Raw genomic sequence first — 110,695 nt, 5'->3', positions numbered from 1 at the left:
ACCTGGGCGATCAGGTCCGGGGTGGCGTGGTTGCCCAGGATGGCGCGGGCGGGATCCCCGGGCACGAGCTGCACGAGGATCACCAGCAAGACCGTGACCAGAACGAGGACCAGGAGGGCGAGCGCCAGCCGCTTGATGATGTAGGTCAGCATCAGCGTGTCCGGTAGAAGCCGTGGAGCTGGGCGTTCCCGTTGCCGTCGAACGCGGCGTGGACACCAGCGCGGCTCAGCGCGAAGTTGACCGCCTCGGATGCGAACACCGTCGTGCATGATGCGTCCATGCGCGACTGCATCTGCTCGGCGATGGTTTGCCGCCGGATCGGATCGGTGGTGGTCCCGAGCTGCTGCAGCATCGAGGAGTAGGTCTTGTCGCACCACGCGGCGTAGTTCCACACTCCAATCTGGTCGCAGGCGAACCACTCGAGCTGGTAATAGGGGTCTGGCGCTCCGGCGAAGTTGGCCCACAGCAGCGCTCCGCGTCCGGGGTCGGTGACGAAGCTGTCCGGAGCGGTCTGTACGACCTCGACGTCGATGCCGACGTCCTTCAGGTTGGACTGGATCACCTGCATGACCGCAGTGGGATCGCCAGAGGTGAAGGCGATGTTGGGCGTAGCGATGGTGAGACTCAGGCTCTCCGCCCGCGCCTCGCGCAGCAGGGCACGAGCCGCTGCGAGGTCGCGGCGACGGGTGGGGGCGGCAGCCCAGAAGCCGGTTTCGAGCTGCGGCGGGACCGGGGCCTGCAGCCGCGACGAGGCCAGCACCCGGTTTGCCAGGTTGATCTCGTCGACATCCAGCGCCGTGCGGATCGCCCGGCGCACCCGTGCGTCCTCCAGCCCCCGGTGCCTGACGTCCATCGCGAGGAAGAAGTAGTTGAGTGGCTGCTGGGCGCGGTAGGCGGTGTAGGACCGGTCGCCGGCGAGCAGGCCGACGTCGAGGGCACCCAGGGTGTCGGTGAAGTCGACCTCGCCGCTCTCGATGGGAACGGTGAGGGCCTGGCCCGTCGAGCGTCCGTTGCTGGGACTGAGGAGCAGCTCGATCTCGTCGAAGGCGTTGCGCGCGCCGAGCATCCGGTTGTGGCCGTGGTAGCCCGCGAACCGTCGCAGGGTCATGTGTGAGTTGGCCTCGTAGCTCACCACCTCATACGGCCCGGTGCCGATCGGATGCAGACCCGCCTGCGCTCCGTGCTCAGCGATCGCCTTCTCGGAGGTGATCCACCCACTCGTAGCGAAGGGCATCGTGATCGTCTCGAACGGCACGAACGGCTCGGCGAAGTGGATCTCACCGGTGTACCTGCCTGTCGTGGTCACGCCCTGTAGACCGGCGAAGTCGGAGCCGTAGTAGGACACGCTGGCCTTCGGGGCGCCCGGGTACAGGGGTATCAGCCCGGCGGCACGCTCGAAGGAGTACTTCACGTCGGCGGCGGTCAGCTCGCCGAAGCCGCCGTGGAACTGCACTCCCTCGCGCACCTGGAAGCGGTAGGTCAGCTGGTCGGCGCTCTTGACCACGGCGGTGGCCAGCTGTGGCAGCGGCCGCCATTGGGTGCGACCGATGGGGTACGACGTGAGCCCCTCAAAGATCGAGCTGAGCGGCATCTGCGGGTAGTCGAACAGGTTGGTCGTGGGGTCGTAGTTCCCGCCGTCACCCAGTGGTCCCACCCGTAGCAGACCGCCCTGTCGAGAGGAGGCCGGCGGCGAGGAGGTCGTCGAGGCAAAGCGAGCCTCGGCGGCCGGACTGCCGCAGGCGGCGAGACCCGGTGCGGCCATCGAGCCGGCTCCGAGGGCTAACGCTGATCGGAGCACCTGGCGCCTGTCCAAAGGGCGTGCGATCAACGGTGACCTCGCAGCGTTCGCAATGCGATGCGGCCGACGTTGCGCCTGCTCATGGAGACCTCCACGGATCGACGGAGCAAGCGTCGTTGCTTGTTGGTCGCTTACCCAATAACATCTCGACGCATGGCGTCAAGAGGTGCTGGACCCCGAGTTCGCAAGGCTCCTCAAGAGCGCCGCGCGGAGATCGTGGAGGCCGCAGCCAAGGTCGCGCTCATTGAGGGACTGGAGTGCATCACGCTGCGTCGCGTGGCGGATCTGCTCGACGTCAGACCAGGTCTCGTCGGTCACTACTTCCCTGTCGCCGAAGACCTCGTGGCCGAGACCTTCGGCACGGTCGCCGAGGCCGAGCTGTTGACCCTCATACCGCCAGACGACACCAGTTCGGCCTTGGAGCGGATGGCCCGATTCCTGACGCGTGCTCTGTCACCGGAGTTCCACGACGTGAACCGGCTATGGCTCAACGCGCGACACCTGGCTCGATACCGACCCACCCTGCGTGATCGGGTCATCCTTCAAGGCGATCACTGGCGCGACACAGTGGCTCAGCTCATCGATGACGGAGTGGGCAGCAACGAGTTTGGGGCCTGCGACTCGCAGATGGTGTCGCTCAAGATCTTGGCCGTCATCGACGGCCTCAGTGCCGACCTCAACGCCGACCCACGCTTTCCGGCCAGCGTCATGCGGATGGCGGTGGACGTGGCGGAGCAAGAACTCGGCCTACATGCCGGCGACCTCGGAGCGCCGCCGACGTCGTGAGGCCGGCCCTCTAGGTTCTTGGCCACTCGAAGTCGCAGTTCAAGCGGAACTAGTTGTCCCCTTTTTCGTCCGTGGCGATTATGACTCAGCTAAGGCCGATGCCGAGGTCCGCTATCGGGGATTAAGACACGCGTTTGATTAACGCTTTGCGCCTGCACACCCATGTGTGTGTCAGGAAGACGACACCGCCGAGAGCGAACCAAGGATTCCAGATTGCGAGGCTCCACCGCGTCTCAAGCGGTCCTACCTGCTCCCGGACCCCGCCGAGATCCGCAAGGAGTACGCCCTCCAACAGAACCCCGCGCAGGAGCAGCCCGGCACCAAGGAGTCCAGCCAGCGTCTGGAGCAGGAGTAGCCGGCGGGCTCCGAGGCAATCTCGAGCTACGGCAACCGCTAGAACACCACCACAGACGAGAAGCACCGCGACTCCATAGAGTCCCGCGACGACGAACACGACGGGCCGCGTCGTTGCCAGCTCTTGGCCGGCCGAAGAAGACAAACCCACGGACCCACCGACTGCCCAATAGAGGTGCAGGCAGGCGAACACAAGGCACCATCCGACCGCGCACGACGTCGACCAGCGCAAGGTACCCACTACTCGACTATTCCCGCGATAACCCACCGCACTCCCCTGCTCCACTCGAACGTGTAGAGCCATCAAATCGAGTCATTGGGAAGGGCCGGCGATAGACGGTCGGTGTGGCCATGGCGGGTCGGGAACAGCGCGGTGGCGTGTTCTGCCTGTTGCGCCACCGGGTGGCGCCTGCAGCGCGCGGGTGGGTCCGTAGCGGTCGAGGCCATCGAGGGCGACCGTGCGGGCCCGACCAGGGCCGAGGTCGGCGCGGTCGCGGTTGAAGACGTCGACCCATTGCTGTCGCGCGTCGTCGAGGGTGTCGGCGACCAGGTGGGCGGTGTTGTGGCGGCGGGCGCGGGTCATGGCGACGTAGGCCGACGCCGCGCCGCTCTGGTCGCTGAGCGCGAAGTGTGCGCTGTTGACGGTGGTTCCTTGGGCTCCGTAAACGGTAGTAGCGTAGGCCAGCTCGACATGCTTGGTGACGTAGTCGGGTGGGAGAACTGCGCGGCGTCGGCCGGACTCGACGGTCAGGCCGCCGTTGGGGCTGGTGGCGGTGATGGTCCAGGTGTCGCGATTGGCGACACCGAGGTCAGGGGCGTTGCGTCGGGTCGCCACACGGTCACCCACCGTCAGCCGCTCACCAGTGCCAGTCATCGCGCCGGGCAGGCCAGGGTCGACGGTATGGATGCGACCGGCGGCTGCGCGCACCAAGGCGTTGAGCTCGGCGACCTGCTCACGCCCGTCAGCGACCAGCAGAACGTTCGCGCTGGAACCGATATCAGCGAGGGCTTGGCGTCGCTCGGCCTCACTGGCGTGGATGACAATGTCGCCGCGTTCGAGGAGCCGGGCGAAGACCTCACCTGAACGTTCCCCCGTGCGCATCAACAACGTGAGAGCGGCGTAGTCGGGATCGGCGAAGCGGTGAACGGTGTCGAGGGTGAGGACTGTGCGGGGTTCGGCCCACCGGGCGGCCAGGTCGAGCACTCCCCCACGCCCCACCGCGGGCAGCTGATGACGGTCCCCTACCAACGCGATCGAGCAATGGGCGTCGTCGGCGACGGTGAGCAGCGCGTGGGCGGTGTCTTGGTCGAGCATCCCGGCCTCATCGACCACCAGCACGTCGTCCCACCTAAGTCGCGCGCCGGGCGCGGGCTCGGCATCGTGGTGGCGGGTCCAGTGGCCGTCGGTGTCCCAGCGGTATCCGTGCTGGTGGATCAGCCAGGCTGCGGAGAACGCCTCGCAACCCACCTCCGCGTCCGCAACCTGGGCGGCCTTCAGCGTCGGGGTCACCACCACCAGCCGACCATGCTGACCCAGACGACCCGATCGCTGATGGTGGCGTTGTTGGTCGAGATGGGTGCGGACGGCGGCGAGCATGGCCGTCTTGCCCGCACCAGCTGCGCCCTCGAGGACCACGAGCCGGTCGGTGCCGGCGATCACGGCCGCCGCCGCTCGCTGCGCCGGATCCAGGGCAGCCGCCTCGGGGATGGTGTCGAGGTCGGCGCAGATCGCATTCGCGCGGGTGCGAGCCGAGAGCCGTGCCTCGATGTCCGTCTCGACCGCCAGCACCCGCGGCGAGGTCAGAGACCGGATGTGCTCGGGAACATCATCACGATCCAACAACCGAACGCAGTGTTGGAGCGTGCGGGCGGTGAGGTCCTCGGCTAGCTCACGCCGCACCACCCCGTCGACGACGACACCGGATCGGGCGATGAGCTGCTCGACCTCACCGCGCACGTCGGCGGCGTTCCACGCCGAGCGCCGAGCCCCCAACCGGCTGATCGCACGATCGACCAACTCGTCCCGATCGAGCGCACCCACCGGCGACGACGCAACCCCGACCACAACGTTCCCGGAGCGTTCCGGGACAGCAAACCCGAGCTCGGTCAGCTCCTCAACCCACCGCTGCGCCAGTTCGGAGCCGTCGCGGGGAACGACCTTGTCCGGGCGGGCGTCAGCCCACGCCCGGGCGTCCCACGTCCGCCGTAATCGCCCACCGGGTTCCTCACCAGGGTGGTCGGTGCGCCACTCGGCTTCGTAGCGGTCGACGTTGCGGCCGATCTGCGCCGTGCGGGCGCTGAACGCCCCGACGTAACGGGCCAGCTCAGCAATCTCTCCGGACTCGGTGTCGACGGTGTAGCCGTGGGCGGCCACGACGGCCCGGAACTGTGGGTCGGCCATGACCGCGGCGTGGCCGATGCCGTTGATGGCCTCGAGGCTGTCGCGGACCCCGACGGTGTGGATTCCGCGCCAGCCACCAGCAGCCCAGACGCGGGCGTTGATCTGCAGATGCAGATGCCGGTGCGGGTCACCAGCACGTGAGGTGTGATGCCGCACCACGACCGCTTCCAGCTGCTCCACCGGCACCTGCACCTGACGTCCCCGCGGACCCACCCGGGTCGTCGCGTGCTCTGTCACCCAGCCGATCAGCTCGGTCGCGGCACGCTGCTGGGCGGCGTCGTAGGCGGCCGCGATCTCGGGGTGCACCGCCGCCGCCAGCGACCACGTCTTCGGACCGTTAATCACGACCTCGACGAAACGAACCCCCTGCCCATCAGCCCGCAGCCGACCCTTCGCGACACCGAGCTCGTCAGCGTCGACGTCGTAGCCGGCCACCCACCGCTCATAGGCATCCCCGTCCATCGACGGGCGCCGCACAACCGACCTACCCCCACCCACCGACGAAGGTTCCCCCTCCCCCACCAGCACCTTCACACCCGCGCCAGCGCCGCCAGCGGTGGCGACGTAACGCTCCGCCAGCCCGGTGCCCTCAGCCAGGTAGTAGTCATCCGCACGCGAGCGATCCGCCTCCACATACGAGCGCGCCGCAGCCGCCGACCCCCGGTACACCTTCATCCCACCATGCATTTCCGCGACCACCTATAAATAACCGTCAATGACCCATAGAATGCAGAAAGACCGCCCGAAGGCGGCCTTTTATCTACAGACCTTTGTAGCATACGTGCCGATCCTTCTCGCGCGTCTTTTGCCTGGCGGAAGGCAGCGCTTCGCTCGAAGGTTGCTGGCCTCGATCAGCCCGCGGACATCGGCACGGCGTGAGTGGGGTAATCGGACACGCGTGCGGACGAGGCGCAGGAGTCGATTCTCGACGGTGAGCGCGGACCGGTAGGTCTCGCCGTGGAAGCAGGACCCGTTGTCGAACACGACCGCGATCGGCGCGGGAACGATGGCGAGGCGCTCATCGTTTGGCGACGACGTGGAGCTGGGATGCCAGCTGGCGGTACGGGTCTCGTGTGCCAGCCTGTTGCTCGACGGCGAGCAAGGCGTCAAGCACCACCGCGTCAGGTAATGGCTCTCGGGCCGGGCGTGGATCGGTGAACACCCGCACGCCGTACCACCGTTCGACTCCCATCCCGTGGTGCTCGATAGCGGTGACGACTTCGTCGAGGTGCTGTGCTGCTGCACGGACCCCGAGCTCGTTGACGTAATTCCCCGACTCAAAAGCGGCGAGAGCCGCCGCCCACTGGCCACGCATGCCGGGCCGAAAGGCCAGGGCTCCTGCATTGCGAAATGTAATCGACAACCGGCCACCCGGAGCGACCTGCTTGGCGAGAAGTCCGACCGCTTGGAGCGGGTCGTCAAGATACATCAGGACTCCGTGGGCGCAGACGAGATCGAAGGTGCGGTCTCCGATCACTTGGCCCAAATCCTCGAGGCGGCCCTGGTGGATCTCGACGTCAACACCCTTGATGGCGGCATCCGATGAGAGTCGTTCGAGCAACTCGCGTGAGGGATCTACGCCCACGACCCCGCAGTCGCGCTGCGCCAGCCTAATCGCCTGGGTGCCTTGCCCGCATCCGATGTCGAGCACATTCGCGCTCCGCGCCACGTGTTCCTCAAGTTGGCGGGCAATCAACTCCTGGCGAACGTAGTTCCGCAGGTCTCCCAGCCGTTCGATCCACGCCTCTTCACCCTCCTGGAATCGGTTCATCGGGCCATCCTCGGTGCAGCCAGCACTCGGGCGCGATAGGCATGGCCCGGCGATCCGAGCCACCCTCATCTGGGTGAGCCCACCTAAGCGTTCAAACTCGGCCTAACACGCGAGAGCATCACCGACCGGCATAAGCTCCCGTACCACTGATGTAGCAGACGAGCCGTGTTTGACCGTGGACTACTACTTACGGCGACTTTGAGTTCCCGCAGTTCAGAGGGCCCAGGAGTCCACTTTCGCGCTCACTGCTAAACCCCGCGACTACTTCATGGTCTACAGATTCATACGTCACCACCGCAACGTGGTTGCGTGAGGCGACGCGCACGTGCGCAAAAGCCCCCTCGTCAGCACCACCTGTGGTGTCAGACTCTGTCGATGAAAGCACTGCAAGTTATCCCCAACCTGCACACCGACGACGCTGCACGGGCCGGAGAATTCTTCGCGTTCCTCGGGCTAGCTCAGCGAGAAATGAATCAAGGATGGGTTGCGCGGTTTGTCTGCGAAGATTCAGGCGCTTGCGTGCAGGTGGTGACGCGAGATGAGACGGCACCCGAAGACTCCGTGATGACCATAAAAGTCGATGATGTCGATGCTGCCTACGACGAGGCACGCCGCCGCGGCTATGAGATCGTGCACCCGATCACCGACGAGCCGTGGGGCATTCGTCGCTTTTTCGTACGCAGTCCTGACGGACACGTGATCAACGTTGCCCGGCACCGCTCGTGACTCGCTACTTGCGTATCATTGGTTGCAGGCAAGCGTCGCGAAGACGCCGTCGTCGGTGAACTCACCGACCATCTTCCAGCCACGGGCCTTGGCGTAGCTGCGCGTTGAAGCGAGTGTCGTGCCACCGAGACCGATTGCGCGGTCGAGATTGAGATGCGGGCGGAGGCGACAGCGCGACGGACCATCCCGCAGCGGCTGGGCGGCTGTGCGTCGTGATGGCGGGGCTTGTGGACGCGGCGCTTTTCTTGGCCGCCGCTGGCGTTGCGCTTGAGTCCGATGACGTGCGTGAGTTCGTCGGGATTATGGCGTGCGCAGCCGTGCGGTGGGAGTGCGGTCGACCCCCACCGCACGACGAGGGTGCTAGGCCCCGTATCCGTAGCGGGGGCTGCCGCAGGCGGCCGAGCGGTGGCGTGAGACGCGCACCTTCGCGGTGGCCGTGCGGTTGGTCTGTCTGCCGGTGATGCGCAGCACGCGGTGGCCGCGGTAGGTACAGGCGGGGATCTTGACCTTCACGCTGACCTCGCCCGAGCTGGTGGCTGTGCCGGTGGCCACGAGGTGCTTGCCCAGGGTGATCCGGTACTGCTCGCCGGCGGCCAGTCCAGCAGCCTTGACGCGCAGCTTGTGGTGAGCGCGGTGGTGTGCGGAGATGCCGAACACCTTGGCCGGCAGCTGGGTCGGCTGGGTGACGGGCGTCGTTGGTGTCGTCGCAGCGGCCTGAGAGTGGCTGACCGCAAGCCCCCGAGCGCCGTTCGTCCCAGTGGCAACGATGCGGTTCGCTGATCCGTCGGCGGGGACCTCGACGACATCGCTGTTCTGTTCCTCGACGACGTAGAGGTTGCCGGCAGCGTCGACCCCCACGCTGTGGGGGTCGTTGAAGCTGCCCACCGTGGTCGCGACTCCGTTGACGACGTGATAAACGGGGCCATTAAAGTAGTCGCTGGCGTACAGGCTCCCGTCGGGAGCCAGTGCCACACCGGTGGTGAAACCGAGGTTGGTGGCGACCGTCGACGCCGCACCACCGGCGACCGGCACCGAGATGATCGAAGCGCCCGAGGTGGTCGCCGCGTACACGACCCCCGCGGTCGAGTCGACGGCCACGCCGGCAATCGACTGCCCGGTGATCAGCGTGGTCTGAGCCGAGCCGTCGGCTGGCACCTTGATCAAGGAACTCGCGGAGTAGTCGGCGACGTAGAGGTTGCCCGCGGTGTCGACCGCGATGCCATTGACGCCGCTGAATCCCGACGCCACGGTGGTGGCTGCTCCGCCACCGACGGGGAACTTCAAGACATCCGTCGGCTCGGCGTAGTAGAGGTTGCCGGCAGCGTCGGTAGCGACACCCCCGTACGAGCTTGAGAGGCCGGTGGCGACCTGCGTCGTCGTGCCGTCCGCTGCCGACACGGTGCTCAGCGAGTTGCCGCTTCCGAGCACCAGGTTGGCATCGCCATACGGTGCGGCAGCGTCGGCGGGCACGATGGCCGATCCCGCGGCCAGAACCAGGGCCGCGCCGAACGAAGCGACCCCGGCTCGGTAGACGATCGTCTTCACAGTTCCTCAATGTCTCTAAGAGTGGATTAAGGGGAAGTAAGACAGAGAAACGCCCACACCGGTCCAAAACGCAGCAAGTTGACCACTAGGGGCTAGCAGACGGGCAGTTCAGACCATCCGCGCGCCGGGGCTGACGCCACAGTTCGAGAGCCGCGATACCGCCACCTCAAGATGCTCACGTCGCCGCCGCGTAGGAGGTGACACACCTACCCCTGCTCGAGTGGCGGCGAAAGGCGGAGCGTCGCCCTGCTACGGCTTCTCTTCGAGATCGTCCTGGGGTCGAACGCCGCGTCGTCGTCGGCGGACGCGGAAGCAGTCGCGTCGACTGTCATCTCGAGCGCGCGCAGCTCGCGGTCGACGTCGATGAGCCGCCGGCTGAGTCCCACCAGGTCGCGAGGGTGAACGCCATCCTCGATCACGCAGGCAATCCGCACACGTATGGTCTCGATCAGGGCCCTGGCTGCGCTTTTGGTCAGCCGACCGGGCGCGCTAGCCCGGGGCGGTCTCCCAGGATTCGGGGCGCAATCGCGACTCGGCTCAAGTCCGGCGTCTGTTGCGATCAGACCTGCAGTGCGAAGTGAAGATCGGCGATGCGTCAGCCGCGCTCGCGTCTTCCGAGCCGGAGGTCGGCCGTCCCTGCGCAGGTGCGCTGACTACTTCACGTCCAGGCTGAGATGTCGATGCTCACGTGCTGCTCGTCCTCGGGATCGACGAGCACAGGGATGGTGGAGCCGATGACCGCCAGCTCGGCGCGACGCTGCGCCGAGCGGAACCCCATACGAGTCTGCGCGGTGTAGGTCGAACCGTCGGCTCTTCGCAGCTGCAAGGTGAGGTCGGTCAGCGATGCGGTCGGTCCCGGAAGGGCATAGGCGGGTGCGGGCACGTCGGTCACGCCCATGAGCGTCGAGTGAGCCGCTCGTCCGACTGCTGGTGAGACCGCACCCGCGACGTCGCCGAGGTGTATCTCCACGTTCTGCGCCTCGTCGCCATGGCCGTCGCCGTGTCCGTCCAGCGCGTTCTCGACCGCCGCGCTGAGCCATGGAGGTAGGTCGTGGAGGCTATTGACCACCGTCACCGCAGGTTCAGGGTAGCCGGGCGTCGTGGGTGACGTCGTGGGTGATGTCGTCGGTGTCTCGCCGGCCATGCGTTGTGCTTGGTTGCGAGCGGCTTGTCGAGCCTGGGCTTGAAAGTCCACGGGACGCACCTCCTTCCACAACACCACCGACACGCTCGGATCGGCTCGGTCGACCAGGACCGGGAGGACCCGGTTGCTATAGCCGAGACCATGGTGATCCATGTGCTCGGTCGCAGTGGGCGGCACACCGTCGGCGACCACCACACCGGTCAGCATGTCCGCGAAGTTCGAGTCCGCCTGGTGCCGGGGATGGTAGGACCCGCTGACACGGAACTCCCCACGCACGGGGTCGGCCATCTTGCGCTTCCTACGCCAGTCGCGGATACCCACGTTGGCATCATCTCCACTCTGCGCCCTCGGCACCACCACGGGCACGGTCGCGACGCGTCGAGGCAAACCGCACCACGGTGAAGACCTGGCCCAACCCCCGAACCCCGACCCCCGACTTCCGGCCCCGACCCCGCTCGGCGCCTCGACGTCGGCTCCGTGAGACGGGTACTCGCCGAGGCGGTTGCACCAGGAGCAGGATCCACCTGTGGGCGTCGCGTTCTTCCTGACCTCGTTCGTCATCGTCGCGACGCCCGGCACCGGAGCCGTTCTAACCATCGCAGCCGGGCTGCGCGGTGGCCGCCGACTGTCGGTCATCACAGCCTTCGGCTGCACGCTCGGCATCGTGCCGCACCTGGCGGCCGCGATGACCGGCACGGCAGCGATGCTGCGCGCCGGTGGTCTGGCCTTCGACGTGTTGAAGGCCGCTGGGCTGCTGTACCTGCTCTACATGGCCTGGTCGACCTGGCACGACAACGGCGCACTGGACCTCGAGGCGACCGACCCGGCTCCCGCCTGGCGCACCATCGGCAACGCCGTCCTGGCCAACCTGCTCAACCCCAAGCTGACCTTGTTCTTCTTCGCGTTCCTACCGCAATTCGTGGATCGAGCCCACGGATCGCCGACCACCCAGATGCTGGCCATGAGCGCTGCGTTCATGGCCATGACCTTCGTCGTCTTCACCGCCTACGGCCTGTTCGCCAGCGCCATGCGCACCCACGTCATCGGTCAACCCGGTCTGCTGCGCCGGATCCGACGCACCTTCGCGCTCGGCTACCTCGCTCTTGGCGCAAAGCTCGCCACCACACACCACTAGCCGCGCAGCTCCACCGTCTCTGCGCACGCTGGCTCGGACCGTTCACCAGGCCATTGGAAGCGCCCCACCGACCACCCCGCATTCCTACCGCACCCTCCCGCCCGGAGACGACAGGTCGTTCGGCAGCTCGCCACATCCCGTTCCAGCAGCGGTCCTCCCACCTCGGTCGCCAGATGCTCTCGAGGGCCAACCTGTGTCGTCTATCGGTACCACGCCAGAGCGCCGTCGGTGGACTCGTAGATCACCCAGCGCCAGGCGTCTCCGTCACTGATACATGCGCAGATGGCTACCGCAGACCGAGCATCCAGACGACCCCTCAACTGCAGCTCGCGCATCCCAATAGCAACCGCACCTCGACCAAGCAAAGCTTCGATCGGGGCGACAAGCGGGTCTTCGGGGGGTCCGGGGTCCATCCTGCCCTCATGCATTCGGGCATCCCAACGTTTGACCTCAGGCCCTGCCGGGCCGGTGCGGCGCTCCCTTGGCGCCACGGCCAGCACCCGCAACCGCAGGTGTATTGCTGGGCGATCATTACCCGCCTAGCACTCGGCCCGCGGGACCGACTCTATGCGTATCCCGAACCGAAATGCCCTCTTAATTGCAGCGCTCTACTACAGCTAGCCGAGGGCAGCACACGACCCAGAACTAACGCCGAGCCGACCTGACGCTGCGTGCGACGGGCTGTCGGCTCCATCGTCTCGCGCGGGATACAGCCCAAAAAATCCACGCCACTGTCGCTGATTGGCACAACGCTGCCGGAACGATTGTCATCAAACACCACAACCAACTTCCCGGGTAGCCGTCAAGGACCGGAACGACTGAGAACAAGACAGCGGGGACGGCGCTCCACACCGACGACCACGGGAAGTTTGCCGCCCACACCAGCAGACCTAACCACCCCCCAAACCCCCGAGACCGCATGAACCGACAGCAGATAGTTCAGCGTCGTCCAGCCCGCGATCCAGAACCACGCCAGGACGCGTCCCCTCACCAGTGGTCGACCAGGAGGTGTATCCGGTTCTTGCCTCCAACCGTCTACCACTGCGGAATGGGCCAATCGTCAAAATCCGGAGGTTCCTGTACTGGTCTCGCCAGCAACCACCACCCCTCGACATCGGTGACGAGAGTGTCGACGCGACCGCACCACCGCAGCGCGACCGGCGTGTTAGGTCCTTCGCGGCCGAACGACCACATCCGATAGGGCTGCCAGCCTGCGCCACCGGATTCACCTACCTTCGGCCAGCGAACGTCATCTTGATACCCCACAAGCGCCCAACTTCCCGAGCGGCATTCGTAGACCTCTGCACAGATCTCACGAAAGTCGCTGTTGAGGTCATCAAGCTTCAGCGCGTACTACTCGCAAAAGACAACCGCCCGCACCGTCTTCGAAGCGGGGATTCTCCGACTCCCACCAGTCCGGCGCAAAGCTCACGCCCGCACGCTACGTCGACAGAACACCTGCCATGACTACGACGGCCCGGGCAGTGGTGGTCTCGCACGGCGTTTGCGGTCTTGATCGGACCCGCCATCGGCGCCGCGAACTTCGCTCGACATTGCGACACGGATCGGCCTCTCAACTTTGAGCCGCTGCCCCCCGGGGGGGTGAAGACGCGGACAATCGACGCCGCGAGCGTGGGCGGGGCCGAGCCTCTGACGCGAACGCCCGTCCGTCGGGGGTCGGGCTTGTTTAGACGTAACCCGTACAGATGCAACGGGAGTGTCTTGAGTCCGATCGTCCGCTGTGCTGCGAGAGGTCCGGCTCCGTTGCTGACAGGAGCCGTTGGAGTCCAAGGCTCGATTCCGGGGGTGGGGGTATGGGCCAATAAGCAACCCGGTTCCCTGGCGAGCCACGGCTGGCCTGCCGGGGACCCACCCAGGTGGTTCGACTGCGCGCCGACCCCTGGCACCCTGATGAGCGATTCTCATGCTCTTGTGAGCCGATAACCGAACCTGCTGGCAGGTCGGCTGAGGCACTCTGTTGAGACCAACAGACTTGACTCGGTCTAGCCCGGGTCGGGGTGAGGGACACAGAATGTTGCCGCCCCCCGTTAGATTCTTGCCACCACGCTGTCCTCGTCTCCCAAGCCGACGCGTCTCGAATCGGTTTGCCACTTCTCAAGCAGATCGAATCTCTTACCACGCGTCGCATGCCCGGCGACGCGTTTCGCCACCAGCGTCCTGTTGTGGATGCCCCACCTGCTGGAGTGCTTTCCGGTGACCTACCTGGCCGACCTGTCCCGCTACCGCGCCCCAGCTTCAGACGTGTCCCGAGCTGATGTGGAGCCAACCCTGGAAGACGCCCACCGAGCCGACTGGCCGGGCCGAGATCTGGGACTCACCCGCCGCGAAGCTGACGTGTTACGGCTGATTGCGCACGCGTTGAGCAACATTGAGATCGCCAATCGGCTCCACATTGCCGTCAACACCGTGAAGACCGCGATCCGTAACGGCTACGCCAAGCTAGGCCTACACACGCGCAGCGAAGCCATTGTCTGGGCGATCGAGAACGGATTCCGCCCCGACCTTCACGAACCCCAGCGGCCACCCAGGCGCCATGCCCGCTTCGAGGGAATGCAGCCGTGACCAGCGATGCGCGCCACGACGTGTCAGTGCCACGATGCACTGAGCGCGTCGAGGTCCATGTGTGGATTCACCGCTCTGACGGACGACGCTCCAGTGCCACCATGCGCCATCTCGGCGACGACATCGACCTGGAGGTTCACAACCCCAGCGTCCTCGACGGCCTCACGGAGGACGACACGTGGCGATCACGCGCTGCCGCGTTAGCCGCAAAGGGTCAGCGGGTTCGCATCACCCACGACGGTCTGCACTTCTTCACTCTTGGTGCCCCCGATCGCCGTGGGTCCACCGCGTCCTTCATCCGCTCTGGGTCCTGGCCGACCCTGCAGTAGCACCGAGCTAAGCCCGCCGCTCCAGAACGCTTCTCTCGTTCGCGTCCCGGCGCGGACTCCACATCAGAACTACCAAGGCTTTGGCGTCTAGGCGTACTGCTGGGCCAAGACGCCACCGTCCCCCTTCGAGCACTTGCCTCGACTCTGGTCACCTGCCCAGCCACGGCGACGCTGAGGTACTCACCGACCGGTGGTGTCGCAGCGGCGGCGCAGAGATGTTCGATCACGTGTCTTCACGCTGAGTACGTGCTCGGCCGGCAGCGTGTGCTGCCGATCGAGCACGTACTCAGCCATTCAATGGATCGAACGCTTGTCGGCTCCGTCAGACTGGCGAGATGAGCGACAATCAGCCGCCCTGCCGCGTGTGCGGGTCCGAGGTCCGGGTGCGCCACATCGCCGGTGCCCCGGTCCAACACCAGGACCGCGCCGTCCACGATCGCCGGATCTGCACCAACCAACGCTGCGAGACCAACACCGGTGGTGGGTCCGACGTCGGCCCGCTCGACATCTAGCGGTTCACACACTGCTCTAGCGCGTGGAGCGATCTGTGACGATCTTGCCGCAGTCGAGACATTCCGAATCTGTCTCGTCGGCTACGGTCACGATGCGGTGCTCGGTCAGCCGCCAACGAGCGCGGCACCGTCGCTGCGTATAGGTCGTGGTCACCGATTGCACCTCGCAAAAGCAGCGGTGAGATCCGGAAGCCTGCTTACGATCCAAGTTGAGCCACCGCGGTCTTGACAAGCGGAGCCCCCACCAAGCGGCTGGGGCCTCGCTCCTCTCAGCCATCCACACGGTGGATACCCGAGTCACCGCCGTTTGCCCTCGCAGGCACAGTCACTCCACCCACATGTCCACGACTAGTTGCTGTCAAGCAATTCGACCAGGCCGAGTCGCTCCATCGAACACCACATCTCTGTCCTGATGTCGCACGACAGCCGCGCGAGAGACGCCGTCCCAGCGAACCTGCGCACCACACCGGGTTACCGCAAGTGGTCCACACCGCCGGCTAACGCCGCAGAAACCTTATTCATCAAGCCATCCCAGTCGCCGAGACTGCGGCCTGCGTCCACCAACTACCGCACTCACGTCGTCACCGCCACAGACACCGCGGGGCAGTCTCATCGCCCACCATAGACACCATCCTCTGATTGCGAAATGAGGAGGCTTGTCACACATCGAGGGGGTTGCTCCGTAGGTATGGTGTCGGCTTGTGGCTCCATTGGGAGGGAATGCCATGTTTGCGACACCCTGTGGCTGAACGCTGGCGAGATGAAGCCCTGATGGGCGAGCTGCGATCGGCGATTCTCGTGCTGGATCAGTTCTTGACCAGCACGGCCTTGAACTCGGTCGGTGGTTCAACATCGTGGGCTGAGTCCAGCAGGGCTTCGGCCGCTGCCGCCTACGACCTGCTGATCGGGATCCCCGAGTTTCAAGAGTTCGAGGCGTCGCTTGTGCGTACCCGCTTGCAACGCCTGCAGGCAAACGCGGCTCGGGATGGAGACCAGCGATTGCTGCGTGTCGTCGAGCAGCTCACCGGACGGGACTAGTCAGCGACTAACGGTCAGGTCGCGAACATTTCCACCATCACCTTTCCCAGTTGCGCTGATACGTGAGGTAGGAGACGACGCCACCCGGCCCGCTGATCAGCCCGTCCAATCTGGACAGCCCGACTGCGTGCGCAGCAGTGCCCGTCCCCAAGACAAGACGCAGTGGGCGCCCTGGCGAGAGGCTGCTACGCACTCGGCCATGACGCGGGCCGGTACGGCGTCGACGACTTCGGCCAGGGTGGTGGTCGAGACGAAGTCAGCCTGCGGGCTGTGGTCGTATGTTGAGAGCTCCTGTCCGGTGGCTCGGTCGAAGACGTAGACATCGGTGCTGCGCGTCAACTGCTGGTCGTAGCTGACCTTTATTGCCGGGCGCCCGTCGATGTCGACGTCGTCGGTGCTGGCGTGGTCAAGGGTCGCAAGGGCGTCGTAAGCCGCGGCCAGTGTCCGGGCTGGCAGGGTGTGCGAGGCGGCCAGCTCGACCAGCGCGCTGTACATCGCCTCGGCGTGGGAGCTGGAGCCGCGCACCAAGGAGTTGAGGTAGGCGAGCGAACCGTCGGCGGTGTCTGGCAGCGCGGCGACGGTGGGTTGTGCGGCGGTGAGGCGGGTCAGCAGATCGGTCATTGGTGGCTCCCTAGAGCGGTGAGGGGGCGGTCGAGGCGGGAGAGTTGTTCGAGAGGGCGGCGGACCCGGTGCAGCCGCACGCCGACATGCTGCGGCTGACACCGAGCATCCGTGCGGCCTGGTCAGGGGTGAGTCCCTCCCAGGCCACCTGCAGCAGCACGTCGCGAGACGACTCCGACAACGTTGCGAGGTCGCGAAGGCCAAGCGTCTTGCTCGGTGGCGATGTCCTCGGCGGACGCCCCTGCACGGGCATGCCATTCATCGCCTACGGCAGCGCGCCGATACTCCTCACGGGTGCTGTTACGGCGCCGCCCATTTGGGCCAGCCGCCGCACGGCGGCGATGAGCCAGGCCCGGGCGTCACCCTCCCGGAGGGGCACCGCGTCTAGTCGGCGCAGCGCGACGACGAAGGCGTCAGCCACCAAGTCTTCGGCGGTGGCCGCTTGAGTCAGCTACAGCGAGACTGGGGCGGCTACTGCGCACATACTGTGCACAACTTTTTCATTTCTGCCCGTTGACCACCGTCGCTCGATTCCGCGTTTCCGCAGGTCAGAGCGTTGTGGTGGTCATGGGTGTTGGTGGTTGTTGAGGCGGGCACCGTTCCCGGCCTACAGGCCAGCCCGTCCGCACTGACCGGCTCTGAGCTGCGAAAACGCGTTCCATTCACCGCTGCGGCACGCATCCTGCGCCATGTGCTGATGCAAAGCCCCTTCCGCGTCGAGGGGGTCACTCCCCTAGACGTTGTGCACCTCATCGCCGACGCCCTCCCTCTCGCGATCAATAGCGCGCACCCGATCGCCGCCATGACGTGGCCCACCCCAAAGGCTGCTGTCCGCGAATCCGTCAACCTCGCTGCCCGAGCGATGGAACTATGACAAAAGCGACTCGTCCTGGGTCGTCGGTTCGCGTGCAGTCGCGAGCCGCGACGTACCCACGCGGAGGCCTCCCGGTGCCGAGCAAGCCCGACATCGCAGCGGTGGTGGACTCGCGATCGGTCCACACCGTGTTCCAGCCGGTCGTCGATCTCGACGATGGCGCGGTGGTCGCGTACGAGGCCTTGAGCCGAGGACCTGCCGGGCCGCTCGAGCGTCCTGACGTCCTCTTCGCGGCTGCCGCCGAGCATGGGCTGCTCGCGAGCTTGGACCAGCTCTGCCGCAGCACGGCCGTGCGCCAGGCCGCATCGATGGACTGGCCGGAGGGGGTCGCTCTCTTCGTCAACGTGGAACCGGCCGTTCTCGAGGCAGAGCCACTGGATGAGCTGATCGCGCTGGCCCGTTTCGCGCCGCGGGAGCTGCGCGTCGTCCTGGAGATCACTGAACGCGCGATCAGTGCTCGGCCGGCCGAGCTGCTCGCATCCGTGCGCAGGCTGCGGCAGGCGGGCTGGCGAATCGCGCTGGACGATGTCGGTGCCGACGACATGTCGCTGGCGTTCATGCCCTTGCTGCAGCCCGACATCATCAAGCTGGACCTCAGCCTGGTGCAGCGGCGGCCCGGTCCGGCCATCGCGAGGATCATGAACGCCGTGAACGCCTACGCCCAGCGCACGGGTGCGATCATCCTGGCCGAGGGGATCGAGAACGAGGAGCACCTGCACATCGCTCGTGCCCTGGGGGCTCGCCTGGGCCAGGGCTGGCTGTTCGGGCGACCCGCGGCCGATCTTCACCCCGGTCTGCCCGCCGCTCCCATCACGTGGGGTTCGCGACCGAACACCGCCCCCGCAGAGTCGCCCTTCGCATGTCTGCCCGATGGCACGCAGCTGCGTCGGTCGACCAAACCGCTCCTGGTCGAGATCAGCAAGCACCTCGAGCAGGAGGCACTGCAGCGGGGGTCGACGTGCGTCGTCGTCGCTACGTTCCAGCACGCCCGGCAGTTCACCCCTTCTACCGCTCAGCGCTACAGCGCTCTCGCGGAGAGGCTCGGGTTCGTCGCCGCGATCGGCCAAGACCTCCCCCACGAACCCGCGCCGGGCGTGCGCGGTGCTGACATGCGAGCCGACGACGCGCTGGCCGAGGAATGGGATGTGGTCGTGCTCGCGCCACACTTCGCCGCGGCTCTCCTGGCTCGCGACCTCGGCGACAGCGGCGACGAATCGGAGCGACGATTCGAGTTCGCGTTGAGCTATGACCGCGAGATCGTCTCTTCGGCCGCGGAGGCGCTCCTCTCGCGCGTGTCGCCGGTCGAGCCTCGCTCGGAGCACGACAGCCTCTCGTCCTCCCCACGTCTCGACCACCCCGGAGGCGGCGTCCGTGATCGTCGCGGTGAGGGGTCTGACCCGACGAACGATGTCGACGCAGCCGACCCAGAGCGGGAGGCAGCGCCCACACGTCGTACCGATGACCCGCTCATCGCTCTTCCACAGCTTCGCCGGGCTCTCGAGGCCACGACCAACGGGGTGTCCATCGTCGACATGACCCGCCCGGACCACCCCCTCGTCTACGTGAACTCAGCATTCGAACGCCTGTCGGGCCGGCGGGCCGATCAGGTACTCGGTACGAACTGCAGGTTCATGCAAGGCCCTGCCACCGATCGAGCGGCCGTCAGACGCATCAGCGAGGCCGTCGCCCAGGGTCGCCAGTACGAGGAGACGATCCTGAACTATCGAGCGGGATCGGATGAGCCCTGGTGGAACGAGATCCATTTCGCGCCCATCCGAGACGACAGCGGTCGGGTCTGCCAATACATCGGCATCCAGAACGACGTCACCGCGAAGGTGGAGGCCGAGCTCGCACTGCAGGCGGAGCGGCTGCGCGCCGACGCCTACTCGGCCGAGCTCGAGAAGCTGGCGTTCACTGACTCGATGACCGGGTTGCTGAACCGGCGTCGCGCTTTCGCCGTCCTGGAGGAGATGCTCGAGCGAGCGCAGGACTCGCATGGCAGCGTCGCCCTGCTCTACCTCGACGTCGACGACTTCAAGCAGGTGAACGATCAGCACGGTCACACCGCCGGCGACACCGTGCTGGCACTGGTAGGCGACGAGCTCTCGTCGATCGTCGGCGCCACCGCCGCACGCATCGGTGGCGACGAGTTCCTCCTGGTGCTCGACGACCTCGAGAGCAGCTCTGCGATCGCCCGAGCCACACATCTGGCCGACCAGCTCGACATCGACCTGCGCAACGCTCTTCGCAGGTTCGACGTCTCGGTCAGCATCGGCATCAGCACCTCACCCCACGACGGCGACCGGTGCGATGCCCTCCTCCACGCCGCCGACCGACGGATGTACCAGCACAAGGCGGACTCGAAGTTCAAGCAGGCGGTCGACAAGCTGGGGTGACCCGCTCACCCCCTGTCGCTCAACGGTCGAGCCGACTCTCCGCCACGGCGGTGACCGGGGTTCTGGGCGGAGGCGACGGGCGGCTGGCGCGACCGCTCCCGCGCCGCACCACGGGTGGACAGAGCTACTCGATCGGCTGCCGCGGCAGGCTCGGGCGGACGTCCCCGCCCAGCGGTCGCACCTCTCGGGTCGGCGGTGTGACTCGCAGACCCAGATCCGCTCTGGTGTGCGCGGCGCCCGCCATGCTCGGTCTGCTGGTCGCTCCCGTGCTCACAACCGGCGAGCCCGGCGCCCGGGTACCGGGCGTCGGGTCGTTCGGCTGGGCCACCGGACTGGCGTTGGTGCTCGCCCAGGCTGCGGCGTTGGCCCGGCTGCGGTCTCGTCGGCTCCCCGCACTGATTGCCGTGGCTGAGCCGGTGGGTGCGCTGGCGGGGTTGGCCGACGCCGTGGGGGTGACCTCGCTCGCGGTGATGGTCGCGGTGTACCGGGTCGTTGTGGACGACACCGTGGGTCGGGTGCGGACCTCGATCGCGTGTGCAGGAGCTGGCGTCGCGGTCGGGAAGGTCGTCGTGGCGACTCACGAGGGCACCGGTCTCGGGCAGACGCTCGGTTCTCGCTGGTCTGGCCGAGCGTGTTCCCCGCCCTCGACGACGAGCACCAGACGTCACTGGTCCTCCTCGTCGCCGCCACCGCCGCAGTCGGCGTCCTCATCGTGGCCACCAGGGGCCGGTTGGGACTGGACCGCCGACCCCGGTAGCTGCACCGCCGCCCTCCGGGCGACGACGTCGCGAGCGAGCACGCCGCGATCTCGGCAAGGCTGAGTAGCGTGGTGAGACCCTGGGAGCGGTGAGAGGAGCAGTCGACGTGGAACTGTCCGAGGAACTGGTGGCCCTGCTGAGGACCCCCGCGCTTTGCTACGTGGCCACCGTGATGCCCGACGGCTCGCCGCAGCTCACGCAGACCTGGGTCGACACGGACGGCCGCAACCTCGTCATCAACATCGTCGAGGGGATGCAGAAGGCTCGCAACCTGGAGCGGGACACACGGGTGGCCGTCGCGGTGTCCGACCCAGCTCATCCGGTCGCCTACACCCAGGTACGTGGCCGTGTGGTGGAGATGACCAGCGAGGGCGGCGAGGAGTCGATCGACGCGCTGGCGCACAAGTACACCGGGAAGCCGTATGCGTGGTACGGCGGCCGGGAGCAGACGCGGCTCGTGGTCACCATCGAAGCCGACCGGATCACCAGCATTCCCTGACGCACCGCGACGGGCTGCCCGAGCCCCGGAGGCAACGCCGACGGGTGCGAGGGTGGGCACCGTTCTCGGCCTGCGGGCCGTCCGCACTCACGGGGAGCCGGCGGCCCCCTGGTGCATTTCCACCCGTCACCATCCGCGGAGGTATGCCGTCGCGTCAGCAGCAGCCGCCGAGCTCGGCGACCAGCCATCGTCGACCAGGAGTCTCCGAGACGAGGATGTCGTACGACCCGCCGTCGGTGCTGTCGTTGTCGAAGCCCGCCGAGGGTGTCAACGCGGTGGTGTAACGGATCGAGGCGATCGATCCGGCAGGCGAGGCATTCGATCGAGGATTCTCGTGGACGACGTGATGGGAGAATCGAAAAGCGGTGAGCGTGGGCATGGTGGTGAGCAGGCCGTCCGGGATCGACTCGTTGCGCTGCGCCATCGGGGTCATCAGCTGGCGCATGCCAGCAACATCGTGTCGCTCCAGGGCCTTCAGGAAGCCGGCGACTGCGGCACGCGGTCCTGTCGCACCATGTGGCTGGGACTCGCGCGTCACAGCGGCTATCGACGTCCTCGCGCCACCGGGCTCAGACCCGTGCGTCGCACCACACCCGGTCGACAGCATCGTGCCGATCGTCACCGCCACCACGGAGGTGGCGTACCCAGGTCCGGCCCGCACGTCTCGAAGAGTAGACGGCATTGAGCCCTTCCGGAGTCGTACGCCACCCTCACCAGCCGTCGCAGCACTCGCCTTCGCGAACAGCTCGAGGATGAGAGCCGGCCAACCTCGAGCAGAACGGCGACCTGGCAGCCGCTATCCGACCACGACGACGTGGAGGTGGCGGGGTCCGTGGACCCCCTCCACCCTGGTCAGCTCGATGTCGCTGGTGGCGCTGGGGCCGGAGATCCAGGTGAGCGGGCGCGATGGATCCAGGCGCGCGACGGCGTCGGGTACGTCGGGCACGACCTGGTCGGCGCGCACGAGACACAGGTGGTGGTCGGGCACCAGCGTGAGCGCGCGGCGACCCTGGCCGGGACCGTGGTCGAGCACGATCGTGCCGGTCTCGGCGATGCCGACCGCCGCGGCGGTGACCACCGCGTCGATGCCGTCGAGCTCGGCGGCACTGAGGGTGGGCTCGTCGCGGACGCCGTCGGGCAGGTCGAGCCACAGGCCGTCGGGGACGACGTAGGTCAGCCCGCTCAGGGCCGCCGCGACCCGGGCCGGCAGCTCGTCGGCGGTGCACTGCTCGACGACGGCCCGGTAGTCGGCCACCCGCTCGCAGAACAGCTCGACGCCACCAGCCGCGCCGGGCACCGGGGTCGGCCGCTCGACGGACGCGGCGTCACGCACCGCCGCCCGCACGCGTGCCAGCACCTCCTCACGGGCGGTCATCGCGCCACCACTCCCGGAAGGACTGCCGCGGTGCCGGCGGCAGGTCGCGAGTGCCGGTCCAGGCCGAGACGAGCGGCAGCCGCCGCGCGAGGCCCAGGGCGAGGCCGGTGAGCCGTTCGCTCAGACCCAGCCGACGGCCGGACCCGAACGCCTTCGCGGCGCCCTTCATCGCGATCGCCTCGGGCTTCGGCGTCACCGATCCGCGGTGCGCATCGACGACCTGGGCCCGCAGGTCGACCAGGATCTCCGGGATCGGGATCGCCACCGGGCAGACCTCCTCGCACCGCCCGCACAGCGAGGAGGCGTAGGGAAGGGAGTCCACCTGCGGGTCGGTGCCGACGCCGCGCATCAGCGGGTTGAGGATCGCGCCGATCGGACCGGGGTAGACCGAGCCGTAGGCGTGGCCGCCGACGCGCTCGTAGACCGGGCAGGCGTTCAGGCAGGCCGAGCAGCGGATGCAGCGCAGCGCCGTGCGGCCGACGTCGTCGGCCAGCGCGTTCGTGCGGCCGTTGTCGAGCAGCACGACGTGCACCTCCTGCGGTCCGTCACCGGACCGCACGCCGGACCACATGGAGGTGTAGGGGTTCATCCGCTCCCCCGTCGACGAGCGCGGCAGCAGGCGCAGGAGCACGTCGAGGTCGGCGAAGCTCGGCACCACCTTCTCGATGCCGACCACGCTGACCAGCACCTCGGGCAGCGTCAGGCACATGCGGCCGTTGCCCTCGGACTCGACCACCACCAGCGTCCCGGACTCGGCTACCGCGAAGTTCGCGCCCGAGACGCCGACCTTGGCGCGGAGGAACTTCTCGCGCAGGTGCAGCCGAGCGGCGGCCGCGAGCTCGGCCGGCTCGTCGGTCAGGTCGTCGGGGGCCGGACGACCTGCGGCGGCCATCCGGTCGGCGAAGATACGCCGGATCTCGGCCCGGTTGCGGTGGATGGCCGGCACCAGGATGTGGCTGGGCAGGTCGTCGCCGAGCTGGACGATCAGCTCGGCCAGGTCGGTCTCCCAGGCCGCGATGCCCTCCGCGGCGAGGGCCTCGTTCAGGCCGATCTCCTGGGTGACCATCGACTTGACCTTGACCACCTCGTCGACGTCGTGCGCCTTCGCGACCGCGGCCACCACCGCGTTGGCCTCGGCGGCGTCGCGGGCCCAGTGCACGACGGCACCGGCGGCGGTGAGCGCGGCCTCGAGCTGCTCGAGGTAGTCCGGCAGGTGCGCGAGGGTGTGGTCCTTGATCGCGGCACCGGCCTGCCGCAGCGCCTCCCAGTCCTCGACCTCCGCCACCACGCGGGCGCGCTTGTCGCGGATGGTGTGGGTGGCGTGGGCGAGGTTCTGCCGCAGCTGGGGGTCGGCCAGCGCCGTCCGCGCGGCCTGCGGGAACGGCGGTGTGCCGAGGAACGTGCTCACGTGGCGGCCAGGATCTCGGCCAGGTGGGCCGTCCGCACGCCGGCCCGTTGCCGCCGCAGCAGGCCACCCAGGTGCATCAGGCACGAGGAGTCGCCGGCCACCAGGTACTCGGCGCCCGTGCCGAGCACGTGGCGCACCTTGTCGCTTCCCATCGACACCGAGGTGTCGGCGTTCTTGACCGCGAACGTGCCGCCGAACCCGCAGCACTCCTCGGCGGCCGGCAGGTCGAGCAGCGTCAGCCCGCGCACCTGCTCCAGCAGGCGCCGTGGCCGGTCGCCGACGCCCAGCATCCGCAGCGAGTGGCAGGTGGGGTGGTAGGTCACGCGGTGCGGGAAGCTGGCGCCGACGTCGGTGACCCCGAGGACGTCGACCAGGAACTCGCTCAGCTCGTAGGTCCGGTCCGCCAGCACGGCCAACCCGGGATCACCGGCCCGGCGCGCGACGATCCCGTGCTGGTGACGCACCGAGCCCGCGCACGAGCCCGACGGCACCACCACCGCGTCGTAGCCGGCGAACGCCTCGACGGTGGCCCGCACCGCGGGCACGGCCTCGTCGAGGTAGCCGGTATTGACCATCGGCTGGCCGCAGCACGTCTGGCCCGGCGGGAAGTCGACGTCGACACCGAGCCGGCGCAGCAGCGTCACCACGGCCTTCCCGGCGTCCGGGAAGAGCGCGTCGTTGAGGCAGGTGACCAGAAGACCGACCCTCACCGCACCTCCGTCCCGCGCCACAGCTGGCTCCGACTTCCCACGGTGAACTGCCGCTTCCCACAGGTCCTACGTCGTGGGAAGTGGCCGTTCACCATGGTGCCATGGTGAACGAGCCGTCACCCTGAGCCCGGAAGGCCGAAGCGGCCCAGCACCCCGCCGTCGAGCACCCGCCGCTCCAGCAGCGCCAGACCCGCCTCCCCCGCCGGCAGGTCCAGCAGGTCCAGCTGCGCCTCGGTGCCCACCTGGAGCACCGCGCTGCCACCGGGCGCCAGATGTGTGCCGACCACCTGGAGGCAGGTGCGAGCGACGGCCAGGCCGTCGTCGCCACCGTCGATGGCCAGGAGCGGGTCCTCGGGGAAGCGGGCGGTCTGGGTCGAGGGCACCCAGGGTGGGTCGGCGATGACGAGCGCGAACCGCTCCTCGGCGCCGACGACCTCGTCCATCGCGCCGTGGCGCACCTCGACGCGGTCGGTCAGGCCGGCCGCGGCCGCGTTGGCCCGGCAGAACGCCACGGCCGTCGCCTCGAGGTCGACGCACACCAGCGAGCGGGTGGTGCCCGCCACCGCGGCCAGGCCGATCTGGCCGGCACCGCAGCACAGCTCCAGCACGGGGCCGGTCGGCGCTGCGGCCAGCAGCTGCTGTGCCCACTGGGACTGGGCCAGCGTCCACGGCCGGGGACGCAGCACGTGCTCGTCGAACGCGATCTGCAGGGCGCCGAACGCCATCGTCGACATCGCGGCCTCAGTAGCCGGGGATCGACTTGTGCGTGCCGTCGCACCAGGGGCCCCGCGAGGTCTTCCGGCAGCGGCACACCGCCACCACCGGCCGCGTCGGGACGTGCTCGACGCCGGCGGCGTCGCGCACCACCGTCGCTCCGCGCACCAGCCACGGACCCCTGGGACAGGCCCGGACCTCCACGCGATCGCCGCTGACGTCGGGCGCGCTCACGCGGCGGTCTCCGTGCCCAGCCAGGTGCCCAGCTGCTCGCGCGCCGCCAGGTCGTCGAGCACCAGGCACGTGGCCGCCCCGAGCAGCACCTCGGTGCGCTGGCCGGGCTCGGCCGCGACCAGCGACCCGCAGATGTCGCGGGCCGCGACCTGCTCGTGCACGGCATCGGCCTCCACGTGCTCGTGGAAGTACGCGGAGGCTGCCGGGGGCAGGCCGACGCGCTCGATCCCGGCCGCGATCCGTCGGCACGGCACCGAGCTGGTGATCTCGAACATCGCCAGATGACCCATCGCCGCCCCGCGCAGCCGTCGATGCAGGCAGAACAGCGACATCGCGTTGCTGACGGCGAGCGTGAGCGCGGAGACCTCGTCCAGGTAGGTGCCGTACTCGCGGTCGAGGCCGGCGGCCTGCAGGGCGTCGCCGTACAAGGCGGCGTGCAGCTGCGAGGGCCGACCGCCGCCGAACTCGTCGTAGAGCAGCTCGGCGAGCGCCACCTTGGCCGCGCCCTCGAGGCGCGGCAGCACGAAGGCCTGCGGGTCGGACTCCTTGAGGTGGTAGATGCTCCGGGTGCGCAGGAACTGCAGCACCTGCGCGGGTCGCGTGGCGGTGCAGGTACCCCGCCAGCGACGGCCCGTCTACCTCGTCCGCCATCGCGAACAGCTGCTCGGCGACGTCGCCGGTGTTGCACCCCGCCCCGGTGACCGCTGCCGCGAGACGGCGCAGCGCCTGCTCGAACGGAGCCTCCAGCCGGGCTCGGAAGGCGAGCACCGACGGGTCCCACTCGCGCGCCGGGTCGACGTCGTCGAAACCGCGGTAGTGCACCTCGTAGAGCAGCCAGAGGGCCAGCTGGGCGTCGGCGTCGGTGACCTCGGCCATGGGGACGTCCGGTTGCGGCGCGAGGGATCCGCGCAGCACGTCGACGGCGTGCGCGCTCAGCGGGCCACGCGGCGTCGGGAGCCGCACTCAGGCCGCCGGGTCGAAGACGACCTTGATGGTGCCGTCGGTCTTCTTCTGGAACGCCTCGTAGGCCTCAGGGGCCTGCGAGAGCGGCACCCGGTGGGTGGCGAACTGCTCGGTGCCGAGCGGGTCGGCGTCGTCGAGCAGCAGCGGCATGATGTCGTCGACCCAGCGCTTGACGTTGGCCTGGCCCATCCGCAGCTGCAGCTGCTTGTCGAACATCGTCAGGATCGGCATCGGGTCGCTCTGACCGCCGTAGACCCCGATCAGCGACACGGTGCCGCCGCGGCGCACGGCGTCGATGGCGGTGTAGATCGCCGACATCCGGTCCAGCCCGACCTTGTCCATCACCGGCGCGCTGATGGCCGAGGGCAGTGCGTTGAAGAGCTTCTGCCCGAGCTCGGCGATGCGCGAGCCGTGCGCCTCCATGCCGACCGCGTCGACGACGGCGTCGGCGCCACGGCCCTGGGTGCGCGAGCGGACCTCCTCACCGACGTCGTCGACCTGCTGCAGGTCGATCGTCTCCACCCCCCACGCCTGCGCCCGGGCCAGCCGCTCGGGCACCAGGTCGACCGCCAGCACCCGCGCGCCCTGGTGCGAGGCGATGCGACAGGCCATCTCCCCGATCGGCCCCAGTCCCAGGACGAGCAGGGTGCCGTCGTCGGGCACGTCGGCGTAGGCGACCGACTGCCAGGCGGTCGGCAGTACGTCGGAGAGGAACAAGAAGCGCTCGTCGGGCGGACCCGGCGGCACCTTGATGGGCATGAACTGCGCCTGCGGCACCCGCAGGAGCTCCGCCTGCGCTCCCGGCACCTCGCCGTAGAGCTTGCTGAACCCGAAGAGCGCGGCCCCCATACCCTGGTCGCGCACCTGCGTGGTCTCGCACTGGGTGTACAGACCCTGGTTGCACATCCAGCAGGCGCCGCAGCAGATCTGGAACGGCAGCACCACCCGGTCGCCCACCGCCAGATCGCCAGCGTCGGGACCTACCTCCTCGACCACACCCATCGGCTCGTGGCCCAGCACGTCACCCTCGCCCATGAATGGCCCGAGCGTCTCGTAGAGGTGGAGGTCGGAGCCGCACAGGCCGCTGGAGGTCATGCGCACCACCGCATCGGTCGGCTGCTCGATGCGCGGGTCGGGCACCTCCTCCACGCGGACGTCGCGTTTGCCATGCCAGGTGACTGCCTTCATCATCGGCCCGTACCCGACACACCAGCCCCACCCGCACCCGTAGGGGTCGTTCTGGTTACTCGTCGGTCTCGGGAGCCGGGTGACGCTGCTGCCAGCGCCGCACCAGGGCGTAGACCAGTGCGGCGGCGACGCAGGTGGCCAGGGTGAGCCCGAGCACCCACCACCGCTCGGTCCAGTCGTCGGCGGCGACGATGGGCGCCCAGCCGGCCACCAGCACCGCCACCGAGACCACGAAACCGAAGAAGACGGTGCGTGTGCTCTGCAGGTCGCGCTGCTGCTCCAGGGCGTACGTGCGCTTGCTGACGTCGGCGATCTCCGACATCACCTGCACCAGCTCGACCTGCTCGGTGAGCCGGTCCTCCAGGTCGGAGATGGTGCCCGCGTCCTCGTCTGCGTGGTCGTCGGTGTTGTCGTCGGGAGCCGGCTGCGCCGGCGTCTCCGGCACTGCGGGAGCGTCCGGCTCCTCGTCGCCCCCGGCGAAGGACCAGTCGACTCCGGGCGCGAGCGCCTCGGCGGCGTCGACCTGGGCGTCGATGCGCTGGGCCAGACGGCGCAGCTGCGCGTCGACCCGGGGCGAGCGGCCGGTCCCGCCGCGGCGGCTGGCCTCACGCACCGTCGCCCACTCCGGGTGCATCCGGTCCGAGACCCGGCTCGCGGCCTGGCGCATCACGTCGTGCAGCATCGCGTCGAACGCGGTCTGCTCCTCGGGTGTGAGGATCCCGTTGTCGGGACGGGCGAGCCGGCGCAGCGTCGACATCGGCAGCTCGCGCAGCGTCTGCGGCGTCAGCGCATCGGGCAGGTCGGCACGGGTCAGCGGCAGCCGGTCGCGAGGCACCGTTCCTTTCTACGTCATCCGCCGCTCGTACACTCCTGCGGTGATCCCGCCCGCCGAGGTCGTCGCGTACTTCGCCGACGACCCCACGCGCACCTACCAGCTCAGCTCCTGGCTACCGGTGCTCGAGGTGCTGCACGAGCACCGGCCGGTGGTGGTGGTGACCCGCGAGCCGGCGTCGGCGGAGATCCTGCGCGGCCGGACGTCGCTGCCGGTGCTGCTGGCCGAGTCGCTGACCGACCTCACCGAGCTCTACGAGCGGCTGGACCCCAAGATCGCGTTGTACTGCAACAACTCCCCGCTCAACTTCAACTCGCTGATCAGCAGCCGGATGCTGCACGTGCACGTCAACCACGGCGAGAGCGACAAGCAGAGCATGGCCAGCAACTGCGCCAAGGCCTACGACCGGGTCTTCGTCGCCGGGCCGGCCGCGGTCGAGCGCTACATCACCGAGCTGATGGAGCTCGACGCCTCCCGGCTGGTACGCGTGGGGCGGCCCCAGCTCGACCTGCATCCCGCTCCGCTGCTGCCGCCCACCACCCGCCGCACGGTGCTCTACGCGCCGACCTGGGAGGGCGACGCCGACTACAACGACTACGGCTCGCTGCCGACGCTGGGCCGCGACATCGTTCGGGCCGCACTGGCGCTGCCCGACGTCCGCGTCGTCTACAAGCCGCACCCGAAGGTGGTGACCAGCCGCACCCCGCGCGTACGGCGGGCCCACGCCGACGTGCTCGAGATGCTGGCCGGACCCGACCACGTGGCCGTCACCGGCGGCGACATCCTGGCCGTCTTCCCCGGCTGCGACCTGATGGTCACCGACGTCTCCTCGGTCGGTCCCGACTGGCTCTACCTGCGCAACGAGCAGCCGATCTTCCTGACCGACCCCCACCACGACCTCGAGCGGCTGCGTCGCGAGATCCCGCTGAGCCGTTGCGCCGACGTGCTCGACACCGCCTCGCACCACGGCGACGTCGCCGAGCTCACCGCGCTGTTCGCCTCGCGCCTGGAGTACGACGAGCACCACCTGGCGCGGGTGGCGGTGCGACGCCACTACTTCGACGACCTGGCCGTGGGGGCCAGCACCGACCGTTTCCTCGACGCCGTCGCCGACCTGGTGATGCTGCGTGACCGACTCCTCGACGCCCGCATCACCGCCTGAGGAACCGCTGTGCCGCCGTCGCCGTTGAGCAGGCATGGACTTCTTCACGAGCCCTGACCTGTGGGTCGCGTTCTTGACCCTGTTCGCCCTGGAGCTCGTGCTCGGCATCGACAACGTCGTGTTCATCTCGATCCTGACCAACCGGTTGCCCGAGCACCAGCGGCAGCGGGCGCGCCTGGTCGGTCTCTCGCTCGCGCTGGTGATGCGCATCATCTTGCTGCTGGTGGCCTCGTGGATCATCGGGCTCACCGCCACCTGGATCTCGCTGGGCTCGGCGAAGGCGCTGGAGCTCTCCGGGCGCGACCTGATCCTCATCGTGGGCGGGCTGTTCTTGATCTACAAGGCCGTTACGGAGATCCACGGCAAGCTCGAGGGCGAGGAGGAGAACAACGAGGAGGCCGGCCCCCGCTCGACGTTCGCGCGCGTGATCGTCCAGATCCTGCTCATCGACGCGGTGTTCTCGCTGGACTCGGTGATCACGGCGGTCGGCATGGTCGACGAGCTCGCCATCATGATCGCCGCCGTGATGATCTCGATCGGGCTGATGATGGTGCTGGCCGGGCGCATCAGCGACTTCGTCAACACCCACCCCACGGTGAAGATGCTGGCGCTGGCCTTCCTGGTGCTGATCGGCACGACGCTGGTGGCCGAGGGCTTCGACGTCCACATCGAGAAGCCGCTGATCTACGGCCCGATCGCCTTCGCGATCGCGGTCGAGTCGCTCAACCTGCTGGCGCGGCGCAACCGGGAGCGCCGGGCCGAGCCGGTGCGGCTGCACGACCGCTACAGCGAGGCACCTGGCCGCAGCGCGGTGCACCGCTAGGCCCCAGCGTCAGCCGGCCCCAGCGTCAGGGGAGGGTGAAGGCGACCTTGCGCGTCGCCGGGTCCGCGCTGGCCAGCGTGGCCGTCACCGACTCCCCCACCGGCAGCGGCTGGGTCGAGCTCACCGGTGCCTCGACGGCCGGCTCGGCCACCTGCAGCACGCCCCTGGTGGGCTCGTCGTGGTCGGCCTCGAGCACCACCCCGGTGAAGCTCCGACCCACCGCGGGCTGCAGGATCTCGGCCTCCACCAGGTCGACCACCGCCCGCTCGTAGGCGTGGGCCCGGTGGTCGGCGTCGGCCATCTGCTTCGGCAGCTCGGGCAGCGCCGTGCGCACCCATTCCGGAACGTCGGTGCCCGCGCACAGCGACACGCACACCTCGAGCGCGTAGCGGTCGGCCAGCCGGCGCAGCGGGGCGGTCACGTGGGCGTAGGTGGTGGCCAGTGCGGCGTGCTCGGGCTGCTCGGGCAGGTTGCCGTCGAACGCGGCGTAGCCGGCGCCGCGCAGCAGCGACGTGCAGGCCACCACCATCGCCGCCTGGTTCGGCTTCGACGGGTCGAGCGTGCGGACGAAGCTCGGGTAGTCCTGGCCGTCGGGCCACGGCACGTCCAGCGCCTTCGCGGTGCGGCGCAGCCGGCGGACGGCGTGGTCCGGCGCCGGCGGCAGCGTGCGCAGGATGCCGATCCGGTGCTCGACCATCAGCGAGGCCGCGGCGATGCCGGTGAGCAGCGAGATCTGGGCGTTCCAGGCCTCCGACGGCGCGGGCTGGCGGTAGGTCAGCCGCCACCGGTCGCCGTCGCGCACCACCTCCTGCTCGGGCATCGGCAGCGAGACGCCGCCGCGAGCGGCCTCCTGCTGCAGCCGCAGCGTCCCGATCTCCTCCAGCAGCGGCACCTGCCCGGTCTCGTAGGCCAGCTTCTGGCGCGAGCGCACCCGGGCCCGCACCAGCGAGGTGCTGGTGAGCGCCCCCGCGGCGTCCAAGCCGAGGGTCCACACCAGCGCGGGTCGCACCTGGTCGGGCAGGAGCGAGGCCGCGCCCTCGGAGATCACCGGCGGGTGCAGCGGGATGCGCGAGTCCGCGCCGTACAGGGTCTCCCCGCGCCGGTGCGTCTCGGCGTCGAGCGCGCCACCGGGCTCGACGAACGCGGCGAGGTCGGCGATGGCGTAGTGCACGACGAAGCCGTCGCCGTCGCGCTCGAGGAACATCGCCTGGTCCAGGTCGGTCGAGGACGCCGGGTCCAGCGTGACGAAGGGCAGGTCGGTGAGATCCTGGTCGGGCAGGCCCGCACCTGATGAGAGGCGGGCCGCCGCCCGTTCGGCCTCGGCCTGCACGTCGGCCGGGAAGTCCGGCGTCAGGTGCTGCTCGGCCTGGATCGCCGCGATGCCGCGGCGGATGTCGTCGGAGTCGGCACCGTCGGCCCCGGCCGCGCCGGGCGCGACCCGCATTACTCGCTCGTCCACACCGCCACCCTAGGGTTCGACTCGTGCTGGTCCTGTTGCCGCCGTCGGAGGGCAAGTCCGCCCCGAGCCGCGGACGACCGCTGGACCCGGCGTCCTGGCCCGAGCAGCTGCGCGCGCCGCGGGAGCAGGTGCTCGACGCGCTGGTCTCGCTGTGCGCCGAGCGACCCGAGGCTGCCGAGGTGCTCGGACTGGGCCCGAGCCAGGCCGGCGAGGTCGACCGCAACGCCTCGCTGCGCTCGGCACCGACCGCTCGCGCCGACCGCGTCTACGCCGGTGTGCTCTACGAGCACCTCGACCTGCCCACCCTCGACACCACCGCCCGGCGCCGCGCCACTCGCCGGCTGGCCGTGACGTCGTCGCTGTTCGGGGTCGTGCGCCCCGACGAGCGGATCCCCGCCTACCGGCTCTCCGGCGGCGTCACGCTGCCCGGCCTGGGCGGTGTGGCCGCGCACTGGCGCGCCCACCTGGACCCGGTGCTGCGCGAGATGGTCGGCGGCGGATTGCTGGTCGACCTGCGCTCCAGCACCTACGCGGCGTTCTGGAAGCCGACGGGACTGCGCACCGCCACGGTGCGCGTGCTGCAGGAGACCGACGGGAAGCGGTCGGTGGTCAGCCACTTCAACAAGGCCACCAAGGGCCTCCTGGTGCGCGACCTGCTCGCCGCCGGCGCCGACCCCCGCACCCCCGCCGCCCTCGCCGAGGCCTGGCGCGACCTGGGCTGGACGGTGGAGGGCGCGGGCGCCCAGCTGGACGTGGTCGTCACCAGCAGCGCTGGCTAGGGAGGTTGCGCCACCCTCACGCTGGTTGAGGAGGCCGCGCCACCTTCACGCTGGTTGAGGAGGCCGCGCAGTCCTGACGCTGGTTGAGGAGGTTGCGCTAGCAACCTCACTCGTTACCCGCGTCACCAGCCACTTCGCTACCCGCGCGACCAAAACCCCTCGGTGTCGAGACGGGCGCGGGGCGCCCTCCTCAACCAGCGAGGGTCGTGGTGGCGCTCAGAGACCCGACTCGGGCGTCCTGACCAGGATCCGCTGGCACTCCTCGCAGCGCACGACGTCGTCCTCGGGGGCGCCGGCGATGTCGCGCAGGTCGGCGGCGTTGAGGGAGAGCCGGCAGCCGCCGCACTCCCCGCGCCGCAGCTCGGCGGCGCCGACGCCGCCCTTGGACTCGCGCAGCTTCGCGTAGAGCCCGAGCAGGTCCTCCGGCAGGCCGCCGGCGATGGCCTCCCGCTCGCTGTGCACCGCGGTGAGGTCGTTCTCGAGCACGGCCAGCTTCTCGTCGCGGGTGGCGCGCAGGCCCTCGAGCCGCTGGTCGACCCCGGCGAGCTCTTCGGTCACCTGCCGCAGGTCCAGCTGGGCGTCCTCCAGGCGGGCCATCACCTCCAGTTCCTCGTCCTCGAGGGTGGCGATGCGCCGGTGCAGCGACTCCAGCTCGTGGGTCATCCGCTCCAGCGCCTTGGGGTCGCTGATCTGGCCGGCGTCGATGCGACCCTGGTCGCGCTCGCGGCGGGTGCGCACCTGCTCGACGTCGCGGTCGGCGCGCTTCTGCTCGGCGCTGAGGTCGTCGACGGCGATCCGCAGGTCGCGGGAGCGGTCGTCGAGCTCCTGGCGCTGCTGCTCGGCCTCGCCCACCTGCTGCTTCTCGGCCAACGTGCGCATCTGGTGGCGCAGCGCGTCGGATCGGGTGTCGAGCTCCTGGACCTCGAGCAGGGTCCGCTGGGCGGCGGGATCGGCTTTCAGGTGGGGCTCCTACGCTCGGAAGGTCCAGGGGTCGGTCACGGCGGTGCTGACCAGGACCTCCACCGTATCGCCCAGCTCGTCGACGAGCTTGCGCTGCAGCACGGGCAGCCAGGTCCACTCCGCCGCCCAGTGCGCGACGTCGACCAGCGCGGTGCTGGGGTCCCCATCAACGGCATGCTCGCGCAGCTCGCTGGCCGGGTGGTGGCGCAGGTCGGAGGTCAGGTAGACGTCGGCGCCGGCCGCGCGGGCCCGGTCGAGCAGGAAGTCGCCCGCTCCCCCGCACAGCGCCACCGTGCGCACCGGCTGGTCCGGTTCGCCGGCCACCCGCACCCCGTGCGCGGTCGGTCGCAGCCGTTGGTCGACCAGGGCCGCGAACTCCCGCAGCGACATCGGGTCGCGCAGCACCCCGATCCGCCCCGACCCGCGCGCCGGCTCGTCGAGCGAGGCCAGCCCGACGACGTCGTAGGCCGGCTCCTCGTAGGGATGTGCGGCCAGCATCGCCTCGACGACGTCGCGACGCCGAAAGCGCGGCAGCACCACCTCGATGCGCACCTCCGGGACCGTCTCGAGCTCGCCGATGGTGCCGATCGCGGGGCGGGCACCGCTCAGGGGCCGGAACCGGCCCTCGCCGTCGCTGCTGAAGGAGGCCGAGTCGTAGTCGCCGATCCGGCCCGCGCCCCACTCGGCCAGCACCTGCCGGATCCGCTCGGCGTGGTCGGCGGGCACGTAGACGACGAGCTTGTCCAGCGGCTCGGCGGCGTCGGGATCGAGCGGGCGGACGTCCTCCAGGCCGAGCGTCAGTGCCAGCGCCTCGGAGACGCCGTCGGCCGGCGCGTCGGCGTTGGTATGGGCCGCGAACAGGGCGCAGCCGTGGCTCACCAGGGTGTGCACCACGCGGCCCTTGGGCGTCGTAGCGGCCACGCTGGAGGTGCCCTTGAGGTAGAGCGGGTGGTGGGTGATGAGCAGCTGCGCCTCGACCTCGACCGTCTCGGCCACCACCGCGGCCACCGGGTCCACCGCCAGCACGACCCGGGAGACCTCGGCCGCGGGGTCGCCGCAGACCAGGCCCACCCGGTCCCAGTCGTCGGCCCAGCGGGCGGGGTACCACCGCTCCATGAGGGCCAGGACGTCACCGACGGTCGTGCCCTGGGGTGTCATGGGGCGAGGCTAACGATGGCGGCGGCGACGCCCGCGGGGTCGTGCAGCATGTGCAGGTGGGCGCCGTCGATCACGACCACCGGCCAGGACAACGACCGGGCGAGCGCGGTCTCCTCGGCGTAGGTGTCGCCGAAGGCCAGGTAGGCCGACGGCACCTCGGCCCACGCCGGTGGAACGTCGACCTCCTGGTCGAACCAGGTCAGCGGCAGCCGGGGCTGCTCCGCCTCGACGGCTCGCCGGGCGGGCGCGTCGGGGAACAGCGCGTCGACGTCGTCCCACCAGCGGGTCCACGGCGGCAGCAGGCCGTCGTCGTCGGCGAGTCCCGCCAGGAACGTTCGCAGGCCGGGCGGGGCCAGCGGCGTGCGGACGGCGCCGGGTGGCGGCAGGGCGGCGTCGACGAACACCGTCGGACCGCGACCGGCCACCCAGTAGCCGGCGTTGGAGTGCGGCACCAGCACGCCGGCATCACCGGGGAGCTCCTCCACCGTGCACACCCCCGCCTCGTGCCCCAGATCACGCAACGCAGCGGCCGTCGAGGCCCAGACCGCCGGACCGAGCAGCGGGCTGGGGACCAGGGTGAACCTCAATTGACCTGCCGCTCGCGGCCCTCCCAGAACGGTGCGCGCAGCTTGAACTTCTGCAGCTTGCCGGTAGCGGTGCGGGCCAGTACGTCGCGGAACTCCACGCTCGAGGGGGCCTTGTAGCGCGCCACCTTCGACTTGCAGTAGTCGATGAGCTCCTGCTCGGTGAGCTCGGACCCCTCGGCCTTGACCACCAACGCCTTGATGGTCTCGCCCCACTTCTCGTCGGGCACGCCGATGACCGCCACCTCGGCGACGTCGGGGTGGGAGAAGATCACGTCCTCGACCTCGATCGAGGAGACGTTCTCGCCGCCGGTGATGATGACGTCCTTCTTGCGGTCGGAGATCACCAGGTAGCCCTCGTCGTCGATCACCCCGCCGTCGCCGGTGTGGAACCAGCCGTCGCGCAGCGCCACCGCGGACTCCTCGGGCTGGTCCCAGTAGCCCTCGAGCACGACGTTGGAGCGGGCGAGCACCTCGCCCTCGTCGTCGATCTTCACGGTGACGCCGATGGCCGGCGTCCCGGCGCGCACCAGCTTGTGGGCGCGCTCCTCGGGCTCGAGGTCGTCCCACTCCTGGCGGCGGCGGTTCACCGTCAGCAGCGGCGAGGTCTCGGTGAGGCCGTAGATCTGGATGAACTCCCAGCCCAGCTCTGCCTCCACCCGGGCCACGGTCTTGGTCGGCGGCGGCGCGCCGGCCACGATGATGCGCACCGTGTCGCGGCCGGGGATCTCGCCCTCCCAGTCGGGAGCGGCGTCGAGCACCGCGGCCACCACGGCCGGCGCCGCGCACATCACCGTGACGCCGTGCTTCTCCACGCGCCGCAGGATCTCCGCGCCGTCGACCTTGCGCAGCACCACGTGCGGCACGCCCATGCCGGTCATGGCGAAGGGCATGCCCCAGCCGTTGGCGTGGAACATCGGCAGCGTGTGGAGGTAGACGTCGCGGTCGGTCACGCCGGCGTGCAGCGCAAAGGTGACCGCGTTGGTCCAGATGTTGCGGTGCGTGATCTGCACGCCCTTGGGCCGCGCGGTGGTGCCCGAGGTGTAGTTGATCGTGGCGGTGGCGTTCTCGTCGGGCTCCCACGGACGCGGCTCGCGGTCGTAGTCGTACAGGTCGTCGTCGTCCTCGCCGAGCACGAAGACGTGGTCGGCCTTCAGGTCCGACAGCGCGTCCTTCAGCTCGGGATCGATGTAGACCACCGAGGAGCCGGAGTGCTCGATGATGTAGCGCACCTCGTCGACCGAGAGCCGGAAGTTCACCGGCACCAGCACCCGGCCCGACCCGCACACGCCCCAGAACGCCGCCAGCAGCCGCGCGCTGTTGTGCGACACGTACGCCACCCGGTCGCCGACGCCCAACCCGAGCTGGTCCAGCTTCGCGGCCTGCGCCCGCGCCAGCTCACCGAGCCGGGCGTAGCTGAGGTCGCCCAGCGACGCCGCCGGCTGGTTCGGCTCGTCGATCACGCCCGTGCGCTCGGCGTACACCGCCAGTGCCCGAGCCAGGAAGTCGTTGACGGAGAACGGGACGATCATGGGTTGCTTCCTCCTGCCGTGGTGACGCGAGTCACCCTAGCCAGCCGACGTTGGCGAGGGGTTGCAGCAGCCCGTGCGGCGGCCGAGAAGACCCCTGCCGGACCGCCGCGGCCGGGTGGTCTCGACGCGCGGCTCGCCAGGCCTCGCCTGCTGCTCGACCACCGAATCCAGCTCGGTGGCCAAGAAGACCGACCGCAACCCCCACCCGCCGGCGTCCGGCGGTGGTCGAGCAGCGACGCGACGAAGGAGCGAGCGCGTCGAGACCACCCCACCGCCGGCCGCGGTCCTAGACCTTCGCCGGCTCCCGCGCTCCTGGCTGCGCCGGCACGTCGTCGGCCTCGACCAGGCCGCCCTCGCCCGTGTCGTTGCGGTTCAGCTCGGCCAGGCGGTCGCGGCTGAAGCCGAAGAAGTAGGTCAGCGCGAACCCCGCGGCGTAGGCGATCACCTCGCCGATCGCGTAGACCAGGACGGAGGTGCCGATGCCGTGGTTGCCGTCGAGCAGCGGGTAGAGCGCCCAGCCGCTGGGGCCGATGGCCTTGGAGCCGACCGAGACGCCGATGGAGTTCATGGTCGACATGAAGGCACCGGACACGGCGGCGCCGCCGCACGCGGTGACGAACGGGCGGCCCAGCGGCAGCGTGACGCCGTAGATCAGCGGCTCGCCGACGCCGAGGAGCCCGGCCGGCACGGCGGAGCGGATCGTCTTGCGGATCGAGGCGTTGTGCTTGAGGCGCAGGTAGATCGCGACCGCCGCACCCACCTGGGCGGCGCCGGCCATGGCCAGGATGGGGATCAGGACGGTGAAGCCGTCCTGCTGGATCAGCGTGGCGTGGATCGGCGTGAGCGCCTGGTGCAGCCCGAGCATCACCATCGGCAGGAACAGCCCGGCCAGCACGAGCCCGGTGAACGGGCCGCCGTGGGCGAGCAGCCAGGTGACCCCGTGGGCGATCTCGGTGGAGATCCAGCCGGCCAGGCTCATCAGCACCGCGAGCGCCACCAGCCCGGTGATGAGCACGGTCAGGGTGGGCACCACCAGCATCGAGAGGGCGTCGGGGCACCAGCTGCGGATCCAGCGCTCCAGGTAGACCGCCAGCAGGGCGGCCATCAGCGCGCCGATGACACCGCCCTGCCCGGGCGCGAGCGTCTGACCGAACGGGTGCGCGTCGACGACGCCGGCGTAGACGGTGATCCCGGCGACCGCGCCGCCGATGATCGGGGTGCCGCCGAACTCGCGGGCGGTGTTGATGCCGACGAACACCGCGATCAGCGAGAGGAACCCGCTCGAGAGGGGCGCCAGCAGCGGCGGCACGCCCTTGAGCCAGGTGACGTCGCCACTGGCGACCAGGTTGGTGATCAGGCCGTTGAGCCCGGCGATGATGCCGCAGGCGATGAGCGCGGGGATCAGCGGCACGAAGATGTTGGCGATCCGGCGCAGCGCGTTCTTGACCGGGGTGTCGTTCCGCGCGGCGCGGTCGGCCTTGATGGCGGCACCCTGCGCGGCCAGCCGGTCGGCCGACGAGGCGGAGCCGGCCAGCGCGGCCTCCAGCTGGTCGGCGGTGCGGTCCACCAGCCCCGGGCCCAGCACGATCTGGGTGGTCGGGCCGGCGACGACGCCGAGCACGCCGTCGGTCGTCTCCAGGGTGGGGACGTCGACGCGGTCGGCGTCGACGACGCTCACCCGCAGCCGGGTGATGCAGTTCTCCACCTCCCGGACGTTGCCGGCGCCCCCGAGGGCAGCCAGCAGCCGAGGGCCGAGGTCAGTGGTGGGCATGGTGTTCTCCTTGGGTCCCGAGATCGGTCAGTGCGTCTCGAAGCACTCCCCCGTGGGCGTCCAGCCGCCGGCGCGCCTCGCCGGCCCCCACGCCGCCGAGCAGCACGGCGATCGCGGTCTTGACCTCGCCGTCGGCCTCGGCCAGCGCACGGTCGACGTCCGCATCGGCGGCGCCGGTGGCCTCGCGCACGATCCGCCAGGACCGGGCGGCGAGCTTCTCGTTGGTGGCCCGCAGGTCGACCATGAGGTTCTGGTAGGTCTTGCCCAGCCGGACCATGGTCAGCGTCGAGATCATGTTGAGCACCAGCTTCTGGGCGGTGCCGGCCTTGAGCCTCGTGGAGCCGGCGATCACCTCGGGGCCGACGACCACCTCGATCGCCAGCTCGGCCGCGCGGCCCAGGTCGGAGCCGGCGTTGCAGGCCAGCCCGACCGTGAAGCAGCCGCGCACCGCAGCCCGCTCCACCGCCCCGATCGCGTACGGCGTGCGGCCGCTGGCCGAGATGCCCACCACCGTGTCGAGCTCGTCGACGGCGAGCTCGTCGACCACGCGGAACCCCTCGACCCGGCTGTCCTCGGCCCCCTCGACGGCCGTGGTGAGCGCCCGCTCGCCACCGGCGATGAGCCCGACCACGCAGGCCGGGTCGGTGTCGAAGGTCGGCGGGCACTCGCTGGCATCCAGCACGCCCAGTCGCCCTGCGGTGCCGGCGCCGGCGTAGACCAGCCGGCCGCCGCGCCGCATCCTCGACGTCACCTCGTCCACCGCGCGGGCGACCTGCGGCAGCACCCGCTCGACGGCCGCGGCCACGCCGGCGTCGGCCTGGTTCATCATGCGGGCGGCCTCGAGGGTGTCGACGGCGTCGAGGGCCTCGAACGCCGGGTCGACGGCCTCGGTGGCCAGCGAGCCCAGCGACTCGCGCAGCCCGGTCATCCCCGCCTCCGGTCCGGGTGCCGCGCGCTCACGGCCTCCCACGACGCCGAGAGCAGCGGCTCGGCCCGCTCCCAGTCGCGCTGCACGACCGCCACGAACAGCACGTCGACGACGAACAGCTGGGCGGCGCGACTGCTCATCGCCGCCGGGCGCATGGCGGTCTCGGTGCCGGCGATGCTCAGCAGCACCTGGTCGCAGGCGCGGGCCAGGGTCGAGGAGGGCCGCGAGGTCAGCGCGACCGTGGCCGCACCGGCGGCTGCGGCGCGTTGGGTGGGACCGACGACGTCGATCGTCTCCCCGGAGTGGGAGACCGCGACGAGGACGTCGGCCGAGGTCAGCGCCACACACGTGGTCATCGCGTCGTGGTGCTCGGTGAGCGCCAGCGCGGGCAGCCCGATGCGCTCGAGCTTGCGGGCCAGGTCGGTGGCCACGGTGCCCGACGCGCCGATGCCCAGCACCAGCGTGCGCCGAGCGGTCACCACCGCGTCGGCGACGGCGTCGACGGCGGCGTCGTCCAGGGCCGCGGCGGTGTCGTGCAGCGACCGCGCGACGTCGGCGAGCACCTTGGCCTTGACGGTGGCGGTGGCGTCGTCGAGGTCGATGTCGCCGGTGATCGTGGGCCGTACGGCCTCCCCGACGCTCTCCGCGGCCAGCGCGATCCGCAGCTCGGGGAAGCCGCCCTGGCCCAGCCGCTGGGCCAGCCGGGTCACCGAAGCCTCGCTGGTGCTGGCCCGTTCGGCGAGGTCGGCGATCGACATCCTGGCCACGGCGTGCGGGTCTGCGAGGATCACCTGCGCCACCCGCGCAGCCTGCAGCGGCAGCCGGTCCAGCTCCGCACGCAGCCGCGGCAGCACCGGCGCGACGAATTCTTGCGTCTGCGGGGTCACCCGATGAAACTAGATTTCACCGGGCGAATCGTCAAGAGATGGTCGAGGCGTCGATGACGGCGCGGTAGCGCACGTCGCCGTCGACCACCTTGTCGTAGTAGTCGTCGACCTGGTCGGCGTCGATCAGCTCGATGGTCGCGGTGATGTGGTGCTCGGCGCAGAAGTCGAGCATCTCCTGGGTCTGCTCCAGGCCGCCCACCATCGAGCCGGCCACCGCGCGCCGCTGGGTGAGCAGCGAGAACGCCCCGACCTCGAGGTCGTCGCTCGGCGCGCCCAGGTTCACCATGACCCCGCCGCGGCCTAGCGTGCCGAGGAAGGCGTCGAGGTCCACGCCGTCGCCGACGGTGTTGAGCAGCAGGTCGAAGGTGCCGGCCAGGTCGTCGAGCACGCCGTCGTCTCCGGTGGCGTAGTAGTGGGCGGCACCGAAGGTCTGCCCGTCCTCGGCCTTGGCGTCGGTGCGCGAGAGCACGCTGACCTCGGCGCCCATCGCCGCGGCGATCTTGACCGCGACGTGGCCCAGGCCGCCCATGCCGATGACCCCGACCTTGACGCCGGGACCGGCGCCGTAGCGCTTGAGCGGGTTGTAGGTGGTGATGCCGGCGCACAGCAGCGGCGTGGTGCCCGGCAGGTCGACGCCGTCGGGGATCCTCACCACGAAGTGGTCGCGCACGACGATCTGCCGGCTGTAGCCGCCGTAGGTGGTCTCGCCGTCGTAGCCCTGCGAGGCGTAGGTCTGCACCACGCCCTTCTCGCAGAACATCTCCTCGCCGTCCTTGCACGCCGCGCACTCCAGGCAGGAGTCCACGAAGCAGCCGACGCCCACGGTGTCGCCGACCGCGTGGTCGTGCACCTCGTCGCCGACCTCGGCCACGGTGCCGATGATCTCGTGGCCCGGCGTCATGGGGAACACGCCCTGGCCCCACTCGTCGCGCGCCTGGTGGATGTCGGAGTGGCAGACGCCGGCGTAGGAGATGTCGATGCGGACGTCGTCGGGGCGCAGGTCGCGCCGCTCGAGCTGGGTGGACTCGAACGACGCCCCGGCCTCGGGGACGGACAGGGCAGCAACGGTCGTGGTCATACCGCGGCGGTACCCGGGCCGACCCCCCTCATGCCACCCACGGCGTCCTGCAGCAGTGTGCGGATCGTCTCAGCGGCGTCCGCCCGGTTGTCGCCGATGCCGCCGCGCGCGCCGCGCTTGGCCCAGCCGACGACGTACGCACCGGGCAGGCCGCGCACCCGCCCGGCGTCGTGGGGCACCCGGCGGGTCTCGGCGTCGAAGGGCAGCCCCGGCACCGGGTGACCGAGGTAGCCGATCGAGGTGACCACGAGCCCGGCGTCGATCCGCGTGCCGTCGGTCAGCTCCACACCGCTCACCCGCTCCTCGCCGAGGATCCGCGCGATGCTCGCATGGAACCGGAACCGGATGCGCTGCTCGGGCAGGTGGTCCAGCGCGAGCCGCTCCGGGCGGGTCCACGCCGCGTGCTCCTCGCCCCGACGGCCCAGCACCACCACCTCGCGCAGCCGGCCCTCGCGCAGGGCCCTCACGGCGTACGCCGCCGCACTGGTGGCAGCCAGCGCGTCCGGGTCGGCGGTGAGCACCCGCGCGACGTCGAGCGCCACGTTGCCGGTGCCGACGACCACCGCCCGCTCGTGATCGAGCCGGACCAGGTCAGGGTCGGCCTCGGGGTGGTCGTTGTACCAGCCCACCACCTCCGGTGCGGTGAGGCTGCCGGGCAGGTCCTCCCCCGGCACGCCGAGCCGCCGCCCCTCGGCCGCGCCCACGGCGTAGACCACCGCGTCGTGCCGGGCGGCGAGGCCGGCGGTCGTCACGTCGCGGCCCACCTCGACGCCCAGCCGCAACCGCAGCCGCGGGTGGTCGTGGAGCCGGGCGAAGGTGCGACCGATGCGCTTGGTGCCCGGGTGGTCGGGCGCGACGCCCCAGCGCACCAGGCCGCCCGGCACGGGCAGCCGGTCGTAGAGCGTCACCCGCGAGCGGGTGTGGAGCAGCAGGTGCTCGGCGGCGTACATGCCGGCCGGTCCGGTGCCGACGACCGCGACGTCGAGGCCGCCGAAGTCGCTGGGCAGCGACCAGTCGAACGTCGGGCGGTCCCACTCGCGGAACGTCGGGCGCGCCGGCGTGGTGACCGGGGTGGCCGCGGGTTGCAGCGGCAGCTGGGCGAAGTGCTCGGCGTTGAGGTCGGCGTAGACCTGCTCGGCCGGTCCCAGCTCGTCGGCGGGCACGACGGCGTCCACCGGGCAGGCGTCGGCGCAGGCACCGCAGTCGATGCAGACCCGTGGGTCGACGTAGAGCATCGGCTGGGCCGCGAAGCCCTCCTCGTCGGGCACCGGGTGGATGCAGTTGACCGGGCAGGCCGCCACGCAGGAGGCGTCCTTGCAGCAGTTCTGCGTGATGACGTACGCCATCGGGCGGCTCAGATCAGATGGGCGGCGGCGTAGATCAGCCGCGCCGGCGGGGTCAGCAGGCCGGCCCGGTCGAGGAACTCCATCAGTCCGCGGCAGCTCGAACGCAGCAGCGCGTGGTGGTGCTCGTTGGCCGACGCCTCCCGCTTGGCCCGCTCGACGTCGAGGCCGGCCTGGGCGTACACCTCGTCGCTGACCATGCTGGTGACGATGAAGTAGGCCGCCGCCGCGATCGAGACGGCGCTGGTGTGGCGGCGGAAGCCGCCGACACCCGCCATCCGCTGCAGCACCTCGTCGCGGGCGAACCGCATGTGGCGCGACTCCTCGACCACGTGGATGTTGTTGATGGTGCGCACGAAGGGCGCCACCCGCTCATCGCGCATCCAGTCGCGCTGCATGACGTCGAGGACCTCCTCGGCGACCAGGATCGCCGCGTACGCGGTCTCGCCCCAGGCCAGCGTCTTGAAGATGCGGCCCAGCTCCATGACGGCCCGCCGCGGCAGGTAGGCCGGCGCGTTCAGCTTCTCCGCGCCGCGGGCGAACATGATCGAGTGCCGGCACTCGTCGGCGATCTCGGTGAGCGACCACTGGAACTCCGCCGAGGTGCGGTCCATGGCGTAGATGTCGCGGATCATCATCTGCTGCAAGATCAGCTCGAACCAGATCCCGGTGCTGGCCACGCAGGCCGACTCCTGCCGGGTCAGCTCGACGCGCTGCTCCTCGCTGAGCTCCTGCCAGTAGCGCGTGCCGTAGAGCGTCGACCACTCCGGGCTCGCGCCGTGATCAGCCGGGTCGAGAGGGGTCTCCCAGTCGACCTCGACGGCCGGGTCGTAAGAGAGCTGGGCGCTGGAGTCGAGCAGTCGTTGGGCCGTGGTCGTCATCGGAGCACCTCCAGATCGAGCCTGTGACACACTGTAATAGATACACCGTGTCACAGACACCACCACGACGAAAGGTCATGCGCGTCACGTCCGGGTCACACACCGGTGCTAGAACCCGGACCTGGACGCCGAGGCCGCCGTGCGCGAGTTCTACGCCTGCTACTTCGAAGGACGTCCCGACGACCTCGAGCGCTGCGTGAGCGAGGACTACACCGACCACGGGCACACCCCGCCGGGCCGCGGTCCGGCGGGAGTCCGGGCCGACTACGACCAGGCGGTCGCCAAGGTCGGCGGCCTGGTCGCCTACGTCATCGACGCGCTGGTGGTCGACGACGACGAGGTGGCCGCGGTGTGGACCGGCACCCTGCCCGACGGCGGCTCGATGCGGGGCCTGAGCCTCTACCGCGTCCGAGAGGGTCTGATCGCCTCGACGCACCACACCCTGCTCGCCAGCTGAGGCGTCGGGTCCTCGCGCGTCTGGGCGGCTGAGGCGTCGATCTTTGCGCGTGGGTGCCGCCGAGGCGTCGCATCTTCGCGTGCCCAACGTTCAGACCAACCCCGCCGTACCCCACCTCGCGCCGAACTCGCGCGCCGCTGTGGTCTCGCCGAGGCGTCGCATCTCGACGCCTCCGGCGTGCGCGCTCCGCGCGTCGAGCACAGACGTCGGGATGCGACGCCTCGGCTCCTGCCCACTGAGCTCGCTTCGCGAGCTCAGTGGGCGCAGCAGGGTTCGAACCTGCGACATCTGCCTTGTAAGGGCAGCGCTCTACCGCTGAGCTATGCGCCCCGGGTGCGAGGAGAGTGCGACCGGGCGGGAGCAGAGTACCCAGACCAGGATCAGGGCAAAAAAATTGTCAGGACCGCTGGCGTCTCGGGTCACCAGCGGTCCTGACAAGAAGAATCTTCTACCACCCGCCGCCCGCGGAGAAGCGCAACGCGCAAACTGCCGCGAAATGTCTAGTCCAGGGCCGGTTGCAGGGCCCGCACAGCCTCCGCGTGGGCGTCGAGATCGCGGGCGGTTCCCATCGCGCTGTGCACGCTCCAGCGCACGATGCCCTCGGCGTCGACCAGGAACGAGGAGCGGTTCGGACGCCCGGCCGCCTCGTCGAAGACGCCGAACCCGCGGCTGACCTCGCCGTGCGGCCAGAAGTCCGAGAGGAGCGGGAAGAACAGCGCGTCGCGGTCGGCGAACGCGCGCTGGGCGAAGACCGGGTCGCAGGAGATCGTCAGCAGGGTCGAGGTGTCGGTCTCGAACTCGCCCAGCCGGTCGCGGAAGCCGTTGAGCTCCCCGGTGCACACGCCGCTGAACGCGAACGGGTAGAACACCACCAGGACCGACTTGTCACCGCGGAACTGCGAGAGCGTGAACCGACTGCGGTGCTGGTCGGGCAGGTCGAGATCCGGCGCCCGGTCGCCGATGTGCAGCTCCACAGCGCGGACCCTAGAGGATGGCAGGGCGCCCGGGAGGGTGGGGCCGTCAGCCCTCGCCGGAGCTCTCGTCGTCGGCGGTGTTCTCGGTGGTGTCTCCAGCCGTGTCTTCAGCCGTGTCGTCGTCGCGGTCGACCAGCTCGCGCTTGAGCACCTTGCCGGTGGCGTTGCGCGGCAGCTCGTCGAGGAAGACCACCTCGCGCGGCACCTTGTAGCGCGCCAGGTTGTCCTTCACGTGGGCCTTGATGTCGTCCTCGCTGGCGTCCTTGCCCTCGACGAGGACCACGAACGCCCGCAGCCGCTTGCCGAAGTCGTCGTCGTCGACGCCGATCGCCGCGACCTCGTTCACCGCCTCGTGACGGGAGATGACGTCCTCGACCTCCTGGGGGAACACGTTCTCCCCGCCGGAGACGATCATCTCGTCGTCGCGCCCCTCGACGAAGAGCCGGCCGGCCTCGTCGAACCGGCCGACGTCGCCGGAGCTCATCAGCCCGTCGATGGTGTCCTTACCGCCACCGCCGCTGTAGCCCTCGAACAGCATCGAGTTGCCCACGAAGATGCGTCCGGTCTCACCGCGGGGCACCTCCTGGCCGTCGTCGTCGTAGAGGCGGACCTCCGTACCGACCGGCGGCTTGCCGGCGGTGCCGGGCGCCTCGCGCATGTCCTCGGGGCGGGCGATGCTCACCCAGGCCACCTCGGTGGAGCCGTAGATGTTGTAGAGCGTCTCGCCGAAGCGGTCCATCCAGTCGGTGGCCAGGTCGCCGGGCAGCGCCGAGCCCGACGCCGCGACGGCCTTGAGGCGCGGCAGCTTGTAGCGGTCGAGCGTCTCGGCGGGCAGGCCGAGGATCCGCTGCATCATCACCGGGATGACGACCAGGGAGTCGCAGCGCTCGTCGCGCAGCACCTGCAGGCACTTCTCGGGCTCGAACTTGCGGGTGAGGACGCAGGTGCTGCCCAGGAGCATGGCCAGGTTCAGGTGCGCCCAGCCCCAGGTGTGGAACAGCGGCGCGGCGATGTGCGTGCGCCAGCCGTCCTTGAGCGGCATCCGCGAGAGCAGCGCGACCGCGGCACCGATGTGGGCGTTGCCCCGCGGGGCGCCCTTGGGCGTGCCGGTGGTGCCCGAGGTGAGGATCACCGAGCGCCCCGACTGTGTCGGCGGCGTCCGCGGTTCGGGCGAGCCCTCCTCGATCAGCTTCTCCAGCGTCGGCCGCTCGGGCGCGTCGCTGTCGGTCCACGCCAGCACCCGCTGCTGCTCGACGCCGGCCTTGTCGAGCAGCTCCTCGAACTCCTCGTCGTGGATGACCACGACCGGGTTCTCCCGCTCGCAGACGTCACCGAGCTGCGGCGCGGCGAAGGCGGTGTTGAGGTACAGCGCGTCGGCGCCCAGCTTGGCGGCGGCCAGGGCGGCGTCGAGGAAGCCGCGGTGGTTGCGCACCAAGATCGCGACCGCGTCCTTCTCCCCCACGCCCAGGCCCGCGAGCGCATCGGCCAGGGCGTTGCTGCGGCGGTCGATCTCGCCGTAGGTCAGCTCCCCGAGCTCGTCGACGATCCCGACGCGGTCGGGGAACCGCACCGCCACGGCGCTGAAGCCGCCGGCGATGCCGAGCCCCCAGCGCGCGAGCGTCTGCCCCAGCCGGACCAGCGTCAGCGGGTTGTACAGCTGGACGATGCCGGACTCGACCAGCACCTTGAGCCAGACGACGGGGACCCGGGCGCGCTCGGCGGCGCGTTCGAGGAGCAGGTCGTTCACGCCTGGCCTAACGGCCCTTAGGGGCGACCAGCTTGGTGGCCGACCAGTCCCGGCTGACCGGGAAGGTGGAGGTCGTGGAGAGGCCCGCCACCGGCGCGGCCTCGGCGACGTCGGCGGGATCGACGGCGTGGTCGCGGCCGACCTTGGGTGAGAGCAGCCAGATCGCACCGCCCGCCACCAGGTCGGTCAGCGAGTCGACGAGCGCGTCGACGAGGTCGCCGTCGTCGTCGCGCCACCACAGCACGACCGCGTCCACCACGTCACCGTGGTCGCCGTCGACCATGTCGGCGTCGATGGTGTCCTCGATGGCCACCCGCACCTGGTCGTCGACATCCTCGTCCCAGCCCAGCTCCTGGACGACCATGCCCTTGGTCAGCCCCAGCCGCTGTCCCAACGAGGTGTCCGTAGACCCGGTACCCCCGGCCGTCGCGCCGCCCACTGTGATGTCCGCTCCTTCGGCTGTCCCCGTCATGTTGGGGGTCAGTCCACCGGAGGCGGCGACTGTACGCAACCCACGGCACTACCGGTGGGTAGATTTTCCGGGCTGCGGCGAAGTGCGACGATGAACAGGTGAGCGCCACCAACGACTCCTCAGGTCGGCCCCCGGTCACCACCACCCCGGTGATCCACGAGGGTCTGCCCACCCAGCTGCCCGACATCGACCCCGAAGAGACCAGCGAGTGGGTCGACTCCTTCGACGACCTGGTCAAGACCCGCGGACGCGAGCGCGCGCGGTACGTGATGCTGCGGCTGCTGGAGGCGGCCCGCGAGAAGCAGGTCGGCGTCCCCGCGCTGCGCAGCACCGACTACATCAACACGATCCCGCCCGAGCGCGAGCCGTGGTTCCCGGGCGATGAGGAGATCGAGCGCCGGATCCGGGCGTTCATCCGCTGGAACGCCGCGGTCATGGTCTCCGACGCCAACCGCAAGGGCCTCGAGGTCGGCGGCCACATCGCCACCTACCAGTCCAGCGCGTCGCTGTACGAGGTCGGCTTCAACCACTTCTTCCGCGGCAAGGACCACCCGGGCGGCGGCGACCAGATCTACATCCAGGGCCACGGCTCCCCGGGCATCTACGCCCGCGCCTTCCTCGAGGGCCGGCTCAGCGAGCAGCAGCTCTCGCACTTCCGCCAGGAGGTGCAGCACGGCGTCGGGCAGGGGCTCTCCTCCTACCCGCACCCGCGGCTGATGCCGGACTTCTGGGAGTTCCCGACGGTCTCGATGGGCCTCACCGCGCTCAACTCGATCTACCAGGCGCGGTTCAACCGCTACCTGCACAACCGCGGCGTCAAGGACACCTCCGACCAGCACGTGTGGGCCTTCCTCGGCGACGGCGAGATGGGCGAGCCGGAGTCGCTGGGCGCCATCGGGCTGGCCGCGCGCGAGGAGCTCGACAACCTCACCTTCGTCGTGAACTGCAACCTGCAGCAGCTCGACGGGCCCGTACGCGGCAACGGCAAGATCATCCAGGAGCTGGAGTCGACCTTCCGCGGCGCCGGGTGGAACGTCATCAAGGTCGTCTGGGGCCGCGAGTGGGACACCTTGCTGGCCCACGACGTCGACGGCGTCCTGGTCAACCGGATGAACACCACACCCGACGGTGCGTTCCAGACGTACTCGGTGGAGTCCGGCTCCTACATCCGCGACAGCTTCTTCGGCGGCGACCCGCGGCTGCGCGCGATGGTCGAGCAGATGAGCGACGAGCAGATCCGCAAGCTGCCGCGTGGCGGCCACGACTACCGCAAGGTCTACGCCGCGTTCAAGGCCGCCACCGAGCACGTCGGCCAGCCGACGGTGATCTTGGCCAAGACCATCAAGGGCTGGACCATCGAGGCGCTGGAGGGCAAGAACGCCACCCACCAGATGAAGAAGCTGACGCGCGACGACCTGAAGAAGTTCCGCGACCGGCTCTACCTGCCGATCAGCGACAAGGAGCTCGACGAGGTCTACGAGAGCACCGGCGCGGCACCCTTCTTCCACCCCGGGCCCGAGGCGCCGGAGATCGAGTACATGCTCGAGCGGCGTCGCCAGCTCGGTGGCCCGGTCCCGCACCGGTCGGTGCGCGCGAAGCAGCTCACACTGCCGGGCGACGCGATGTACGCCGAGCTGAAGAAGGGCGGCGGCAAGAACAAGATCGCCACCACCATGGCGGCCGTGCGTCAGCTGCGCGACTGGATGAAGGACCCCGAGATCGGCCAGCGGGTCGTCCCGATCGCGCCCGACGAGTACCGCACCTTCGGCATGGACTCGATGTTCCCGAGCGCCAAGGTCTACAACCCCGGCGGGCAGCAGTACGAGTCGGTGGACCGCAAGCTGCTGCTCTCCTACAAGGAGTCCGAGAAGGGGCAGATGCTCCACGAGGGCATCTCCGAGGCGGGGGCCGTGGCCTCGGCGACGGCCGCGGGGTCGGCGTACTCGACGCACGGCGAGCACATGATCCCCTTCTACATCTTCTACTCGATGTTCGGCTTCCAGCGCACCGGCGACTCGATCTGGGCGATGGCCGACCAGCTCGCCCGCGGCTTCCTCATCGGCGCGACGGCCGGGCGTACGACGCTGACCGGTGAGGGCCTGCAGCACGCCGACGGTCACAGCCCGCTGCTCGCGGCGACCAACCCGGCGGTCGTGCATTACGACCCGGCGTTCGCCTACGAGGTCGCTCACGTGATGCAGAGCGGCCTGCAGCGGATGTACGGCTCCAGCGACCAGCACCCGCACGGCGAGGACGTGATCTTCTACCTCACCGTCTACAACGAGCCGGTGCACCAGCCGGCGGAACCCGACGACGTCGACGTCGAGGGGATCCTGCGCGGCCTGCACCACGTCGATGTCGCACCCGCGGTGCCGGGCAACGGCGACGCCCCGCGCGTCCAGCTGCTGGCCTCCGGCGTCGCGTTCCCCTGGATCGCCGACGCCCAGCGGATGCTGGCCGAGGACTGGGGCGTCGCGGCCGATACCTGGTCGGTGACGTCGTGGAACGAGCTGGCCCGCGACGCCATCGACACCGAGAAGTGGGCGCTGAACCACCCCTCGGAGGACCCGCGGCTGCCGTTCGTCACCGACAAGCTCAAGGAGGCCGACGGCCCGGTCATCGCGGTCAGCGACTACATGCGCGCGGTGCCGCTGCAGATCGACAAGTGGGTGCCCTCGGACTACCACGTGCTGGGCACCGACGGCTTCGGCTTCGCCGACACCCGGCCCGCAGCGCGCCGTTTCTTCGAGGTCGACGCCGAGTCGGTCGTCGTCGCGGCGCTGCAGACGTTGGCCCAGCGCGGTGACATCAAGACCGAGACGGTCCAGCAGGCCTTCGACCGCTACCGGATCGACGATCCCACCGCGGTGCAGGGACGCCAGCAGGAGGGCGGCGACGCCTGAGGCGGCGCCGGCCCCCTGCCGGAGGTCGCCCCTGCCGGAGGTCGCCTCGTGGGTGGTCTCGACGCGCTCGCTCCTTCGTCGCATCGCTGCTCGACCACCGCAACAGCCTCACGCCGGTCGACAACGCCGCCCCACGGTGGTCGAGCAGCACTGTGAGCCCTGCGAGCAGGCGCGTCGAGACCACCCCACCACCCACCGATCGACGACGTCGCCCGGCGGCGGTCGAGACCCAGGAGGTCTCAGGCGGGACGGCGGCGCCGGAGCGGGCGGCGGACCGGCCGCAGTGGCCGGTCGCCGGCGCGGGCGGGGGTGACCGGGCCGACCGGGCCGCCGAGCAGCATGTCGCGCCAGTCGTCGCGGTGGTACTCGGGCGCCTCGGTGGTGCGGATGAAGTCGTTGATCAGCTTGACCACGCGGTCGGGGTGGTCGCGGTGCGGGAAGTGGCCGGCGTTGGCGACGTAGTCCACCTCGGCGCCGGGGGCGATCTGTCGCACGATCTCAGCGTGCGAGGCGGGGATGACCATGTCCTCGGTGCCCCAGATGACGCACATCGGCATGGCGGCGGTCAGGTAGGCGCGGTCGGCCATGGTGATGACCTGGCCCCGCCAGTCCACGCAGGCGCGGACGACGTGGGCGATGGCCGCGCGGGTGGCGCGGTCCTTGAACGAGTCGTAGATCGCGGCCACCTCGGCCAGGTCGCGCGTCTGGGGGATCCCGCTGCGGGCCAGGAGCTGCAGTGCCGCGACGTTGGCCTGGCGCAGGCCGGGCAGGGTGGCCACCTTCATCGCCCAGGTGAACGCCGGCAGCGTCACCGCGCGGATCAGCGGCGTCACCTCGGGGCCGATGCCGCCCGGCGCCAGCAGGATCATCCGCTCGGTGCGCTCGGGGAACTGGTAGGCGAACTGCATCGCCACTCCCCCGCCCAGGCTGTGGCCCACGACGGTCGCCCGCTCGATGCCCAGCACGGTCAGCAAGTCGCGCATCCCGTTGGCGTAGCCGCCGATGGAGTAGTCCGCACGCGGCTTGTCCGAGGCTCCGTGGCCGAGCAGGTCGGGCGCGACCACCGTGTAGCGACGCGCGAGCCGGTCGATGATCGGGTCCCAGGTGTGGTGGTCGCAGCCGAGCCCGTGCAGCAGCAGCAGGACCGGTCCCGTCCCGACCTTGACGAACGCCCGTTCGTGGCCGTGGATGACCAGCCGCTGCACGCGATGCATCACGCCAGTGAATCAGAACCGGCGCCCCGCGGCGGCCTAACCCCTGATGTCACAGGGGTCGAGGCCCGGCGGGTGTAGGTCGCCGGCGGCTCGCCCACCACCCGCGAGAACGCCCTGACCAGGTGGGACTGGTCGCTGTAGCCCAGCTCGAGCGCGACCGCGGCCCAGTCGACGGCCTGGCCGGAGTGGGCCACGGCCGCGACGTCGAGCAGCCGGAAGCGCTGCACCACCTGCTTCGGCCCGACTCCGACGTACTCGGCGAACTGGCGCTGCAGGGTGCGCAGGGTGACGCCGGCCAGGTCGGCCAGCTGCGCGGCCCGGGTCAGCGATGGATCTTGCTCGGCCCGCTCGACGAGCGTGGCGAGGTCCTCGCAGAGTGGGTCGGATGCGGACGGCAGGGCCCCGAGCCAGTCGGTGAGCAGCGCCAGCGAGGCCTCGTCGGGCGGATCGCGGTCGAGGATGCGCTCGGCGACGACGGTGTCGTCGAGCACCCCGTCCGCAGCGACCACCTCGGCCAGCGGCACCCGCCGGTCGGCGAGGTCGGAGACCGGGACCCCCAGGTACGGCCGCACGCAGCCCGGCCGGAAGGCGGCCGCCACCACGCGGCCGCGCCCCTCCAGCCGCTGCTCGAAGCGTCGCGACTGCGGACCGGTGAGCAGGATCCGCGCCCTGCTCTGCCACTGCTCGACGCTCACGTGCACCACGGGTGCGGGCAGCACGTCCTGCCGGTAGGGCTCCTCGACGTCCCAGCGCACCCACCACAGGTAGGCGACCCGGCCGGCCAGCGACTCGGGCGGCGCCTGGCGGCCGAGGCTGATCCGCCGCGCGGCGTCCAGCGGGCGCAGGATGCCGTGGTCGCGGCCCGCCGGTCGGTCCATACGCAGCAGTATCGGGCCACAGCAGACGTACAGGTCGGCTCCAGCGCCCTCATGCGCGGGCGCGCCAGGCTCGAACCCATGACGACCACGACCGACCAGCAGGCCATCGAGCGCTACCGCTACGTGCTGCGGACCGCGCCCCCCGAGGAGATCGAGGAGGCCCACCGCGAGGCGTTCGCCCGGCTCACGCCGGCCCAGCGACGCGAGGTGCTCGCCGCGCTGCGCGAGGAGGCGACGCCCGCCGAGCGCGCGCGGCTCGACGAGGAGCCGGCGACCCTGGCCCGGGCCGCCACTCGTGCGGAGATGCGGCGTCCGGGCAGCGTCGAGCGGGCCCTGGAGCGTCGCGGGCTCGACAAGCGGTCCGTGGTGACCGGCCTGCTCGGCGGGGTCGCGGCCGCCTTCGTCGGCTCGATGGTGCTCGACGGGCTCGTCGACACCGGGTTCGGCGACGGCGGCCTGATCGACCTGGCCCACGACGGTCCGGACCTCGGTGGCGGCTTCTTCGACGGGTTCGGGTTCTGATCGGTCGCGGGGCGCCATAGCCTGCCCGGGTGACCGCCGCCCGTCTCCCGCGCGCCCGCAGCCGCGCGCAGGTCTCCCAGCAGCTGCAGCGCTCGGTGGGGCGGCTCGCCACCAACGCGCTGCAGCGGATGGACCGCGACATGGCGTGGTTCCGCGAGCTCGACCCGCAGGAGCGGTCGTGGATCGGCATGATCGTCCAGGCCGGCATCAAGGGCTTCGTGGACTGGTACCGCGACCCGATGGCCGGCAGCCCCGAGCTGCGCGCCGAGGTGTTCGGCAACGCCCCGCGCGCGTTCGCCGGTCAGATCAGCCTGCAGCGCACCGTCGCGATGGTGCGGCTCTCCATCGAGGTGGTCGAGGAGAACGTCGTCGACGTGCTCGGCGAGACCGATGCGCCGCCGGTGCTCGAGGCGGTCACCCGCTACGGCCGCGAACTGGCCTTCGCGACGGCCGAGATCTACGCCCGCGCCGCCGAGATGCGCGGCGCCTGGGACGCCCGGTTGGAGGCGCTGGTCGTCGACTCCGTGCTGCGCGGCGAGACCGACGGCGCGGTGGAGTCGCGGGCCAGCGCGCTGGGGTGGAGCGTGGCCGGCCACGTGTTCGCCGTGGTGGGGCCGGTGCCCGCGGACGCCCGCGCCGCCACCGACGACGTCCGCCGCATCGCCCACGACGCCGGTCTGCGGACGCTGTGCGCCGTGCAGGGCGACCGGCTGGTGGTCATCCTCGGAGGCGCGACCGAGCACGAGCTGCCGGGCGCGGCGCTGGCCGAGGTGTTCGGCGAGGGGCCGGTCGTGGTCGGCCCACCGGCCGACCAGCTGGCCGACGTGGCCCCCAGCGCGGCCGAGGCGCTGGCGGCGTACCGCTGCGCGGCCGGCTGGGTGGGCGCCCCCCGCCCGGTCGCGGCCGACCAGCTGCTGCCCGAGCGCGCGCTCGACGGCGACACTGCGGCGCGCAGCCACCTGGTCGAGCAGATCTACGCACCGCTGGCGCAGGCCGGCCCCGTGGTGCTGGAGACGCTGGGCGCCTACCTCGACCGTGGCGGCTCGCTCGAGGCGACGGCGCGGGCGCTGTTCGTGCACGCCAACACCGTCCGCTACCGGCTGCGGCGCGCGTCCGAGACCGTCGGGCTGGACCCCTCCGACCCCCGTGACGCCTACACGCTGCGCGTGGCGCTCACCCTCGGCCGCCTCTGACGCGCCGGTTGTAGGGTTCCTACAAAGACCCACCGGTCGTTTTCGTCTCCGCGGGAGGCGAACCCGGCCCTTCGGATTGGCAGAGTGGTCGTCGTGCTGATCATCGTCGCTCCGGGCCAGGGCGCGCAGTCGCCCGGCTTCCTCGAGCCGTGGCTGGAGGACCCGACCTTCGCCGAGCGGCTCGACTGGCTCGGCGCGGTGGCCGACCTCGACCTCGCCCACTACGGCACGAAGGCCGACGCCGAGACCATCCGCGACACCGCCATCGCCCAGCCGCTGCTGGTGGCCACCGGCCTCATCGCGGCGCTCACGCTCTTCCCCCACCCCACCGACGCGTTCGGCAAGGTGACGGCGGTGGCGGGGCACAGCGTCGGCGAGCTCACCGCGGCGGCCGGAGCCCGGGCGATCACCGCCGAGCAGGCCATGGTCCTGGTCCGCGAGCGCGGTCGCGCGATGGCCGAGGCGGCGAAGGCGACGCCCACCGGGATGACGGCCGTGCTCGGCGGCGACGCCGAGGAAGTGCTGGCCGCGCTCGAGCGGCACGGCCTGACCCCCGCGAACATGAACGGCTCCGGCCAGGTGGTCGCCGCCGGCACCGCCGAGCAGCTGCAGGCGCTGGCCGACGACCCGCCGGCCAAGGCGCGACTGATCCCGCTCTCGGTCGCCGGCGCCTTCCACACCGAGCACATGGCGCCCGCCGTGGCGGTCATGGGCCGGCTGGCCCGCGCGGTCTCCACCCACGACCCGCGGACGGCGATGATCTCCAACGCCGACGGCAAGGTCGTCCACGACGGGCGCGACGTGGTGCGCCGGCTGGTCAAGCAGGTGGCGCTGCCGGTCCGCTGGGACCTGTGCATGGAGACCATGTCCGACCTCGGCGTCACCGGCATCCTCGAGGTGCCCCCGGCCGGCACCCTCACCGGCATCGCCAAGCGGGCGCTCAAGGGCGTCGAGACCTTCGCGCTGAAGTCGCCCGACCAGCTCGACGACGCCCATGCGTTCATCGACAAGCACGGCGCCGCCTCGGAGATCGACACCTCCCCCACCTGGCGGCTGCTGGTCTCACCGACCAAGGGCACCTTCATCCGCGACGCCGAGGCCGGCGACGCGCTCGAGCTCGACCCCAACACCGCCGTCGGCAGCGTCCGCAGCCTGCGCGACGAGACCCCGGTGGTGGCGCCCTACGGCGGCACCATCGTCGAGTGGCTGGTGGAGGACGGCGACCTGGTCGCCCCCGGCCAGCCGCTGGTCCGGCTGCACCCGCAGGTGGCGGTCTGATGGCCGGGCTGGCGGCACAGCCGATCGAGACCCGGTACTCCGGGATCCTCGGTCTTGGTTCCTACCGGCCCAGCCGGGTGGTGCCGAACTCCGAGGTCGTCGGGGGCATCGACTCCAGCGACGAGTGGATACAGCAGCGCTCCGGCATCGTCGAGCGGCGCTGGGCCACCGAGGACGAGACGGTCCAGTCGATGTCGGTCGCGGCCTCCCGCGACGCGATCGAGCGCGCCGGCATCGCCGCGGCCCAGATCGACTGCGTCATCGTGGCCACGGTCTCGCACATGATGCAGACGCCCGCGGTGGCCACCCTCATCGCGCACGAGCTGGGCACCGACAAGGCGGCCGCCTTCGACGTCTCCGCGGCCTGCGCCGGCTTCTGCCACGGCCTGGCGCTCGCCTCCGACATGGTGCGCGCCGGCTCGGCGAAGTACGCCCTGGTCATCGGCGTCGAGCGGCTCTCCGAGCAGACCGACCCCACCGACCGTGGCACCGCCTTCATCTTCGCCGACGGCGCCGGCGCCGTCGTGGTGGGCCCGACCGAGGAGCAGGGCATCGGACCGGTGGTCTGGGGCAGCGACGGTGCGCAGTACGACCTGATCCGCTCGCGGCAGGACTGGCGCGAGGTGCTGGCGGCCGAGAAGGCCGACCAGCAGCTGCCACACCTGCAGATGCAGGGCAGCGCGGTGTTCCGCTGGGCGGTCTACGAGATGGCCAAGGTGGCCGCGGAGACCCTCGACCGCAGCGGCATCACCGTCGACGACCTCGACCTGTTCGTCCCGCACCAGGCCAACATGCGCATCACCGACGCGATGGCCAAGTCGCTCAAGCTGCCCGCTCACGTCAAGATCGCCCGCGACATCGCCCGTCAGGGCAACACCTCCGCGGCCTCGATCCCGCTGGCCCTGCAGGCCATGTACGACGACGGCGAGGCCCACAGCGGCGACCTGGCGCTGATGATCGCCTTCGGCGCCGGGCTGGCGTACGCCGCCCAGGTCGTCCGCGTGCCCTAGCCTCACGGCACCCCTTGAGTTGTCACACCCATCCACCGAGAGGAACCCCGCCGCCATGGCATCCACCGAGGAGATCCGCGCCGGACTGGCCGAGCTCGTCAACGAGGTCACCGGTCTCGACGCCGACGAGGTCCAGCTGGACAAGTCGTTCACCGAGGACCTCGACGTCGACTCGCTGTCGATGGTCGAGATCGTCGTCGCCGCCGAGGAGAAGTTCGGCGTGACGATCCCCGACGACGAGGTCAAGAACCTCAAGACCGTCGGCGACGCCGTCGGGTACATCGAGAAGCAGTCCGCCTGAACCTGACCCCTCGCAGGAGAGGAAGGCATGAGTCGTAGAAGAGTCGTGGTGACCGGTCTGGGCACCACCAGCCCCGTGGGCGGCGACGTCGCCAGCACCTGGGAGGCGCTGCTCGCCGGCAAGTCCGGCGTCCGGCACCTCACCGAGGACTGGGTCGAGGAGATGCCGGTGAAGATCGCCGCCCGGGCGGCGGTCGACCCCACCGACGTGCTCGACCGGGTCGTCGCCCGGCGGCTGGACCGCAGCTCCCAGCTCGCGCTGGTGGCAGCGAAGGAGGCCTGGGCCGACTCCGGTCTGGTCAGCGGCGAGAGCGTCGACGGCGACCGTCTCGGCGTCGCGCTCGCCTCCGGCATCGGTGGCGTCATCACACTGCTCTCGAACTACGACGCCTTGAAGGAGAAGGGACCGCGACGGGTCTCCCCCCTCGCGGTGCCGATGCTGATGCCGAACGCCCCGGCGGCGCAGGTCAGCCTGCACGTCGGGGCGCGGGCGGCGGTCAACACCCCGGTCTCGGCCTGCGCGTCGGGCAACGAGGGCGTCTCGCTCGCGCTGGACCAGATCCGGCTCAACCGGGCCGACGTCGTGCTGGCCGGTGGCACCGAGGCGGCGATCCACCCGCTGCCGATGGCCGCCTTCGCCAACATGATGGCGCTGTCGAAGAACGCCGGTGACCCGACCACGGTCTCGCGGCCGTGGGACGTCGGCCGCGACGGCTTCGTGCTCGGTGAAGGCGCCGGCTGCCTGGTGCTCGAGGAGCTCGAGCACGCCCTGGCCCGCGGCGCCACGATCTACGCCGAGGTGCTCGGTGCCGGCATCACCGCCGACGCCCACGACATCGCCCAGCCCGACCCCGAGGGCCGTGGCGGCACGCGCGCCATCAAGCGGGCACTCGAGGAGGGCGATGTCGACCCGGCGAGCATCAAGCACGTCAACGCCCACGCGACGTCGACCCCGCAGGGCGACATCGCCGAGGGACTGATGCTCCACGCGGTGCTCGGCAAGCACGTCGACGACGTCGTGGTCACCTCCACCAAGTCCATGACCGGGCACCTGCTCGGCGGAGCGGGCGCGCTGGAGTCGGTGGCCACCGTGAAGGCCATCGTCGAGCGGGTCTCCCCGCCCACGATCAACCTCGACGACAAGGACCTGGCGGTCGACCTGGACATCCCGACCTCGCCGCGCGAGCTGCCGGCCGGCGACATCGTCGCGCTCAACAACTCCTTCGGCTTCGGCGGCGCCAACGTCGCCGTCGCCTACGCGAGCTACTCGGCATGACCGCGACCACCGTCGCGAAGGCCAAGCCGCCCCGCGAGGAGGACCCCCGGTTCCCGCTGAACCGGCTCGGTGCGCTGCTCGACGAGGGCACGCTGGAGACGATCACGCCGGTCGACGACTCCGGCATGCTCGCGGCCTTCGGCCGGGTCAACGGCAAGAGCGTCGTCGCGTTCTGCTCCGACCCCACCGTGATGGGTGGCGCTATGGGCGACCTGGGCTGCCGGGTGGTCGTCGCTGCCTACCAGCGCGCACTGACCGACCGCGTGCCGATCATCGGGCTGTGGCACTCCGGCGGGGCCCGGCTGGCCGAGGGCGTCTTGTCGCTCGACGCCGTGGGCCGGATCTTCCACGCCATGACGCAGGCCTCCGGCGTCATCCCGCAGCTCTCGGTGGTGCTCGGCCCCGCCGCCGGCGGTGCGGCGTACGGGCCGGCACTGACCGACATCGTCATCCTCGGGCCCGAGGGCCGGATCTTCGTCACCGGACCCGACGTCGTCCGCTCGGTCACCGGCGAGGAGGTCGACATGCTCAAGCTCGGCGGCCCCGAGCCGCACGGCCGCCGCTCGGGCGTGGTCCACGTGCTCACCGACACCGAGGCCGAGGCGCTGGACCGTGCCCGCGAGCTGGCCTTCCTGCTCGGCGCCCAGGGCACCTTGGACGTCGACGCGGTCGAGGACATCGACCTGGCCGGGTTCCTGCCCGAGTCGGTCAAGCGGGCCTACGACGTGCACCCGCTGGTGGAGCACGTCCTCGACGAGGGCTCCGTGCAGGAGCTGCACGCCAAGTGGGCGCCCAACGTCGTCACGGCGCTCGGTCGCTTCGGCGGCCGCACCACCGGCGTCATCGCCAACAACCCGCTGCGCCTGGGCGGTTGCCTGGACTCCGCCTCGGCGGAGAAGGCCTCGCGGTTCGTGCGGATGTGCGACGCGTTCGGGGTGCCGCTGATCGTGCTGGTCGACGTGCCCGGCTACCTGCCCGGCGTCGGCCAGGAGTGGGACGGCGTCGTACGCCGCGGCGCCAAGCTGCTGCACGCCTTCGGCGAGTGCGTGGTGCCGCGGGTGACGGTGGTGACCCGCAAGACCTACGGCGGCGCCTACATCGCCATGAACGCCAAGTCGCTGGGCGCCACCAAGGTCTTCGCCTGGCCCGGCGCCGAGGTGGCCGTCATGGGTGCCGTGGCCGCCGTGCGCATCCTGCACCGCCGCAAGCTGGCCGAGGTGACCCCCGACGTCCGCCCGCGCGTGGAGGCGGAACTGGCCGAGGAGCACACCAAGATCGCCGGCGGCATCGAGAAGGCCGTCGAGATCGGTGTCGTCGACGAGGTCGTCGAACCGTCGGCCACCCGCTCGGCCATCGCCCGCGCGATCGCCGGAGCGGGGCTGGTCAAGCGCGGCGGGCACGGGAACATCCCGCTGTAGCGAGCCCCGCGAGCGGAAGCGGGATGGAGCCGAGGCGTCGCATCCTGATGGCTGTGCCTGCCGCCCGAAGGGCGCGTCTCAGAGCCGTCAGGTTGCGACGCCTCGGCGAGACAACCGGCAACCGCGAGGTAGAACCAACAAGGGGCACGCGGGGTTGGCGTGAAGCCGGGGCGCGGGGACGCGACGCCTCAGCGCCCCGCACGTGCGGCTACACGACGCCTCGACGCCCCAGACGCGCGGCTACGCGACGCCTCAGGCGTGCTGCAGCAAGAACCCGTCGACGCGGTGCATGAACTCCGGCCAGTCGGCGGTGAAGCGGTGGTGCTCGCCCTTGTAGGTGTACAGGCGCGCGGGCACGCCAGCCTTGCGCAGGGCGCCGTAGGTCTCCAGGCTCCAGTACTCCGGGCACATGTGGTCGGCGGTGCCGTGGTTGAGGATGACGGGCATCCGGCCCAGTCGGCTCACGTAGTTGCGTGAGGAGGCCTCGGCCCAGAACGTCGGGTTCGAGGTGGGCGTGCCGTAGGCGCGGGCGACGCGCTGGCGCAGCGTGCGGTCCGAGCGCACCCACCGCGACCAGTTCTCCGTGGCGCTGGAGCTGACCGCGGAGTACATCACCAGCGCCTTGAACCAGGTGGGCCGTGCCTCGGCCACCTGCAGCGCCACGCCGCCGCCCATCGAGCGGCCGAACAGCGCCATCCGGTGCAGGTCGATGCCACGCAGCCTCGCCCGCTTCAGCGCGACGATCGCGTTGAGCACGTCGGCGGGGTAGCCCAGCGGCTGGTGGGCGGGCTTGGTGGAGGCGTACGCGGAGTCGCCGTAGTTGCGGTAGTCGGGGTGCAGCACGGCGAAGCCGAGCCGGGTCAGCCGGGCCTCCTCACGCTGCAGCCCGGCACCGGTGCGGTAGATCATCGGCCGGATCCAGCCGTGGGTGTCGACGACCAGCGGGTGAGCGCGGTGCGTCCGCGGCACCGAGAGCGTGCCGGTCAGCCGCAGCCCGTCGCCGCGGTAGGAGATCTCCCAGCGGCGCATGTACCGGTTCTGGGCCTGCAGGTGCTCCAGGCGGAACCCGTGGCCGCGGTAGCGGTGCGCGATGAGCGCCGGCATCGAGACCAGGTTGAACGGGGTGGTGTTGTCGTCGGCCGCGCCCACCGCGTAGCGGGCGTCGGTCCGGCCGGACGAGACGGCGGGCACCAGCAGCACCGCTCCCACCGCGAGCACGAGGACGCCGACGGCCCAGCGGGCCAGGTAGCGTCGCGGTGCCGAGATCACGAGCGCAATTCTGCGCCCGCTGAAACGGTTCTGCGTTGTGATCTGCGCGATGCGAGGCGTGGCGCCCCGAATTCCTCCGGTCGGTCTAGACGACCGGGCGGAGCGGGCTCAGACCACCTGGTGCAGCCAGCGCACGGCGGCGCCGTCGCCGGCGTGCCGGAACGTCTCCAGCTCGTCGTCCCAGGGCTTGCCCAGGAGCTTGTCGACCTCGAGCATCAGCGTCGTCTCACCCAGGGCGGCCTTGACCACCGCGGCCTTGAGCCGGTCCTCGGGAATCATGATGTCGCCGTGCAGGCCGGTGACGGCGTGGAAGACGCCGAGGTCGGGGGTGTAGGAGAACCGGGCTCCCTCGCTCGAGGCCGTCGGCTCCTCGGTGACCTCGAAGCGCAGGTGGTTCCAGCCCCGCAGCGCCGAGGCGATCGAGGCGGCGGTGCCCGACGGGCCCACCCAGGAGTACTCGGTGCGCAGCGTCTGGACCTGCGCCGGCTGCGGCGTCCAGGCCAGTCCGACGGACGTGCCGAGCACGCCGCCCACCGCCCACTCGACGTGCGGGCACAGCGCGGCCGGCGCCGAGTGGATGTAGATGACACCACGGGTCGCTTGAGTCACCGGGACCTCTCCTTCTCTTCCGACGTCGAGGGACGCCTTCCCCAGCGGTCTCGGTGCGGGAGATCAGGAGTGCACGGTGATGTGTGTGGGGCCATTGTGGCCCAGGAGCGGAGGTGGGGACAAGTGCCTACGCGGTCGCGTCGCTGCGGATCGCAGCCGGGTCGACCACGTTGCGCGGATCGCACAGCGCACCGAACAGCAACCCGTCCGGCGCCTGGGCCGGACCTTCGGTGACGGTGCCGAGCACGGCGGTGACATTGTCGTGCCCGCCCGCGGCCAGCGCCGCCTCGACCAGGGCATCCGCGGCGTCCTCGTCGTCGGCGGTGGCCAGGAGGATCTCCTCGATCCGGTCCTCGGGCACCAGGTCGGTCAGCCCGTCACTGGCCAGCAGCACCCGATCGCCCTCGCGCAGCGCGAGGGGGACGACGTCGGGCACCGAGAGCGGGTCGCCGTTCACCGAGCGCAGCACCACGTTGCGCCAGGGGTGGAACGGGACCTCGGCGGGGTCGAGGTGGCCCTCGGCCTGCATCTTCTGCACCCAGGTGTGGTCGGTGGTGACGCGGGTGAGCTGCTGATCGCGCAGCACGAAGCCGCGGGAGTCGCCGACGTGCGCCAGCGCGAAGCGCTGACCGTCCGTGAGCACCGCGGTGAGCGTGGTGGCCATGCCGGTGAGCTCGGGCTGCGCGACGACGCCGCTCGCGAGCTGGACGTTGGCCGCGGCCACGGCGTGCTCGAGCACGCCGGCCGGGCGGAGCCCGACGCGCGACATCGCCTCCGCGGCCACGACGTAGGCGGTCGTGGCGCTGGCGACCTCTCCCCCGGCGCTGCCGCCGACACCGTCGGCGACCAGCAGCAGGCTGGCTCCGGAGAACCCGGAGTCCTCGTTGCCGGAGCGGACGAGACCGACGTGCGAGCTACCAGCCCTGGTGAAGCGCAGCATCGGCGTCTCCCATCTGCTCGCCCACATCATGTCGTAATCGGAGTGTGTCGTACTGAGGGAACGTGCCGCTTGTCACGTCTTGTTCCCCGATGAGTGCGTTCTCAACCGTTGCACAGCCCACCGACACTCCTCGCCCGCCCGTGCCAACCTGTGCCGACCTGTGCCGGTCCGTGCCCCGTCTGTGCTCGTCCCCGCCCCCGGCCCTGAGAGACTGGTCGGACTATGGACTGGGTGCTGCTCGGGATCTCCGTGCTCCTCATGCTCACCTGCGGGCTGTTCGGAGCGGCCGAGTACTCCCTGGTGACCGTCGACCGGGCGGCGGTGGAGCGGGCCGCCGAGGGCGGCGACCGCTCCGCCGACGGCGTTCGCAACGCCCTGCGCACCCTCTCCACCCAGCTCTCGGGCGCCCAGGTCGGCGTCACGCTGACCAACCTGGCCATCGGTTTCCTCGCCGAGCCGGCCGTCGCCTCGCTGCTGCGGACGCCGCTGCGGGCCGCCGGGCTGCCGGACGCCTGGGTACCGGGGGTCTCGGTGGCGCTCGGGCTGGTGCTGGCCACCGTCGCGACCATGCTCTTCGGGGAGCTGGTGCCCAAGAAGATCGCGCTGGCCACGCCGCTGGCCACCGCCCGCGCCACCCAGCGCTTCCAGCGGACCTTCACCGGCGTGGTGCGGCTGCCGATCCGGGTGCTGAACGGCTCGGCCAACGCGGTGGTCCGGGCGTTCGGGGTGCAGCCGCAGGAGGAGCTGCGCTCGGCGCGCTCCTCCGACGAGCTCGCCTCGCTGGCCGGCCGCTCGGCGTCGGAGGGCAAGCTGGACACCGAGACCGCGCACCTGGTGCAGCGCTCGGTCGCGTTCGGGCCGCGCACGGCCGGGGAGATCATGACGCCGCGGGTGCGGATGGCGGCCGTGGAGGCCACCGACCCGGTCGCCGACGTCATCGAGCTCTCCTCCCAGACCGGGTTCTCCAAGTTCCCGGTGGTGCGCGGCAGCAGCGACAACGTGGTCGGGTCGGTGCACGTGAAGCAGGCCGTGGCGGTCCCCCGCTCGGAGCGCTCCTCGACGCTGGTGCGCGAGGTGATGGTCGCGGCGACCGTGGTGCCGGAGTCGCTGCGCCTCGACCCGCTGCTGCGGCTGCTGCGCGGCGAGGGCTTCCAGATGGCCATCGTCTCCGACGAGTACGGCGGCACCGCCGGGGTCGTGACCTTGGAGGACGTCGTGGAGGAGATCGTCGGCGACATCGCCGACGAGCACGACCGCTACGGCTCACGGCTGCGTCGCCGGCCCGACGGCAGCTGGATCGTCTCGGGGCTGCTGCGCCCCGACGAGCTGGAGGAGGCGACCGGCATCTCGCTGCCGGAGGACGACGACTACGACACCATCGCCGGGCTGCTGGTCAAGCAGCTGGGCCGGATCCCGCAGCGCGGCGACCAGGCGGTGGTCGACCTGCCTGTCGTGGTGCCGGAGGACGACGACGAGGACCCGGTGCTCGAGCAGGCACGGCTGCGCGTGGTGCGGATGGACGGGCTGCGCGTCGACCGGCTCACCGTGACGAAGCTGGACCCGCCCTCGGGCGCGGAGCCCGCGCCGGGGTCGCCCGCATCGGTCTCGGTGGCGACCGATGAGTAGCCAGACGGCGCTGCTGGTCGGCGTCGTGCTCCTGCTGACCAACGCCTTCTTCGTCGCCGGCGAGTTCGCCCTGGTCTCCGCGCGGCGCACGCAGATCGAGCCGAAGGCCGCGGCGGGCAACCGGCTCGCGCGCACCACCTTGCGCGCGATGGACAACGTCTCCCAGGTGATGGCCGCGGTGCAGCTGGGCATCACGGTGGCCTCGCTGGCGCTCGGTGCGATCGCCGAGCCCGCCCTCTCCCACGTGCTCGAGCCGCTCTTCGACGCCGTGCACCTGCCCGAGGGCATGGCGCACCCGGTCTCCTTCGCGATCGCGCTCGGCGTGGTCACCTACTTCCACGTCGTGCTGGGCGAGATGGTGCCCAAGAACATCGCCCTGGCCGGACCGGAGCGGGCGGCGATGGTGCTGGGCACGCCGATGATGGCGTTCGTGACGCTCTTCAAGCCGGTGGTGGTGGCGCTCAACGCGGCCGCCGACGGCGTCGTCCGGCTGGTGCGGCTCGAGCCGGCCAGCGCCGTGGCCTCCACCTTCACCAAGGAGGAGGTCGAGGCGCTGGTCGATGAGTCGCGCGACGAGGGCCTGCTGGCCGATGACGAGTACGAGCGGCTCTCCGGCGCGCTCGGGTTCACCACCCGTGAGGTCTCCTCGGTGCTGCTGCCGCTGGAGGAGCTCGAGACGGTGCCGGTCGGCGCGCGGGTGGGCGACGTCGAGCGGATCTGCGCCGAGACCGGCTACTCCCGCTTCCCCGTGGTCGACGACACCCCGGAGGGACCCGCGCTGGTGGGCTACCTGCACATCAAGGACGTCTTGGAGACCGACCCCCACGGGCGCACCCGGGTGGTGCAGGACAAGTGGATCCGCCCCTTCGCCAACGTCCGCCCGACCGACACCCTGCAGACCGCGCTGGCCGTCATCCAGGCCAAGGGCTCGCACCTGGCACGGGTGGTCGACGACGCCGGCACGGTGCTGGGCATCGTGACGCTCGAGGACGTGATCGAGGAGCTGGTCGGCGAGATCCGCGACGCCTCGCACACCAGCTGAGCCGCTCAGCCGGTGCCGACGCGGAACCCCTCGACCACGGTGTCGAAGCGGTGCCGCACGGCGGTGACGCCCTTGGCCCCGATCGGGGCGAAGGCGCTCAGCGCGTAGTTGCGGCCCCGGCCCTTGACGGTGATCACCACGAACTGGATCCGGCGGCCCTCGGCGTCGACGACCGCGCCGTAGGTGGCCCGGCCGGGCCGGCGATCGACGGTGCGCGCGGCCGAGCCGAGCAGCGTCAGCGACTGGTAGCTGCGCCGCAGGGTGGCCACGACCGCGTCGTTGGTGCTGCGGGGTGCGCCGCCGGCGGTCGTCGTCACGGTGACCGAGATCGAGCGCGACGCGTCGACCAGGGAGGTGATCTTGCCCCGGCGGGTCGCGGTCATGCCCTCCGGCACGGTGAGCCGGTAGCCGCCGACGGTGTTGACCACCGTGGTGGGCGGCACCGGCTTCGCGGCGGGCCGGAACAGGGTCAACCAGCCGAAGTACCCGGCCAGCACGACCGCCAGCGCCGCGATGCCCGCGAGCACCACGACGGGGCGTCGTGGTGTCGGCACGGTCTCAGCCTGTCACGCGGACCCGGCGCAGGTCCTTCGCCGCGAGTGCGCACCCGGCCGAGAAGCACAGCAGGCCGATGGCCAGCCACCCCGACCAGATGCCGCCGGTGTGCGGCAGCGCCGCGGCCACGTCGTCGACCACCGAGGCGTGGTGCGTGGTCGTGGTGGTCGCCGGCGCCGAGACCACCGGCGGGTTGGCGGCCGGCGGGACCGTGGTGGGCGGTGAGACGACCGCGGTGCCGCCGGCGTTGTGCACCAGCACCTCGCTGTGGGCGGCGTCGAAGGAGATCAGCCCGAGCAGGTTGCCGGTGGCGGCGTTCTGCGCCACGCCGGCCACGCCGGAGGCAAGGTAGGTCTCACCCTGGTTGATGTAGGCGCACAGGCCGGTGGTGTCCGCAGTCGGGTGGCACAGCTGATCTGGGGTGCCCTGCGGCTGGGTCAGCGGGGTGCTGTTGCCGAAGATGTCGGCCACGCTCGATCCGCGGTCGGTGGTGCCGTCGGAGTCGGCACTGCCGTGCGAGGTGAGCAGCCCGATGCAGGTGTCGCTGGTCGGCACGCCCGGCACGCAGACCCCGGCCGCCGAGGACTGCGTCGACCCGCTGGTGTCGCCGGTGGTGGTGTCGCGGTGCATGGTCGAGCTGCTCTGCAGTGCGTCGATCCCCAGGCCGTTGGGGCAATCGGTGCTGCTCGAGGTCGGCAGCGTCGGCAACGTGATCGGGTCCGGCAGCGTGATCGGCATCTGCGAGGGCGGGGTGAGGCAGATGCTGGCGGCCGCGGTCTTCGTCGAGGAGTCCGAGGCGGTGCTGGTCTGCGTGGCGTGGGAGTCGGCCTGCAGCGGGCACACGGCGTTGTCGGTGCCGGAGCACACCGGGTCGGTCGCGCCGTGTCCGTCGTTGCTTCCCGAGGAGCTGGCCTGCGAGCCGTAGAGCGTCATGCCGCCCAGCGCGAGGACGCTGGCGTCGGCACTGCTGGACCCGTCGTCGTTGATCGTCGAGGTGCCCGAACCGGCCTCGGCGGTCAGCGGGGTAGGTGTCGCCTGGCCCGGGAGCAGCTCGCCGTGCAGCGCGTGCGAGGAGGCGTGGTCGGGCGCCTTCGGGTCGGTGGTCTCGTTGCCCGAGGAGTCGTCGTCGCTGGCCGGCGGCGTCGGGGCGTCCTGCGAGGGCACGCTCGCCTGCTGACTCTGCTGCGTCTGCTGCGCCTGCTGACCGGCCTGCTGCACCTGTTGGGTGGCCTGGTGGACGGTGTTCGTCAGCTGCTTGACCACGCCGTCGAGCGGGTCCGTCGGGCTGCCGTCGCCCGAGGCGGCGCCGGCCGCGCCGGCGGTGCTGAGCAGCAGGACCGCGGCGGCGGCGCTGACGAGTGCGGAACGTCTGATGGTGGACATGGGTCTCCCTTCCCTGCCGCTCTCAACGAGCCCGGCCAGAAAGGGTTACGCACCAGTAACAAACGCGAAGTTTGTCCAGAATGATCGATCGGGACGACCGAGGGGCGCCGGGTCACGGGGGTCAACCGTGGGAGGGACCCGGCGCCTCTCGGCTGGTCCGGTGCGCCTCAGCCGACGCGACGCCAGCGGGCCAGGATCGTCACCCCCGCGGCGAGCAGCAGGGCGGCCAGCGCCAGCGAGCCCGACCACGGACCACCGGTGTTGGGCATCGCGGCGTGCGCCCCGAAGGCGTCCAGCGACGACGAGGCGTCGGGACCCTGGCTGCCCGCGGTGCTGCCCGCGCCGGCCGAGCCGGGCGCCGAGACCAGCACCGTGCCGGGCGTGGTGGGCGCCTGGGGCGAGGTGGTCGGCGGCTCATCGACGTTCTGCCTCGTCGCGGTGGCACCGGCCGTGGTGTGGGCTCCGGTGAGGCCGACCACCCCACCGAGCAGACCGACCTGGGCGACGGTCTGACTGGTCCCGGCCCCCGAGGTGGTGCCGGCACCGGCCGTGCCCTGGTCGAGCAGCGTGCAGACCACCGTGCCGTCGGTGCAGCCGTCGGGCACGCTGAGCGTCAGCGGGTCGCTCGGCGCGCCGGCCGAGGTGCCGCCCACGCCGACATCGGCGATCGAGCCGCCCGAGTCGTGCGCCCCGGTGCTCGAGGCCGAGCCGTGCGAGGCGAGCACGTCGCCGCTCAGCGTGCACCCGGTGGTGCCCACCACGCAGACGCCGGCCGCCGACGTCGACGAGGAGGACTGGGTGCCGTCGGCACCGCGGTGAAGGTGCGACTCCCCCTGCGCCACCCCGACGGCCACGCCGTCGCAGGAGGCGCCGCTCGGGTCGTCGCCGCCGAGGCAGGTCGCGGCCAGACCGGTCTGCGAGTTCGCGTCGGCCCCGTCGACGCCGTGGTCGGCGTCGGAGTCGGCGTAGAGCAGCTGCGCACACAGCGAGCCGCCCGTCATCTCGCACAGCGGGTTGTCCGGCGCGGAGGTGCCGGTGGTGCCGCCCGGTAACGTGCTCTGCGAGGAGATCACCGGCTGACCGGCCACCGAGAGCAGCGTGCCGTCGGCCGAGGCCTGCTCGCCGTCGTCGGTCGAGGAGTTCTGCGAGACGCCGAGCAGCGGCAGGTCGCCGGCCGGTTGGCCCAGCCCGAGGTCCACCAGCTGCGCCGTGGCGCCGTCGACCGGGTCGGTCGTCGTCTCCCCCGCCGGCTGTTGCGCGGTGTCGCTGCTGCTGGACCCGGCGCCCACGCCGAGCAGGTCGGTGAGCACCTGGGTCGCGACGGCGTCACGCGAGTCGCCGTCGGAGGAGGTGTCGGTCCGGTTCAGCGTCGAGCAGAGGGCGTCGGGCGGCGTGCAGCCGCTCGGTGCGTCGAGGTGCGAGGTGTCGCGGGGCAGCGCGATCGTCGTGCCGCCGAGGGTCACCGTCGTGATGTCGGGCTGAGTGGCACCGGAGCCCGAGCTCGAGCTCAGCGCGTCGAGGCCGACGTCGCAGCCGTCGCTGCCGGCGCGCAGGCAGGCACCGGCCACGTTCGCCGAGGACTGCGAGCCGGTCTCGTCGTACTGGGCGGAGCCCTGCGCGAGCCCGAGCTGCTGGCCCGAGCAGGTGGCGCCGGTGGCGTCGTCACCGCCGACGCAGGCCGCCAGCAGCCCGGTCGACGTCGCCGCCGAGGCCGACTGGGTGCTGGAGTCGCCGTAGAGCGCCCGCACGCAGAGTGCGCCGCTCGTGCTGGCGCACAGCTGGTTGTCGGGGACCTGGGAGTGGCCCCCGTCGCTGGAGCCGATCACCGTCGTGCCGCCCACGCCCACGGTGGTGGCGTGTGCGTGGGGCCGGCCCGAGGAGTCGGAGCCGACGTCGTTGCCCGAGACCTGCGCGAGCGGAGCGTGGTGGGTCTCGACGTGAGCCGAGGAGGAGCCGGCATGGCTGGTCTCGCCGCTCTGGCCCTGGTGCTGGGGACTCGCCGCCTGCGTGACCGGAGCGGTCGCGGCCTGGACGGCCCCGGTGACGTCGCCCAGCAGGTGGCCGACCGGATCGGGGTCCGGCGCGCCGTCGGCGTTGGCCGGCGCCGTGATCAGGAGCGGGAACGCGACCGCGACGACGAAGCCGAGGAGGGCGGCGAGCCCGCGGCGACGCCGTCGCTCGCGCGGGTGGTGTGGCGCCGTGGAGATGGAGCTGGGCATGGTCGGTCCCCCGTTCGATGTCGGCGACGGGAGAGATTCCCGTCACATGACACCTAACGGACAAACCGGACAGGGGTTACGGGCCACTCCCCGGGTTTCTGCCTCAGCCGTTCTCCTGCTGCTCCCACAGCCCCGCGACGTACTGGGCCTGACCGATGTGGCGGGCCATGTCGTCGGCAACGCTGACCAGCCGCGACGACAGCGTCACCGGCGGGTCCCAGCGCTCGTCCACCACGCGGTCGAAGTGCTCGGCCCGAGCCAGGTAGCCGGCCACCTGCTGCTGCACGGCCGCGTGGTACTCGGCCAGCACCCCGAGATCGTCGAACCGCACCTTCGCCACGTCGTCGCTGCTGTGGCCGTAGCCGGTGTCGCCGGAGGGCAGGTCCAACCCCAGCCGCTCCTCGAAGCCCTGGCTCACGGCGACCTGCGGGTCGCCGGCGACGTCGGCCAGGTGGTCGTCGAGCACCCGGGTCAGGTGCCAGACCAGCCACCCGATCGAGTTCGCCCCGGGCGCGGGCCGCCAGGCCGCGGCCTCGGTGCTCAGCCCGTCGAGCAGTTGCGGCACCGACTCCGCCACCCGGTCGTAGGCGTCGAGCAGGATGTCGTTCGCGGCGCTCATGGCGACGACGCTACTTGCTCGGCTGCGGCACCTTGCAGTCGTGCACCTTCGGGTTCGCGCCGACGTAGTTCAGCGGTCCCGCGATGATCGTGACGATCACCGTGCCGGTGTGGGCGCAGCTGTCGTTGCCGCCCTTGAAGTAGTCGCGCTGGAACGCGGCCAGCGCGCCGATCACCAGCCAGATCACCACGATGAGGGTGATCAACCCGCCCAGACCCGACCCGCGACGGCGGCGGGCAGTTGTTTCGGACATGACAGACCCTCTCCTCGACCACGACCCGACCATCCCAGCATGCCGGTCCAACCCGTCGAGCGCGACCTTCGTCGACTCGGCGGCACTCACGAGGGGGGATCCCGGAGCAGGTGGCGTCCCACCATGGCCACACCTCTGTCCACCGCAGCGATCGCCTGCGATCCTCGGGCGATGAGCCTGCTCCGCAGTGCAGCATGGTGGATTCGCTGGCGGATGGCCTGTCTACCTGCCCTGGCCACGTTCCTCGTTCTCGACGCCACCCACCGGCCGCTGTGGCTCTCGTTGGGAGCCTGCGTCGTGGCCGCCTGCCTGGTCCAGATCGCCGGCCGACGCCGCTATCGGCGCAAGCTCGCCCGCAGCCAGGTGGCTTACCGGAGTGGGGCGGGTGGGGCTTGAACCCACGACCCAGGGATTATGAGGACTGAACCTCAGAACCCTTGTGCCACCAGGTCATTTACGCGGCGGACGCCGTCCTTCTCAACGCCAATCCCCCTCTGTTGGAGGGACCAGCAATGAGAGGCGACCGCCATGACCGACATGATGACGCAAGCACCAGCGATTGACCCGGCCGACGAGACCGAAGAGCCCGCAGACTTGGCCCTGCGTCGCGCTCTAGGAGTGCGGCCGAGCAACTACTTCTCTGACGGGCGCAAGGGCGAGCATCCCGATCCCAATCCTTGCCCGACCTGGTGCTGGGTAGCGCGCGAGACCGACGAGATCTACGGCCACGAGGTGGGCTGGTCCAACCCGATGCGCGCGCATCATCATCTGCTCGCGACGCCCACGACTGTCGCCAGCCTGTACTCGGGCACCTGGTACTCAGGCACCGGAGATCGCGTGGGCACTCGAGAAGTTGTCACGAGCTCAATCGAGACCCAGCTCGAGCAGATCGGCACTCGAGAGCCGATGATTCGCGTGAGTCCGAGGCACTGGCCGGATGGCCGCGAGCTGAAGCTCGTCGAAAAGCTCCGCCTGCGGGTCGAAGATGCTCGCGAGCTGATCACCGCTCTGACCTACGTCTGCGACGTCGCAGACGGCAAGCGGGAGCCCGTCGGCGGCGACGACGCATGACCACCGCACCCGCGGCAGCCCCATATGTGGTGTGCCCGACATGGTGTGAGGTGTCGGCGGAGGAGCACGTCGACGACCTATCCAACTGGAACGGTCTCGTCATCCATCACGGCCTGATCGACGCTGAGTTCAGCGTCGGACTCTCAGTCACTACGTTCGTCGACGGAACCGTGATTGCCGCCGACGACGCGACGGTCTGGGTCAGTGATGGCCACGACGGGCCCGCCGCAGACGCGCGACGTCTGGCCCACGCCTTGCTCAAGGCGTACGAGCTGGCCGAGGCGACATCGAACAACCGTCATCTCTCCCTGGTCGCGAACTGATGCACGCCTATCCCCCAGGCCGCTCCCCACCAAGCCAGCCCGCCCACGTGGCGGGCTCCGCCATGTCTCATTTTCAGTTCTGAACTTGAGGTCGCCCACCATCCAAAACGGACCCGCATGCCCACCGCCCCGACCGCTCCGTCCGTCGAGATCCTCGACGTCACCCCCGAGATGGCCGAGACCTGACTCTCGAAGAACCCCAACAACCGCAACGTGCGCAAGAACGTCGTCGACGCCTACGCCCGCGACATGATCGCCGGCTCCTGGCGACTGAACGGGGAGACCATCAAGATCGCCACCGACGGCACCCTGCTCGACGGCCAGCACCGCTGCCAAGCCGTCGTGGCTGCTGAGACCACCGTGCCGATGATCGTCGTGCGCGGCCTGCCCGCTGCGGTGATGGCTACCGTTGACGCCGGAGCGAAACGCACCTACGCCGACGCCCTCAAGCTCCAGGGCGAGGAGAACACCAGCGTCCTGGCTGCGGTCACCCGCCGGGCGATCCTGTGGGACCGCGGCTTCCGAGTGAAGACGGGCTCGGTCTACCCCACGCCGCTGGAGATGAACGCGTTTCTGGAAACACACCCCAGCCTGCGCACCTCCGCCGAGGTCGCCACCGGCCTGTCCTCCAAGAGCTTGCTGCCGGCCAGCATCGTCGGCCTATGCCACTGGCTGTTCAGCGCTATCGACTCCGACGCCGCCTCCTGGTTCCTGGCCCGCGTCACCGACGGCGACAGCCTCACCGCCGACGACCCCATCGCACTCCTCCGCGACCGCATCGTCCGACTGCGCGTCGGCGGCCACCGCCTCAACGAGACCGAAGCCGTCGCGCTCACCATCGTCGCCTGGAACGTCTACCGGACCGGGGGCACCCGCTCGAAGCTGCAACTGCCCAAGGGCGGGCTCACGGCGAAGAACTACCCCGAGCCGCGGTAGACGGCCAGCTCCGCCCTCAGCTGCACTGATCCAGCCACCGGCGATGCAGAACCTGACCTACATCCGAGGCAAGACTCCTCTGCCACTTTCCGTCGACGTGCCTACCCCACAACTTGAGCACGGTGCCGTCGCGAAACTTGAAGACCCAACCGGGTTCACTCACCCATGCCTCAAGGTCCGGGCTCCACGACCCCTCTGGTCTGACCACATTCACGGAGCTGATGTCCGAAATCCGATGCACGACGGCATCAATGCCTTCCTGCCACTTGCCGTCACCCTCGTCGACATACGGGTTCGCAACGACCTCAACCACGGTCTCATCGCAGACCGCCAACACCTGCCAGCCATCGCCTTCCCGAGAGTCCTGCACCGACCCCCACGCATCGCGAATGGTTTGACCGCCAGCGCACGCCAAGACGGCCAGCAAAATGGACGGCGGCACCTCGACGCCCCCGCCATCAGTGCGAGCAGTAAGCAGGTCACGCAGAAGGTCAACTTCTGACTGCGAGAACCTCATCCCCCCAGTATCGAGCAGCGGTAACCCAGAAGACCGTTCACAGGCACCAGCAGATCGCTGACATCGGTGGCGTCAGTGAGCGCACTGTCCGCGACGACCTCAATCGGGGAATCCCGATTGAGACCATCACCAACGCTCGCGGCCAGGAAGCGGTCCCTGCGAAGCCCTACTCTCAAGTCATGGCTGAGACCGTGACGATTGATCGCGACGCGCTCGAGGAGCTGCTCTGGTTCGCCAAGCGTGGGGACATCGCCAACTCTCGTCGCCGGTTCCGTAACGGGTTCCGCCACACTGCCGTCTGCTCCGGGGAGCACCGAGAAGCGGACTGCGCCAACTGCCAGGCTTTTGCCCAGACCGAGGCCGCACTCGCGTAGGGGCTCAGCGGGCGCGGTAGCCGCCTAGCTCGAGACAAGTCAACTGAAGCATCGCTACACACGCAGAGGCACGCTGAGCCTGTGCATTCGACCCTGTCGTGGATTTCGCTCGCCATCGCGCTCGTCGCCCTCAGTATCAACAGCCTGAGCTTCCTAGACGGAAGACGTCAGGATCGTCGCGACACGTTCCTACAACTGCATGAGCGCATGCTCGATCCAGAGCTCCAAGAAGGGCGACGCCTCATCTACGAACGTTGCCAGACCGTCGCCGACGTCGCTGACCTCCGCCGCCAATCTCCACAGGACTACGCCAGCGCAACCGAGCCGTCGCGATGTTCGACATGTTCGCGCTCGACATCAAGCTCGGTTACGTCCGCCGAGAGGTGGCCATGCTCGAATGGGGCCTACCGACCGCTCGCTTCTACCGAGCCGCCACAGAGTTTCTTCGGTTTCGGGACGAGGAGAGTACCGGCCAAGCATGGCGCAACTTCTGATGGCTCGGCGAACTCGCGAGTCAAGAGTTCCCAGCAAAGCCTCAGATGCGCAAGTAGTAGACCCGGCCAGCGGAGGGCTCCACATGCCCGCCGCTGCCCCGCTGTGGGCACTAGCCCCACCCTGGCTCACCCGCCCGCCCGCGGCCTGCTGACCAGCCGTGACGCACCCCGGTACCTACCGTCGTTGAACCGCGCCCAGGTCGAGCAGCTCGCCCAGCAGCGCCGCGAGCAGGCCGAGGTCAAGGCGCAAAGGGAGCCCAGGCTCACCGGCCCGCCCGACGACGAGCATTACTGGCTGACCGTTCCCCAGGCCGCAGAGGTGGCCGGCGTGACCCGACAGGCCATGCACGTGCGGCTCAAGCGCGACCGGCTGCCCTACGAGATCTCCGACGGACGGCGGTGAGTGCGGCGCGATCTGCTCGAGCTGTCGGAGCGGGCGCGGGCAGCGCAACGGAAGCGGTTGCCACTCGCCGCATCTGCGCACCAGCCTCCGCCGCCTTGACCCAGTGGAGGCCCTTCGCGCACTGCTGGCCGTTGATCCAGACGACGGGCCTGCCGAGGATGGCGACCACGGCGGAGACCATCGTCAGCACAACCGAGAAGACGACGAAGCCCCCGCCGACCAACGGGGGCTTCAACGTTTCCGGAGTCCGCGCTTGACGCGAACTCCGTGGGGCCTGGCCCGACTCGAACGGTGCCGTCATCCCTGGATTCAGTGACGCTCAGTACCAGCGCTAAGCGTTGAGCAGGCTGTGGCCCAACGGTACGGCTGGGCTGCTCTCGTCGCCTGGGTTTGTCACATACAACATCGCCGCTGTTTCAGCGGGTAGCTAGGACCGCGCTGCCTGCATCCACCTGGTCTGAGATCCTGAGTGGGTGCACGGTCGTTCACGGAGCCGGGAGGTGCTGCTGGCTGCTCTTGCCGGCGCGATGGTGGGTGCAGCGATCCTGCTGGCCTTGGTCGCGATGGGGCGGTAGGCCGACCACGGGTTGACCAGCCAAGTCGAACGCGTGTTCTATAAGCGGATGGACGACGCACCCCCTGAACGCGACTTCGCCCTCGGCTACGACGCCGGCCGCGCCATGTGCCTGGCCACAAGCCGGGAGTCCGCCAGAGCCCACCAGGCCGTCCGCGAGGCCGAGCAGACCGGCGCGTTCTGGGAGGGCTGGTCGTGGGCGGTGTGGGACTACGAGGACGCCAACGGTCTTCCGCACGTGACCAGCGCGTGAGCCCGTCGCGGCGTCTCGACCCCGACCGAGCGCTGGTCATCGAGCTCATCGCCACCGTCGACCGAGATCTGCACGACGGGATTGGACGGGATGAGTCGATCGAGCTGCTCCAGCAGCGGGCCGGCGGGCGGCGGGATTTGCTCGCCGCGGCGGCGGGGCACTACCTCGGCTTGTTCTTACGCCACGGCGCAGCTGCGCCCGACGCTCCGGAGTACCTGTCCCGGCTGGTGGCCGCGGGAGCTGATCTGGCCCAGACCGCCGCTCACGTGCGGAGGACGGCCGTCTAGCCGTCGCCACGGTCGTCGTGGAACCGCCGCCTGCGGATCTCATCGCGCTCACGACGGGGCGCGATCTTGCCCGGCCCGAACCGGCTGCGCGTCCAACTCGCGAACGCACACACGGCAACGAACAAGACCCACAAGGCCACTGTCCCCAAGGTGTGCACGGTTCCGACGGTAGCCTTCTACGCCGGGGATCCCAGCGGCTTGGGGGCGACTGACCCCGACGGTCAGTCGAAGTCACCTCGGTGCACGCGCCCAGCCAAGTTGTCGATGACGGCGCTGAGCTGCTCCCTGGACGGCAACGCTTCCTCGTGGACCACCCGAAGCCTCCCGCCCCAAACGGTGTTCCGACCCCGTAGCACCCCGACCTTCCACCCTGGCTTCGATGCGCGCCATCCCCTCGAAGCCAGGCGAGCGAGCACATAACCAACGACGTCGACCGGACCTAGACCGACCAGCGGCACGTCCACTCGCAGCGATTGCCGAGCTCGGACGCCGCGAATCCAGAAGACCCAGCGACCGCGTGCCACCCGGACGTCGTCATCGCCGGGGTGAAACGGCAGCAACTCCCACCAAGGCGACGGGTCACCCTTGGTCAAAGGCCCGTTCCTTCGACGCCTGCGACACCACAAATGGGTTCTCGACCGCCCATCGTCGTCGACCGCACCTCACCGCGACGCACCAGCGCGTAGACCTGGGTGCGCGAGGTAGCGAGCTTCTCGGCGACGGCGTCGAGGGTTAGGAATGCGAGCGGGTTGGGCTCGTCGGGCATGGCGGCAGCCTAGGCTGCGCGACGTGCCGTCGTGGTCAGACTTCGCGTCGGCGACCGTCGTTGGCGGTTTGCTCAATCACTGAGGACACTTGTGGCCTCAATCACTGGAGGCTTCGATGGCTAGGAACGCCTATGTGGCGCCCGCTAGCAAGCGTGCAGGCTTCGTCGCAGTGTTGCTGTGGGTGCTGGCCGTGGGGTGGGTGCAACTCGTCGGCGCCGCGATGGGCACAGACGAGATAGTGATCGAGCTTGCGCTCATTGTGGGGGCGATCTGGGCGACGCTGCGGGCTTGGCGCCTAAGACGCGGCTGACTCGGCAGGTTGGGTCACTCCCGCGGGTCAGAGGGGTGCGGGAGCGCACCTGCCATCAGGCAGCCCGACCCTGACCGCGCCGCGCACGACGACGAGCGAGGCGGCGTGCGTTTCGAAACGGTGTCACGTCGCCTGCCGTCGCGGCTCAAGTCGCCAGCGAACACGGGGGATGACTGTTCCGGGGAAGGTGACCCACAACGGCCCGGAGAGCCAGAGCAGCGCAGTAAGCGGACCAGACACGTGGCCGATGGTTCCCACGCAGACGACGAGCCAAAGGAGAGACGCTAGCGGGGTCGCGATGACCTCGACCGTGCGCCATCCCTTCTCGCTCACGGCCACAATGGTAGGACGGTTTAATGGTCGCCGGCCTCGAGTCGCACGATGACGGTCCCGCTCTGCGCGTGCCAGTGGATGCTCAAGACACCACGTTCGTCGACATAAGAGGATGACTGAATGGGCTTTGCTTCTTGGATCTTTGGGCCAGAACGCCAATCGGTCGCATGGGGCATGGGACCTGCGGAGGTAGTGTGTCCGCTCACACTGGATCCGGAGACGGTCCAAGAACCCGGCTAGTCGTCTTGCGCCGGTATCCCCGCGTCTCATCGGGTCGGGGTTGGGTCATGCCTTTGCCGGTGCCCAGCGGTGTGGGTTGTGCTTGGACTGGAGAAGCAGGTCGGCCGGCACCTCGATCGCGTACTCCCCCAGCGCGTGAGCGACCGCGTCTCTCAGCGTGCCCTTGCCGTTGGCGCCGCGACCGAACCAGATGAGCAACACGTGGTCGCGGACCACGCCCAGCAGCGCCGAGCCCAGCGAGCGGGCCAAGAACGCCCGCATCTGAGGATCGGGCTGGGTCTGCTCGAGGAACCGGTCGAACTCCTCCGAGCGCGCCAGGGGGTCGAACCGAGCAACCGTCGCCTTCGACAGGTGGTCACCGGGCCACGGATCGCGGACCGAGCCGTCCTTGAGGTCGACCGTGCCGTCGACGGTGTTCAGCAGATAAGGGTTGGCATCGAGCCGAGCTGCGCTCAGCGTGCAGGGGTGCATCGTCGAGGCCAGCTCCAAGGTCCCGTTCACACCGGCCGCAGACTCGACCTTCCCAATGTCCTGGAGCAGTGCCTTGCGGTCGTCGTGGCCAAGGTTGGGCATCTCCCCCAGCGCGGCCTTGACCAGTCCGATGACCGCTCGGTGCTCCTCGCCGTCGACGCACTCGGCCCACCGGCATCCGTCCCAGCTGTGCCAGCGATCCCGTGAACGTGCAGCAGCCGACCGTCATAGGCGCGGGTGAAGCGCTCGGCGAACCGCAGCTGTCCGCGATGCTCCTCCCGCACCGGCACCAGGTCCTCCGACCACGCACCGCCCAGCGCCCACTCGCTCATCTCGCTCATGGCCTCGCTCATGCCGGCCTCCCCTGGTCGGGGTTTTGCCGGCCAGAGATGAACTCCTCGGTATCGGCGAACGCTTGGCCGCGCACCACACCGAGGTGGCGCCAGCTGTCACGGTGCTCAGCCGCCCGGGCCAGATACTCGGCGTCCTCGGCGCGCTTGTGAGCTTCACGCGCGAGCTCGAGCTCGGCGTGCAGCGACTCCACCAGCTCGTCCCCGCAACGCGCCCACGCCTCCGCGGCACGCACCACCGCAGCCACCCGCCGCACATCACCGTCCGGCAGGCTGTTGAACTCCCGTGAGCCGTACGTCGGTGCCGGCACAGTGCAGCGAGCCAGCATCCGCGCCGCCCAGCGCCGACGCGTCTCAACGTCCGGGCTCACGCGACCTCACCGCCCTCAACCAGACGCACCGAGTAGCCGGCGACGTCGAGTGGTAGGGCGGGTGGGGCTTGAACCCACGACCCAGGGATTATGAGTCCCTTGCTCTAACCGACTGAGCTACCGCCCCGCGGGCAGCCTAGTGTCCAGCAGCGGCGGGTCGGGCAGCGTGCCGAGCCACTGGGCGCCGAGCCCGGCGATCTCGTCGTCGACGACGACGCCGCCGGCCAGCACCATGCGCAGCCAGGCTTCGACGCGGCCCAGCCGGGCCAGCCGCATCGCGGCGGGCATCGCGGCGCGCAGGGCGGCGGCGGGGGCGACGTCGTCCCAGGCCCCGATCCAGGCCTGCGCCACGCGCCAAAGCCGGGGGTCGTCGCGTTCGCAGGTCAGTACGTCGGCCAGGCCGCCGAGCGGGACGAGCAGGTCGACGGTGGGTGAGGCGACCACGGCGTCGCCGAGGTCGAAGAACCGCAGCGGGCGGTCGTCGATGGTGGCGAAGACGTTGTTGCCGTGCAGGTCGTTGTGCACCAGGCAGGGCGGCAGCCCCAGGGCGCCGACGACGTCGACGGCCGCGGCCACCGCGGGCAGGCACTCCAGGATGCGAGCCGCTGCCCGATCCCCCAACCGTCGCGGGTCGTCGGCCGCGAGCCCGGTGAGCACGCCGACGCTCTCGCGCACCCAGGCGAGCGTCTCGGCGAGTGGCATGGCCTCGACGCCGGCCGTGGCGATCTCGCCGACGAAGGGCGCGGTGTCGCGCTGCAGCTGCGCCCACTCGCCCACGATGCGGGTCCAGACGTCGAGGTCGTCGTGCTCGAAGCCGAGGACGTCGCCCTGGTCAGGGCTCAGCAGCAGTCCGGAGCCCTCGTCGACGGCGACGACCGGCAGCACCCTCCCCGGCACCAGCCGGTCGAGGAGCACGAGCAGCTCGCCCTCGAAGGCCGAGGAGCCGCAGTTCTGCTTGGCCCAGTAGACCGCGCCGTCGGAGGCGGTGGCCCGCCACACCGACGACCACGGCTGCAGCTTGACCTGCTCCAGGTCGACGGGTCCGACGGCGGCCTCGACGAAGCCGCGCAGCTCCTCGGCGAAGCCGGGCGTCGACCAGCGCGTCGGGTCCACTCGCATCCGCCGGAGCCTAGGCTCCGGCCATGGCCGACGCACCCGGAAAACCCTCGCACTCGCACCTGCCGGTGGCCGTCGAGTTCGCCCAGCGGCGCGCCGAGAGCATCCAGAACCGGGTAGCCGACGCGATCACCAGGTTCGCCGGCTCGATGGCGTTCGTGTACCTGCACATCGTGCTGTTCGGGGTGTGGATGCTGGTCGTGGAGAAGAGTCCGTGGCCGACGCTGACGCTGGTGGTGTCGCTGGAGGCGATCTTCCTCTCGACCTTCGTGATGATCGCCCAGAACCGCTCGGCGGCCTTCGACGACGCCAAGTCCGAGCGGGAGTTCCGCGAGCAGGAGACCGAGCTGCACACGAACACCGAGATCACCCAGGAGATCCAGCGGCTCACCCAGGAGCTGCACCGGCGGCTGATCGAGCAGGGCGGGCAGCCCGAGCAGGGCGGGCAGCCCGAGCAGGGCGGGCAGCCCGATCAGGGCACCGAGAACGAGAAGCTCCCCCGGCTGGACTCGAACCAGCAACCCTCCGGTTAACAGCCGAATGCTCTGCCAATTGAGCTACAGGGGATCGCACGAAGCGACAGCAAGCGTAGCAAGGCCGGCGGCCTGGGACGAAACCAGCGCACCGGTGTCGCCCAGGTCGCCTCAGGGCTCGACGTCGGTCCTCGCCGCGGCCAGCGCAGCCTCGACCTGTGGGCGGACGACGTCGGGGTCCAGGCCGTCGTCGTAGGTGACGAACCAGCCGATCCGACCGTCGCCCGGCGCACGACGGGCGTGCAGGGTGACGCCGAGGCCGTTCTCGCCGATGGGGACGCGCCGCTGCAGCAGGACGCTGGCGCTGACCCGCTCGCGCAGCAGGTCGAGCAGCCGGCCCGGGCGCTCCTGCTGCTCGGCGAGACCGAACCGGTGCACCGGCCGCGGGTGACCCCACTCCCCCACCTCCGCGACGACCAGCAGGTCGGCCTCGGCGTCCCAGCCGGCGTGCTCGACCTGCTCCCAGCCGATCCGCTGCACCTCGTGCGGCGCGACCACGTAGAGGGCCAGCCGGGTGCCGAGCAGCCACACCGCGGTGGCCTCGGCGGCGGCGAGCACGCGCTCGCCGCGCGCCAGCTGCAGACGGGTGAGGACCTCCTCCGGCGCGTGGCCGGCTCGTAGCGACAACCGCATCAGGCGCCGCCGACCGCCAGCTCGCGCAGGCTGCGGCGCTGCTGCTCGAGCGCGACGAGCTCACCGAAGGTGCGGTTGTACTCCGCGTCGCCGGGCGTGGAGCGCTGCAGCCGCGACTTCAGGTCGGCGATCCGCCGCTGCACGGTGAGCTCCTGGAGGCGGTAGACGTGCTGGGCGGCGTAGCCCGTGTCGGGCTCACGGGCGGCGTTGATCGGCTCCACCGCCAGGGAGCTGATCAGCCCGCGGAGCACCGGCTCCTGGGTGGCCGCGGCCAGGTCGGCCACCCACGAGGGCCGGGCCGCCGCCGGTCCGCCCAGCCGCGTGACGATCTCCCACAGCGCGCGGTGGGCCGGGTGGCGGAAGTCGTCGGCGTCGATGTCGCCGGCCGCCGGCGCCACCAGGTGCGGGTGCTGCAGCAGCAGCTTGAGGGTCTCGCGCTCGATGGCGAGCCGCGGGTCGCGCGGGTCGGGCGTGGGCAGCCCGCCGTCGTCGGGGCGGGAGGCGGGCCGCGGCGAGGGCAGGTCGGCGCCGGGACCGCGGTGCGAGCGGCGGTCGGTGATGCGGCGGACCTCGCGCCGGGCGTCGTCGGGGTCGATGCCCACCATGCCGGCCAGCTCGCGGACGAAGGCGTCGACCTTGGAGCGGTCGCGGATGGAGGTGACCAGCTTGGCGCCCTCGCGCAGCGCGTCGACCCGGCCGTCGGCCCGGTCGAGGTCGAAGCGGCGCACGACGTTGCCCAGCACGAAGCGGTACAGCGGCTGGCGGCGGGCAACGAGCTCGCGCACGGCCTCCTCGCCCTTCTGCAGGCGCAGATCGCAGGGGTCCAGGCCGTCGGGCTCGACCGCGACGTAGGTCTGGGACACGAAGCGCTGGTCGCCGCCGAAGGCCTTCATCGCGGCGTCCTGGCCGGCCTGGTCGCCGTCGAAGGTGAAGATCACCTCGCCGCGGAACTCCTCGTGGTCGTGCAGCAGCCGGCGCAGCAGCCGCGTGTGCTCCTCACCGAAGGCCGTGCCGCACGAGGCCACGGCGGTCTGCACGCCGGAGAGGTGGCAGGCCATCACGTCGGTGTAGCCCTCGACGACCACGGCCTGGCTGGTGCGCGAGATGGCCTGCCGGGCCAGGTCGACGCCGTAGAGCACCTGGCTCTTCTTGTAGATCGGCGTCTCGGGGGTGTTGAGGTACTTGGCCTCGATCCGGTCGTCGTCGAAGATCCGGCGCGCGCCGAAGCCGATGGTGGCGCCGCTGGTGTCGCGGATGGGCCACATCAGCCGGCCGCGGAACCGGTCGTAGTGGCCGCCGCGCTGGGACTGGCCGACGAGCCCGGCCGTGACCAGCTCCTCGTCGGTGAAGGAGTACTGCCGCAGGTGGCGGTGCAGGTCCTCACCGCCGCGCGGGGAGAAGCCGACGCCGAAGGTCTCCGCCGCCGCCTGGTCGAAGCCGCGGGAGGCCAGGAACTGCCGCGCGGCCAGCGCCTCGGGCGCGGCCAGCAGGTCGGCGTAGTAGGCCTGCGCGAGCTTGTGGGCCTCCAGCAGCCGGGGCCGGCGAGGGCCACCGGTGGGACGCTCGGGGCCGCCCTCCTCGTAGCGCAGCTGCACCCCGACGGAGTCGGCCAGCCGCTCGACGGTCTCGGTGAAGGAGAGGCCGTCGATCTTCATCAAGAAGCTGATGACGTCGCCGCCCTCGGCGCAGCCGAAGCAGTGGTAGTAGCCCCGGCTCGGGTTGACGTTGAACGACGGCGTCTTCTCGTCGTGGAAGGGGCACAGCCCCTTCGACGAGCCGCCGCCGGCCGAGCGGAGGGTCACGTACTGGCTGATCACCTCGTCGATGCGCGTCTTCTCGCGCACCTCCGCGATGTCCTCCTCACGGATCCGACCGGCCACGTCGCGGAGTCTACGGGCGGGTGCCGACAGCCGGGCCGGCGTTGTCGGTGGGGGTGTCTAGCGTGCCGGGCATGGACGTCGTGTACCGCACCGCCACCAGTGCCGACGGCTTCATCGCCGACGCGGAGAACTCCTTGGAGTGGCTCTTCGAGGTGCCGGGGGCCGACGGCGACCCCGAGGCGATGGCCGGCTTCCTCGACGACGTCGGCGCGCTCGTGATGGGCCGCACCACCTACGAGTGGGTGCTCGACCACGAGCGGCTCCTGGAGCACCCGGAGAAGTGGCACGCCTGCTACGGCGAGCGACCCACCTGGGTGTTCAGCCACCGCGAGCTGCCGCCGATCCCGGGCGTCGACCTGCGTTTCGTCGCCGGCGCCGTGAGCGACCACCACGAGGCGGTCGCGGCCGGGGCGGCCGGGCGCGACGTCTGGCTGCTCGGCGGCGGCGACCTGGTCGGGCAGTACGCCGACGCCGGTCTGCTCGACCGGATCGTCCTCGACCTCACCCCGGTGTTCCTCGGCGCCGGGGCGCCACTGCTGCCGCGGCGGATGACCTCGACCCGCGTACGCCTCCAGGAGGTGACGCGCGAGGGGCAGCGCGTGCGCGTGGACTACCGGGTGGGCGATCCCTCGAGCTGACCGGCCAGCCGGAGCCGCTGCTGGGGCAGGCCCTCGGGGTGACTGGTGCGCAGCCAGCCGATCAGCCGCTCGCGCACCAGGCAGCGCAGGTCGAACAGCGTCGGGGCGTCGCGGGCGGTGACGAGCACGCGCACCCGGACCCACCCGTTCACCGCATCGGTGACCTGCACGTGGGAGACGCGGCCGTCCCACAGCCCCGCCGCCTGCGCCTCGGGCATGATCCGGGCCACCTCCTCGCGCAGCAGGTCGGTGTCGACCTGCCAGTCCAGGTCGAGCTCCACCGAGCCCAGCAGCTGCGAGGTGTGACGGGTCCAGTTCTGGAAGGGGGTGGTGGTGAAGTAGGTGCACGGCAGCACCATCCGGCGGTCGTCCCACAGCCGCACCACGACGTAGCTCAGCGTCACCTCCTCCACCCAGCCCCACTCCTCCTCGACGATGACGGCGTCGTCGATGCGCACCGCGTCACTGAAGGCGATCTGCAGTCCCGCGAACACGTTGGCCAGCGTCGACTGCGCGGCGACGGCGGCCACCACCGAGATCAGCCCGGCCGAGGCGAGCAGGCTGGCGCCGACCCCACGGACGCCGGGGAAGCTGAGCAGCATCGCGGCCAGCCCCACCACCACGACCGCGGCGACCGTCAGTCGCCGGATGACGAGCACCTGCGTGCGGCGGCGGCGCTTGGTCAGGTTGTCGGGAACGTCGATGTCGGTGCGCTGCAGGCCCTGGTCGACCACGAAGAGCAGCAGCACACCCACCAGCCACGCCCCGGCCCCGATGGCCAGCACCCGCAGCGCCAGCGTGCCGGCGGTCCACCAGCGGTCGTCGTCGCGCACCGCCGCCACGACGCCCGCCACCGCGAGCACCAGCACCAGGGCGCGAAACGGCCTCTCGGCCCGCTCGACCAGCTGCCGGCCGTGGCGCCACCGGCGCGTGGCCAGCCGGGCGACGACGTGCACGACGATCATCACCAGCACCGCAGCTCCGAGGCCGGAGGCGAGGCTCGTGAGGAGGACGGTCCACGAAACGGCCATCGGCCCAATCTCGCAGCATGAACGTCGTCACACGGCGAGCGGGTCCGGGCGGGCTCAGTACTCCCCGGACATCACGTTGAGGAGGTCCTCACCGGCGGCGAAGCGCTCCAGCTGCTCCCGCACGAGACGGTGGGCCCGCGGCCACATCGCGCTCGTCGCGCCGCCGACGTGCGGGCTGACGAGCACGTTCGGGGCCGACCACAGCGGATGAGCGTCGGGCAGCGGCTCGGGGTCGGTGACGTCCAGTGCGGCCGCCACGCGACCACCCTCGGCCAGCAGTGCGTCGGTGTCGACGACCGGTCCGCGCGCGACGTTGACCAGCAGCGCGCCGTCCTTCATCGCAGCGAGGAAGCCGGCGTCGACCAGGCCCTGCGTCTGGTCGGTCAGCGGGACGACCAGGACGACGACGTCGGCCTCCGGCAGCAGGTCGGCCAGCTCGTCGAAGCCATGGACGTCGTCGTCCGGACGTGCCGTGCGCGCCACCCGCACCACCTCGGTCTCGAACGGCAGCATGCGCGCCTCGATGGCACGCCCGATCGAGCCGTAGCCGACGACGAGCACCCGCTTGTCGGCCAGCGCGGGTCCCACGTGCCGACGCCAGCGACCGCGGTCCTGGTTGCGCACGAACTGCGGCAGCCCGCGCAGAGAGGCCAGGGTGAGCGCGACCGCCAGCTCGGCGGTGGAGGCGTCGTGGACGCCCCGGGCGTTGCACAGTGTGACGCCCTCGGGGATCCAGGGGCGGACGTTGTCCACCCCGGCGCTCAGCGTCTGCACCACGCGCAACCGAGGCATGTCGGGGAAGGTCCGCGCGGCCTTGTCGCCCATCGCGTAGGGCGGCACCACCAGCTCGACCTGGTCTATCGTCCCGGGCCGCTGCCAGTCGGGACCGCCGAGCTCGGCCTGAACCTCGTAGCGCAGTCCGCCGGGCACGTCTCCCAGGTCGGCGGGATCGAACGGTAGCCAGACGAGGGGTTCGCTCACCGGTCCAGGCTAGAGACCGACCTCGGCGGCGATCCGGTCGAGGTGGTGCTCGAAGAGCCGGCGGGAGTAGCTCGCGTCGCGGCCGTACTGCCCGAACACCTCGAAGCTGACCGCTCCGAAGAGCGAGGTCCAGGCGAACATGCTGCGCGCCATGACGGCCGGCGACAGCTCGACGCCGAGGCCGTCGGCGACGCCGGCCATGTCCTTGGCCAGCGCCTTCGACAGCGGCGTGGCGGGATCGACGAGCGCGCCCGCCTGCCAGGCGTCGTCGACGACGCCCACCAGCAGCATCGGCACACGCAGGCCCGGGCCGGTGGTCTGCTCCGCGGGCGCCTCGTAGTCAGGCACGGGACTGCCGAAGAGCAGCGCGTAGCGGGCGGGCTCGGCCAGCGCCCAGTCACGCACCCCGTGGGCGACCGCGCGCAACCGACCCATGTGGTCGGCGCGACGGCGCCGACGCTCGGCCGCCTCCGCGGCCTCGCCGAGCTCGTCGTAGGCGTCGACGACGAGCAGGGTGAGCAGGTCGTCGCGGCTCTTGACGTAGCGGTAGACGGCGGAGGAGACGACGCCGAGGTCGCGAGCGATCGAGCGCACGGAGAGCTGGGCGGCGCCGACGGTGGCGAGCTGCTCCCGACCGAGGCGGGTGATGTCGACCAGCGTCTGCTCGCGGGCACGTTGACGGGGAGTGACCATAGGCACAGCCTCTCACATTCGAGAGCTCTTGCAACTTTAGAGAGCAGTGCTCTTGCTTTTGCCACAGGTGCGGTGCAGGCTCATCGCCATGACCCAGACATATGTAGTGACAGGAGCAGGACCGGTCGGCTGGACCGTGACCGAGCAGCTCGCCGACGCCGGCCACCGGGTGCGGGTGCTGACCCGCTCCGGGAGCGGCCCCGAGCGCGAGGGCGTCGAGCGGCTGGCGGTGGACGCCGGCGACCCCGCGGCGCTGAGCGATGCAGTGACGGGAGCAGCAGCGCTCTTCCACTGCATCCACGGCACCGCCTACGCGGCGAGGACGTGGCGCGAGGAGCTGCCGAAGGCCGACCGGGTGGTGATGGACGCAGCAGGCGCGGCCGGCGCCGTGGCGGTGTTCCCCGAGAGCCTCTACAGCTACACCGACTCCACGCGGCCGATGACCGAGGACAACCCGCGCAACCGGCCGGGCGGCAAGAGCGCGGTGCGCGCCGAGCTGCTGCACGGCCGCGCGGAGCACCCGACACCGACGGTGAGCGTCGTGGCCTCGGACTTCGTCGGACCCCGGGTGGCCACCAGCCACATGGGCGAGCGGATCGTGCCGCCGGTGCTCGCCGGCAAGAAGGTGCGTGTCCTCGGCTCGCTGGACCAGCCGCACTCGTGGACGTACGTGCCCGACCTGGCCCGCGCCATGATCACCGCCGCGCGACGCGAGGAGCTGTGGAACTCGGTGCTCCACGCACCCACCGCGGCGCCGCGCACCCAGCGCGAGATGGTGCACGCCTTCGCCGACGCGGCCGGGGTACAGATCCCCGAGCCGGGCCTGATCCCCTCGTGGGTCATGCGCGGCATCGGCCTGGTGCACCCCGGCACCCGCGAGGTGGCGGAAATGCTCTACCAGTTCGAGAACCCGTTCGTCCTCGACTCCACCCACAGCCAGGAGCTGCTCGGGTTCGCCCCGACGCCTACCGAGCAGGTGGCGGCCGAGACGGTGGCGTGGTGGCGCGCGGAGGCTTCGAGACGGCGCTAGCGCGCCTCCTCAACCAGTGACGCGCCGGTGCCAGGCCACGGCGCTGGCGTCGGTGAGCGAGGCGACCTGGTCGAGGTAGACCCGCACGCGGGCGGCATCGTCCGCGGCTGAGGCGAGGTCGTCGCGGAACGGTCGGTGCAGCAGCTGCGGGTCGCCGTCGCGCAGGGCCTCGAAGAGCTCGGCCACCAGCGTGGCCTGGCGCTCCATCAGCGCCACCCGGTCGGCGGCCTGCATGACGTAGTGCGCCGCGATCCCCTTCAGCACCGCGATCTCGGTCCAGGTGTGGTCGGGCACCACGAGGTCGCCCTCGTGGCGGACCAGCGCCCGGTCGCCGAACGACTGACGGGTGGCCTCCTGGACGCTGCCGCAGAAGATGCCGATGACGTCGGAGGTCAGGTTCTTCAACGCCGCCAGGGCGGCGCGCGACCCGTCGTAGCCCGACGTCGGCCAGCCCGCCACCGCCGCCAGCCGGCGATGAGCGGCATCAAGCTCGTCGTCGGCGGCCTCGGGCAGGTACCAGTCGCGCACCGTCGCCCAGACGGCGCGACGCTCGTCGGCGTCGCCGAGCAGGGCCAGGTCGATCCGCTCGGCGACGATGCCGTCCTCCAGGTCGTGCACGGAGTAGGCCACGTCGTCGGCCAGGTCCATCACCTGCGCCTCGACGCACCGGTGCCGCTCCGGCGCGCCGGCGCGGAGCCAGTCGAAGACCGGACGGTCGTCGGCGTACACGCCGAACTTGCCGCCCGGGACGTCTCGCGGCCACGGGTACTTCGTGCAGGCGTCGAGGGTGGCGCGGGTCAGGTTGAGGCCGATCGAGCGGCCGTCGGGACCGGTGGACTTGGCCTCCAGCCGCGTCAGGATGCGCAGCGTCTGGGCGTTGCCCTCGAAGCCGCCGGCGCCGGCAGCCAGCGCGTCGAGCACCCGCTCACCGTTGTGGCCGAAGGGCGGGTGCCCCAGATCGTGGGCGAGCGCCGCGGTCTCGGCCAGGTCGGGGTGGCAGCCGAGCACGTGCGCGACGTCGCGGGCCACCTGGGCCACCTCGAGGCTGTGGGTGAGCCGGTTGCGGACGAAGTCGTCGGTGCCGGGCCCGACCACCTGGGTCTTGGCGGCGAGTCGCCGCAGCGCCGCGGAGTGCACCACCCGGGCGCGGTCGCGCTCGAACGGCGTGCGCTCGGGCGCCGGCACCCGCTTGGCCGGCTCCTCCACCCAGCGCTCCTGCGACGCGTCGTCGTAGAGCTCGTCCCAGCTCGTCTGCTCCATGGCACGGCCGAGACTAGGGCCTACCACCCCCTTGTACCTTGACAGTTACGTACACGTGGCGTTACATAGCGCACGTGAGCGAGCCGAGCAGCGTGTGGGACGTGCTCGTCGACCCCACCCGGCGCGAGATCGTGCAGCGGCTGGCCGCCGGCGACCTCACGGCCGGGGAGATCGCCAGCGCGTTCGAGATCGCCCGACCCGGCGTCTCGCGCCACCTGCGCGTCCTGCGCGAGGCCGGCCTGGTCGAGGCGCACCCGCAGGCGCAGCGGCGGGTCTACCGGCTGCGCCCAGAAGCGCTGGCGCCCATCGACGCCTGGCGGCACGAGGTGAGCGCCTTCTGGGAGCAGCGCCTCGACGCCCTGGCCACCGAGGTCGCGCGAGGAACGCACGCCCGCACTCGCACCACGACGACAGGAGCACACGATGATCGAGCTACTGGGTGAGATCGCCCGCGACGGCGACGAGCACGCCACCGTCAGGTTCGAGCGGCGCTACCCCACCACACCCGCCGACCTGTGGGACGCCCTCACCTCCCCCGAGCGCCTGGTGCGCTGGTTCGCCCCGGTCGAGGGCGACCTGCGCGAGGGCGGGGAGTTCACGATCCACTTCGACGACGGCGACGTGCCGCGCTGCCGCGTCGTCAGCTGCTCCCCCACCCACGCGTCCACCTGGGAGCGGCACCACGAGCACGGCTCCTCCCTGGTGGAGGTCGGCGTCGAGTCGGCAGACGACGGCGGCAGTGTGCTGCGGCTCGTCCACTCCCGGCTGCCGGCGCCGAACGCTGCCGAGTACGGCGCCGGCTGGCAGGCCTACGTGCAGTCGCTGACCGCGTACCTCGACGGAGTGGAGAGCGGGGAGTGGCGGGAGGCCTTCGGCGAGGCCAAGGCGGGCTACGTCACCGCCCTGGCGGCGCAGGAGGGATAGCCCAGCGAAGACAGCCCAGCGAAGACAGCTCAGAGCCAGCCGTTGTTGTCGGCCACCAGCACCGCCTCGGCGCGGTTGCCCGAGCCGGTCTTGCCGATGGCCGCCGAGAGGTGGTTGCGCACGGTGCCCTCGGAGAGGAAGAGCTTCTTGGCGATCACGGCCACCGACGACCCGTCGCGAGCGGCCTGCAGCACGTCGGTCTCGCGCTGGGTCAGCGGCGACTCCCCCGCCACCAGACTGTCGGTGGCCAGCGCCGGGTCCACCACGCGCAGCCCCTGCGCGATCCGGCGTACGGCGTCGGCCAGCTGCGGCGCCGGGGTGTCCTTGACCACGAACCCGCCGGCCCCCGCCTGCAGCGCACGACGCAGGTAGCCCGGCCGGCCGAAGGTGGTCACGATCAGCACCTTGGTGGTGGGTACGGCCTCGCGGACGGCGGCGGCCGCGGCGATGCCGTCGAGGCCCGGCATCTCGACGTCGAGCAGGGCGACGTCGGGCGTGTGCTCGCGGACGGCGGCGACCACCTCGTCGCCACGGCCCACCTGGGCGACGACCTCCAGGTCGGACTCGAGGTCGAGCAGCGCGGCCAACGCGCCGCGGACCAGGGCTTGGTCGTCGGCCAGCAGCAGCCGGATCGTCATGCCGGCACCACCACCTGCAACGAGAACCCCTTCGGCTGGGCCGGCCGGGTGACGACGGTGGCGCCGGCGGCCGCGGCCCGCTCGCGCAGGCCGACCAGGCCGTTGCCGGACCCGCGCTCGCGCACCGGCCCGCAGCCGTCGTCGACCACCTCGGCCGAGCGCGGTGTCAGCCGTACGGTGCAGGTGCGGGCGCCGCTGTGACGGATCACGTTGGTGACCCCCTCCCGGATGGTCCAGGCGAACAGCTCGCGCAGGTCGCCGGGCACCTCGTCGGTCGAGTTGGGCAGGTCGGCGTCGATCTCGGCCGCCCTCAGTGCTGTGCGGGCCCGGGTGAGCTCACCGGGCAGGGTCAGCTCCCGGTAGCCCTCGACCGCGCGACGGACGTCGGCCAGGGCGTCGCGCGAGAGCCGCTCGAGGTCGGCCACCTCGGCCCGGGCCCGCTCAGGGTCGACGTCGAGCAGCTTGTTGGCCAGCTCGGCCTTCACGGTGATGACGGTCAGCGAGTGGCCCAGGATGTCGTGCAGGTCGCGGGAGAAGCGGTTGCGCTCGTCGGCCACCGCGAGCTGCTGGTTCTCCTCGTTGGCGCGTCGCAGCCGGATGTTGCCCAGGATCATCTGCTGGATGCCGAACACCGCGGCCGAGGCGGTCAGCATCGAGAGCAGCAGGCTGTTGTCGAGGTTCCAGCCGGGCACCACGGAGCCGGCGGCGTACCAGGCGGCGGCGTTGACCAGCGCCAGCACCACCGACAGCGGGGTCGGCAGCGCCATGACGAACAGCACGCACAGGTACACCGCGGTGGCGGTGCCGTCCTGCCCGATGGCGATGCAGTCCGCGACGGCGAGCACCAGGGCCAGCGCGATGCCGGCCGCCGCCTTCGGCGCCTGCAGGTGGAACGTCTTGCGCGCGAACCCGTTGCGTCGCTGGTAGCCGAAGAACGCGACGTACCAGACCCCGAACGCGATCGTGAGCACGATGCCCGCCCAGCCGGCCACCGTGTCGCGACGGTCCCAGGCCGCCGAGAGCGGCTCGACCAGGAAGAAGGTCCAGACCGCGATCCAGAACGTGCCGATCCGGCCGGGCCCTCGGTCGGGGGCCCAGCCGGATCGGACCTGCTGCTCCATGAGGTTCATTGTGGCGCGCTCAGACGCGTTGGGTGTCCTTGCTCATCCGCCACGCGGCACCGAGCACGAAGATCGCCAGCCAGCCCACGGCGTTGACCACCGCGTACCACGGCAGCTCGTGGGTCAGGGGTGCACGCGAGACCTCGGCCACGCCGTACATCGGGGTCCAGTAGGCGATCATCCGGATGGAGTCGGTGTACTGGGTCAGCGGGATGAACAGGCCGCCGAGTAAGGACAGCAGCGCGAGCCCGGGGCCGAGGAACTGCATCACGTTCTCGCCGGGCACCAGGTAGCCGATGAACACGCCCAGGGCCGCGAAGGTCATGGTGCACAGCAAGGTGAGCAGTGCGCAGTAGATCCAGGTGTCGGTCGGCATGGACGGGGTGCCCTTGAGGGCTCCGACCACGTTGACGACCACCACGGCGAGACCGGCCATCGTCAGCGCGACCAGCGCCTTGACCACGATGTAGGCCACCGGGTTGAGCGGGGTCAGCCGGAGCTGGCGCGACCAGCCGAGGGCGCGCTCGGTGGCCACCATCGCCCCGCCCGAGGCTGCGATGAGAGCGCCGCCGTACAACGCCATCGAGACCATCACGTAGGCCGAGACGTTGCCCTTCAGACCGCCCCCGAGGGGCTCGTTGCCGCCGCTGCCGGACCCGAAGACGAAGAACATCGCCGTCGGGAAGATCAGCGCGAACACGATGGTGCGCCGGTTGCGCAGCATCCGCTTGATCTCGATGCCGAGCATCGTGAGGTTGAAGCCGCCCAGGGGCGGCACCCGGCGGGCGGTCGGGTCGATGGTGGAGACGGCTGTGCTCATGACTGCGCTCCTTCGGTGCTGTGCGTGCTGTCGGTGCTGTCGGTGGTGCCGGTCAGGCTGAGGAAGGCGTCCTCGAGGCCCTTGGCAGTGATCTCCAGGTCGCGGGCGCTGGTCTGGGTGAGCAGGTACTTCGCCACCGTGTCGCTGTCCTTGGCGTGGATGTAGACCTGGTCGCCGCGCACCTCGACGTCGTCGACGCCACCGAGCCGCGTGATCGCCTCGGTGTCGGCGTTCTCCCAGGTCACCCGCACCACCCGGCCCGAGGCCAGCGACTTGATCTGGCTGCCGGTGCCGTCGGCGACGATCGTGCCGTGGCTGACCAGCACGATCCGGTCGGCGTACTGGTCGGCCTCCTCGAGGTAGTGCGTCGCGAAGAGCACCGTGCGGCCCTTCTTCGCGTCCTGGCGGATGCTCTGCCAGAACGCGCGGCGGCCCTCGACGTCCATGCCCGTGGTGGGCTCGTCGAGCAGCAGCAGCGCCGGATCCGACAGCAGTGCCATCGCGAACCGGAGCCGCTGCTGCTCGCCCCCCGAACACTTCGCCACCTTGCGGTCGGCGATCTCGGTGATGCCGGCCGTGGCCAGCACCTCGTCCGTCGGCTTGGTGTCGACGAACAGGCTGCGGGTGTACTCGACCGTCTCGCGCACGGTCAGGTCCTTGAGCAGACCGCCGGTCTGCATGACCGCCGCGACCAGCCCGCGGGCGATGGCGGCGCGCGGCTCGATGCCGAGCACCCTCACCTCGCCCGAGGTCGGCTTCGACAGTCCCAGGATCATGTCGATGGTGGTCGTCTTGCCGGCGCCGTTGGGGCCGAGGAAGGCGACGACCTCGCCCTGCTGCAGCTCCAGGTCGACGCCCCGCACGGCGCGGACGCGTCCGAAGTCCTTGGTGACTCCCGAGAGGGAGACCGCGGTCAGTGGTTGGCTCATGTCACGAGCATGGGCCCGGGGCGGGCGGTGGGCCGCGTACGCCGGTCATGACGGTGGGATGACATTTGTCAGCGGCGGGGGTTTTGCCGGGTGCCCGGCAAAACCCCCGCCGAAAACGGGTGAAAACGCCGCCTCCCGCCGGGGTTTCGTACAGACGGTGTCCAGAACGTCCGGTATCAGCAACGGGCAGCGGTGCCGAACATCAGCGCCCTGGCCGACGACGTCAGCGCACCGGGTGACCCTGCGCGGCGAGGGCGTCCTTGACCTCGGGGATCGCCACGGTGCCGAAGTGGAAGACGGTGGCGGCCAGGACGGCGTCCGCGCCGGCGTCGACGGCGGGCGGGAAGTGCTCGGCGGCGCCGGCTCCGCCGCTGGCGATGACCGGCACGCTGACCGCGGCGCGGACCAGGCCGATCAGCTCGAGGTCGAAGCCGTCGGTGGTGCCGTCGGCGTCCATGGCGTTGAGCAGGATCTCCCCCGCGCCGAGCTCGGCGGCGCGGGTGACCCACTCGATCGCGTCCAGGCCGGCGCTCTTGCGGCCGCCGTGGGTGGTGACCTCGAACCCGGAGTCGGTGCCGGAGGCTCGCCGGGCGTCGAGGGAGAGCACCAGCACCTGGTTGCCGAACCGGTCGGCGATCTCGGCCACCAGCTCGGGGCGGTGGATGGCGGCGGTGTTGACGGCGACCTTGTCGGCGCCTGCGCGCAGCAGCCGGTCGACGTCCTCCACGCTGGCCACTCCCCCGCCGACGGTGAGCGGGATGAACACCTGCTCGGCGGTCGCCGAGACGATCTCCATCGTGGTGGCGCGGCCCTCGTGGGAGGCGGAGATGTCGAGGAAGGTCAGCTCGTCGGCGCCCTCGGCGTCGTAGCGACGGGCCAGCTCGACGGGGTCGCCGGCGTCGCGCAGGTTCTCGAAGTTGACGCCCTTCACCACGCGGCCGGCGTCGACGTCGAGGCACGGGATGACGCGAACGGCGAGGCTCATGCGCGCGTGGCGGCGAGGGCCTCGCCGAAGTCGAGGGTGCCCTCGTAGAGCGCGGTGCCCATGATCGCGCCCTCGACGCCGTCGGGAACCAGGGTCATCAGCGCCTCGATGTCCGCGAGCGTCGTGATGCCGCCCGAGGCGACCACCGGGGCGTCGGTGGCGGCGCAGACGTCGCGCAGCAGCTGCAGGTTGGGGCCCTGCAGCATGCCGTCCTTGTTGACGTCGGTGACGACGTAGCGGGCGCACCCCTCGGCGTCGAGGCGGGCGAGCACCTCGTAGAGGTCGCCGCCGTCGCGGGTCCAGCCGCGGGCGGCCAGGGTGCGGCCGCGGACGTCGAGTCCGATGGCGACGCGGTCGCCGTGCTCGGCGATGATCTTGGCGCACCACTCCGGCTGCTCGAGCGCCGCGGTGCCGATGTTGACCCGGCGACAGCCGGTGGCCAGCGCGGCGGCCAGCGACTCGTCGTCGCGGATGCCGCCGCTCATCTCGACGTCGAGGTCCAAGGCGGCGACGATCTCGGCCTGCAGCTCGCGGTTGGAGCCGCGGCCGAAGGCGGCGTCGAGGTCGACCAGGTGCAACCACTCGGCGCCGGCGTCCTGCCAGCGCCGGGCGGCGGCCAGCGGGTCGCCGTACACCCGCTCCGACCCGGCCACGCCCTGGGCGAGCTGGACCGCACGGCCCTCGGTGATGTCGACGGCGGGCAGCAGCTGCAGACGGCTCATCGGGGCCCCCGCACGAGTGCGAGCGAAGCGAGTGGTCGGGTGGGGTGATTCATAGTGACGACACCCAGTTCCTCAGCAGTCGGGCTCCGGCGTCGCCGGACTTCTCGGGGTGGAACTGGGTGGCGGTGAGCGGCCCGTTCTCGACCGCGGCGACGAACCGGTCACCCCCCTGTGCTGAGGGGCCGGTCTCGGTCCAGGTGACCAGCGGCGGCTTGGTGCGGTCGTTGGTCACCAACGTCCAGCCGCGGACGCCGTAGGAGTGCACGAAGTAGAACCGCTCGTCCTCGACGCCCTCGAAGAGCGTGGTGCCCGTGGGCGCCTCGACGGTGTTCCAGCCCATGTGGGGCACCACCGGCGCCTGCAGCCGCTCGACGACGCCGGGCCACTCGCCGCACCCCTCGGTGACGACGCCGTGCTCGATGCCGGTCTCGAACAGCACCTGCATGCCCACGCAGATGCCCAGCACCGGGCGACCGCCGGCCAGCCGGCGACCGATCACCTCGTGGCCCTTGACCGCCCTGATGCCGTCCATGCAGGCGCGGAACGCGCCGACGCCGGGCACGACGAGGCCGTCGGCGTCCATCGCCTCCGCGCGATCGGCGGACAGCGTCACCTCCGCGCCGGCGCGCTCCAGGGCGCGCACGGCCGAGCGGAGGTTGCCGGAGCCGTAGTCGAGGACGGTGACGCGGCTCAGAGCGCGCCCTTGGTGCTGGGGATGCCGGTCTCGCGCGGGTCGAGGGCGACGGCGTCGCGCAGCGCCCGGGCGAAGGCCTTGAACTGCGCCTCGACCAGGTGGTGCGGCTCGCGGCCGGCCAGCACCCGCACGTGCAGGGCGAGGTGACCGTGGAAGGCGAGCGTCTCGAAGACGTGCTGGGTCAGCGAGCCGAGGTAGCTGACGCCCGACCCACCGAGCTGCACGTACTGCTGCCCCTCGGGCTCGCCGGTGTGCACGCAGTAGGGCCGTCCGGAGACGTCGACGACGGCCTGCACCAGCGCCTCGTCGAGAGGCACGGTGGCGTCGCCGAAGCGGCGGATGCCGCGCTTGTCGCCCAGCGCCTCGCGCAGCGCCTGGCCCAGCGCGATGGCGGTGTCCTCCACCGTGTGGTGGGCGTCGATGTGGGTGTCGCCGTCGGTCTGCACCGTCAGGTCGAGCAGCGCGTGGCGGCCCAGCGCGGTGAGCATGTGGTCGTAGAAGCCGACGCCGGTGGAGACGTCGACGCGGCCGGAGCCGTCGAGGTCGACCTCGACGAGGACCTTGGACTCGCTGGTCGCACGCTCGACGCGAGCGGTACGGCTCATGACTGACTGCCTTCCAGAAGGGGCGTGGCCACCCCATTGTCGCGGATATCGGCCAGCGCCGTCGAAAACGCCGCCATCTCGGACGCCGTGCCCACCGAGACCCGCAGCCAGCCGTCCGGGCCGGTCTCGCGGATCAGCACCCCGCGGTTGAGCAGCCCCTGCCACACGGCGTGCCGGTCGGCGAAGCGGCCGAACAGCACGAAGTTGGCGTCGGAGTCGGCCACCGCGTAGCCGGCGCCGCGCAGCAGCTCGACGCAACGGTCGCGCTCGGCGCGCAGCTCGGCCACCTTGCCCAGCAGGGACGGCGCGTGGCGCAGCGCTGCGCTCGCGACCGCCTGGGTGACCGCCGAGAGGTGGTAGGGCAGCCGCACCACGCGGATCGCGTCGACGATCGGCTGCGAGGCCGCCAGGTAGCCCAGCCGGGCACCGGCCAGCGCGAAGGCCTTGCTCATGGTGCGGGTGACCACCAGGTTCGGGTGCTCGGCGAGCAGCTCCAGCGCGCTCGGCACGCCGTCGCGGCGGAACTCGGCGTACGCCTCGTCGATGACGACGACACCGCCCATCGCCGCGGCCATCGCGCACAGCGGGGCCACCACCTCCGGCGGCAGCGCCGTGCCGGTGGGGTTGTTGGGCGAGGGCAGCAGCACGACGCTGGGCCGGTGCTCGCCCAGCAGCGCCTCGGCGTGCTCGAGGTCGAAGCCGAAGTCCTCGCGGCGGCGTCCCGCCACCCAGCCGGTGGCGGTGTCGCGGGCGTACTCGGGGTACATCGAGTACGTCGGGGCGAACGAGACCGCCGTGCGACCGGGCCCGCCGAAGGCCTGCAGCAGCTGCAGCATCACCTCGTTGGAGCCGTTGGCCGCCCACACCTGCTGCCAGGGCACCGCCACCCCGGACTCGACGGCCAGGTACTCCGAGAGCCCCTGCCGCAGCGCGCGGAACTCGCGATCGGGGTAGCGGTTGAGGGTCGTGGCAGCGGCGAGCACCGCACCGGCGATGTCGGCGGCGCAGTCGGCGTCGGGCGGGTACGGGTTCTCGTTGACGTTGAGCTGGACGGGGACGTCCAGCTGCGGAGCGCCGTACGGCTCGATGCCCCGCAGCTCCTCTCGGAGCGGAGGCAGCCAGCTCATGGTCGGCTGAACCTCACGCTCACCGCGGCTCCATGGCCGGGCAGGTCCTCGGCCTCGGCCAGCGCGACCACACCCTCGGCCACCTCGTCCAGCGCGTCGCGGTCGTACTCCACGACGTGCATCGAGCGCAGGAACGCGCGCACCGACAGGCCCGAGGAGTGGCAGGCGCAGCCGCCGGTGGGCAGCACGTGGTTGGAGCCGGCGCTGTAGTCGCCCAGCGAGACCGGCGCGAACGGGCCGACGAAGATCGCCCCGGCGTTGCGCACCCGCGCGGCCAGCGCGGCGGCGTCGGCGGTCTGGACCTCGAGGTGCTCGGCGGCGTAGGCGTCGACGACGGCCAGCCCCTGCTCCATGTCGTCGACCAGCACGGTGCCCGACTGGCTGCCCGTCAGTGCCGTACGCACCCGCTCGACGTGGCGGGTGGCGGCCACCTGCTTGTCCAGCTCGGCCTCGACGTCGTCGGCCAGCCGCACCGAGTCGGTCACCAGCACCGAGCCGGCCATCGGGTCGTGCTCGGCCTGGCTGAGCAGGTCGGCGGCCACGAATGCGGCATCGGCGGTGTCGTCGGCCAGCACCGCGATCTCGGTGGGCCCGGCCTCGGAGTCGACGCCCACCACACCGCGCAGCAGCCGCTTGGCGGCCACGGTGTAGATCGCGCCGGGGCCGGTGACCAGGTCGACCGGACGGCACGGACCGGCGCCGTAGGCCAGCATCGCGATCGCCTGGGCGCCGCCGACGGCGTAGACCTCCTCGACGCCCAGCAGCGCGCACGCGGCCAGGATCGTGGGGTGGGGCAACCCACCGAACTCTTTCTGCGGTGAGCTGGTCAGCGCGATCGAGCCGACGCCGGCGGTCTGCGCGGGCACGACGTTCATGACGACGCTGCTCACCAGCGGTGCGATGCCGCCGGGCACGTAGAGCCCGACCCGGCCGATCGGCACCTTGCGGTGGGTGACCCGGGCACCGGTGGCGACATCGGTGACGACGTCGTGCTCGAGCTCGGCTGCGCTGGTGAGCCGCAGCCGGCGGATCGACTCCTCCAGCGCGGCGCGGACGCGCCGGTCCAGCGTCTCCAGCGCGTCGGCGATCGCCTGCGCGGGGACACGGATGTCGGCGGGACGCACGCCGTCGAACTTCTCGGAGTAGTCGAGCACCGCCTCGACGCCGCGTTCCTTGACGTCGTGGCAGATCGGCTCGACGACATGCAGCGCGGCCTCGACGTCGAACTCGGCACGCGGCACGACCGCGCTGTAGTCCGCGGGACGGCTGCCCCGGAGGTCGATCCTGCGCAACATGGCCCCTAGTTTATGGCTGGTCCCCTCGGGGGCCCCACTAGGTTTGCGTCGTGACCACCCGGCTGCCGCTGTTCCCGCTGAACAGCGTGGTCTTCCCCGGCGTCGCCACCCCGCTGCACGTGTTCGAGGAGCGCTACCGCGCGCTGGTGCGCGACCTGCTCGGCCGCTCCGACCCGGCCGACCGGATCTTCGGCATCACCGCGATCCGCGAGGGGTTCGAGGTCGCCGGCCCCGGTGACTCCGTCGAGCACGGCCGCCAGTCGCTGTGCACCACCGGCACGGTCGTACAGCTGACCGGGGTCGAGCCCTACGACGACGGCCGCTTCGACATCGAGACCGTCGGCCGGCAGCGGTTCGTGCTCCACGAGGTCGACGGCTCGGGCGACTACGCCGTGGGCGCGGTCGACCTGGTCACCGAGCCCGACACCGACGACGTCACCGGCGTCGAGGCCGAGCGCACGCTGGCCATCTTCGAGCGCTACCGCGACCGGCTCGGCCGGATGCGCGGCGGCCCGGTGCTCAGCGGGCAGCTGCCGCGCGACCCGACCTACCTCTCGTGGTCGCTCTCGGCCACCTGCCTGCTCACCCAGGCCCAGCGCCAAGAGCTCCTCGAGGCGCCCGACACCCTCACCCGGCTGGTACTGCTGCGGCACTCGCTGGTCGAGGAGATGGAGGCGATGCAGGTGGTGCCGTCGCTGCCGGCCACCGGGATCTCGCGGATGGGCTGGTCGCCCAACTGATGCAGACGCCCGCCACCCTCGCGCTCACCCGGGCCGGCGTCGACTTCACCGTCCACACCTTCGACGCCGACGACCCCGGCGGCGGCGGTTCGTACGGCGAGCAGGCGGCGGCCGCCCTGGGTCACGACCTGGGCGTCGACCCGGAGCGGGTCTTCAAGACGCTGCTGGTCGAGGTCGACGGCCGCCTCGCCGTGGGCGTCGTGCCGGTCTCGGGCCAGCTCGACCTCAAGGCACTGGCCGCCGCACTGGGCGGCAAGCGCGCCTCGATGGCCGACCCGAAGCTCGCCGAGCGCACCACCGGCTACGTGGTCGGCGGGATCTCCCCGTTCGGCCAGCGCAAGCCGCTGCCCACCGTGCTCGACTCCGCCGCGTCGGGGTTCGACACCATCCTGGTCTCCGCCGGGCGGCGAGGTGCCGACGTCGAGGTGGCGCCGGAGGATCTGGTGCGGGTGCTGGAAGCGAGGGTGTCCGCGATCGGACGCTAGTCCGTAGTCACCTTCAGCAGCAGGTGGCTGGTCTTGCCGTCGCGCCAGGCCGAGATGCCGAGGGCCTGCAGCGGGCCGAGGTTGTCCTTGGCGTCGGTGTCGCTCGAGGCCAGGGTCTTCGCCCAGTCGCTGTCGAAGTCGACGTACCCGACCAGCTGCGCCTCGTCGGCGTGCGGGACGACGGCGGTGAAGCGCTTCTGCTCGCCCAGGGTGCCCGAGGACGTCAGGTCACCGGTGTAGTCGGGGTCGAAGGAGAAGACGACCTTGCCGTCGCCCTGCTTGACCAGGTCGTCGGAGCCGCCGAGCTTGCCGACCACCGCCTTGACCTTGCTCAGGTCGGCGTCGGCGATCGAGAGACCGGCCGGGAGGTCGGCCGGGCTCGACAGGTCGGCCAGGCTGCTGGGCGCCGCGCCGCCCAACGAGAGGGCGATGCCCTTGCCCAGCACCGTCTGCAGGTCCTCGGGCAGCGAGAGGCCGAGCTGGGTCTCGAGCTGGCCGATGACCTGGCTGCCGTCGCCCAGCAGCGGCACCTGGAGGCCCTCGATGTTCTTGACCAGCTGCGAGGCGAAGTCCGAGGGCACCCCCACCGCGATCGCCGCGGCGGTGTCCTTCGGGAGCTTGGCGGCCAGGTCGCCGCCGACGGTCGAGCTCGTGGTCTGCGGGATGCCGCCGCCGACGACCTCCAGCTCCAGACCGCCGTCGGCGAACCGTAGCGCCCCGGCGGCACCCTGGAACGAGGCGAGCTGCTTCTTCAGCGTGCCCGACTGCGACCCGGCGGCCGATCCGGCACGGTCCGCGGCGTAGTCGGCGACCTTCTTGGAGACGTAGAAGTCGACGATGCCGCGGTCGCCGGCCCGCCCGGTCCAGTCCTGGTAGGCGGAGTCGTCGGCCAGCGGGGTGGACTCGGCGTCCTTCTTGGCCTGGTCGGCGTGGGCCTGGGAGTCCGAGAGCAGCGCGAAGCCGTCGGTGAAGGCCCAGGCGGCCTTCTCCTTGCTCGTCGAGCAGTCGCCGAGCTTGGCGAAGGCGGCGGCGGCCTTCTTCTGGTCGGTCACGGCCAGCGCGACGACCGGCACCACCTGCTTGCCGTACGGGACGGCCGCCACGGCCGCGCTGTCGCCGATCCACGGCTTCACGTCGGCGTCGTAGGTCAGGTTCTTGCAGTCGCTGTCCTTGACCGCCTCGTCGAAGAGGGCCTTGCGCAGGTCGCTGGTGGAGCTGATGCCCAGCTGCTTGCGCAGCGCCGGGAACTTGCGCAGCGTCCGCAGCGCCGCGACCTTCTGCGAGGCGCCCGGGTCGAGGTTGATGCTGGCCACCGCCAGCGCCGAGGCGGGCAGCGCCTTCTCGGCCTCGTCGCCCCCGCTGAGGAAGTGCACCGCGGCGAACGCGCCGCCGCCGACCACGATGAGCGTGGCCGCGGTGATGCCCGCGATCACCCCGGTACGACGCCCGCCGCCGGGCTGCCCGCCAGGCTGGTCGGAGGACTCGGGAACGGGGTAGGTGACGCTCTCGCTCATGGCGACAGTGTGACGGACGCCGCGGGGTCCGTGGGGGTTTTGTCGCTCGTTCCCCACAGCAGGCCCACAGCGGCGATCAGGTAGCCGATCGGCCACATCAGCACCACGGCCGGGGTGATGACGCCCAGCGTGTCGGTGACGTGGGCGCCCACCTTCGCCGCGCGGACGGCGCTGCGGACGTCGACGTGACCCAGCGTGCGGCCCAGCCACAACGCGACGAAGCCGGCGCCGACGGCGGCCACGACCCCCAGCAGCAGCGTCAGCAGCGGCTCCTCGCGACGGGTCCGGGTCAGCCCGAGGCCGGCGAGCAGCCCGGCCACCGCGCCGAGCACCATGAAGGTGCCGTCGGCGTGCACCCGGCGCGCCAGCTGGGCCTGGTCCATCACCGCGCCCTGCGAGGTGCGGACGTAGTAGGGAGGGTCGGCGACCCGCCACCACACCAGCCCGGCGACGACGCCGAGCACCAGCAGGGTGCCGACGACCCACGCCAGGTCGCGCAGCACTGATCTCACGACAGGCATCCGGGCCCCAGCAGCTGCTTGAGGTCGGCCGAGAGCGCCGAGGAGGGGGTGACGCGCAGCCGGTCGTCGAGCCGCATCACCTTCGTGCCCTCGCGCGCCAGCAGCCGCAGCCGTACTTCGGTGGTGCCCGGGTGGGTCTGCAGCACCTCCTTGAGCTGGTCGACCACCGGCGGCGTGCAGCGCGTGGCCGGCAGGCTGACGGTGACCGGGCCGGCCGCGCCGGCGTCCAGCGTCGGCTGGCTGACCTCCCGCGCGCGGAGCTCGGGCTGCTCCTTCTCCTTGTCCAGGCTGCCCTTGACGACCACGACGGTGTCCTCGACCAGCATGGTGGAGACCAGCAGGTAGTCCTTGGGGAAGAACAGCACGTCGATGGCGCCCTCGAGGTCCTCGACGGTCACGATGGCCCAGGGGTCGCCGCGCTTGGTCATCTTGCGCTGGATGGCGGTGATCAGGCCGGCGACGGTGACGAAGTCGCCGCTCTTGCGGGCCTCGTCGGTGAGCAGGGAGCCGATCGTGGCGTCGGCGGCCTGGGCCAGCACGTGCTCGAGCCCGGTGAGCGGGTGGTCGGAGACGTAGAGGCCGAGCATCTCCCGCTCGTGGCCGAGGAGGGTCATCTTGTCCCACTCGTCGACGTCGGGAATCGCCACGGCGAGGTCGAAGACCGGCTCGGCGCCGGACATCAGGTCGTCGAAGAGCGAGTCCTGGCCCACCCCGGCGTCGCGCTTGAGCGTGGCGTAGCGGTCGACGGCCTCCTCGAAGACGATCATCAGCGCCCGACGGTGGTGCTTCATGTCGTCGAAGGCGCCCGCCTTGACCAGCGACTCCACCAGCCGCTTGTTGCAGACCTGGGCGTCGACCTTGTCCATGAAGTCGTTGAAGTCCTCGAAGCGACCCTTGGCCTCGCGGGCCTCGACGATCTTGTCCACCACGTTGTGGCCGACGTTGCGGATCGCTGTGAGCCCGAAGCGGACGTCGTTGCCGACCGGGGTGAAGTTCTGGGCCGAGGAGTTGACGTCGGGCGGCAGCACCTGGATCCGCATCCGGCGGCACTCGTTGAGGTAGATCGCCGACTTGTCCTTGTCGCCCTTCACGCTGGTCAGCAGCGCGGCCATGTACTCGGCCGGGTAGTTGGCCTTGAGGTAGGCGGTCCAGTAGGACACGACGCCGTAGGCGGCGGAGTGGGCCTTGTTGAAGGCGTAGTCGGAGAAGGGCAGCAGGATCTCCCACAAGGTGGTGATCGCCGCCTGGCCGTAGCCGCGCTCGAGCATGCCCTGCTGGAAGCCGGCGTACTGCTTGTCCAGCTCCTCCTTCTTCTTCTTGCCCATGGCGCGACGCAGGTTGTCGGCCTGACCGAGCGAGAACCCGGCCAGCACCTGCGCGATCGCCATGACCTGCTCCTGGTAGACGATCAGGCCGTAGGTCTCCCCCAGCACCGGCTCGAGCGCCTCGGCCAGCTCGGGGTGGATCGGCTCGATCGGCTCGCGGCCGTTCTTGCGGCGGGCGTACTTGTTGTGGGAGTCGGCCCCCATCGGGCCGGGGCGGTACAGCGCGCCGACCGCGGAGATGTCCTCGAACTTGTCCGGACGCATGCTGCGCAGCAGCGCGCGCATCGGGCCGCCGTCGAGCTGGAAGACGCCCAGGGTGTCGCCGCGGGAGAGCAGCTCGTAGGTGGCGGGGTCGTCGAAGGGCAGGTCCTCCAAGACGACGTCCTCGCCCCGGTTGGCCTTGATGTTCTCCAGCGCGTCGTCGAGGACGGTCAGGTTGCGCAGGCCCAGGAAGTCCATCTTGACCAGCCCGAGCGACTCGCACATCGGGTAGTCGAACTGGGTGATGATCGCGCCGTCCTGCTCGCGCTTCATGATCGGGACGATGTCGACCAGCGGCTCGCTGGACATGATGACGCCGGCCGCGTGCACGCCCCACTGCCGGATCTGACCCTCCAGGCCGACGGCGACGTCGTAGACCTGGCGCACCTCGGGGTCCTGCTCGTGCAGGGCGCGGAACTCCCCGGCGTCGTTGTAGCGCTTGTGGTCGCGGTTGAACATCTCCTTGAGCGGGACGCCCTTGCCCATCACGTCGGCGGGCATCGCCTTCGTGATCCGCTCGCCCATCGCGAAGCCCTTGTCGAGCACCCGCGCGGCGTCCTTGACCGCGGCCTTGGCCTTGAGCCGGCCGAAGGTGGCGATCATCGCCACCCGGTCGGAGCCGTACTTGTCGCTGACGTAGCGGATGACCTCGCCGCGCCGGCGCTCGTCGAAGTCGATGTCGAAGTCGGGCATCGAGGGACGCTCGGGGTTGAGGAACCGCTCGAAGATCAGGCCGTGCTCCAGGGGGCACAGGTCGGTGATCCGCAGCGCGTAGGCCGCGATGGAGCCGGCGCCGGACCCACGGCCAGGCCCGACCCGGATGCCGTTGTCCTTGGACCAGCCGATGAAGTCGGCGACCACCAGGTAGTAGCCGCAGTACCCCTTCGCGGCGACGACCCCGAGCTCCATCTCGACGCGGTCGCGCACGGCCTGGGTCAGCTTCTCGCCCGGGTAGCGGTCCTCGATGCCGCGCCAGACCTCCTTGCGGAACCAGGACTCCTCGGTCTCCCCCGCCGGGACGTCGGCGCGGGCCATGTAGCCGCCGGTGGACTCGGTGAACTCCACCGAGCACCGCTCCGCGATGGCCAGGGTGTTGTCGCACGCCTCGGGCATGCCGTTCTTGTCGGCCCACAGCTCGCGCATCTCGGCCGCGGACTTGATGTAGTAGCCGCCGCCGTCGAACTTGAGCCGGTTGGTGTCGGAGAGCCGCTTGCCCGAGGCGATGCAGATCAGCGCGTCCTGGGCGTCGGCGTCCTCGGGGTTGTTGTAGTGGCTGTCGTTGGTGGCCAGCGGCGGGATGCCGAGCTCCTTGCCCAGCCGCAGGAGGTCCGCGCGCACCTCCTTCTCGATGGTCAGGTCGTGGTCCATCAGCTCGAGGAAGAAGGAGTCCTTGCCGAAGATCTCCTGGAACTCCGCCGCCGAGCGCTTCGCCTCCTCGTACTGGCCCAGCCGCAGCCGCGTCTGCACCTCCCCCGAGGGGCAGCCGGTGGTGGCGATGAGGCCCTTGGCGTAGGAGTGGAGAAGCTCTCGGTCGGCGCGCGGCTTGTAGTAGAAGCCCTCGAGGCTGGAGCGCGAGGACAGCCGGAACAGGTTGTGCATGCCCTCGGTGGTCTCGGCCCACATGGTCATGTGGGTGTACGCGCCGCCGCCGGCGACGTCCTTGCCGCCCTCCTCCGAGGCGTCGCCGCGACCCCACCGGACTCGCTTGCGGTGGTCGCGGGGCACCTGCGGGGTGAGGTAGGCCTCCATCCCGATGATGGGGCGCACGTCGTACTTCTTCGCCTTGGACCAGAAGTCGTAGGCCCCGTGCAGGTTGCCGTGGTCGGTCATGGCGATCGAGGTCATGCCCAGGTCGCGCACCCGGGCGAAGAGCCCGTCGAGCAGCGAGGCGCCGTCGAGCATCGAGTACTCGGTGTGCACGTGGAGGTGCGCGAAGTCAGCCCTGGGTTCTCGCCGGTCAGCCGCCATGTCCTGTGGGTGTCACCTTCCCGCGCGTGCAACGAACCACCGGCGCGCAACGGCGCTCGCCGGCCTGTGAGGGTCTGCCTGTGGGGGAAGACCGTCAGCCTAGGTGAGTCTGACACCCGGCTCCGACAGGTTCCGAGGTGTGTTCCGCGCAGCGGGCCCGAGCAGCTCCGGAGCGGGCTCAGAGCCAGGCCAGGTCGGCGCCGTGGCCGTGGGTCCAGGCCACCGGCTCGCCGTCCACGGCCAGCAGGAACCGGGTCGCGCGCACCGGCTCGGGCACCGCGACGCCCGGCACGACGCCCGGCGCCTCGTTGCTCACCCAGTGGCAGCGGCCCGTCGCGACCAGCGCGCGCATCGTCTGCTCGAAGGCCTCGCGGCCGGCGGGGTCGAGGTAGGCCGCCACAGCGCTGTGGAAGACGACCACCGTGCCGTGCTCCTCGGCCTGCCCGAGCAGGGCGGGCAGGTCGGTGAGCGCGTCGCCGCGCACGAGGCGGGGCGGGTCGGCGCGTGCGATCTCGATGGCGGCGCGGAGCCGCTCGCGGCGCTCGTCGGCCTCGGGCCAGACCAGCGTCTCCAGCCAGCCCGCGGCGTCGGCGTCGGTGACGTCGAGCGGGTGGAGGTCCAGACCGCCGCGCCAGGCCACGTCGGGATGGCTGGCCGGGTACGGCACCGGGCCGGTGGCCGCCGCGACCAGCGTCGGCCCGCCGCTGCCGCTCAGCCTCGCGGAGCCCCAGTCGTAGTCGTAGCGGTCCGGGTAGAGGCACAGCCCGCCGCTGGCGCCCACCTCGAGCAGCGCCAACGGGCCCTCCCAGCGCGCGAAGACCGGCACGAGCGTCGCCAGCCGGCCGACCTCGTTGGTCTGGGTGGCGCGCTGCTCGATGGTGCGCCGGATCGTGCCGTCGTCGCCCAGCAGCGCCTCGCGCAGCCCGGCGTAGGGCCCGGGGGCGGCGACGCCGTGGAAGCGGGCCGCGGCGAACACCAGGTTGGGCTGCTGCTTGGGAGCGGGCAGCGCGGCGATCCAGGCCAGCACCTCGGCGTCGTGGGCCACCGCCTCGGCCCAGGCGACGAAGCACGGCGACTCCTCGCGAGCCTCCTCGGCGAAGCGGAGGTACCGGTCGGCGAGGTCCTCGCGGGGGTCATCCATCCGCGGGCTGCTCGCTCTCGCGCAGCCGCTGCTGCAGCCGGTCGCGGACCTCCTCAGGCGTCAGCTGCGTCCGCTGGCGCTGGTTCCGGGCGATGATGACCCCCGTCGCCGTGACGCCGGCGACCCCGGCCAGACCCAGCCACTTCCACAGCTTCACGAGGGACAGCGTATGGAATCTCGTCTCGGCCTCGACGAGGCCGTCGAGCTCACCCGCACCGGCGACGTATGGCTCTTCCGGGGCCACTCCGGCGCCGACCACGCGATCCGGCTGCTGACCAACTCCCCGGTCAACCACGTCGGCATGGCCGTCGTGCTCGACGACATGCCGCCGCTGATGTGGCACGCGGAGCTCGGCAAGGGCCTGCGCGACGTGTGGCGCAACGGCCACCACCGCGGCGTCCAGCTCCACGACCTGGGCGAGGCGGTGGTCCAGTGGTGCGGCCGCTACGAGCAGCAGGCCTGGCTGCGCCAGCTCGAGCCCGAGGCCGACCGGGCCCAGGAGGACGCCGTCCTGCGCACCATCGCCCGCATGGACGGCACGCCGTTCCCGGCCACCGCCGCCCTCATCGGACGCTGGGCGCGTGGCCGCGTCCGGCGACCGGCCGACGTCGCGACGACGTACTGCGCCGAGGTGGTCGCCACGACGTACGCCGACATGGGCCTGCTCGGCCGCGAGCGACCCAGCAACTACTACGACCCGGGCCGGTTCTGGTCCGGCGACGAGCTCGAGCTGCTGCGCGGGGCCCGGCTGGGCGAGGAGATCGCGGTCGAGGTCTGAGTCTCGGCCGTCATACGTCGTGGTCGCGCGGACGACCACGACGTATGACGTCTGGGCTCACCAGCAGCGCGGCCACCAGCCCGAGCGCGATGAGGACGCCGTCGGCCAGGGCCAGGAGCGGCCAGCCGCCGCCCGACCAGGCGGTGCCGAGGACAGTGCCGAAGATGCTGGAGCCGGCGTAGTAGGCGCACACGTAGAGGGCGCTGCCCTGGGTGCCGAAGGGGGCGGCCACCACCGGTGCCCAGCCCGACGCGGTGCCGTGGGCGCCGAAGAAACCTCCGGTGAAGACGACCACGCCGGCGACGACCCACGGCGTGCTGTCGGGCAGCGTCAGCGCCAGGCCGGCCGCCATGACCACGACGGCGAGCAGCAGCACCGGAGGCCGGCCGACGGTGTCGGCCAGGCGACCGGCCAGCGCGGAGGCCGCGCCACCGACCAGGTAGGCCAGGAACACCAGCCCCACCAGCGCGAGCGGCAGTGAGAACGGCGGCGCCACCAGCCGGTAGCCGAGGTAGTTGTAGACCGCGACGAAGGCACCCATCAGCAGCAGCGGGACGCCGAGCAGCGCGAGCATCCCCGGCCGCCGCAGCAGCTCGCCGAAGGCGTGCCGGCCCGGCTCGGGTACCGAGGTGACGCCGACCGGCTCGGGCAGCCGCCACCAGAACAACGCCGTGACGACCAGCGCGGCGCCGGCGACCGCCACGATCCCCCACCGCCACGACGCGGCGTCACCGACGAACGACGCGACCAGCCGGCCCCCGACCCCGCCGAGGGAGTTGCCGGCGACGTAGAGGCCCATGGCCGAGGCGAGGCCGCGCGGGTGCACCTCCGCGCCGACGTGTCCCATGGCCACCGCGACGACGCCGGCCAGCACGACCCCGGTCACCGCCCGGAGCCCGATGAGCACTCCGAAGCGCGGGCTCAGCCCGGCCAGCGCCGTGAGCACCGAGGCCAGCACCAGCCCGGAGCGCATCACCCGCACCCGTCCCAGCCGCAGCGCGACCGCGGCGGCCGGCACCACGGCGACCGCCAGCGCTCCGGTCGTGGCCGACACGGCGAGGCTCGCGGTGCCGGCGCCGACGTCGAAGCTGTCGCCGATCTCGGGCAGTACCGGCTGCGTGGCGTAGAGCAGCCCGAACGCAGCGAGCCCGGCCAGCAGCATGGCCTGGTTCAGACGCCGGTAGCCGGGAGTGCCGGGTGCGTGGAGCCGTTCCGCGTCGAGGGCCGTCATCGCCTCCAACGTCTCACCGCCGGGCCCGGGCTGGCACGCGAGTGTGCCCGATCAGACAGCTCGTCCCCGCCGGCTCAGCGGGTGCGGGTCGACGCCCCGCCGGGCAGGTTCGCCAGCCGGCTCAGCAGCGCCTGGCGCCGCTCGTGCAGCTCGCGCAGGGTGCGGTCGACGACCGCGAGCTCACCGGTCAGGTAGCCCAGCGGGTCGAGCCCGAGCCAGGCCATCCGCAGGTCGGGGGCCTGCTCCTCGTTGCCGCTGCCGTCGGTGTGGTCGAGCTCCACCAGGCCGCTGGCGGCGTAGAAGTCACGGGCCGGCCGGTTGGTCTCGAACACCCACAGCGCGAACCCCTGCGGTCGGCGCGCCTTGACCAGGTCGAGCAGCATGGTGCCGACGCCGCCACGCTGGTGGGCGGGATCGACGTACAGCGCGTTGAGCCAGCCGTCCTCGAGCTCGGCGTAGCCGAGCAGGTCGTCGTCGCCGCCCTCGTCGGGGATCTCGGCCACCCACAGCTCGGTGCGCGGCAGGTTGCCCATCAGCCACTGCACCGTCTCGCTCTCGCTGTGCAGCGTCGGGGGCATCGCCTGCGGTTGCGAGGCCGCGGCGGACTCTCGCGCGGCCAGGTGGAGGCGGGCCAGCGTGGGCACGTCCTCGGCCGTGCCCGGACGGACCCGGCGCTGCTCGCCAGGATCGGGCCCAGGATCGGGCCCAGGATCGGATGCGGGCTCAGTCGGCACCTCGGATGACCTCCAACGCCCCCGCCAGGTCGTCAGGATAGGTCGATCCGTAGCTGACGTGCTCCCCGCTTTCGGGGTGGACGAAGCCGAGCCGCACCGCGTGCAGCCACTGCCGCTCCAGCCCGAGCCGTTGCGCGAGTGTCGGGTCGGCGCCGTAGGTGAGGTCTCCCACGCAGGGGTGCTTGAGCGCCGACATGTGCACCCGGATCTGGTGGGTGCGGCCGGTCTCCAGGTGCACCTCGAGCAGGCTGGCGAACCGGTGCGCCTCGAGCGTCTCGTAGTGGGTGATGCTGGGCTTGCCGTCCTCGCGCACCGCGAAGCGCCAATCGGCGCCGGGGTGACGCCCGATTGGGGCGTCGACCGTGCCGCGCAGCGGGTCGGGGTGCCCCTGGACCAGCGCGTGGTAGGTCTTCTCGATCTCCCGGTCGCGGAAGGCCTGCTTGAGCACCGAGTAGGCGTGCTCGGACTTGGCGATCACCATGACGCCCGAGGTGCCGACGTCGAGCCGCTGGACGATGCCCTGCCGCTCGGGCGCGCCGCTGGTGGCGATCCGCACGCCCGCGGCGCGCAGGTGACCGACGACGGTGGGTCCGGTCCAGCCCATCGAGGGGTGCACGGCGACCCCGACCGGCTTGTCGATCACCACCACCGCGTCGTCCTCGTGCAAAACGCCGATGCCCTCGACCTCCTCGGCCACCACCTCGAGCGGGTCGGCCACCGAGGGGACGTCGACCTCCAGCACCGATCCTGCGGGCAGCCGGTCGGACTTGGCGACGACCTCGCCGTCGAGCTCCACCAGCCCGGCGGCGGCCAGCTCGGCGGCACGGCTGCGGGAAAGGCCGAACATCCGCGCGATGCCGGTGTCGACGCGCTCGCCGGCGAGTCCCTCGGGCACGTAGAGCGTGCGCCGCTCACTGCTCACGCGCGCGCTCCCCCGACTCCGTCGCCGCATCGGAGCGCCGCCCGTCGAGCCGGACGCCTCGCAGCGCCTGGACGACGATGACGACGGCCGCGACGTTGATGCACACGTCGGCCACGTTGAAGACCGGCCAGTGCGGCAGCATCAAGAAGTCGACGACGTGGCCGCGGAAGGGCCCCGGCTCCCGGAACAGCCGGTCGGCCAGGTTGCCCACGATGCCGGCCAGCAAGAACCCGAACCCGACCGCCCAGAAGGTCGAGCGCAGCCGCAGCGTCAGCCACAGCACGACGACCGCAGCGACGATCGCCACCACGGTGATGACCGGGGTCAGCCCGGTGCCGGTGCTGAACGCGGCGCCGGGGTTGCGGGTGTAGGTCAGCTGCAGCAGCTCGCCCACCAGCGGCTTGGCCGGCCGGCCGGCCAGGTGCTCGACGGCGAGGTACTTGGTGACCTGGTCGACCACGAACGCCACGACGGCGATGCCCAGCACCAGCCCGACGTGCCGCCCGGACGTGCGCGGCCGACCCCCGGTCACGTCGTGGGCCCGCTCGGCCGGGTGGTCGCTCAGCGACGCTCCTCGCGCTGCTTGCATGCCATACACAATGTCGCACGGGGGAAGGCCAGCAGGCGCATCTTGCCGATCGGCTCCCCGCAGCCCTCGCAGACGCCGTAGCTGCCATCCTCGATGCGCTCCAGGGCGTGGCGGCTCTGCAGGAGCATGTCGCGAGCGTTGTTGGCGATCGTCATCTCGTGGTCGCGCTCGAAGGTGCTCGAGCCGACGTCGGCCTGGTCGTTGCCCGCGCCGTCGCCGGAGTCGATCATCAGCCGGTGGAGGTCCTCGTCGGCCTCCTCCAGCTCGGGGACCAGCCGCTTGATGTCGGCGTGCAGGTGCTGGCGGACCTCGTCGAGCTCGGACTTGGTCCACGGCTTCTCGGTGGGCAGCACGACCAGGGAGCCGGGTCCCTTGCCGCGCGGCTTCGGAGCCGGCGCGGCCTGCTTCGTCGCGGTCGTGGCGGGCGCGGGCTTCTTCACGGCAGCCTTCTTCGTCGGGGCCGCCGTCGTGGCGGGAGTGGTCGTGGGGGGAGCGGTCTTCGTCGCGGCGGTCTTCTTGGCCGGTGCCGTCTTCTTCGCCGGTGCCGTCTTCTTCGCCGGT

The 110,695-nt window shown here is 70.9% G+C and carries 110 protein-coding genes, 3 tRNA genes and 1 pseudogene (1 of these 114 running past the window's edge); 38 read left to right on the top strand and 76 right to left on the bottom strand.

The features are described 5' to 3' along the window. On the bottom strand, positions 1–152 hold the 5' end (the start) of the coding sequence (locus D9V37_RS10870) for an ABC transporter permease (protein WP_121806173.1). 811 nt of this gene lie to the left of the window's left edge; 152 of the gene's 963 nt are visible here — the first part of the coding sequence; the start codon lies at positions 150–152; its stop codon lies off the left edge, out of view. After that, positions 152–1,762 carry an ABC transporter substrate-binding protein gene (locus D9V37_RS10865; protein ID WP_121806172.1) on the bottom strand — a complete coding sequence of 537 codons (1,611 nt, stop codon included), beginning with the start codon at positions 1,760–1,762 and terminating at the stop codon, positions 152–154. The genes D9V37_RS10870 and D9V37_RS10865 overlap by 1 nt, the downstream gene beginning before the upstream one ends. 252 nt (positions 1,763–2,014) lie before the next feature. Here D9V37_RS10865 and D9V37_RS10860 point away from each other — a divergent pair, with 252 nt between their 5' ends. Beyond that, on the top strand, positions 2,015–2,584 hold the full coding sequence (locus D9V37_RS10860; protein WP_198412492.1) for a TetR/AcrR family transcriptional regulator: 570 nt from the start codon (positions 2,015–2,017) through the stop codon (positions 2,582–2,584). 121 nt (positions 2,585–2,705) lie between these two features. Here D9V37_RS10860 and D9V37_RS21000 read toward each other — a convergent pair whose 3' ends face one another. From D9V37_RS21000 to D9V37_RS10845, 3 genes are all read right to left on the bottom strand, one after another. After that, positions 2,706–3,242, bottom strand: coding sequence for a DUF3995 domain-containing protein (locus D9V37_RS21000; protein WP_121806170.1), 537 nt, complete (start codon positions 3,240–3,242; stop codon positions 2,706–2,708). 9 nt (positions 3,243–3,251) lie between these two features. After that, positions 3,252–6,014 carry a MobF family relaxase gene (gene mobF, locus D9V37_RS10850; RefSeq protein ID WP_232524858.1) on the bottom strand — a complete coding sequence of 921 codons (2,763 nt, stop codon included), beginning with the start codon at positions 6,012–6,014 and terminating at the stop codon, positions 3,252–3,254. A 343-nt stretch (positions 6,015–6,357) separates the two neighbouring features. Beyond that, entirely contained in the window at positions 6,358–7,110 is a 753-nt protein-coding gene (locus D9V37_RS10845) for a methyltransferase domain-containing protein (RefSeq protein WP_158604440.1), read from the bottom strand. A gap of 375 nt (positions 7,111–7,485) precedes the next feature. Between D9V37_RS10845 and D9V37_RS10840 the strand changes: the two genes are divergently transcribed. Then, positions 7,486–7,836 (top strand): VOC family protein, encoded by a 351-nt coding sequence (locus tag D9V37_RS10840; RefSeq protein WP_121806168.1) that lies wholly within the window; start codon positions 7,486–7,488, stop codon positions 7,834–7,836. A 360-nt stretch (positions 7,837–8,196) separates the two neighbouring features. On the opposite strand, the gene D9V37_RS10835 is transcribed toward D9V37_RS10840, so the two are convergent. The 3 genes from D9V37_RS10835 to D9V37_RS10825 all read right to left on the bottom strand — a co-directional run bounded on the left by D9V37_RS10835 (position 8,197) and on the right by D9V37_RS10825 (position 10,813). After that, positions 8,197–9,381: an NHL repeat-containing protein gene (locus tag D9V37_RS10835; RefSeq protein WP_121806167.1), complete on the bottom strand. Its 1,185-nt coding sequence runs from the start codon at positions 9,379–9,381 to the stop codon at positions 8,197–8,199. Between the two features lie 206 nt (positions 9,382–9,587). Then, on the bottom strand, positions 9,588–9,800 hold the full coding sequence (locus D9V37_RS10830) for a hypothetical protein (protein WP_147455925.1): 213 nt from the start codon (positions 9,798–9,800) through the stop codon (positions 9,588–9,590). 239 nt (positions 9,801–10,039) lie between these two features. Then, positions 10,040–10,813 carry a hypothetical protein gene (locus tag D9V37_RS10825; RefSeq protein WP_147455924.1) on the bottom strand — a complete coding sequence of 258 codons (774 nt, stop codon included), beginning with the start codon at positions 10,811–10,813 and terminating at the stop codon, positions 10,040–10,042. Between the two features lie 238 nt (positions 10,814–11,051). Between D9V37_RS10825 and D9V37_RS10820 the strand changes: the two genes are divergently transcribed. The 4 genes from D9V37_RS10820 to D9V37_RS10805 all read left to right on the top strand — a co-directional run bounded on the left by D9V37_RS10820 (position 11,052) and on the right by D9V37_RS10805 (position 16,122). Further along, positions 11,052–11,660, top strand: coding sequence for a LysE family translocator (locus D9V37_RS10820; RefSeq protein WP_121806164.1), 609 nt, complete (start codon positions 11,052–11,054; stop codon positions 11,658–11,660). 2,187 nt (positions 11,661–13,847) lie between these two features. Next, positions 13,848–14,243, top strand: coding sequence for a response regulator transcription factor (locus D9V37_RS10815; protein ID WP_121806163.1), 396 nt, complete (start codon positions 13,848–13,850; stop codon positions 14,241–14,243). A 664-nt stretch (positions 14,244–14,907) separates the two neighbouring features. Then, a complete protein-coding gene (locus D9V37_RS20240; protein ID WP_158604439.1) occupies positions 14,908–15,084 on the top strand; it encodes a hypothetical protein in 177 nt (58 codons plus the stop codon). Positions 15,085–15,855: 771 nt separating this feature from the next. Then, the gene (locus D9V37_RS10805; protein ID WP_121806161.1) at positions 15,856–16,122 is read left to right on the top strand and encodes a hypothetical protein; all 267 of its coding nucleotides are present in this window, start codon (positions 15,856–15,858) and stop codon (positions 16,120–16,122) included. A gap of 96 nt (positions 16,123–16,218) precedes the next feature. Here D9V37_RS10805 and D9V37_RS10800 read toward each other — a convergent pair whose 3' ends face one another. Next, positions 16,219–16,743: a hypothetical protein gene (locus D9V37_RS10800; protein WP_121806160.1), complete on the bottom strand. Its 525-nt coding sequence runs from the start codon at positions 16,741–16,743 to the stop codon at positions 16,219–16,221. A 948-nt stretch (positions 16,744–17,691) separates the two neighbouring features. On the opposite strand from D9V37_RS10800, the gene D9V37_RS10780 reads away from it, so the two are divergent. Then, positions 17,692–20,013 (top strand): EAL domain-containing protein, encoded by a 2,322-nt coding sequence (locus D9V37_RS10780; protein WP_198412491.1) that lies wholly within the window; start codon positions 17,692–17,694, stop codon positions 20,011–20,013. An 864-nt stretch (positions 20,014–20,877) separates the two neighbouring features. After that, positions 20,878–21,270, top strand: a complete 393-nt coding sequence (locus D9V37_RS10775) for a PPOX class F420-dependent oxidoreductase (RefSeq protein WP_121806155.1) — start codon at positions 20,878–20,880, stop codon at positions 21,268–21,270. A gap of 154 nt (positions 21,271–21,424) precedes the next feature. Here D9V37_RS10775 and D9V37_RS20065 read toward each other — a convergent pair whose 3' ends face one another. The 9 genes from D9V37_RS20065 to D9V37_RS10730 form a co-directional block, all read right to left on the bottom strand. Beyond that, positions 21,425–21,931, bottom strand: coding sequence for a hypothetical protein (locus tag D9V37_RS20065; RefSeq protein ID WP_147455923.1), 507 nt, complete (start codon positions 21,929–21,931; stop codon positions 21,425–21,427). A gap of 135 nt (positions 21,932–22,066) precedes the next feature. After that, positions 22,067–22,645 carry a LutC/YkgG family protein gene (locus D9V37_RS10765; RefSeq protein WP_121806153.1) on the bottom strand — a complete coding sequence of 193 codons (579 nt, stop codon included), beginning with the start codon at positions 22,643–22,645 and terminating at the stop codon, positions 22,067–22,069. Beyond that, entirely contained in the window at positions 22,632–24,053 is a 1,422-nt protein-coding gene (locus tag D9V37_RS10760; RefSeq protein ID WP_198412489.1) for a LutB/LldF family L-lactate oxidation iron-sulfur protein, read from the bottom strand. The genes D9V37_RS10765 and D9V37_RS10760 overlap by 14 nt, the downstream gene beginning before the upstream one ends. Beyond that, positions 24,050–24,763: a (Fe-S)-binding protein gene (locus D9V37_RS10755; protein WP_121806152.1), complete on the bottom strand. Its 714-nt coding sequence runs from the start codon at positions 24,761–24,763 to the stop codon at positions 24,050–24,052. Before D9V37_RS10755 ends, D9V37_RS10760 begins: the two co-directional genes overlap by 4 nt. A 116-nt stretch (positions 24,764–24,879) precedes the next feature. Further along, positions 24,880–25,497, bottom strand: a complete 618-nt coding sequence (locus tag D9V37_RS10750) for a methyltransferase (RefSeq protein ID WP_121806151.1) — start codon at positions 25,495–25,497, stop codon at positions 24,880–24,882. 7 nt (positions 25,498–25,504) lie between these two features. Beyond that, positions 25,505–25,711, bottom strand: coding sequence for a CDGSH iron-sulfur domain-containing protein (locus D9V37_RS10745; protein WP_121806150.1), 207 nt, complete (start codon positions 25,709–25,711; stop codon positions 25,505–25,507). Then, a complete protein-coding gene (locus D9V37_RS10740; protein ID WP_121806149.1) occupies positions 25,708–26,298 on the bottom strand; it encodes an iron-containing redox enzyme family protein in 591 nt (196 codons plus the stop codon). Before D9V37_RS10740 ends, D9V37_RS10745 begins: the two co-directional genes overlap by 4 nt. A gap of 376 nt (positions 26,299–26,674) precedes the next feature. After that, the gene (locus tag D9V37_RS10735) at positions 26,675–27,862 is read right to left on the bottom strand and encodes a zinc-dependent alcohol dehydrogenase (RefSeq protein WP_121806528.1); all 1,188 of its coding nucleotides are present in this window, start codon (positions 27,860–27,862) and stop codon (positions 26,675–26,677) included. Positions 27,863–27,917: 55 nt separating this feature from the next. Further along, complete coding sequence (locus D9V37_RS10730) at positions 27,918–28,697, bottom strand: hypothetical protein (protein ID WP_121806148.1); 780 nt, start codon at positions 28,695–28,697, stop codon at positions 27,918–27,920. Between the two features lie 40 nt (positions 28,698–28,737). On the opposite strand from D9V37_RS10730, the gene D9V37_RS10725 reads away from it, so the two are divergent. Both D9V37_RS10725 and D9V37_RS10720 read left to right on the top strand, forming a co-directional pair. Beyond that, positions 28,738–29,856, top strand: a complete 1,119-nt coding sequence (locus D9V37_RS10725) for a CDP-glycerol glycerophosphotransferase family protein (RefSeq protein WP_121806147.1) — start codon at positions 28,738–28,740, stop codon at positions 29,854–29,856. Positions 29,857–29,890: 34 nt separating this feature from the next. Next, on the top strand, positions 29,891–30,679 hold the full coding sequence (locus tag D9V37_RS10720) for a TerC family protein (RefSeq protein ID WP_121806146.1): 789 nt from the start codon (positions 29,891–29,893) through the stop codon (positions 30,677–30,679). Between the two features lie 25 nt (positions 30,680–30,704). Here D9V37_RS10720 and D9V37_RS10715 read toward each other — a convergent pair whose 3' ends face one another. Beyond that, positions 30,705–32,138: an RNB domain-containing ribonuclease gene (locus D9V37_RS10715; protein ID WP_232524857.1), complete on the bottom strand. Its 1,434-nt coding sequence runs from the start codon at positions 32,136–32,138 to the stop codon at positions 30,705–30,707. 23 nt (positions 32,139–32,161) lie between these two features. Between D9V37_RS10715 and yaaA the strand changes: the two genes are divergently transcribed. Next, on the top strand, positions 32,162–32,917 hold the full coding sequence (gene yaaA, locus D9V37_RS10710) for a peroxide stress protein YaaA (protein ID WP_121806144.1): 756 nt from the start codon (positions 32,162–32,164) through the stop codon (positions 32,915–32,917). Positions 32,918–33,133: 216 nt separating this feature from the next. Here the strand turns inward: yaaA and D9V37_RS10705 are convergent, their stop codons facing one another. From D9V37_RS10705 to D9V37_RS10660, 10 genes are all read right to left on the bottom strand, one after another. Further along, complete coding sequence (locus D9V37_RS10705) at positions 33,134–33,847, bottom strand: zinc ribbon domain-containing protein (RefSeq protein WP_456299568.1); 714 nt, start codon at positions 33,845–33,847, stop codon at positions 33,134–33,136. Between the two features lie 39 nt (positions 33,848–33,886). Then, positions 33,887–35,035, bottom strand: coding sequence for a Nif3-like dinuclear metal center hexameric protein (locus D9V37_RS10700; protein ID WP_121806142.1), 1,149 nt, complete (start codon positions 35,033–35,035; stop codon positions 33,887–33,889). Next, a complete protein-coding gene (locus tag D9V37_RS10695) occupies positions 35,032–35,622 on the bottom strand; it encodes a hypothetical protein (protein ID WP_147455922.1) in 591 nt (196 codons plus the stop codon). The genes D9V37_RS10700 and D9V37_RS10695 overlap by 4 nt, the downstream gene beginning before the upstream one ends. Further along, on the bottom strand, positions 35,619–37,151 hold the full coding sequence (locus D9V37_RS10690) for a class I adenylate-forming enzyme family protein (RefSeq protein WP_121806140.1): 1,533 nt from the start codon (positions 37,149–37,151) through the stop codon (positions 35,619–35,621). The genes D9V37_RS10695 and D9V37_RS10690 overlap by 4 nt, the downstream gene beginning before the upstream one ends. A gap of 286 nt (positions 37,152–37,437) precedes the next feature. Next, positions 37,438–38,922 (bottom strand): PTS transporter subunit EIIC, encoded by a 1,485-nt coding sequence (locus D9V37_RS10685; RefSeq protein WP_121806139.1) that lies wholly within the window; start codon positions 38,920–38,922, stop codon positions 37,438–37,440. Then, the gene (murQ, locus tag D9V37_RS10680) at positions 38,909–39,850 is read right to left on the bottom strand and encodes an N-acetylmuramic acid 6-phosphate etherase (protein ID WP_121806138.1); all 942 of its coding nucleotides are present in this window, start codon (positions 39,848–39,850) and stop codon (positions 38,909–38,911) included. The genes D9V37_RS10685 and murQ overlap by 14 nt, the downstream gene beginning before the upstream one ends. Further along, positions 39,847–40,737: a MurR/RpiR family transcriptional regulator gene (locus D9V37_RS10675; RefSeq protein WP_121806137.1), complete on the bottom strand. Its 891-nt coding sequence runs from the start codon at positions 40,735–40,737 to the stop codon at positions 39,847–39,849. Before D9V37_RS10675 ends, murQ begins: the two co-directional genes overlap by 4 nt. A 31-nt stretch (positions 40,738–40,768) precedes the next feature. Continuing rightward, on the bottom strand, positions 40,769–41,815 hold the full coding sequence (locus D9V37_RS10670; RefSeq protein ID WP_121806136.1) for an NAD(P)-dependent alcohol dehydrogenase: 1,047 nt from the start codon (positions 41,813–41,815) through the stop codon (positions 40,769–40,771). Then, positions 41,812–43,161 carry an FAD-dependent oxidoreductase gene (locus tag D9V37_RS10665; RefSeq protein WP_121806135.1) on the bottom strand — a complete coding sequence of 450 codons (1,350 nt, stop codon included), beginning with the start codon at positions 43,159–43,161 and terminating at the stop codon, positions 41,812–41,814. The genes D9V37_RS10670 and D9V37_RS10665 overlap by 4 nt, the downstream gene beginning before the upstream one ends. A gap of 8 nt (positions 43,162–43,169) precedes the next feature. Then, complete coding sequence (locus D9V37_RS10660) at positions 43,170–44,039, bottom strand: AurF N-oxygenase family protein (RefSeq protein WP_121806134.1); 870 nt, start codon at positions 44,037–44,039, stop codon at positions 43,170–43,172. A gap of 139 nt (positions 44,040–44,178) precedes the next feature. On the opposite strand from D9V37_RS10660, the gene D9V37_RS10655 reads away from it, so the two are divergent. Further along, positions 44,179–44,496, top strand: coding sequence for a nuclear transport factor 2 family protein (locus tag D9V37_RS10655; protein ID WP_158604437.1), 318 nt, complete (start codon positions 44,179–44,181; stop codon positions 44,494–44,496). A 258-nt stretch (positions 44,497–44,754) separates the two neighbouring features. Here the strand turns inward: D9V37_RS10655 and D9V37_RS10650 are convergent. The 4 genes from D9V37_RS10650 to D9V37_RS10635 form a co-directional block, all read right to left on the bottom strand. Continuing rightward, positions 44,755–44,826 (bottom strand) — tRNA-Val (locus tag D9V37_RS10650). A 170-nt stretch (positions 44,827–44,996) separates the two neighbouring features. Further along, entirely contained in the window at positions 44,997–45,470 is a 474-nt protein-coding gene (locus tag D9V37_RS10645; RefSeq protein ID WP_121806132.1) for a peroxiredoxin, read from the bottom strand. Between the two features lie 46 nt (positions 45,471–45,516). Continuing rightward, complete coding sequence (locus D9V37_RS10640; protein WP_232524855.1) at positions 45,517–47,217, bottom strand: AMP-binding protein; 1,701 nt, start codon at positions 47,215–47,217, stop codon at positions 45,517–45,519. A 7-nt stretch (positions 47,218–47,224) separates the two neighbouring features. Then, a complete protein-coding gene (locus D9V37_RS10635) occupies positions 47,225–47,611 on the bottom strand; it encodes a DUF3052 domain-containing protein (protein ID WP_269778376.1) in 387 nt (128 codons plus the stop codon). 176 nt (positions 47,612–47,787) lie between these two features. Here D9V37_RS10635 and aceE point away from each other — a divergent pair, with 176 nt between their 5' ends. After that, positions 47,788–50,592, top strand: coding sequence for a pyruvate dehydrogenase (acetyl-transferring), homodimeric type (gene aceE, locus D9V37_RS10630; protein ID WP_198412488.1), 2,805 nt, complete (start codon positions 47,788–47,790; stop codon positions 50,590–50,592). Positions 50,593–50,831: 239 nt separating this feature from the next. On the opposite strand, the gene D9V37_RS10625 is transcribed toward aceE, so the two are convergent. Both D9V37_RS10625 and D9V37_RS10620 read right to left on the bottom strand, forming a co-directional pair. Continuing rightward, positions 50,832–51,806, bottom strand: a complete 975-nt coding sequence (locus tag D9V37_RS10625) for an alpha/beta fold hydrolase (protein WP_121806525.1) — start codon at positions 51,804–51,806, stop codon at positions 50,832–50,834. Next, the gene (locus D9V37_RS10620) at positions 51,806–52,684 is read right to left on the bottom strand and encodes a helix-turn-helix domain-containing protein (protein WP_121806130.1); all 879 of its coding nucleotides are present in this window, start codon (positions 52,682–52,684) and stop codon (positions 51,806–51,808) included. The genes D9V37_RS10625 and D9V37_RS10620 overlap by 1 nt, the downstream gene beginning before the upstream one ends. A 78-nt stretch (positions 52,685–52,762) precedes the next feature. Here D9V37_RS10620 and D9V37_RS10615 point away from each other — a divergent pair, with 78 nt between their 5' ends. The 7 genes from D9V37_RS10615 to D9V37_RS10585 all read left to right on the top strand — a co-directional run bounded on the left by D9V37_RS10615 (position 52,763) and on the right by D9V37_RS10585 (position 59,681). Beyond that, on the top strand, positions 52,763–53,206 hold the full coding sequence (locus tag D9V37_RS10615) for a hypothetical protein (protein ID WP_121806129.1): 444 nt from the start codon (positions 52,763–52,765) through the stop codon (positions 53,204–53,206). 29 nt (positions 53,207–53,235) lie between these two features. Further along, a complete protein-coding gene (locus tag D9V37_RS10610) occupies positions 53,236–54,399 on the top strand; it encodes a PucR family transcriptional regulator (RefSeq protein WP_232524854.1) in 1,164 nt (387 codons plus the stop codon). A 93-nt stretch (positions 54,400–54,492) separates the two neighbouring features. Next, positions 54,493–55,677 carry an acyltransferase domain-containing protein gene (locus tag D9V37_RS10605; RefSeq protein ID WP_121806523.1) on the top strand — a complete coding sequence of 395 codons (1,185 nt, stop codon included), beginning with the start codon at positions 54,493–54,495 and terminating at the stop codon, positions 55,675–55,677. Next, the gene (locus D9V37_RS10600; RefSeq protein ID WP_121806128.1) at positions 55,677–56,687 is read left to right on the top strand and encodes a beta-ketoacyl-ACP synthase III; all 1,011 of its coding nucleotides are present in this window, start codon (positions 55,677–55,679) and stop codon (positions 56,685–56,687) included. The genes D9V37_RS10605 and D9V37_RS10600 overlap by 1 nt, the downstream gene beginning before the upstream one ends. Before the next feature lie 55 nt (positions 56,688–56,742). Then, positions 56,743–56,988 (top strand): acyl carrier protein, encoded by a 246-nt coding sequence (locus D9V37_RS10595; RefSeq protein WP_121806127.1) that lies wholly within the window; start codon positions 56,743–56,745, stop codon positions 56,986–56,988. Positions 56,989–57,015: 27 nt separating this feature from the next. Further along, on the top strand, positions 57,016–58,263 hold the full coding sequence (locus D9V37_RS10590; RefSeq protein WP_121806126.1) for a beta-ketoacyl-[acyl-carrier-protein] synthase family protein: 1,248 nt from the start codon (positions 57,016–57,018) through the stop codon (positions 58,261–58,263). Beyond that, a complete protein-coding gene (locus D9V37_RS10585; RefSeq protein WP_121806125.1) occupies positions 58,260–59,681 on the top strand; it encodes a carboxyl transferase domain-containing protein in 1,422 nt (473 codons plus the stop codon). The genes D9V37_RS10590 and D9V37_RS10585 overlap by 4 nt, the downstream gene beginning before the upstream one ends. 252 nt (positions 59,682–59,933) lie before the next feature. On the opposite strand, the gene D9V37_RS10580 is transcribed toward D9V37_RS10585, so the two are convergent. The 3 genes from D9V37_RS10580 to D9V37_RS10570 all read right to left on the bottom strand — a co-directional run bounded on the left by D9V37_RS10580 (position 59,934) and on the right by D9V37_RS10570 (position 62,499). Then, positions 59,934–60,950, bottom strand: a complete 1,017-nt coding sequence (locus D9V37_RS10580) for an alpha/beta hydrolase family protein (protein WP_121806124.1) — start codon at positions 60,948–60,950, stop codon at positions 59,934–59,936. A 108-nt stretch (positions 60,951–61,058) separates the two neighbouring features. Then, entirely contained in the window at positions 61,059–61,559 is a 501-nt protein-coding gene (locus D9V37_RS10575) for a DUF3145 domain-containing protein (protein WP_198412487.1), read from the bottom strand. Positions 61,560–61,686: 127 nt separating this feature from the next. Next, a complete protein-coding gene (locus tag D9V37_RS10570) occupies positions 61,687–62,499 on the bottom strand; it encodes a PP2C family protein-serine/threonine phosphatase (protein ID WP_158604436.1) in 813 nt (270 codons plus the stop codon). A 222-nt stretch (positions 62,500–62,721) separates the two neighbouring features. Between D9V37_RS10570 and D9V37_RS10565 the strand changes: the two genes are divergently transcribed. Both D9V37_RS10565 and D9V37_RS10560 read left to right on the top strand, forming a co-directional pair. Further along, complete coding sequence (locus D9V37_RS10565) at positions 62,722–64,125, top strand: hemolysin family protein (RefSeq protein WP_121806121.1); 1,404 nt, start codon at positions 62,722–62,724, stop codon at positions 64,123–64,125. Next, the gene (locus D9V37_RS10560; RefSeq protein ID WP_121806120.1) at positions 64,118–65,167 is read left to right on the top strand and encodes a hemolysin family protein; all 1,050 of its coding nucleotides are present in this window, start codon (positions 64,118–64,120) and stop codon (positions 65,165–65,167) included. Before D9V37_RS10565 ends, D9V37_RS10560 begins: the two co-directional genes overlap by 8 nt. A 5-nt stretch (positions 65,168–65,172) precedes the next feature. Here the strand turns inward: D9V37_RS10560 and D9V37_RS10555 are convergent, their stop codons facing one another. The 5 genes from D9V37_RS10555 to D9V37_RS10535 all read right to left on the bottom strand — a co-directional run bounded on the left by D9V37_RS10555 (position 65,173) and on the right by D9V37_RS10535 (position 70,196). Next, positions 65,173–65,721, bottom strand: a complete 549-nt coding sequence (locus tag D9V37_RS10555; RefSeq protein ID WP_147455921.1) for a hypothetical protein — start codon at positions 65,719–65,721, stop codon at positions 65,173–65,175. A gap of 4 nt (positions 65,722–65,725) precedes the next feature. Continuing rightward, positions 65,726–67,105, bottom strand: a complete 1,380-nt coding sequence (locus D9V37_RS10550) for a hypothetical protein (protein ID WP_121806118.1) — start codon at positions 67,103–67,105, stop codon at positions 65,726–65,728. 167 nt (positions 67,106–67,272) lie between these two features. Then, a complete protein-coding gene (locus D9V37_RS10545) occupies positions 67,273–69,324 on the bottom strand; it encodes a hypothetical protein (RefSeq protein WP_121806117.1) in 2,052 nt (683 codons plus the stop codon). 103 nt (positions 69,325–69,427) lie between these two features. Then, complete coding sequence (locus D9V37_RS10540; RefSeq protein ID WP_121806116.1) at positions 69,428–69,943, bottom strand: mycothiol transferase; 516 nt, start codon at positions 69,941–69,943, stop codon at positions 69,428–69,430. Positions 69,944–69,953: 10 nt separating this feature from the next. Then, positions 69,954–70,196 (bottom strand): hypothetical protein, encoded by a 243-nt coding sequence (locus D9V37_RS10535; protein WP_198412486.1) that lies wholly within the window; start codon positions 70,194–70,196, stop codon positions 69,954–69,956. A gap of 171 nt (positions 70,197–70,367) precedes the next feature. Here D9V37_RS10535 and D9V37_RS10530 point away from each other — a divergent pair, with 171 nt between their 5' ends. From D9V37_RS10530 to D9V37_RS10515, 4 genes are all read left to right on the top strand, one after another. Beyond that, on the top strand, positions 70,368–70,592 hold the full coding sequence (locus tag D9V37_RS10530; RefSeq protein WP_147455920.1) for a hypothetical protein: 225 nt from the start codon (positions 70,368–70,370) through the stop codon (positions 70,590–70,592). 132 nt (positions 70,593–70,724) lie between these two features. After that, positions 70,725–71,267, top strand: coding sequence for a hypothetical protein (locus D9V37_RS10525; RefSeq protein ID WP_121806114.1), 543 nt, complete (start codon positions 70,725–70,727; stop codon positions 71,265–71,267). Beyond that, entirely contained in the window at positions 71,264–71,590 is a 327-nt protein-coding gene (locus tag D9V37_RS10520; protein WP_147455919.1) for a hypothetical protein, read from the top strand. Before D9V37_RS10525 ends, D9V37_RS10520 begins: the two co-directional genes overlap by 4 nt. A gap of 213 nt (positions 71,591–71,803) precedes the next feature. Further along, on the top strand, positions 71,804–72,526 hold the full coding sequence (locus D9V37_RS10515) for a hypothetical protein (protein WP_121806112.1): 723 nt from the start codon (positions 71,804–71,806) through the stop codon (positions 72,524–72,526). A gap of 16 nt (positions 72,527–72,542) precedes the next feature. Here the strand turns inward: D9V37_RS10515 and D9V37_RS10510 are convergent, their stop codons facing one another. Next, complete coding sequence (locus tag D9V37_RS10510) at positions 72,543–73,043, bottom strand: hypothetical protein (protein WP_121806111.1); 501 nt, start codon at positions 73,041–73,043, stop codon at positions 72,543–72,545. A 179-nt stretch (positions 73,044–73,222) separates the two neighbouring features. Between D9V37_RS10510 and D9V37_RS10505 the strand changes: the two genes are divergently transcribed. The 4 genes from D9V37_RS10505 (at position 73,223) to D9V37_RS10490 (ending at position 75,428) form a co-directional block, all read left to right on the top strand. Continuing rightward, complete coding sequence (locus tag D9V37_RS10505) at positions 73,223–73,417, top strand: hypothetical protein (protein WP_121806110.1); 195 nt, start codon at positions 73,223–73,225, stop codon at positions 73,415–73,417. 678 nt (positions 73,418–74,095) lie between these two features. Then, positions 74,096–74,314 carry a hypothetical protein gene (locus D9V37_RS10500; RefSeq protein WP_121806109.1) on the top strand — a complete coding sequence of 73 codons (219 nt, stop codon included), beginning with the start codon at positions 74,096–74,098 and terminating at the stop codon, positions 74,312–74,314. Between the two features lie 623 nt (positions 74,315–74,937). After that, on the top strand, positions 74,938–75,141 hold the full coding sequence (locus D9V37_RS10495; protein WP_147455918.1) for a hypothetical protein: 204 nt from the start codon (positions 74,938–74,940) through the stop codon (positions 75,139–75,141). Next, entirely contained in the window at positions 75,138–75,428 is a 291-nt protein-coding gene (locus D9V37_RS10490) for a hypothetical protein (RefSeq protein WP_121806107.1), read from the top strand. Before D9V37_RS10495 ends, D9V37_RS10490 begins: the two co-directional genes overlap by 4 nt. Positions 75,429–76,017: 589 nt before the next feature. Here the strand turns inward: D9V37_RS10490 and D9V37_RS20060 are convergent. The 5 genes and pseudogenes from D9V37_RS20060 to D9V37_RS10465 all read right to left on the bottom strand — a co-directional run bounded on the left by D9V37_RS20060 (position 76,018) and on the right by D9V37_RS10465 (position 79,389). Then, the gene (locus tag D9V37_RS20060) at positions 76,018–76,194 is read right to left on the bottom strand and encodes a MerR family transcriptional regulator (RefSeq protein ID WP_147455917.1); all 177 of its coding nucleotides are present in this window, start codon (positions 76,192–76,194) and stop codon (positions 76,018–76,020) included. 929 nt (positions 76,195–77,123) lie between these two features. Continuing rightward, a pseudogene (locus tag D9V37_RS10480) lies at positions 77,124–77,741 on the bottom strand (hypothetical protein); the annotation flags it as partial. 157 nt (positions 77,742–77,898) lie between these two features. Then, positions 77,899–78,270 carry a hypothetical protein gene (locus D9V37_RS10475; protein WP_121806104.1) on the bottom strand — a complete coding sequence of 124 codons (372 nt, stop codon included), beginning with the start codon at positions 78,268–78,270 and terminating at the stop codon, positions 77,899–77,901. A 50-nt stretch (positions 78,271–78,320) separates the two neighbouring features. Beyond that, a tRNA-Ile gene (locus D9V37_RS10470) sits at positions 78,321–78,397 on the bottom strand. Then, positions 78,388–79,389: a phosphotransferase gene (locus D9V37_RS10465; protein ID WP_121806103.1), complete on the bottom strand. Its 1,002-nt coding sequence runs from the start codon at positions 79,387–79,389 to the stop codon at positions 78,388–78,390. Before D9V37_RS10465 ends, D9V37_RS10470 begins: the two co-directional genes overlap by 10 nt. Before the next feature lie 23 nt (positions 79,390–79,412). Here D9V37_RS10465 and D9V37_RS20995 point away from each other — a divergent pair, with 23 nt between their 5' ends. Then, positions 79,413–79,919: a DUF1003 domain-containing protein gene (locus D9V37_RS20995; protein ID WP_121806521.1), complete on the top strand. Its 507-nt coding sequence runs from the start codon at positions 79,413–79,415 to the stop codon at positions 79,917–79,919. On the opposite strand, the gene D9V37_RS10455 is transcribed toward D9V37_RS20995, so the two are convergent. From D9V37_RS10455 to dnaG, 3 genes are all read right to left on the bottom strand, one after another. Then, positions 79,881–79,953: transfer RNA gene (locus D9V37_RS10455), tRNA-Asn, on the bottom strand. The genes D9V37_RS20995 and D9V37_RS10455 overlap by 39 nt on opposite strands. A 77-nt stretch (positions 79,954–80,030) precedes the next feature. Next, positions 80,031–80,552 (bottom strand): hypothetical protein, encoded by a 522-nt coding sequence (locus D9V37_RS10450; protein ID WP_121806102.1) that lies wholly within the window; start codon positions 80,550–80,552, stop codon positions 80,031–80,033. Continuing rightward, positions 80,552–82,432: a DNA primase gene (gene dnaG, locus D9V37_RS10445; protein ID WP_121806101.1), complete on the bottom strand. Its 1,881-nt coding sequence runs from the start codon at positions 82,430–82,432 to the stop codon at positions 80,552–80,554. The genes D9V37_RS10450 and dnaG overlap by 1 nt, the downstream gene beginning before the upstream one ends. A 71-nt stretch (positions 82,433–82,503) precedes the next feature. Between dnaG and D9V37_RS10440 the strand changes: the two genes are divergently transcribed. Then, a complete protein-coding gene (locus tag D9V37_RS10440) occupies positions 82,504–83,070 on the top strand; it encodes a dihydrofolate reductase family protein (protein WP_121806100.1) in 567 nt (188 codons plus the stop codon). Here the strand turns inward: D9V37_RS10440 and D9V37_RS10435 are convergent. Genes D9V37_RS10435 through D9V37_RS10425 form a run of 3 tightly spaced genes read right to left on the bottom strand, consistent with a single transcriptional unit; the run spans position 83,043 to position 85,775 of the window. Continuing rightward, the gene (locus tag D9V37_RS10435) at positions 83,043–84,101 is read right to left on the bottom strand and encodes a mechanosensitive ion channel family protein (protein WP_121806099.1); all 1,059 of its coding nucleotides are present in this window, start codon (positions 84,099–84,101) and stop codon (positions 83,043–83,045) included. The two genes, D9V37_RS10440 and D9V37_RS10435, sit on opposite strands and share 28 nt — an antisense overlap. A 54-nt stretch (positions 84,102–84,155) precedes the next feature. Further along, a complete protein-coding gene (locus D9V37_RS10430; RefSeq protein WP_121806098.1) occupies positions 84,156–85,082 on the bottom strand; it encodes a 2-hydroxyacid dehydrogenase in 927 nt (308 codons plus the stop codon). 9 nt (positions 85,083–85,091) lie between these two features. Then, positions 85,092–85,775 carry a TetR/AcrR family transcriptional regulator gene (locus D9V37_RS10425; protein ID WP_198412485.1) on the bottom strand — a complete coding sequence of 228 codons (684 nt, stop codon included), beginning with the start codon at positions 85,773–85,775 and terminating at the stop codon, positions 85,092–85,094. An 88-nt stretch (positions 85,776–85,863) separates the two neighbouring features. Here D9V37_RS10425 and D9V37_RS10420 point away from each other — a divergent pair, with 88 nt between their 5' ends. Next, the gene (locus D9V37_RS10420; RefSeq protein WP_121806096.1) at positions 85,864–86,805 is read left to right on the top strand and encodes an NAD-dependent epimerase/dehydratase family protein; all 942 of its coding nucleotides are present in this window, start codon (positions 85,864–85,866) and stop codon (positions 86,803–86,805) included. Between the two features lie 9 nt (positions 86,806–86,814). Here the strand turns inward: D9V37_RS10420 and D9V37_RS10415 are convergent, their stop codons facing one another. Then, positions 86,815–88,065, bottom strand: a complete 1,251-nt coding sequence (locus D9V37_RS10415; RefSeq protein WP_121806095.1) for a deoxyguanosinetriphosphate triphosphohydrolase — start codon at positions 88,063–88,065, stop codon at positions 86,815–86,817. Positions 88,066–88,139: 74 nt separating this feature from the next. On the opposite strand from D9V37_RS10415, the gene D9V37_RS10410 reads away from it, so the two are divergent. After that, complete coding sequence (locus tag D9V37_RS10410) at positions 88,140–88,508, top strand: ArsR/SmtB family transcription factor (protein ID WP_232524851.1); 369 nt, start codon at positions 88,140–88,142, stop codon at positions 88,506–88,508. Continuing rightward, on the top strand, positions 88,489–88,989 hold the full coding sequence (locus tag D9V37_RS10405; protein WP_121806094.1) for an SRPBCC family protein: 501 nt from the start codon (positions 88,489–88,491) through the stop codon (positions 88,987–88,989). The genes D9V37_RS10410 and D9V37_RS10405 overlap by 20 nt, the downstream gene beginning before the upstream one ends. 29 nt (positions 88,990–89,018) lie before the next feature. Here D9V37_RS10405 and D9V37_RS10400 read toward each other — a convergent pair whose 3' ends face one another. The 10 genes from D9V37_RS10400 to hisD all read right to left on the bottom strand — a co-directional run bounded on the left by D9V37_RS10400 (position 89,019) and on the right by hisD (position 97,925). Then, positions 89,019–89,627: a response regulator transcription factor gene (locus D9V37_RS10400; protein WP_121806093.1), complete on the bottom strand. Its 609-nt coding sequence runs from the start codon at positions 89,625–89,627 to the stop codon at positions 89,019–89,021. Next, positions 89,624–90,748, bottom strand: coding sequence for a sensor histidine kinase (locus D9V37_RS10395; RefSeq protein ID WP_121806519.1), 1,125 nt, complete (start codon positions 90,746–90,748; stop codon positions 89,624–89,626). The genes D9V37_RS10400 and D9V37_RS10395 overlap by 4 nt, the downstream gene beginning before the upstream one ends. A 19-nt stretch (positions 90,749–90,767) precedes the next feature. Then, entirely contained in the window at positions 90,768–91,568 is an 801-nt protein-coding gene (locus D9V37_RS10390) for an ABC transporter permease (RefSeq protein WP_121806092.1), read from the bottom strand. Then, positions 91,565–92,497 carry an ABC transporter ATP-binding protein gene (locus tag D9V37_RS10385; protein ID WP_121806091.1) on the bottom strand — a complete coding sequence of 311 codons (933 nt, stop codon included), beginning with the start codon at positions 92,495–92,497 and terminating at the stop codon, positions 91,565–91,567. Before D9V37_RS10385 ends, D9V37_RS10390 begins: the two co-directional genes overlap by 4 nt. Positions 92,498–92,720: 223 nt before the next feature. After that, positions 92,721–93,482, bottom strand: coding sequence for an imidazole glycerol phosphate synthase subunit HisF (gene hisF / locus D9V37_RS10380; protein WP_121806090.1), 762 nt, complete (start codon positions 93,480–93,482; stop codon positions 92,721–92,723). Continuing rightward, positions 93,479–94,204 (bottom strand): bifunctional 1-(5-phosphoribosyl)-5-((5-phosphoribosylamino)methylideneamino)imidazole-4-carboxamide isomerase/phosphoribosylanthranilate isomerase PriA, encoded by a 726-nt coding sequence (priA, locus tag D9V37_RS10375; protein ID WP_121806089.1) that lies wholly within the window; start codon positions 94,202–94,204, stop codon positions 93,479–93,481. The genes hisF and priA overlap by 4 nt, the downstream gene beginning before the upstream one ends. A gap of 49 nt (positions 94,205–94,253) precedes the next feature. After that, positions 94,254–94,898, bottom strand: coding sequence for an imidazole glycerol phosphate synthase subunit HisH (gene hisH, locus D9V37_RS10370; protein WP_121806518.1), 645 nt, complete (start codon positions 94,896–94,898; stop codon positions 94,254–94,256). Further along, positions 94,895–95,503 carry an imidazoleglycerol-phosphate dehydratase HisB gene (hisB, locus tag D9V37_RS10365; RefSeq protein WP_121806088.1) on the bottom strand — a complete coding sequence of 203 codons (609 nt, stop codon included), beginning with the start codon at positions 95,501–95,503 and terminating at the stop codon, positions 94,895–94,897. The genes hisH and hisB overlap by 4 nt, the downstream gene beginning before the upstream one ends. After that, entirely contained in the window at positions 95,500–96,630 is a 1,131-nt protein-coding gene (locus D9V37_RS10360; protein WP_121806087.1) for a histidinol-phosphate transaminase, read from the bottom strand. The genes hisB and D9V37_RS10360 overlap by 4 nt, the downstream gene beginning before the upstream one ends. Beyond that, positions 96,627–97,925, bottom strand: coding sequence for a histidinol dehydrogenase (gene hisD / locus D9V37_RS10355; protein WP_121806086.1), 1,299 nt, complete (start codon positions 97,923–97,925; stop codon positions 96,627–96,629). The genes D9V37_RS10360 and hisD overlap by 4 nt, the downstream gene beginning before the upstream one ends. 50 nt (positions 97,926–97,975) lie before the next feature. Between hisD and D9V37_RS10350 the strand changes: the two genes are divergently transcribed. After that, positions 97,976–98,665 carry an LON peptidase substrate-binding domain-containing protein gene (locus tag D9V37_RS10350; RefSeq protein WP_121806085.1) on the top strand — a complete coding sequence of 230 codons (690 nt, stop codon included), beginning with the start codon at positions 97,976–97,978 and terminating at the stop codon, positions 98,663–98,665. After that, positions 98,665–99,150: a Cys-tRNA(Pro) deacylase gene (gene ybaK, locus D9V37_RS10345; RefSeq protein WP_121806084.1), complete on the top strand. Its 486-nt coding sequence runs from the start codon at positions 98,665–98,667 to the stop codon at positions 99,148–99,150. Before D9V37_RS10350 ends, ybaK begins: the two co-directional genes overlap by 1 nt. On the opposite strand, the gene D9V37_RS10340 is transcribed toward ybaK, so the two are convergent. The 5 genes from D9V37_RS10340 to D9V37_RS20480 form a co-directional block, all read right to left on the bottom strand. Continuing rightward, positions 99,147–100,664, bottom strand: coding sequence for a DUF3352 domain-containing protein (locus D9V37_RS10340; protein ID WP_121806083.1), 1,518 nt, complete (start codon positions 100,662–100,664; stop codon positions 99,147–99,149). The genes ybaK and D9V37_RS10340 overlap by 4 nt on opposite strands. Continuing rightward, complete coding sequence (locus D9V37_RS10335; protein WP_147455916.1) at positions 100,661–101,176, bottom strand: hypothetical protein; 516 nt, start codon at positions 101,174–101,176, stop codon at positions 100,661–100,663. Before D9V37_RS10335 ends, D9V37_RS10340 begins: the two co-directional genes overlap by 4 nt. After that, positions 101,173–104,739 carry a DNA polymerase III subunit alpha gene (dnaE, locus tag D9V37_RS10330; RefSeq protein WP_121806081.1) on the bottom strand — a complete coding sequence of 1,189 codons (3,567 nt, stop codon included), beginning with the start codon at positions 104,737–104,739 and terminating at the stop codon, positions 101,173–101,175. Before dnaE ends, D9V37_RS10335 begins: the two co-directional genes overlap by 4 nt. Positions 104,740–104,917: 178 nt before the next feature. After that, the gene (locus D9V37_RS10325; protein ID WP_121806080.1) at positions 104,918–105,880 is read right to left on the bottom strand and encodes a DUF2332 domain-containing protein; all 963 of its coding nucleotides are present in this window, start codon (positions 105,878–105,880) and stop codon (positions 104,918–104,920) included. Beyond that, positions 105,873–106,037, bottom strand: coding sequence for a hypothetical protein (locus D9V37_RS20480; RefSeq protein ID WP_198412484.1), 165 nt, complete (start codon positions 106,035–106,037; stop codon positions 105,873–105,875). The genes D9V37_RS10325 and D9V37_RS20480 overlap by 8 nt, the downstream gene beginning before the upstream one ends. 12 nt (positions 106,038–106,049) lie before the next feature. On the opposite strand from D9V37_RS20480, the gene D9V37_RS10320 reads away from it, so the two are divergent. After that, positions 106,050–106,658: a hypothetical protein gene (locus D9V37_RS10320; RefSeq protein WP_121806079.1), complete on the top strand. Its 609-nt coding sequence runs from the start codon at positions 106,050–106,052 to the stop codon at positions 106,656–106,658. Positions 106,659–106,668: 10 nt separating this feature from the next. Here the strand turns inward: D9V37_RS10320 and D9V37_RS10315 are convergent, their stop codons facing one another. From D9V37_RS10315 to D9V37_RS20475, 5 genes are all read right to left on the bottom strand, one after another. After that, complete coding sequence (locus D9V37_RS10315) at positions 106,669–107,889, bottom strand: MFS transporter (RefSeq protein ID WP_121806078.1); 1,221 nt, start codon at positions 107,887–107,889, stop codon at positions 106,669–106,671. Positions 107,890–107,963: 74 nt separating this feature from the next. After that, a complete protein-coding gene (locus D9V37_RS10310) occupies positions 107,964–108,623 on the bottom strand; it encodes a GNAT family N-acetyltransferase (RefSeq protein ID WP_147455915.1) in 660 nt (219 codons plus the stop codon). Next, positions 108,613–109,575, bottom strand: coding sequence for an RluA family pseudouridine synthase (locus D9V37_RS10305; protein WP_121806076.1), 963 nt, complete (start codon positions 109,573–109,575; stop codon positions 108,613–108,615). Before D9V37_RS10305 ends, D9V37_RS10310 begins: the two co-directional genes overlap by 11 nt. Next, complete coding sequence (lspA, locus tag D9V37_RS10300) at positions 109,535–110,134, bottom strand: signal peptidase II (protein WP_121806517.1); 600 nt, start codon at positions 110,132–110,134, stop codon at positions 109,535–109,537. Before lspA ends, D9V37_RS10305 begins: the two co-directional genes overlap by 41 nt. Then, the gene (locus tag D9V37_RS20475) at positions 110,107–110,574 is read right to left on the bottom strand and encodes a TraR/DksA family transcriptional regulator (RefSeq protein WP_198412483.1); all 468 of its coding nucleotides are present in this window, start codon (positions 110,572–110,574) and stop codon (positions 110,107–110,109) included. Before D9V37_RS20475 ends, lspA begins: the two co-directional genes overlap by 28 nt. Between the last annotated feature and the right edge of the window lie 121 nt (positions 110,575–110,695).

Source organism: Nocardioides mangrovicus (assembly GCF_003674065.1).
GTDB lineage: Bacteria > Actinomycetota > Actinomycetes > Propionibacteriales > Nocardioidaceae > Marmoricola > Marmoricola mangrovicus.
Note: the sequence above shows the minus strand (reverse complement) of the source record. Positions and strands in the feature narration are given on the sequence as shown.

What these genes read in the sequence shown, in the direction of transcription:
- D9V37_RS10360 (WP_121806087.1), bottom strand. Translation starts at nt 96,630, where the DNA reads ATGAGCTGGCTGCCTCCGCTCCGAGAGGAGCTGCGGGGCATCGAGCCG.
- D9V37_RS10510 (WP_121806111.1), bottom strand. Translation starts at nt 73,043, where the DNA reads ATGAGGTTCTCGCAGTCAGAAGTTGACCTTCTGCGTGACCTGCTTACT.
- D9V37_RS10450 (WP_121806102.1), bottom strand. Translation starts at nt 80,552, where the DNA reads ATGCGGTTGTCGCTACGAGCCGGCCACGCGCCGGAGGAGGTCCTCACC.
- ybaK (WP_121806084.1), top strand. Translation starts at nt 98,665, where the DNA reads ATGCAGACGCCCGCCACCCTCGCGCTCACCCGGGCCGGCGTCGACTTC.
- D9V37_RS10400 (WP_121806093.1), bottom strand. Translation starts at nt 89,627, where the DNA reads ATGACGATCCGGCTGCTGCTGGCCGACGACCAAGCCCTGGTCCGCGGC.
- D9V37_RS10840 (WP_121806168.1), top strand. Translation starts at nt 7,486, where the DNA reads ATGAAAGCACTGCAAGTTATCCCCAACCTGCACACCGACGACGCTGCA.
- D9V37_RS10570 (WP_158604436.1), bottom strand. Translation starts at nt 62,499, where the DNA reads ATGCTGCGCTTCACCAGGGCTGGTAGCTCGCACGTCGGTCTCGTCCGC.
- D9V37_RS10660 (WP_121806134.1), bottom strand. Translation starts at nt 44,039, where the DNA reads ATGACGACCACGGCCCAACGACTGCTCGACTCCAGCGCCCAGCTCTCT.
- D9V37_RS10800 (WP_121806160.1), bottom strand. Translation starts at nt 16,743, where the DNA reads ATGACCGATCTGCTGACCCGCCTCACCGCCGCACAACCCACCGTCGCC.
- lspA (WP_121806517.1), bottom strand. Translation starts at nt 110,134, where the DNA reads ATGCAAGCAGCGCGAGGAGCGTCGCTGAGCGACCACCCGGCCGAGCGG.
- D9V37_RS10340 (WP_121806083.1), bottom strand. Translation starts at nt 100,664, where the DNA reads ATGAGCGAGAGCGTCACCTACCCCGTTCCCGAGTCCTCCGACCAGCCT.
- D9V37_RS10685 (WP_121806139.1), bottom strand. Translation starts at nt 38,922, where the DNA reads ATGCCCACCACTGACCTCGGCCCTCGGCTGCTGGCTGCCCTCGGGGGC.
- D9V37_RS10805 (WP_121806161.1), top strand. Translation starts at nt 15,856, where the DNA reads ATGGGCGAGCTGCGATCGGCGATTCTCGTGCTGGATCAGTTCTTGACC.
- D9V37_RS10315 (WP_121806078.1), bottom strand. Translation starts at nt 107,889, where the DNA reads ATGACGGCCCTCGACGCGGAACGGCTCCACGCACCCGGCACTCCCGGC.
- D9V37_RS20240 (WP_158604439.1), top strand. Translation starts at nt 14,908, where the DNA reads ATGAGCGACAATCAGCCGCCCTGCCGCGTGTGCGGGTCCGAGGTCCGG.
- D9V37_RS10435 (WP_121806099.1), bottom strand. Translation starts at nt 84,101, where the DNA reads ATGGCCGTTTCGTGGACCGTCCTCCTCACGAGCCTCGCCTCCGGCCTC.
- D9V37_RS10565 (WP_121806121.1), top strand. Translation starts at nt 62,722, where the DNA reads ATGGACTGGGTGCTGCTCGGGATCTCCGTGCTCCTCATGCTCACCTGC.
- priA (WP_121806089.1), bottom strand. Translation starts at nt 94,204, where the DNA reads ATGAGCCGTCTGCAGCTGCTGCCCGCCGTCGACATCACCGAGGGCCGT.
- D9V37_RS10720 (WP_121806146.1), top strand. Translation starts at nt 29,891, where the DNA reads ATGGACTTCTTCACGAGCCCTGACCTGTGGGTCGCGTTCTTGACCCTG.
- dnaE (WP_121806081.1), bottom strand. Translation starts at nt 104,739, where the DNA reads ATGGCGGCTGACCGGCGAGAACCCAGGGCTGACTTCGCGCACCTCCAC.
- D9V37_RS10320 (WP_121806079.1), top strand. Translation starts at nt 106,050, where the DNA reads ATGGAATCTCGTCTCGGCCTCGACGAGGCCGTCGAGCTCACCCGCACC.
- D9V37_RS10765 (WP_121806153.1), bottom strand. Translation starts at nt 22,645, where the DNA reads ATGACCGCCCGTGAGGAGGTGCTGGCACGCGTGCGGGCGGCGGTGCGT.
- D9V37_RS10735 (WP_121806528.1), bottom strand. Translation starts at nt 27,862, where the DNA reads ATGAAGGCAGTCACCTGGCATGGCAAACGCGACGTCCGCGTGGAGGAG.
- D9V37_RS10540 (WP_121806116.1), bottom strand. Translation starts at nt 69,943, where the DNA reads ATGAGCGCCGCGAACGACATCCTGCTCGACGCCTACGACCGGGTGGCG.
- D9V37_RS10495 (WP_147455918.1), top strand. Translation starts at nt 74,938, where the DNA reads ATGGACGACGCACCCCCTGAACGCGACTTCGCCCTCGGCTACGACGCC.
- D9V37_RS10845 (WP_158604440.1), bottom strand. Translation starts at nt 7,110, where the DNA reads ATGAACCGATTCCAGGAGGGTGAAGAGGCGTGGATCGAACGGCTGGGA.
- D9V37_RS10415 (WP_121806095.1), bottom strand. Translation starts at nt 88,065, where the DNA reads ATGGAGCAGACGAGCTGGGACGAGCTCTACGACGACGCGTCGCAGGAG.
- D9V37_RS10505 (WP_121806110.1), top strand. Translation starts at nt 73,223, where the DNA reads ATGGCTGAGACCGTGACGATTGATCGCGACGCGCTCGAGGAGCTGCTC.
- D9V37_RS10465 (WP_121806103.1), bottom strand. Translation starts at nt 79,389, where the DNA reads ATGCGAGTGGACCCGACGCGCTGGTCGACGCCCGGCTTCGCCGAGGAG.
- D9V37_RS10520 (WP_147455919.1), top strand. Translation starts at nt 71,264, where the DNA reads ATGACCACCGCACCCGCGGCAGCCCCATATGTGGTGTGCCCGACATGG.
- D9V37_RS10420 (WP_121806096.1), top strand. Translation starts at nt 85,864, where the DNA reads ATGACCCAGACATATGTAGTGACAGGAGCAGGACCGGTCGGCTGGACC.
- D9V37_RS10595 (WP_121806127.1), top strand. Translation starts at nt 56,743, where the DNA reads ATGGCATCCACCGAGGAGATCCGCGCCGGACTGGCCGAGCTCGTCAAC.
- D9V37_RS10440 (WP_121806100.1), top strand. Translation starts at nt 82,504, where the DNA reads ATGGACGTCGTGTACCGCACCGCCACCAGTGCCGACGGCTTCATCGCC.
- mobF (WP_232524858.1), bottom strand. Translation starts at nt 6,014, where the DNA reads ATGAAGGTGTACCGGGGGTCGGCGGCTGCGGCGCGCTCGTATGTGGAG.
- D9V37_RS10815 (WP_121806163.1), top strand. Translation starts at nt 13,848, where the DNA reads ATGCCCCACCTGCTGGAGTGCTTTCCGGTGACCTACCTGGCCGACCTG.
- D9V37_RS10620 (WP_121806130.1), bottom strand. Translation starts at nt 52,684, where the DNA reads ATGGACCGACCGGCGGGCCGCGACCACGGCATCCTGCGCCCGCTGGAC.
- D9V37_RS10525 (WP_121806114.1), top strand. Translation starts at nt 70,725, where the DNA reads ATGACCGACATGATGACGCAAGCACCAGCGATTGACCCGGCCGACGAG.
- D9V37_RS10665 (WP_121806135.1), bottom strand. Translation starts at nt 43,161, where the DNA reads ATGGCGTACGTCATCACGCAGAACTGCTGCAAGGACGCCTCCTGCGTG.
- D9V37_RS10690 (WP_121806140.1), bottom strand. Translation starts at nt 37,151, where the DNA reads ATGATCGTCCCGTTCTCCGTCAACGACTTCCTGGCTCGGGCACTGGCG.
- D9V37_RS10600 (WP_121806128.1), top strand. Translation starts at nt 55,677, where the DNA reads ATGGCCGGGCTGGCGGCACAGCCGATCGAGACCCGGTACTCCGGGATC.
- D9V37_RS10390 (WP_121806092.1), bottom strand. Translation starts at nt 91,568, where the DNA reads ATGAGCACAGCCGTCTCCACCATCGACCCGACCGCCCGCCGGGTGCCG.
- D9V37_RS10405 (WP_121806094.1), top strand. Translation starts at nt 88,489, where the DNA reads ATGATCGAGCTACTGGGTGAGATCGCCCGCGACGGCGACGAGCACGCC.
- D9V37_RS10825 (WP_147455924.1), bottom strand. Translation starts at nt 10,813, where the DNA reads ATGGCCGACCCCGTGCGTGGGGAGTTCCGTGTCAGCGGGTCCTACCAT.
- D9V37_RS10750 (WP_121806151.1), bottom strand. Translation starts at nt 25,497, where the DNA reads ATGTCGACGATGGCGTTCGGCGCCCTGCAGATCGCGTTCGACGAGCAC.
- D9V37_RS10670 (WP_121806136.1), bottom strand. Translation starts at nt 41,815, where the DNA reads ATGACCACGACCGTTGCTGCCCTGTCCGTCCCCGAGGCCGGGGCGTCG.
- D9V37_RS10585 (WP_121806125.1), top strand. Translation starts at nt 58,260, where the DNA reads ATGACCGCGACCACCGTCGCGAAGGCCAAGCCGCCCCGCGAGGAGGAC.
- D9V37_RS10535 (WP_198412486.1), bottom strand. Translation starts at nt 70,196, where the DNA reads ATGTCCGAAACAACTGCCCGCCGCCGTCGCGGGTCGGGTCTGGGCGGG.
- D9V37_RS10865 (WP_121806172.1), bottom strand. Translation starts at nt 1,762, where the DNA reads ATGGCCGCACCGGGTCTCGCCGCCTGCGGCAGTCCGGCCGCCGAGGCT.
- D9V37_RS10425 (WP_198412485.1), bottom strand. Translation starts at nt 85,775, where the DNA reads ATGGTCACTCCCCGTCAACGTGCCCGCGAGCAGACGCTGGTCGACATC.
- D9V37_RS10395 (WP_121806519.1), bottom strand. Translation starts at nt 90,748, where the DNA reads ATGGAGCAGCAGGTCCGATCCGGCTGGGCCCCCGACCGAGGGCCCGGC.
- hisF (WP_121806090.1), bottom strand. Translation starts at nt 93,482, where the DNA reads ATGAGCCTCGCCGTTCGCGTCATCCCGTGCCTCGACGTCGACGCCGGC.
- D9V37_RS10560 (WP_121806120.1), top strand. Translation starts at nt 64,118, where the DNA reads ATGAGTAGCCAGACGGCGCTGCTGGTCGGCGTCGTGCTCCTGCTGACC.
- hisD (WP_121806086.1), bottom strand. Translation starts at nt 97,925, where the DNA reads ATGTTGCGCAGGATCGACCTCCGGGGCAGCCGTCCCGCGGACTACAGC.
- D9V37_RS10625 (WP_121806525.1), bottom strand. Translation starts at nt 51,806, where the DNA reads ATGCATCGCGTGCAGCGGCTGGTCATCCACGGCCACGAACGGGCGTTC.
- D9V37_RS10590 (WP_121806126.1), top strand. Translation starts at nt 57,016, where the DNA reads ATGAGTCGTAGAAGAGTCGTGGTGACCGGTCTGGGCACCACCAGCCCC.
- D9V37_RS10545 (WP_121806117.1), bottom strand. Translation starts at nt 69,324, where the DNA reads ATGCCCAGCTCCATCTCCACGGCGCCACACCACCCGCGCGAGCGACGG.
- murQ (WP_121806138.1), bottom strand. Translation starts at nt 39,850, where the DNA reads ATGACCGGGCTGCGCGAGTCGCTGGGCTCGCTGGCCACCGAGGCCGTC.
- D9V37_RS10550 (WP_121806118.1), bottom strand. Translation starts at nt 67,105, where the DNA reads ATGTCCACCATCAGACGTTCCGCACTCGTCAGCGCCGCCGCCGCGGTC.
- D9V37_RS20060 (WP_147455917.1), bottom strand. Translation starts at nt 76,194, where the DNA reads ATGCCCGACGAGCCCAACCCGCTCGCATTCCTAACCCTCGACGCCGTC.
- D9V37_RS10700 (WP_121806142.1), bottom strand. Translation starts at nt 35,035, where the DNA reads ATGACACCCCAGGGCACGACCGTCGGTGACGTCCTGGCCCTCATGGAG.
- D9V37_RS10385 (WP_121806091.1), bottom strand. Translation starts at nt 92,497, where the DNA reads ATGAGCCAACCACTGACCGCGGTCTCCCTCTCGGGAGTCACCAAGGAC.
- hisB (WP_121806088.1), bottom strand. Translation starts at nt 95,503, where the DNA reads ATGAGCCGTACCGCTCGCGTCGAGCGTGCGACCAGCGAGTCCAAGGTC.
- D9V37_RS10325 (WP_121806080.1), bottom strand. Translation starts at nt 105,880, where the DNA reads ATGGATGACCCCCGCGAGGACCTCGCCGACCGGTACCTCCGCTTCGCC.
- D9V37_RS20995 (WP_121806521.1), top strand. Translation starts at nt 79,413, where the DNA reads ATGGCCGACGCACCCGGAAAACCCTCGCACTCGCACCTGCCGGTGGCC.
- D9V37_RS10530 (WP_147455920.1), top strand. Translation starts at nt 70,368, where the DNA reads ATGAGCCTGCTCCGCAGTGCAGCATGGTGGATTCGCTGGCGGATGGCC.
- D9V37_RS10615 (WP_121806129.1), top strand. Translation starts at nt 52,763, where the DNA reads ATGACGACCACGACCGACCAGCAGGCCATCGAGCGCTACCGCTACGTG.
- D9V37_RS10305 (WP_121806076.1), bottom strand. Translation starts at nt 109,575, where the DNA reads ATGCGGCGACGGAGTCGGGGGAGCGCGCGCGTGAGCAGTGAGCGGCGC.
- D9V37_RS21000 (WP_121806170.1), bottom strand. Translation starts at nt 3,242, where the DNA reads ATGGCTCTACACGTTCGAGTGGAGCAGGGGAGTGCGGTGGGTTATCGC.